The organism is Nocardia amamiensis (assembly GCF_015477605.1).
Lineage (GTDB): Bacteria > Actinomycetota > Actinomycetes > Mycobacteriales > Mycobacteriaceae > Nocardia > Nocardia amamiensis_A.
In genome coordinates this window covers 112585-210040 of the sequence record NZ_JADLQX010000013.1, presented here as the reverse complement: position 1 = coordinate 210040, position 97456 = coordinate 112585, and the positions used below count along the sequence as shown (strand labels likewise).

Below are 97456 nucleotides of genomic sequence, written 5' to 3'. Positions count from 1 at the left end.
AACCACCTACCGGAGACCTCGCCCATCTGCCAACGCGGACAACCACTTTCAAACAAACAGTTGAGGGGTGGCACCGCACAGCGGTGCCACCCCTCAACTCACTTCGACACAGGCCCTAGCGGAACTTGGCCAGGCAGGCGCTCTCGCCGTCCAGCACACCGGTGCGGAAGGCCTCCAGCCGCTGGTAGCCGCTCGGCACCACCTTGCCGTTCACGTCGGCGGCCGCAAGTCCATCGGCGAGCAGCCCGGAGACCGCCTCGTCCAGGTCGCCCGCGGACAGGTGCGGGTCGCTTCCCGGCTCGCTCAGCTTGGTGGTCACCACACCGCTGAGGCAGGCGGTACGCAGGCCCGCGGTTTCGGCGCCGGTCAGCGACAGGTTGCGATCCTGTTGCACGGCGAGCGCATACCGCGACACGAAGACGACGAACGCGTTGTAGTCGCCGTCCACCATCGCCGACAGCGGGTCGTCGTCCGCCATCGGCGCGCCACGCTCAGCGAGCGCGGGCACGTCGGTACCGATGCGGTTCTCGCTCGGGCAATACGAAACCGGCCGTGTGACAGTGACGTTCGAGCAGCTGCGGCCGACCCCGGAGTAGTCGAACCGCGGCGGCCGCGCGAGCGGGAAGATCTCGGCCAGCGCCGCGCTCATGCTGGTCAGCGAGGTGACGTCCACCGGAAGCTGGGCCTGCTCCTCACCGGGTCCGAAGGTGACGGGTAGGTTGCCGCGCCGCTGGGCGATCTCCTTCCTGGTGATCTTCTTGCACCCCGGCGCCCCGTCGGAGTAGCCGATCTGCACCGCGGTCACTCGTTCGAAGGCGGAGCCGTGCACGTTCTCCGGATCGTTGGGATCCCGGTCGCGGACGGCCACCGTGGCGCCGAGCACGGCATTGAGACCGTCGGTGGTGTTGAGGGTGAAGTGCGCCGAATTGCCCTCGGCCACATGGCGCAGGAAGACACCGGCCAGGCAGTCGGCTTGCTGTTCCCGCACGAGCGGCGGGGTCAGGAAGCCGGCGAGCTCGGCCTGTCCCTGAATAGCGTGGCCGTACTCGTGTGCGAGCACCATGACCACCGCCATCTCGCCGTACTTCTGCACCAGCTTCGGCAGCAGCACACCGCGATCCCAGCCGATGGTGTGGTCGCCCCCGCAATAGGCGGCGTTCACCTGCTGGTAGGTGCTGCTCTCGCAGAATACGACCGATTCGGCCTTGGACGCCTTCGCATCCCAGGAGATGTACCTGGTCACCGGCTTGAAGGTGCCGGGAAAGTGCTCGGCGTACTGCGTTGTCCAGAAATCCTGGACATCGGCGACGGCGTTGAGGGCGAGCCGGTCGACCGAGCCGCCATCGCCGTTCTCCGCCGTGAGAGTCGTGTCCGGCACTCCTTTGCGCGGGCCGTTCGGACCGGTTGCCGTCATCGATCCGGCCAGCTCCCAACCACCACCCGATTCCGAGACTTGCTGCGCCGCAGCTCGTTCGCGTCCTGCGCACACCCCACCAGCATCGTGGTGACCACCCCGAGCACGGCCACCACACCGACCCGCAAGCATCTGTTCTTCGCCATCGACCCGCCTCCCCGAGTACCGCGCGCGAGCGCTCACATCGTAATCGCCGGGCACCCCCTCCGCGCATCACTCGCGTTGTCTCGCTTCGCTTTCGTTACTCGGCGCTGAACAGGCGGGTTCGTCTGCGGGCGGGCAATATTCAGCGAGAACCGTCATCCTGTTTCGCAGTACCGATCCACACCGCCGGTCCACCGAGGTAGGGTTCGCGCCGCGTTCCGCATACTTCCGGCTGGCTGAAGCTGTGATTCAGTCGGCGAATCAGTCCAGATGGGCCGATAGCAGCCAGGCCGGAACCGACTTGCGGCCGCCCGGCTCGTCGCGCATACCCTCGAACCGGAAACCCACGTCCGCGGGCAACTCCGCGGGCAGATTGCCATGGATGCGCGCCGGCCTGATCTCATCGATAGCCCAGTACTTCGATACCACCGCACGAAGCTCGTCGGCGGTGACCGGCGACGGCCCCGGCTGGGGCGCTTCGGGCAGCGCCGCCCGGTCGAACACCAGCGCGAAATACGACGCGCCCGGCGCGGCGGCGCGCACGATCGACTGCTGATAGCCCTCCCGCGACTCGACCGGGATCGAATGGAACAGCGTGCTGTCGACGATGGTGCCGAAGCGGCCGTCGTAGCCGGTGAAGGAGGTGACGTCGGCGACCTCGAAGGACGCGTTGGCCAGACCGCGCCTGGTGGCCTCGGCACGGGCCAGCTCCACCGCGGTCGGCGACAGATCCAGTCCCACGGTGGTGAAGCCCCGCTCGGCCAGATACAGCGAGATCGCCCCCTCCCCGCATCCGGCATCGAGGACATCGCCGTGGAATTTGCCCTGCTCGATCAGCCTGGCGAGTTCCGGCTGAGGTTCCCCGATGCTCCATGGCGGTTTGACGCCCGGCCCGAACGGGCCCCCGGTGCCCCGGTAGATTTCTTCGAATTCGAAATCATGTGGTGTCGTCATAGCCCACGAATATCAGGGCACGGGACATACGTTTGGGACGTGGCCCGCGAGTCCTTCAGTTCGCTTCCAGGCAGCGTTTCATCCTCGCGTCGACGTAGGCGATGAGGCATTGCAACGGCCAGCGACCGTCGTCCATCAGCTCGAACATGTCGACACGGTCGCGCAGGTCCCACAAGAGGGTATCGATCTCTTGGAGGTCGTGCACGGTCAAGTCGCCGCGCTGTGTTACGGCCAATGCCGACAGCAGCTCTCGATCGATCTCCGCCAACGTGCCGTGCAGCCATTGCGTTCGGCCGAGGACGGCATCATGGCTCTTCAGGTCGACGTAGTCGAACAGGTTTCGGAGCGGACTCTGCTCGATCGTGTCCGGAGGCGGAAACGGAATCCGATCCCGAACGACCTCGAGCTGACGCCGAACCTCGCGGGCGCCGGCGACGGAGAACTCCTCGCTCAGACGGGCCGAGAGCCCGAGCAGCAATCGCTCGATGTTGTCCACGCTCGCCTCCTGCCCCTGGAAGACGTTGTCGCCGACCACCCTACCGGCTTCGCGGTGCTGTCGCCCGGAGCTCTCATGGTCACCGCGATCACGCCTTCATGACTTCGCCGAGACGGCGACGGACGGTGCACCGTCCGGATCACCGCACGGGTTTCCGCGTCTCGCACCGATCGTGGGTCCGCGCGGAGGCGGGCGGGCGCAGATCAGTGCAGCTGGATGTCGGCGATGAGGGCGCGGTGGTCGGAGCCTGGCACGGTGAAGCTGTACAGGTCTTCGGCGGTGGCGTCGGCCAGCAGGATGTGATCGATGCCGATCACCGGCCCCCAGCGGCGGTCTTCCGGGAAGGTGGGCAGCAGGCCCGCGCCGGTTTGGTCGGCGGCCGAGGCGAAGCGGCCGCGCAGCAGATCGCGGTAGGCGGTGTGGTCGCGGGTCGCGTTGAAGTCGGCGCCAACGATGGCCGGCCCGCGGTGCGCGTCGAGAATCTCCCGGGTCTTGCGCATCTCCGCGGTCCAGGCCGGGAAATTGAACGGCGGCGGGACCGGATGAAAGGCGAAGACGGTGATCGGCCCGCGTTCCGGGTGATCCATCGTCGCGGAGAGATTGTTCAGAATGTAGCCGTCGTACTTCCTGTTGTCCCGCAACGGATACCGACTGTAGATACCGGTGCCACCACCACCGCCGGTGGGTTCGGTATAGCGGTAGGGCAGTTCGTCGAGCAGACCCGCGCCGGCCAGGCTCTCGACCGCCGCGTCGGTCAGCTCATCCACTGTCAGCACGTCGACGCGGTTGTCCCGCACCGCGCGCACCACGGCGGCCGGATCAGCCTTGCCGAACAGCAGGTTCGATTGCATGACGGTCATCCGCGGCCCGCTCGCGGCCCGCCCTTCCGGCACGAACGCGGGCACCGATGTCCACAGCACCGCTATGGCCAGTGCTCCGGCCACGGCCGCACTGCGCCACCCGCGCGCGATCAGCATCAGCACCAGACCGACGACGGCGCCGATCATCAGGTACGACGCCCCCGACGCGAGCAGCACCAGCCCCCGTCGCTCCCACGCTCCGAAATGCAGCACGATCCCGGCGGCGCCCGCCGCCACAGCGCACCACCCCATCCCGAGCAATGCCCGGTCTATCCATTTACGCATGCGGCCGAGCCTAGGCAATGCCGGTGCAGCTCCGGTATGGGGCGTGTGTGGAATTCATGTGGGCTACCACGAGCGTGGTCGATCCAAGCGGTGAAGCGGGTGGCAGGTCGGTGAGGGCATCTCGGCGCCGCAGCTATGACGCAGCGCACACCGCAGAGGCGGCGCACCGAGTGAACCTATGGTCGCGACAGTTCGTAGTACAGGTGACGAGATGCAGTGTGCGCCTCGCTGAACAGCGACGAAAGGGACCGAAAGATGACTTCGGCCAAAAGATTCCAGCGTGCCGCTGCGCCGGTCGCAGCCACCGCGTTCGTACTCGCAGGGCTGCTGAGCGCCTGTGGTGGCGACGACGGCGGCCGACCTGTTCCGGCAGCCGAATCGGCATCGTCGACCACGGCGACCGCCGCGCTGGCGCCCGCTGCGGGGCAGGCTCCCGCGGTCGCGAAGACGCAGGGCTGGCTGAAGATCTACGGCGCAGCAGCGCCGGCCGGGACCGCGAATGCGGTGCAGCTCGATGTGACCAGCGATCCGAGTGTCGGACAGTACGTGTCGGACGGGACGGGCCGGTCGCTGTACCGGTTCGACAAGGACACCGCGAAGCCGTCGGCGTCCAACTGCGCCGGGCAATGTGCCGTGACATGGCCGCCGCTGACCGTTTCCCGTGACCAATCGGTCTACGCGTCGGGGGTCGACCCACAGCTCGTCGGATTCATCGAACGGGCCAACGGCACATGCCAAATCACCATCGGCGGCTGGCCGGTGTACTTCTTCTCGAAAGACAAGAAGCCAGGGGATCTGCTCGGCCAGGGCGTCGGGGGGACATGGTTCGCGGTGGCTCCGAACGGCGGCAAGGCTCTCGCCAAGTGATCCGAATGCCGCTGGATCAGCCACAGTAGGTCCAGTTGATGGGTTCGGCCCCGACCTCGCCGCCGCCGCAATGATCGACGGGGCCGAACCATCATCACCAGCCGTCAACCTTCGGTCTCAGCGAGGCCGCCGGCTCATCAATCCCGTCAGCGTGGCGGTGTCTGTGGTCAATGAGCCGCCGGCGAATTCCAGGGCGGCATACGACCTTTCGGCTGCATCCGGATGTCCCGCGCCGCAGGCATCGGTGACGAGGATCGGCAGGTAGCCCAGGTCCAGGCTGTGGCGGACAGTCGGCTCGATGCCCACCTCCATGGCGATACCGGCCACGGCGAACGTGTCGATGCCGCAGTCGCGCAAGGCGACGTCGAGTGGTGTCGCGGCGAAGGCGGACATGGTGATCTTGTCGAAGACCACCTCGTCGGGGCTGGCGGCCAACTCGGGAACCAGCTGGAACTGCGGTGAACCCTGCGGGAAGCTGGAGTGCAGCTCGGTGGGGTCGTCGACGCGCTGCCACTGCATGGCGGTGCGCAGCTGGGCGACGCCGGACGCGGCGACCGGCAGCGACATGTGCCGGGTGTAGAACACCCGGAAACCGCCCGCTCGTGCGGCATCGCGCAGTTGCACACAGGCGCGCGCGATCTTGTCGCCGTCGGGGATCTGGCGCACGATGCCGACCTGCATGTCGTAGATGAGCAGGGCCATGCGCGCGGGATCGCAGGCGTCCTGCACGGTTTGCGGAATGCTGAGGCCGAAGGCGTGTCGCACGGTCACGCGGTCCGGTCGTAGGGCTCGGCGACGTCGACCGCCGGGTCCATCAGCGCCTCCAGCGGCAACGGCGCCTGCACCGGAACGTAGGTCCATTCCAGGTACCCGGCTTTGGTGAGCGGGAAGTCCGCGACGTACTTCTGCGCCTCTTCGACGCTGTCGACTTCGAACACGATCACCACGCCGGGCTCGTCGGCGCGGGCGTAGTTCTCCCGCACGATGCCCGCCTTCCACAGCCGCCACACATTGGCGACCTCCTCGGGCAGGTACGGGTTGATCGTCTCCAGCGTGACGCCCGGCTTGAATCGGTCGAAAACGATGACCTTCATAGGTTTTTCGCTCCATGTTCGCGTTGATCTGAACGGCATTCATGGAATCGCGATGATTACAGTGTTACAAGAACGCACTTTTCAGTGAGTACCCCGGAGGTCTTGTGCCCGGCAAGCGCTACAACTGCGCCGTGGAGGTGACCGTCGACCTGATCGGCGGCAAGTGGAAGCCGGTGATCCTCGCCCACCTGAAGGAGGGCGTGCACCGCTACGGCGAGTTGCGCAGGCGAATGCCTTCCACCAGCGAGAAGATGCTGGTCCAGCAATTACGCGAGCTGGAATCCGACGGCCTGGTCCACCGCACCGTCTTCGACACGGTGCCGCCTCAGGTCGAATACACCCTCACCGACGAGGGCCAGACCCTCGTCCCCGTCCTCACCGCCCTCTACGACTGGGGCGAAGAACGCGCCGCCCGCACCGGCCTCGCCTTTCCCGCATTCTCCGAAGCGACGCCCGGCCCGGCCAATGCCCAAGTCGGGATCGAACCGAGCCAGTAATACCCTACAGGGGTAAGGTTTACTTGGCCGATCTTCGTTGCTAGAGTCGGGTGCGTTATGAGGTTCATCGATCGATTGCGACGCGGCGCCCCGGTGCCGGCACTGCTGGCCGCGGTGCTGCTCGTCGGGCTGATGATCGACTGCGCCACGATCGGCGACCACGGCCATGATCACGCGTTGGCCGGATCAGCCATGGATCGGCCGGCCTCTTCGATGATCCACAGTCCATCACACCTGCTCGCCGACGACGCTACTCATCCGTGCGGCCCGCATATCGCGCACTGCATCATGAAATCGGTGCTGCCGGGCGGGACCGGGAGCAGCGCGGTGTCGCAACTGCTGCTGTGGGCAGTGGTCGTGGCCGCGGCCATCGCGGTGGCCGCCGCGCCGGTGCTGACCGGAGGTGTCCGCGGCCCGCCGGTGCCGGTAGCGGCCCCGGGTGGCCGCGTCATTCTCACGCGGTTCTGTATCGCTCGACGCTGACAGGTCAGCGCCAGGCCGAAGATGTGTTCGTTTCGGCCGGTGTTCGCTGCCCTGCTCACGTCCTCACCGCCGTACGGCGGTTCCGATACAGGAAGCGACAAAATGAACAACGTTGTGGTCGATACGCCCGCCGAGGGTCCTGCGGCTCTGATCGCGGCGCGGCAGCCGCACATACTCGTCGGCAACACCCCGGTCCTGCGGATCGGCGCTCCGCTGGCGCCCGCGGGCCGCGGCTTCTGGGCCAAGCTCGAGGGGTTCAATCCGGGTGGGATGAAGGACCGTCCGGCCCTGCATATGGTGCGTGGCGCCGAGGAACGCGGCGACCTGGCGCCTGGCGCGCGGATAGTCGAGTCAACCAGTGGCACATTGGGTTTGGGCTTGACACTGGCGGGGATGGTGCATCGTCACCCGGTCACCGTGGTGACCGATCCGGGAATGGAGCCCATCGTCGCGCGCATGCTCACCGCCTACGGGGCCCGCGTCGAGCTCGTGACCGAGCCGCATCCGGTCGGTGGCTGGCAGCAGGCACGACGGGATCGAGTGACCGAACTGCTGGACCGGGACGCGGACGCGTGGTGCCCGGACCAGTACAGCAACCCCGACAACGTCGACGGCTACGAATCGCTGGCACTCGAGCTCGTCGACCAGCTGGGCGGGGTGGACGTACTGGTGTGTGCGGTGGGCACCGGCGGCCATTCCTCCGGCGTCGCCCGGGTACTGCGCCGGTTCTACCCGGACATGAAACTGATCGGTGTGGACACCGTGTCGTCCACGATCTTCGGCCAGCCCGCAGGCCCTCGGTTGATGCGTGGCCTGGGGTCGAGCATCCACCCTCGCAATGTCGACTACGAAGCGTTCGACGAAGTGCATTGGGTGGCACCGGCGGAGGCGGTGTGGGCGTGCCGCACACTGGCCGCCACCCAGTACGCCACAGGCGGCTGGAGCGTCGGCGCGGTCGCGTTGGTGGCCGGGTGGGCGGCGCGGGTGTTCGACGCCGATACCCGAATCGCGGCGGTGTTTCCGGATGGTCCGCACCGCTACTTCGACACCGTCTACAACGATGCCTTCTGCATCGAGCACGGCCTGTTCGACGCCGACCCGCCGGTCGAGCCCGACACTCTCTCGCATCCGGCCGAGCGGGCGGTGACATCGTGGACGCGCTGCGCCACGGTGATCGACCCGCGACGGTTCGCGCCGATGGCGGAGGTGCGGTCGTGAGTGTGCTGCGGCGGTTCCGCGGTTTCGATCTGCCCGCCCGCCTGCTGATGGTCAACCAGTTCGGCATCAACCTCGGCTTCTACATGCTGATGCCGTATCTCGCCGGATACCTCGCGGGTCCACTGGGTTTGGCCGCCTGGGCGGTGGGGCTGGTGCTCGGTGTGCGGAACTTCTCGCAGCAGGGCATGTTCCTGGTGGGCGGCACGCTGGCCGACCGGCTCGGCTACAAGCCGCTGATCGTGGCCGGATGCCTGCTGCGCACCGGCGGCTTCGTCCTGCTGGTGTTCGCCACGTCGCTGCCGGGGTTGCTGATCGCCTCGGCGGCAACCGGTTTCGCCGGCGCACTGTTCAATCCCGCGGTCCGCGCCTACCTCGCCGCCGACGCCGGTGCACGCCGGGTGGAGGCGTTCGCACTGTTCAACATCTTCTATCAGGCAGGCATCCTGGCCGGTCCACTGGTGGGACTTGCCTTGCTGGCGTTGGACTTCCGGGTCACGGCCGGGGCTGCCGCGCTGGTCTTCGCGGCTTTGACAGTGGCGCAGCTGTTCGCGTTGCCGACCCGCAGCGCGGAGGCACCGGCGGAAAAGACCTCGGTGCTGCAGGACTGGCGCACCATTGTGAGCAACCGGCGGTTCGTGGCGTTCGCGGTGGCGATGATCGGCTCGTATGTGCTGTCGTTCCAGGTTTATCTCGCGCTGCCGCTGCAGGCGGAATACGTCGCGGGAGCACGATCGCAGACGCTGACCTCGGCGATATTCGTGATCTCCGGGGTCGTCGCGGTAGCGGGACAGTTGCGCATCACCGCGTGGTTGCAGGCGCGGTGGGGAAGCGGACACAGCCTGGTCGTCGGCATGGGAATTCTCGCGGCCGCGTTCCTGCCGCTGGCCGTGATCGCGGGTCCGCAGCGGTTCGGCCCGGGCGCAGCGGCGGCGGCACTGCTGGTGTCGGCTGCCCTCCTCGCGGTCGGCACTGCCGCCGTGTTCCCGTTCGAGATGGACACCGTCGTCTCGCTGGCCGGCAACAGACTGGTGGCGACGCACTACGGGTTCTACAACACCGTCGTGGGTGTCGGCATTCTCGTCGGCAACCTGGCCACGGGCGCCGTCATCGGCGCGGCCCGCGCCGCCGGAGCCGACTGGGCCGTCTGGGCCGGGCTGACCCTGATCGGCGCGATCGCGGCCCTCGCCTTGCACGGCCTCGACCGGTCCGCACCCGCACGGCATGCTGTGTCCGATGCGGACCCGACGACGTCCGGTGCGGACACCGGCCGACAGCACAGTCCGGCTGGTGCCAGGTCCCAGTGACAACCTGACGTTCAGGCCGATGCGGACCCACTTCCGGGCCAGCCGGGAAAAGCGGATGTGGAGCGCGGCGGACCGACACTACTGTCGACCAAGTGACACCGCCGCTGCTCCGCCCCGCTACCCGCAATGACGAGCCGTTCCTCTGGGCAATGCTGTACGAGGCGTCGCACGCTGCCGAAGAGGGCCTGACTTCACCTGGCGCCCTCCGGGCCCTCCCGGACCTTTCCCGCTACGTCGACGGCTGGGGCGTCCAGGACGACCGCGGCGTTGTCGGCGGCACCGCGGCCCAGCCGGAGGGCGCCGCCTGGCTCCGCCTGTTCACCAGCGAGAACCCCGGCTACGGCTACGTCGACGACACCATCCCAGAACTCGCCATCGCCGTCGCACCGGCTGCCCGCGGTACCGGCCTGGGCACCGCCCTGCTGACCCGTCTCCTCGCCGACGCCCGATCCCGCTACCCCGCCGTCAGCCTCAGCGTCCGAGCCGAAAACCCCGCCCGCCGCCTCTACACCCGCATCGGCTTCTCCGACCTCGCCGGCTCCGAAATCATCAACCGCGCCGGAACCACTAGCGTGACAATGGTTTTGCGGTTCCGATGACAGGGCGAATAACAACTGTCTCATACCTCTTCCCGCGCCCGGGTCTGACGGCTCACACCCCACAGCGTTGAAGACGGGGCACCAGTACCACAAAGCAGCAGGTGGGAGTCGAGATCACGAGTAATGCGGGTACCGGTGCAGGAGGAAGAGATCGCACGGTTTGCTCGTTCCCAATGTGAGGAATCTGCTTGTTTCCTGGTCTACTAGTCGGAGTGCGACGCGTCTTCGAAAGCCCTGCTGTTCGCGCTGGTCATGCCGGCAGCGAAGAACCTGTTGATCGACACCGCCCCACCGCAGAAGGGCGGCGAGGCAGGTCGACCCCGTTTGCTACGGTCCGTCCAGATGGTCGGCGCTCGCGGACGCGGTGGATTGCCAGGACGCTTGCGTCGGCAGCGGTGATGCTAGGGGCTCTGACGACAACGTCTGGGGTGGTTGTCGCGGACCCGCCGTCGTCTCGCCCGAATACGGGGTCGTCCGACGGCTACAAAGCCCCCTCGGAAAGCTCTGCCCTCCCGCCCCTACCGGTTGTCGACCGTATCGAGCCGATCACCGACCGGTGGCTGCGAGTGTTCGTGAACTCGCCCGCGATGCAACGCGTCGTGCAGGTGCAGGTGCTGGTGCCGGCCGACCGTAGCCGCCCGCGACCAACTCTGTACATGCTCGACGGTCGCGGCGCCCCCGAGAACAGCAGCAGCTGGATCGAGTACGGCCGGGCGCGAGAGTTCTTCGCCGACAAGAACCTCAACGTGGTGCTGACCACGGGCGGCCCGGCCAATCTCTACACCGACTGGCAGCGCCGCGATCCAGTCCTCGGCACCAACAAATGGGAGACGTTCCTCACCCGCGAACTGCCGCCACTGATCGACACGCACTTCGAAGGCAGCGGCCGCAACGGAATCCAGGGTGTCTCCATGGGCGCCGAAGCCGCGATGATGCTCACGTTCCGGACACCGGGCATGTATTCCGTCGTCGCGGCCCACAGCGGCTGCTACACCCTCACAGGCGCTGCTCAAGCTCAAGCCCGCGGGATCGTCGAGACCTACGGCGGCAATCCGGACAATATGTTCGGGCCACCGAATGATCCCGACTGGCTGGCCCACGACGTCATGGCACACGCGGAAGCCTTGCGCGGCACCGCGATCTACCTGTCCAGCGGCAGTGGCATCCCCGGCGAACACGACCTGCCCGGCAAGGTCGAACTCCCCGACGCCATCACCGTCGGAGGCCCTCTCGAAGCCGGAGCCTTCGGATGCGCCCTCGCACTCGCGAACCGGCTGACCCAACTGCAGATTCCTGCGACGGTGAACCTGCGGCTCACGGGCACGCACTCCTGGCCGTACTGGGCCGACGAACTGGTCCGGTCCTGGCCTACCATCGCCGGAGCACTGCACATCGACAACTGACGAAGTCAGGCGCCGAAGACTCGTTCGACCACGGACTTGGCGCGCCGGGTGACGCGCATGTAGTGGTCGAGGAATTCGCTGCCGTCGCCGGAGGGCCAGCCCGCGACGCGCGCGACGGCCGAGAGCAGGCGGCCCGGGCCGGGTAGCTGGTCGGTGGGCTTGCCGCGCACCAGCACCAGGGCGTTGCGCGCTTTCGTCGCGGTCAGCCACGCGTCGCGCAGCAGCGCCACGTCGTTCGCGTCCAGCAGTTCGGTCTGCTCGATCACCTCCAGCGACTGCAATGTGGAGGTGTTGTGCAGGCCCGGCACCTCGTGGGCGTGCCGCAGCTGCATCAGCTGCACCGTCCACTCGATGTCGGTCAGGCCGCCGCGGCCCAGCTTGGTGTGGGTGGCCGGGTCCGCGCCGCGCGGCAGCCGCTCGGCGTCCACCCTGGCTTTGATCCGCCGGATCTCGCGCACCGCGTCGGCCGACACACCGCCGACCGGATACCGCACTTTGTCGATGACGTGCAGGAAGCGCACTCCGAGTTCCTGGTTGCCCGCAACCTGGTGGGCACGCAGCAGCGCCTGCACCTCCCAAGGCTGGGCCCACTGCTCGTAGTAGGCAGCGTACGCGGCCAGCGTGCGCACCAGCGCGCCGTTGCGGCCCTCCGGGCGCAACCCGGCGTCGAGCAGCAGCGGCGGATCGGTGCTCGGCGCCCCGAGCAGTTGCTGCACCCGGTCGGCCACCCCGATCGCCCATTTGACGGCCTTGGTCTCGTCTTCGCCTCGGCGCGGGTCGCAGACGAACAGGACATCGGCGTCGGAGCCGTAGCCGAGCTCCATGCCGCCGAGCCTGCCCATACCGATCACCGCGATATCGGCCGGCGCCGGTGCGCCGCGCTCGGCTTCACTGGCCCGGATAACCGCACCGAGCGAAGCCTCCAGCACGGCCACCCATACCGACGACAGCGCGCGGCACACCTGCGGCACGTCCAGCATGCCGAGCAGGTCGGCCGACGCCACCCGCGCCAGTTCGTGCCTGCGTAGCGAACGGGCGGCTGCCACAGCGCGTTTCGGGTCCTCGTAGCGGGTCGACGCGGTGAGAATGCCGCGGGCGACCTCCTCCGGCTGTGGGCCCAGCAGCAGCGGACCGCTGGGACCGTCGGCGTACATGCGGATCGTCTCGGGCGCGTTGATCAGCAGATCGGGCAGGTATTCCGAGGAGCCGAGCACGATCATGAGCCGCTGCGCGATGGCGCCCTCGTCGCGCAATTCGCGCAGGAACCAGATCTGGTCGGCGAGCCCCTCCGACACCCGCCGGTAGGCCAGCAGGCCCGCGTCGGGATTCGGTGTGTCGCTGAGCCATTCGAGCAGCGTCGGCAGCAGCAGTGCCTGGATGCGCCCCTTGCGGGAGACGCCGCCGGTCAGCGCCTTCAGGTGTCCGAGCGCGTGTTCCGGCGTCGCGTAGCCGAGCGCGGCGAGCTGCCGGATGGCGGCTTCCGGGCTCAGCCGCAACGCGTCGGGCTCCAGCCGCACCACCGATTCCAGCAGCGGACGGTAGAACAGCTTGGCGTGCAATCGCCGCACCCGAACCGCGTTGCGGCGGATCTCGCTGGTCAGCACGCCCACCGCGTCCTGCCTGCCGTCGGGGCGGATGTGCGCGGCGCGGGCCAGCCAGCGCATCCCCTCCTCGTCGTCGGCGGCGGGCAAGGTATGCGTGCGACGCAGCCGCTGCAGTTGCAAGCGGTGCTCGAGCAGCCGCAGGAACTCGTACGACGCGGTGAGGTTCGCCGCGTCGTCGCGGCCGACGTACCCGCCCACCGCGAGGGCGGTCAACGCCTCGACGGTGCCCTGCACATGCAAGGTCTCGTCCACCCGCCCGTGCACCAATTGCAGGAGCTGCACGGCGAATTCGACGTCACGCAGGCTGCCGTGCCCGAGTTTGAGTTCGCGTTCGCGCAGATCGGCGGGCACCAGGTCCTCCACCCTGCGCCGCATCGCCTGGACGTCGGCGACGAAATCGGGACGCTCCGAGGCCGTCCAGACCATCGGCATCAGCGCGTCGCGGTACTGCCTGCCGAGCGCGAGATCACCGGTCGCCGGGCGGTTCTTCAGCAGCGCCTGGAACTCCCAGGTGCGCGCCCAGCGCTTGTAGTAGGCGATGTGCGAGTCCAGCGTCCGCACCAGGGCGCCGGCCTTGCCCTCCGGCCGCAACGCCGCGTCGACCTCGAAGAACGCTTGGCTCGCCACATTCATTGCTTCGGCTGCCAGCCGCGTGGCCGTGGCGTCGGCGGGCTCGGCGACGAACACCACGTCGACGTCGCTGACGTAGTTCAGCTCGCACGCGCCGCACTTGCCCATCGCGATGACGGCCAGCCGCACCGGCACCGGCTCGTCCTTGCAGACCCGTGCCACCGCGACCGCCAGCGCCGCGGTCAGGGCGGCGTCGGCCAGGTCGGTGAGGTGCCTGCCGACCACCTGGTACGGCAGCACCGGCTCGTTCTCCACGGTGGCCGCCAGGTCCAGCGCGGCCAGCAGCATCAGGTGGTCGCGGTAGCGCCTGCGCAACAACGCCACCACCTCTGGACCGGAGATCCCGGCGCGGAACAGCATCGGCGCCGCGTTGGGCCCCTGCTCCGGCTCCGCCTCGATGACGGCCAGCAGGTCGGCGATCACCTCGTCGCGACCGGGCAAGTCCTTGTGGCGCAAGATCTCCCAGGTGGACGGCTGGGCGACCAAATGATCGCCCAACGCGCTGGACGAGCCGAGCAACGCGAAAAGCCTGCCGCGCAACGATGTATCCGTGCGAATCGCCGAATCGACCGCGGCCCACTCGTCGCCGATGCTCTCCCGCAACCGCATGAGCGTGTTCAACGCGAGATCGGCGTCCGGCGCGCGGGACAGCGCCCACAACACGGGGATACTCTCGACGTTGTCCCAGCCCAGTTCGCGCAGCGACGCGGCGGCGGACGGCTCGAGCAATCCGAGCCGACCGACGCCGGGGACAGCGGAACGGGCAGACGGTGGCCGGACCATGGCTCTCAAATTACCTGGCCGAGACCACGGGCATGCCGCCGAAGGTCACTCCCGGGTTACAACCCCAGGTATTCCTTGAGTTCGAACGGCGTGACCTGGCTGCGGTAGTCCGCCCACTCCCTGCGCTTGTTGCGCAGGAAGAAGTCGAACACGTGCTCGCCGAGCGTCTCGGCGACCAGCTCGGAGCGCTCCATGGCCTGCAACGCCTCGTCCAGCGTGCCCGGCAGCTCGCGGAAGCCCATCGCGCGCCGCTCGGCGGTGGTCAGCGACCACACGTCGTCCTCCGCCTCCGGGGGCAGCTTGTAGCCCTTCTCGATGCCCCGCAGACCGGCCGCCAGCAGCACGGCGAAGGTCAGGTAGGGGTTGCACGCGGAGTCCGGGCTGCGGATCTCGACGCGACGCGAGGAGGCCTTGTTCGGCGTGTACATCGGCACCCGCACCAGAGCGGAGCGGTTGGATCGGCCCCAGGAGGCCGCGGTGGGCGCTTCGCCGCCGTGGATGAGGCGCTTGTAGGAGTTCACCCACTGGTTGGTGACCGCACTGATCTCCGGGGCGTGCTCGAGGATGCCCGCGATGAACGCCCGAGCCGTCTCCGACAGGTTCATCGGGTCGTCGGGGTCGTGGAAGGCGTTCGTCTCGCCCTCGAACAGGCTCATGTGCGTGTGCATCGCCGAGCCGGGGTACTGGGGGAACGGCTTGGGCATGAACGTCGCGCGCACGCCCTCGTCGATGGCCACTTCCTTGATCAGGTAGCGGAAGGTCATCACGTTGTCGGCCATGGACAGCGCGTCGGCGTAGCGCAGGTCGATCTCCTGCTGGCCGGGAGCGCCCTCGTGGTGACTGAACTCCACCGAGATGCCCATGGACTCCAGCGCGTCGATGGCGTGGCGGCGGAAGTTCGGCGCCGAATCGTGCACCGCCTGGTCGAAGAAGCCGCCGGTGTCGGCCGGAGTCGGCGGGGTGCCGTCGTGCGGGCCGTTCTCCAGCAGGAAGAACTCGATCTCGGGGTGCACGTAGCAGCTGAAACCCACGTCGCCCGCCTTGTTGAGCTGGCGGCGCAGCACGTGGCGCGGGTCGGCCCAGGACGGCGAGCCGTCGGGCATGGTGATGTCGCAGAACATGCGCGCGGAATGCTGATGGCCCTTGCTCGTGGCCCACGGCAGCACCTGGAAGGTCGACGGATCCGGCCGGGCGACCATGTCCGCCTCGGAGACCCGGGCGAAGCCCTCGATGGCCGAGCCGTCGAAGCCGATACCCTCTTCGAACGCGCCTTCTAGCTCGGCGGGAGCAATCGCCACGGACTTCAGGTAGCCCAAGACGTCGGTGAACCAGAGCCGCACGAAGCGGATGTCCCGCTCTTCGAGCGTCCGCAGCACGAATTCCTTCTGGCGATCCATGCCCGCGAGCGTAAGCATCCGGCGTTAAATCTGTGTTACATACACGCTTAAGATTGCTGAGCAGGATTTTTTCGGAAGACTCCGCACAGCCGGATCGTCCGCTTTGTGAGGTTTTCCCGGCGCGGGCCGCTCCGCGTCACCGTTCAGCAACCGATCCGGACGGGCTCAGCAGGTGAGTCCCGGCGCGGGTTCGGACAGGTCGATCAGATAGGCGATGACCGCGTCGTCCACGCAGGGCACACCGCCCGCCAACGCCACCGTGTGCCGGTTGCCGCGGTAGGTGATCAGCGCGGCACCCAGCTGGTCGGCCAGGTCGACACCGGCCTGGTACGGCGTCGCCGGATCCTCGGTGGTGGACACCACCACGGTCTTCGGCAGGCCGTTCACCGAAATCCGATGCGGCTCAATGGTATTCGGCACCGGCCAGGCCGTGCACAACTCCAGCGGCGCCGCACCCGTGCCGCGGCCGTCGTCCAGGAACGGCGCCGCCTTGCGGTATTCGGCGTCCTGCCGTCCCACCACGGCACGGTCGGCGATGCGCGGATCGTCCACGCAACGGATGGCGTTGAACGCGTCGGTGGTGTTGGTGTAGCTGCCGTCCTCGCGGCGGCCGTCGTACAGATCGGCCAGCACCAGCAGGGTGTCGCCGCGCCCGTCGCGCAGTTCGGACAATCCGAGGGTAAGCGCCTTCCACAGCTCGTCGGTGTAGAGCGCTTGACGCACACCGGTGAGCGCGTCGCCGTAGCTCAGCCCGCGCGGGTCGGTGGTCGGCGCCGGCTTGTCCCACAGCGGATCGACCAGCTCGCGGAACCGCCGCACCGCCTGCGCCGGATCGGTGCCGAGCGGGCAGTCCGATTGCTGGGCGCAGTCGGCGGCGTAGGCGTCGAACACCTTCTGGAAGCCCGCCGCCTGCCGCAACGACTCCTGCACCGGGTCCTGCGAGGAATCGATGGCGCCGTCGAGCACGAGGGCGCGCACGCGGTCCGGGAACTTCTCCGCGTACGCCGAGCCGATCTTGGTGCCGTAGGAGTAACCGATGTAGCTCAGCTTCGAGTCACCGAGCGCGGCGCGCATGACGTCGAGATCCTGCACCACCTCCCGGGTGCCGACGTGGGCGAGGAAGTCCTTGCCGGTCCGCTCGGCGCAGCGGTCGGCGTAGCGGCGGTTGTCCGCCTCCGCGTCGGCGATGCCCTCCGGCGAGTAGTCCTCCTGCGGCTCGGCGCGCTCGGCGTCCTGCTCCTGCGCGGTCTGGCAGACGATCGAGGGGGTGGAGGAGCCGACCCCGCGCGGGTCGAAACCGACCCGGTCGAAGCGCTCGGCCAACGGTGTCTTGTTGCCCAGTGACGACATGCCGAGCCCGGACTCCCCCGGCCCGCCCGGATTCATCAGCAGCGAACCGATGCGGTGACCGGTGGCGCGGACCCGGGACACCGCGATCTGCGCGGCCGGCCCGTCCGGCGCCGCGTAGTTCACCGGAACCGTGATCCGCGCGCATTCGGTATTCGGCGGAAGACGGTCGTCGGGTCCGCCGAATCCGGTGCAGTCGCCCCACTGCACGGTCTGGCCGTAGAACTTCTCCAGGCCGGCGGGCGGCGTCGGCATCGGCTGCCCCGTTTCGGTGCGGGTGATCGCGCACCCCGCGCCGAGCACAGCAACCGAAGCCAGCACCGCCACCACGAGCGCACCGCGCCCACTCCGCACCGTCGACATACCTTGATATTGCCAGCAAACACCGGCGGCCCCTCGGGCAAACCCCACCCGCCGCTGTGACCAATTGCACCGGTCATCGCCCTTAATGCGCCGGGGTGGCGGGTGGCACACTGGGTTTCGTCAAGCAATCCCGGGGACCCGGACGGGCCCCGAGGCGACACAGACGAAAGGGACGATGATGTCCGTATCCGATTCGGAAACCCCTGCCTACGGTGCGGTGCCCGCTGAATCCAAGAAGGTCGTGCGCAAGACCCGGGTGCACCATCTGCGGCAGATGAAAGCCGACGGTGAACGCTGGGCGATGCTGACCGCCTACGACTACTCCACGGCACGGCTGTTCGAAGAGGCAGGCATCCCGGTACTGCTGGTCGGCGACTCGGCGGCCAACGTCGTGTACGGCTACGACACCACCGTGCCGATCACCGTGGACGAGCTCATCCCGCTGGTCCGTGGCGTGGTGCGCGGCGCGCCGCACGCGCTGGTGGTGGCCGACCTGCCGTTCGGCACCTACGAATCCTCGCCGCAGCAGGCGCTGGCCACCGCGACCCGGTTCATGAAGGAGGGCGGGGCGCACGCGGTGAAGCTGGAGGGCGGCGAGCGCGTGGCCGAGCAGATCGCGGTGATCACCGCGGCGGGCATCCCGGTGATGGCGCACATCGGCTTTACCCCGCAGAGCGTGAACACCCTGGGCGGTTTCCGCGTGCAGGGTCGCGGGGACGGCGCCGAGCAGCTGATCGCCGACGCGATCGCGGTGCAGGAGGCGGGCGCGTTCTCCGTCGTCATGGAGATGGTGCCCGCGGAGCTGGCCGGACAGGTCACCCGGAAGCTGACCATTCCGACCATCGGCATCGGCGCCGGCGCCGACACCGACGCACAGGTGCTGGTATGGCAGGACATGGCCGGCTACACCAGCGGCAAGACCGCGAAGTTCGTCAAGCGCTTCGGCCACGTCGGGGACGAATTGCGCTCCGCGGCCGCCGCTTACGCCGCCGAAGTGCGCCAGGGCACCTTCCCCGGGCCCGAACACGGCTTCTGATCCCGGCGTTCCCGCCGAAAACGATGACCGGCCGGGCAGTGCGCGCATGCGTCGCGCTGCCCGGTCCCGGCACTGGAACCGCTCGGCTGAACTATTCCCAGTGGAACCAACCGGTTCGGGCCGGTCGGCGAAATCAATGGCAGACTCGATGCCGACAATACCGACACGACCAGAGGTACCGATGCCGTACAGCCGTTGGATTTCACGCAGCTCCCTGCTGATCGCGGGCGTTTTCGCCGCCGCGGCCCTGACCGCGTGCGGCAGCGAGTCGGCTCCCACCGGCAGCGCGACGTCGACCACGACATCCGCCACGCCGGGCCCGACCACCGGCCGCACCACGCCGGCCAGCCCGGAGATCTCCGACGCCGCCGGGAACCAGCTGTGCGACATGATGAGGTCGGAACTGTCCAACTGGCGTATCCAGGGCGGAACGCTGGGCAAGATCGGGCTCAACGCGCTCGTGCACGAGTGGGCACTGCGCAACGGCGGCATCAACGCCGCGGTGCTGGCCGACAAGGCGATCATCGACCGCGCCACCACCAAGAGCTGCGCCGACGTGCGCCAGCAGGCCATCGAGGCACTGGGAATTCCGGACCTGGCCTCCGGACTCGCCTTCTGACCGGGCAGGCCGAATGCGCACCCCCTACCCCGAGATCGAACCGTACGACTCCGGCATGCTGGCGGTCGGCGCAGGCCAGTCGGTGTATTGGGAGGTCAGCGGTAATCCGGACGGCAAGCCCGCGGTGTTCTTGCACGGTGGCCCCGGTGGCGGCACCGCGCCGTACCACCGGCAGTTCTTCGACCCGGCCGTCTACCGGATCGTGCTGTTCGACCAGCGCGGCTGCGGCCGCTCCACGCCACACCTGGCCGATGGCGCGACCCTGGAGCACAACACCACCTGGCACCTGATCGCCGACATGGAAGCGCTGCGCACGCATCTCGGCATCGAGCGCTGGCTGGTGTTCGGCGGCTCATGGGGTTCCACGCTCGCGCTGGCCTACGCGCAGCGGCATCCCGAACGCGTGACCGAACTGGTGCTGCGCGGCGTATTCCTCCTGCGCCGCAAGGAAATCGACTGGTACTACAACGGCGCCGCCGGCTACGTCTACCCGGACGAGTGGGCGAAGTTCCTCGCGCCGGTGCCGGAAGACGAGCGCGACCAGGATCTCGTCGAGGTCTATCACCGGCTGCTGCACTCGCCCGACGAGCAAGTCGCCCGCGCGGCCGCGATCGCGTGGTCCACCTGGGAAGGTTCGACGAGTTCGCTTCTGCCGCAACCTGATCGGATAGCCGAAACGGCCGAGCCCCGGTTCGCGCTGGCTTTCGCCAAGATCGAGAACCACTACTTCCGCCACGGCGGGTTCCTCGAGGAGGGCCAGCTGCTGCGCGACATCGGCGCGATCACGCACATCCCCGCCGTGATCGTGCAGGGCCGCCACGACATCGTCTGCCCGGCGGTCAGCGCGTGGGAACTGCACCGGGCGTGGCCCGGTTCGGTCCTGCACATCGTCGCCGACGCCGGGCACGCGGCGAACGAGCCCGGCATCACCCATCACCTGGTCGAAGCGACCGACCGATTCGCGAAGGAGGGGTGAGCACGATGACCACGGCCGACATCGCTCTCGTCGCCGCGCTGCGGGACGATATCGACCGGCTGCTGGCCGCCGAGCCCGAAGTCCGTTCCGATGCCTCGGATTCCGTGCACCAGATGCGGGTTGCTACGCGCAGGCTGCGTAGCGTGTTGCGGTCCTATCGCAGGCTTTTCGTCAAGGAGCCGGTGGCGGTGATGGTCACGGAGCTCAAGTGGCTGGCCGGACTGCTCGGGGAGGCCCGCGACGCGGAGGTGCGCGCCGACCGGTTCGCCACCCTGCTGGCCGACCACGCCGGGCAGACCCCGCCCGCCGAACTCGGCCCCGTCACCGCGCGTCTGGTGATCGCCGAACGGGATCGCTATCGCCGAGCCCACGACGAGGTCCTGACCGCGTTGGACAGCGAACGCTACCGCACGCTGCGCGACCAACTGTCCGCATGGCGCACCGCCCCGCCGCTGCGCCACTCCCGCGTCACGGCGGAGGCCGCCGACGTCTTCGGCGCGGTACTGCGCAGCGATCTCGCCCGGGTCGAATCCCTCGTCCGCGCCGAGCCCACCGTCGCCGCCACCGAGCGCATCGAGCTGCTCCACGATATCCGCAAAAGCGCCAAGCGATTACGGTACTCATGCGAAGCGGCGGCGCAGGAAGCCGGCGACGCCGCCGATCTCGGCAGCCGCGCGAAGAAGCTGCAGACGGTACTCGGCGACCACCGGGACGCGGTGGAATCCCACCGTACGATCCTCGATCGAGCGGCCGAGGCCGCCGCGGCGGGCGAGCCCGCGGACCTCTACGAGATCCTCGCAGACGCCGAGGACGCCGCGGCCGGGCGCGAACTGAGCCGCTATCCCGCCACCGCGGCGGCGCTCTTCGGATAGATCACGTAGCGGATTCGCCCAGCACCGGCGGGCTCAGAGAGCCAGGCGGGTGCCCGCGCATTCACGCCGGATACGCGAAGCCGACTTTCCGCTCCCTCGGGTCCGCGGACAACAGGCGTACCCGCACCGCCGCCCCTTCGGGAGGCTCGCCCGTACACGGTCCGAGCACCGGCGGATCGGCGATGAAGATCACCGCGGGACGATTGCCGTTGCCCTCGCGCACCACCACGGCATCGAACTCGGCGCCGATCCGCTGCGCCAGCAAGGTCGACTCGGTCAGATCGATACAGGCACGCTCGATCTTGCTCGCGACGCCATCGCTGCGCCGCATGGTGTCGGCCGTGCGCACCAGCCCGTCCCGTACCCAGCGCGGCACCTCGGTGCCCGCGCACCGGGCCAGGCAGATCTCGGTCGCGAATCGATCCGACAGCCGTCGCAGCGGGGCGGTGACGTGCGCGTACGGTGCGCCGATACCGCTGTGCCGCAGGGCTTCCGGTGCGGCCGGGCCTACGGCGGCCCCAGCGACCACGGTGTAGGACGCACCGCGCAGCAGCGTTGTCGCCTCGGACATCAGCACCAGCGCCGCGGGCGTGTTGGGGTCCAGCCGCGCCAGCATCTGCCCGACCGCTTCCTCGGCGGGCCAGGCCACGCCCAGCGCATGCGCGGTGCGGCGCATGGAGTCGATCGCGGATTCGGCCGGTGGCGGCATGGTGCGCAGCAGCGCGACCTGCTGCTCGGCGGGAACGTTCCCGTTCAGCATGATCTGCGCCGCACACATGCCGGTCAGCAGCGAGACCTGTTCGTTCCAGTCGTCGGCGGCGGTGCGCGGTTCGACCACCAGCCGCCAGTGTCCGTCGGCGCGCTCGTCCTGGACGACGGATTGCGCAGGCAGCCGCAACCCGATCGCGCCGCGCGCCAGCCCCGCCGCGATGCGCCGCGCACCGAACTCCGGCAGGGCGGCAATCGAGGGATGCAACCGACCGGCCTCGGCGTCGGCCTGCACGCCGGAGTAGTCGAGCCGGGCGCGGGAGCACACCAAGGCCCGTACCACCGAGAAACGCTGCGGTTCGGCGTTCTCGTCGAGTTCGATGGTCCATAGCGCGGCCGGGCGAGTTCGGCCGGGCAGCAGGCTCGCGGACCCTTCCGACAGGGTCGGCGGGTGCAGCGGCACCGTGCCGTCGGGGAGATAGAACGTCTGCCCCCTGGCGCCGGACTCCTTGGCGAGCGCGCCATCGGGAGCGATCACGGCACCGACATCGGCGATGGCGTAGTGCACGAGGAAGCCGGTGGGGGTGCGTAAGAGATGCAGGGCCTGGTCCAGATCCATGGCCCCGGGTGGGTCGATCGTCACGAACGGGATGTCCGTGCGATCGACCCGGTTGCCCGCGAACGCGTCGACCGCGTCGCGGGCCTCCGCGCTTGCCTCGGCGGGATACGCCGAGGCCAGCCCGAACTCGGAACGAATGGCGCCGAAATCTACCGGTGCCGAGACGATCCGCTGGTGGAGTTCCACGCTGCGGCGCCGGTCCTACTGCAGGGCCAGCATGGTGCCGTTCAGCTGATCGAACGGACCGTAGACGGTGAAGGTGACCCGGCCACCGGGGACCGAGGACGAAACCTGTGCCGCGGCGTCCAGCGCCTGCCCGAAGGAGGCGGCGGACGGATGCGGCAGCCCGGCGATGGCCAGGCCGACGTGATTCTGATACACCCACACCGTGTCGGCGGCGCTGAGGTCGACCTGAACCCCACCCGGCAGTGGCGTCACCGCGACCGCGTTGGCGGAACCGGCGCCGAGCACCGCGAAAACCGAGGCGGCGCCCGCCACCAATGCACCGGCGACCAAGGAGCGAACTACTCGCATATGTGTTGAGACCTGCTTTCCCGCGATCGAAGTATGAATGGCCCGGTGCTGCCCCGCACCGGGCCTTAACCAACGGCGACTACTTTATGACGTCCATCACCCTCCCGGCCAGTGGCGCACGAATCGGATCGACGAAAATTTCCGGCTGCGACACCACAGCGCCCGCGCTGCTAACGTGAGCCGCCGTGCCGGGCGTCGCGTTCGCCCGCGCTTTCGAAAATGTGCCGTGCGCCGACAATTGGGAGCCCCACACTTATGTCATCGATTTTGTTCGACTACCTGCTGCCTCTGCTCGGTCCCGAACAGGCCGCCTACTGGGCCCGAGTCTTCACCATCAACCCGAGCTGACCGCGCGATTGTTCTCGCACGCTCGTTGCCTCCCGTTAACCTGACGGGAGGCAGCAGTGATCCTGGCCCGCTAGCATCCCGCGCGTGATAAGAACCATCGCCGCACTCGCGGCCAGCGCCACCCTCTTTTCCCTGCTCCTCACCGGTTGCGGGGACGACAAGTCCGGCAGCGCCGCCTCCTCGACCACGGCGGCCGCATCCCAGGGCGCTACCACCACGGTCGACACGGTGAAGACGGGCGCATTCGTCGTCAGCTTCCGGGGCGCGTTCCCGAAGCTCGCCGAAGGCAAGGATGACGCGAAGATCGCGAGCATCCTGTCGGAGACCTGCGGAGACATCAAGGCGGGCAAGTCCGAGTCCGACGTCGTCGCCAACATCACCAAGCGGGCGGCAGGCACCACCCAGCCGACCGCGGAGGAAGCCAAGGCCATTTATCAGATGGCCAATCTGATGTGCTGATCACTCCGCACTGAAGACGTACGCCCGTCGAAGTCGGCGGCGGTAACTGCTGACAGCTAGCGACAGCGATGCGCCGGTTCCACGTTGCGGGATCCGGCATACCGCCGACGACGGGCCCCTCTTCTCGCCGTTGCCGAGCGCGAACCCGGACGGGCCGCAAGCGGGTGGGCGGACGAGTTGGTCTGTAAGCCGGATCCTGTCCCCGGTTCGCACCGGGGGGCGGCCATCCATCTGGACACTCCGTTGCCGGGTGCCTCGAGCGGCCCACCCGCAGGCTCGGGCGAGCAGCCCTCGAACGCCTGCGCAGCCGCACCGCGGACGGTGCGGCCTTCGACCTTGCTCCGGGCGGGGTTTACCGAGCCGCCCCGGTCACCCGGGGCGCTGGTGCGCTCTTACCGCACCGTTTCACCCTCACCGCACGGCCTCGACGGCCGTGGGCGGTCTGTTTTCTGTGGCACTTTCCCGCGGGTCACCCCGGGTTGCCGTTAGCAACCGCCCTGCTCTGTGGAGTCCGGACTTTCCTCGGCGCCGGGCGGCGGCACGATCGTGCCCGTTCCCTGCGCCGCGGCCGCCCGACCAACTCGTCCGCGATAACAGAATACTGGGTACGGTTAGTGGCCATGGAACGTGTCGAGGTCGGCTTCCCTTCCGGAAGCGAGCAGTGCGCGGCGTGGCTCTATCGCCCGGACGGCGCACCCAAACCCCGCCCGCTAGTGGTGATGGGACACGGGCTGGGGGCCAATCGGGAAATGGGACTGGATCGGTACGCGCGCCGTTTCGCGGCCGCGGGCATGGCGGTCCTGGTGTTCGACTATCGGCATTTCGGCGCCAGTCAGGGCACGCCACGCCAGTTGCTGAGCATCAGGCGCCAGCGTGCGGACTGGCATGCCGCCATCGCGTACGCGCGCACCCTGCGCGGGATCGACGCGACCCGAATCGCGTTGTGGGGCACTTCGTTCGGCGGCGGGCACGTCCTGTCGGTCGCACCGGACGACGACTACATCGCCGCCGTGGTCGCGCAGGTGCCGTTCACCAGCGGCCTGTCCTCGGCGCTGGCGAAGGGGCCGATCAGCGTGACCAAGGTTGCCACCATCGCGGCCACCGATCTACTGGTGGGGACCATCCGGCGCAAGCCGGTCCGCATCCGGCTGGCCGGACGCAAGCGCGCCGCGGCGTTGATGAGCGCACCCGACGTACCGGAGGGCTTCCGCAGGCTCAGCGACGAGAGCGAGACCTACGAGCCGAAAGTGGCGGCGCGGGTGGCGTTCTCCGCACTTTTCGACGCACCGGGACGACGCGCGAAAGCGCTGAAGATGCCCGTGCTGTACGCACTGTGCGACGACGATTCCGTCGCCCCCGTGAAATCGGCTCTGCGCGCCGCCGAACGCACCAAGCACGCGGTCGTAAAGCGCTATCCGGCGGGCCATTTCGACATCTACTTCGACGAAGTATTCGAAAAGGCGGTATACGACCAGACCGAATTCCTGGTATCCGTGCTGCGGCCGTAAGCGGCTGCCTCGAGCCTTCGTTCGGCCCGGCCCGGGCTGAGGTACGGAGTACATCCGGCTGCGCCTCTGTGCATTCGCGGGCAGGGCCGAGCGGGCAGGGCCGAGATGTGGCGTATCGTGGGAAGCCAATGAATCTCGGGCATTTCCGCACTCGGTGATGGCTCCGATGCGCCGCCAAGCATCGTCTCGATGAATATCACTCTCTCCCACGGGAAGACAGCTCCCGTTTCCCCATGACTGCCGCGCGGGTCAAGACCCGCACGGAACTGCGCGGACAGCGCCGCAGGCGCGGCCACGGTTGCTGGAATCATCTGCTAGTCGCACCGCTGTGGCCGAAGCACGGTGTGAACCTGGGCACGCTGCTGCGCACCTGCGACGCGGTCGGCGCGTGCATGGCGGTGCCGCGTCGGCCCTGGGTGCCCGACGCGCTGGCGCATGGCAATACGCTGCGGCACCGGCAATGCGTGCACTGGATCGATGGACGGGTCGAGCGATGGCTCGCCCGGCAGCGGGACGGCGGCTCCGCGATCGTCGGCGTGGAATTGACCGACGAATCGATCCGCCTCGCCGATCTGTCCGCAGCCCGGCGGCGCACCATTGTGCTCCTCGGGCACGAGACCACCGGCATCCCGCCCGAAGGCCTCGAACTGGCCGACATCACCGTGGAGATCCCGATGGTCGGCACCGGGCACAGCCTGAACGTCGCTGTGGCGGGATCACTGGTCCTCTACAAACTGGCCGGGCTGTGCTGATCACGGCTCGACCAGCAGCTCACGCGCGAGCAACTCCGCCCACCACCCCTCGACCCGCTCGGGCGGCCAACCGCGCCGGGCGGTGAGTTCGGTGTAGACGTCGATGTTGCAGACCGCCGCGTAGACGTCCACGGCGGTCGGCACGTCGATGCCATCGCGCAGCGTGCCCGGCGGCCACAGGGACAAGACCTGACGGTGGGCGTCGTCGCCTCGGCGGCGGCCTTCGCGATAAGCCTGGGCCAGTTCGGGTTCCGTGCGTCCGGCCTCGCGTTCGCCGACTGACACCATCGCAGGGGTCGACGGCGGCGGCCGATGCTGTCACGATGGCGCGGATGATTGTCAGGCTTGCGCGGGAAGAGGACCTCGCCGGTTTTCTCGAACTGGCGGGGCAGGTCGAGCATTGGTTCGGCCCGATGGTCGACGACGCCGGATTCCATGCGGCGGTGCTGCGGCACGTTCGGGCGGGCACGGCGCTCGTCGCCCGGTCCGCGGGGGCCGAAGTGCTCGGCGGCATGATGTTCGGCGCCCAGCCGCCGACCTACCGGGTGAACTGGTTGGTCGTCGCGGAGCAGGCTCGCGGACACGGCATCGGACGGGCGTTGACCACGGATGCGATCCGCCGGTACGTGCGCTGCCCCGGCACACTCGAAGTGGTCACCTTCGGGGCCGATCATCCCGGCGCGACGGCCAGCGGCGCCCGTGCGTTCTACGAACACATGGGATTCGATCCCGCGGAAGCCGCGGCTCCCGGCCCGGAGGGCGGTTCCCGGCAGTTCTATCGGCGGCGCATCTGAGGCACGACGGCCGGGGCTTCATCGTCCACGGATTGCTCGCCAGAGGATGAAGGCGAGCACCGCTGCGGGCGCGGCCGCCAGTATGGGCTTGTCACGAACCGTGTCCATGAGGGTGCGGCCCGGATAGGCCATGGACTCGGGAAGTCCGGCAGCGCCGAGTTCGGCAGCGCTCGCGGCGTTGGCCTCCGCCAACTCGGCGCGCTCCGCGGCGTTTTGCACGGACTCCTCCACCGCAGGCTCGGCCTGCTCGGTCTGGTACTCGCCAGTTCGCCCCACGCCGGTCCGCGACTCCGCCTGTTGTGCCGCTGCGGTGGCAGGGCTACTCACCCCAGCGGCCTCTCGCCCGGCGGCGGTCGCTTCGCCCTCCCCGAACGATGCGGCTCCAGCCGCAGCGCCACTCGCCTCAGCGGCCTCTCGCCCGGCGGCCGCTTCGGCCTCCCCAAGCGGCGCCGCTCCGGCCGCAGCGCCACCCGCCTCAGTAGCCCCTCGCCCGACGGTCGCCTCCGCCTCCGAGAATGGCACCGCTGCGGCGGCCATGCCGCTCACCTCAGCAGCGGCCTCCTCGGCCTCGCGCCTGACGCTCGGCGTCTCCAACCCCGTCATACCTGTCGCTCCGGCAGCGGCGGGGCGCGCCTCAGCAGCGCCCTCTTCCGCCTCGCGCCTTGCGGTGGACGTCTCCCCCGTCATACCTGGCTCTCCGGCCGTGGTACCGCCCACTTCGGCGGCCGCGTCCTTCGCCTGCCCTGCGGCCTCCGCCTCCGCCTCCGGCTCGCCCTGCACGGGATCTCTCGCGGCGTGGCGGCCGAAACCCTCGCCTGGCTGACCGCTACCGGCCGTCTCCACCACATCGGCGACGTCATAGACGCCGTCGGATTCCGAATCCGGGCGTTCACGTTCGTTCATCACTGTCTCCTGTCCTCGGCTGCGCGGCGCCGGACAGATTTCCTGGATGCCGTCGCTGCCCGGTTACCCTACGAACGGTGGGACAAACCGGACATCGAAGAACGCCACTCCATCTCGAATTCGCGCCGTGAGTCGCCCGGGGCCATGGCCCCGCTCACCCCGGTCGGCAGGAAGCCGTTGCGCAGATACAACCGCTGGGCGAACGTGTTGCTCTCGGCGACCTCCAAGTGGACTACGCGGTGACCACCCGCAACGGCCCAATCCAGCACCGCGCGAACCAGCCGGTCCGACACCCCGGTCCCGCGCGCCCGCGCCGCCACCCACATCGAAATAAGATGCACACCACCGCGTACCCGATCGGGCATGCCCGCGACCGTGCCCAGCTCCTCTCCGGCCGACTCGGCCAGGAACTGCGCCCGATCGGTCAGCGAACGCCGCCAGTCACCTTCGGTGCGGGCTTGCGCCTCGGCCAAGGTGGAGCCGAAGAACTGCGGCGTGTCGGCCAGCGCCGTGAGCCGGACGCGCCGGAACGCCGCCCAATCATCCGGCACGAGCAATCTGATCTCGGGTGTCGAGACGTCCATCTGGATTTCTCTACCTGGTCAGCGGTAACGTGCGCAAAGGATTTGCGGTGTCCGGCTGGGCCGCCCCACGTCAACCGAGCTTGCGCAGCCCGGCGAACTCCAGTCCGGCGAAGATCGCGACCGCCACGGCGCCGATGATGAAGAACATCACTCCGAGACCGGTCAACGGGAGCACACCGGAACCGGCCAGCCCGATCATGCCGGCAACCGAGAGCGCGTTGACGGCGACGACCGCCTGGGCGTGCCGCACCGCGATCACCGGTTGTCGGGCGACCATCAGCAGCACGAGCGCACCGCCCAGCATCACGATGCCGAACGGAATGCTCCAACCGATCGGCAGCCCGAGCGGGTCCCGCAGAAACCCCGCGCCCGCCACCAATACCGCGCCGAAGATCCCGGTGCTCCAGCCGTCCACCGTGAGCGCAGTGCGCAGAAGGGTGGCGTTGCCGCTCGGCCTGGCCAGGGTTGTGGGTGTCATGTCGTCCTCCTGTGTTCGGTCCGCCGAACCAACCTTGCTGGCTCGCAGGTGAGCGTCTCAATAACCTCGCAGGTCATGGCCGGACGGCGGCGCGGGTGCTTAGCTGAACGAATGACATCGGTGCAGACGCGATCGAGAGCGGGCGTCCTGCTGCGTGAATGGCGGCAGCGGCGCAGGTTGAGTCAGCTGGATCTGGCGCTGGCGGCGGATACCTCGGCGCGTCACCTCTCCTATGTGGAGACCGGGCGCGCCACACCCAGCCGGGCGATGGTGCTGCGTCTGTGCGACACACTCGACGTGCCGCTGCGCGAACGCAATACGCTGCTGATGGCCGCCGGTTACGCACCCGCGTATCTGGAGAGCAGTCTCGACGACGCGCATCTCATGTCGGTCCGAGCCGCCCTGCACACCATGCTGGCCGCCCACGAACCATATCCGGCCGTGGTCATCGATCGGCTGTGGAATGTGGTGACCGGGAACGCGGCGATGAGCGTGCTGATGGACGGCGTTCCGGCGCACGTGCGGGCACCGCGCCCGAACGTCTACCGGCTGGTGTTGCACCCGGATGGACTCGCGTCCCGGCTGGCCAACCTCGCCCAGGTGCGCGCACTGTTCCTGGAGCGGCTCGCAAGGCAGGTCAGCGCGAGCGGCGACCATGAGCTGGCGGCGCTGTACGACGAGGTTTCCGGCTACCCGGACGCACCGGCCGCCGATGACACAGCGGAGGCCGGCGCGCCGCCGAGTCCGTTCGAGGTGCCGATCCGGATCCGGACACCTGACGGTGAGCTGTCGATGTTCAGCACGATGGCCACCTTCGGCGCACCCGCTGACGTCACGCTGTCCGAGCTGGCCATCGAATTGTTCTATCCGCTGGACGAATTCACCACGGCCGCGCTGCGCGGGATGGCGGCCGTGACGAATCCGTGAGTTCCTCAGGCGTCCAGCATGGATTCGTCCCACTGCCGGTGCAGGTCGGGGTCGGCGGCGGACAGTACCTCGTCCAGGCGCAGCCCCAACTCGCTGATGTTCGGTTCGGTCATCATGTTCAGGTGATCGCCGGGCACCGAGATCACCGTGAACCGGCGGGCGGCGTACTGCTTCCAGCCGTTGTCCGCGCTGTCGAACATGCTGCCGACGGTCTGGTGCGCCAGGTCGACGCCCGGCGGAAGCCCCTCGGTGGCGCGCAGCAGCGTGATGTCTCGCTCGTAGGGCTCGAGCTTGTAGTCCAGCATGGCCGAGTAGTTGGCGTAGAACACCTCGTAGAGCCGCCGGATCGCCTGCGGTGAACTAGCCGACGGCAGGATCTCCGACCGCACCGCCTCGGCCAGCATCGCCGCGAACAGCTCCTCGGAACCGTGCACGTCGGGTTCGAAATCGACCAGGGCGGACTGGCTTCCGCGCGCGTACCACAGCAGCTCGAGGAAGAACCACCGGATCAGCTTCTCCTCCGGGATGGGTGTGCGCGCTTGCGCGCGTAGGGCCATGGTGTCCAACAGCGTCACGCTGAACACTTCGTGGGCGGGAAGCTGACGCGCCATCTCCAAGGCGACATAGCCGCCGAAGGACCAACCCGCCAGATGATATGGGCCGGTCGGATGCACTCGTCGCAGCGCTTCCAGATACGACTCGGTCATCGCCGCGATCGTCTTCTCCGGCGCACTACCCGCGTCCGCGCCCGCCGCCTGCAGTCCGTACACCGGGCGATCCGGATCCAGGTACCGCACGAGGGTCAAGTAGCACAGCACGTTCCCGCCGATCGGATGCACCAGGAACAGCGGCGGCTTGGTGCCGTCGGGGTTGAGCGGCACCAGCGGGTCGAAGGTGCGGTGCACGTCGCCGCCCGCCCGCACCAGCGTGGCGAGCCCGGCCGCGGTGGGCGCGCTGATGAACGCGTCCAGCGGCACTTCGACACCCCACCGGCGCGAGAGCGCCATCACCACGCGCATCGCCCCGATCGAGGTCCCGCCCGCCGCGAAGAAGTCGTCGTCGACGCCGATCGCGCGCAGACCGGCGTATTCGGCGAGCAACTGCACCGCCGACCGCTCGTAGTCGTCGGCCGGTTCCCGCTGCGCCGCCACCGAATCCGGGACGGACTCGCCGTAATCGCGCAAGGCCGCGTCATCGCGTTTGCCGCTGGGCGTGCGGGGCAGCTCGTCGAGCCAGGCGAACCGCGACGGCACCATGTGCGCGGGCAGCACCGCACGCAGGTCGTGCCGCAGCGCGGCCAGATCGGTCTGCTCCGCCGCGCCGACCAGGAACGCGATCAGCGACCCGTCGATACCACCGAAACCGCGTGCCACCACGGCCGCTTCGGTAATGCCCGGGAACTTCTCCACCAGGCCGAGGATGCACAGCTCCACTTCGGCCGGCTCCACCCGGAAGCCACGGATCTTCACCTGGCTGTCGCTGCGGCCCAGGCACACGATGTCGCCGGAGAACAGCCGAACGCCGAGATCGCCGGTGCGGTAGCGGATTCCGCCCGCATGGGTGGCCACGAACCGCTGGGCGGTGAGCGCGGGCCGTCCCGCGTAGCCGCGCGCGAGGGAACGGCCACCGAGATAGATCTCGCCGATCACGCCGTCGGGCACCGGGCGCAGCGCGCTGTCGAGCAGCTCCACCGTGTCGCCGTCCACGGCTCGGCCGATGGGCGGCAGCGCGGGGAACTCGTCGGCCGGACCCTGCAGGGTGAATTTGGTGGCGACATGGGATTCGGTCGGGCCGTACTGGTTTTCCAGCACCAAACCCGGAACCACCTTGCACAGAGCGCGGATCTCGTCGGTGATGCGCAGCTGCTCACCGGAGGAGATCAGCACCTTCAGCTCGGTCGGGAACTTGCGCAGAGCCACGGCCGCCTCGGCGAACGCCTGCAACGCCACATACGGCAGGAACAGCCGTTCGATGCCTTCGTCCACGACGGTGGTCAGCAACTGCTCGACGTTCGACCGCAGGTCGGCCGAACTCACCCGCAGGGTCGACCCGGCCGCGAGGGTGGTGAAGATCTCCTGGAACGACACGTCGAAACTCAACGGCGCCAATTGCAACGTGCTGCGCAGGCCGGTGCCGGTCGCCGCGCGGATCTGCCAATCCACCAGCGAGGTCAGGCCCCGATGCGGCATCGCGACGCCCTTGGGCTCGCCGGTCGACCCCGAGGTGAACAGCACATAGGCCACCGAATCGGGCGAAATATGTTCGGGTAGTGCGACATCCGCGTCGTCAGCGGAGTCGTCGAAGAGCAGGGTGGTGTCGAGCACCAAGGCGGGATCGTCGACGATGTCGCGATAGTCGGCGTCGGCGACCACGCGGTGCGGGTGTGCGCGGTCGATCATCAGATTCAGCCTGGCCCGCGGGTAGCTGACGTCCAGGGGAACGCACGCGGCGCCGATCCGGGTCAGCGCCAGCACGAGCAGTACCAGCTCCGGACGACGCCGCATCAGGATGCCCACCCGGTCGCCCGGCGATACGCCGAGCCCGGCCAGCCGGCGCGCCAGCCGGTCGGAACGTTCGATCAGTTCGTCGTAGGTGACGGATTCGTCGTCACCGGCCAGGGCGATCGCCGCCGGGTTGAGCGCGGCGGCGTCGGCCACCAGCGTGCCCACGTCGCGGGCGATCACTGGGCCGGCACCGCGGTCGATGGCGGCGTCGGGGTCGGCCACGATTGCGGCCAGCATGCGCAGCTGGGTGAGCGCCACGGTCGCGCACTGCTCGGTGGTCAGCGTGTGATCACCGTTGACGCGCAGCCACATCCGGCCGTCGCGCGGGTCGGTCGCCGCGGTCACCAGCAGCTGGAAGTTGGTCTCCTCGCGGGCGTCGAATTCCAGCAGCCGCACCCCGTCGAGCACCAGCATCGGCTGGAAGACGTGGTAGTTGACGTAGTTGAAGGCGGTCTCGAACACCGGCCCGCCGTCGGCGAGGATCGAGCGCAGCGGGTAGCGGCGGTACGGGTAGGCCTCGCGTTCCCGGCGCGCGATCTGCTCCACCGCCGCACGCCACGTGGTCGCGGTGCCGTCCAACCGGACGGGCAAGGTATTGAGGAACAGCCCGGCCACCCGCTCGGCGCCGGCGCGGTCCGGACGACCGTGGGTGACCACACCGGTGGTCACGTCCGTGCGTCCGGTGAGTGTCCGCAGCGCCAGGCAGTGCGCGGCCAGATAGACCGATTTCTCCGGAATCTGGTGGCGCGTGGCGAATGCGGTCACGCGCTGGGCCAAGCGGCGCGGCACCAGCGCTTTCGCGTGCGGCGTCTCGGCGACCGCCGGTCGGTGCGCGCCGAGCGCGGTCAGGGCGGTGGGTTCCGCCCCGGCGAGCGCGGTCAGCCAGTACTCGCGAGCCGCGGTGTCGTGCGCACTGCTCTGTTCGACCTGCGCGTACTCGGCCAGGACGGTCGCCGGATGCGGGGTGGCCTCGATCCGGGTCTGCGTCATGCCGAGATGGCTCAGGTAGTCCAGCAGCAGTTCCAGCACCGAGGTGGCGACACTCCAGCCGTCCAGGATGGCGTGGTGGAAGCTCAGAACCAGGTCCACCGTGCCCACCGGTTCCTGCGGACCGGGACGGACGAACACCCGGATGGCGAACAGCGGAGCGACCGCCATGTCGTACTGGGCGTGCGTACGGTCCTGGAGGTAGGACTCGATCAGTTCCGCGCCGTCCAGCTCGTCGGTATCGCCGAGGTCGACGATCTCCAGCTCGTAGGGCGCCTCGGTGTGCACGATCTGCAGCGGAATCGAGTATCTGCTCAGCTCGAACGACGATCGCAGCGCGGGCTGGCGCCGCACCAGCCGGTCCACGGCCGCACGGAACTCCGCGTCATCCCAGGGGATTTCGAGCCGGTAGCGGAACGCGTCCTTGTATGTGACGGAGTCGGCGCGCTCGATGCTGTGATACAGCATGCCCAGCTGCAGCGCCGTGGCCGGGAACGCGTCCTCCACCTGGTGCAGCGCGGCGCGGTCGATGAGCGGCACCGTCGCCAGCGGCGCGACGACGCGCGCGTGGTCGTCGCCGTCCCGGTCGTCGCGTACGACGCGCGCCAGCTCGGCGATGGTCGGCGCTTGGTAGAAGGCGTCCACGTCGAAGTAGAGCCCGGCGCGCTCGGCCGCGGTGCGCACGGCCAGCGCGAGAATGGAATCGCCCCCGTGGGTGAAGAAGTTGTCGTGCACACCGATCGACTCGACACCGAGCACCGTGCACCAGACTCGCACGAGCCGCGCCTCGACGTCGGTGCGCGGCTCGACACCCGCGACCTGCTCGGCGCCGTGTCCGAGGACGAGCTGCTCGGCGAGTGCGCGGCGGTCGAGTTTCCCATTGCGGGTCAGCGGGATTCGATCTACCCGGATCAGCCGGGTGGGCACCATGTAGCGCGGCAGTTTCGCCGCGATCTGCTCGGCGATCTCCTCGCCGGTCACGTCGGTTCCGACGAAATAGCCGACCAGCTGCACGCCGTGCGCCTCGGACAGTTCGTCCACCACCGCCGCGGCGCGGACCCCGCGGCAACCGAGCATGGCGTTGTGCACCTCACCGAGCGTGACCCGGTTGCCGCGGATCTTCACCTGGTCGTCGAAACGGCCCAGATACTCGAGGTTGCCGTCCGGCAGCCAGCGCGCCAGATCGCCGGTGCGGTAGCGCCGCCGACCAGGCACCCCGCGATCGTCGACGAAGGCCGCCGCGGTCAGCTCGGGCCTGCCGCGATACCCGCGCGCCACGCCGACGCCCGCGATGTTCAGTTCGCCCGGCACCCCGACCGGTACGCGGCGGCCTGTTTCGTCGAGCACGAGCAGGTCGATGTTGTCGATCGGACGGCCGATCGGCACCACGTCGAGCCCCTCGTCGCGGGGGCAGTCGAAATAGGAGACGTCGACCGTGGCTTCGGTCGGGCCGTAGAGATTCACCAGCTCCGGCACCGCCGCCCCGGCCGCGGTGAAGACCGCATGGAATCGGCGCACCAGCGCCGGTGGTAGGGCCTCGCCGCTGCAGAACACCCGGCGCAGGCTGCCGATCCGCGCGACCACAGCGGGATCGGCCGCCAGCTCGTCGATGAACGCGGCCAGCATGGACGGCACGAAGTGCAGCACGGTGACCGTGTGCGCGGCGATGGCGTCGACGATGCGGCGCGGATCGCGCTCCCCGCCCGGCTCCAGCAACGCCAGCCTGGCGCCGGTGATCGCCCACCAGAACAGCTCCCACACCGAGACGTCGAAGGTGACCGGCGTTTTCTGCAGGATCACGTCCCCGGCGTGCAACGGGTAGCGCCGCTGCATCCAGGTCAGCCGGTTCACCACCGACCGGTGCTCGATCATCACGCCTTTGGGCACGCCCGTGGAGCCCGAGGTGTAGATGAGGTAGCTCAGATCCGCTGGATGCGAGACATTTTCGACACCACGTGCGGGCTCGGTGTCGGCCACCGTTATCCGTGTGACGCGCAGTTTGTCGAACACCGCTTGATGCTCCGGTCCGGCCACCACGAAGCGTGCCCCGCAGTCGGCGAGCACGGTTTCGATGCGCGTGGCCGGAAAGTCCGGGTCCAACGGCACGTACGCGCACCCGGCGCGCAGCGTGCCGAAAATCGCGACGAGCAGCTCCGTCGAGCGCGTCAGCACCACCGGGACGCATTCGTTGCCGGTCACGCCCAGCGCACGCAGCCGTGCGGCGAATCCGTCGGCCAGCGCGGACAGCTCACGGTAGCGCAGCGGCCGCTCCCCCGAGCCCGCGACCGCCTCGATCGCCACTCGATCCGGGTGCTCGGCGGCCGCCTCGCGGAACAAGCGGTCGATCGTGGTGTACGGAAACTCCTCGCGCGGCCCGGTTTCGAAAGCGGAGATGGCGGCCAGCTCGCGCGCGGGCATCAGCGGCAATGCCGAGATCGGGGCGTCCGGCCGATCCAGCGCCGCCGTCAGGAGGGCGCCGATGCTGCGCACCACCGATTCGAACGGGAAGTTCTCGTCGAAGACGTCTCGGTCGTAGTAGAGCTGGAGGTTCAGCGAACCGTCGCGCGCGTGCTCGACGGCGAGGATGTTCAGCGCCTCGAGCACCGTGCCCGGATTGACGATGTCGATGGTGCCGAGGATCTTGTCCAGGTGATCCGACGACGGCATCTTGATGTAGGAGTACGCCACGTCGAACAGCGGCGGCGCGGTCGGATCGCTGCTGAGCGCACGAGCCAGATCACCGTACGGAAAGCGCTCGTAGCGCTTGAGTTCCCGGATCTGCGCGGCCACCTCGGACGCGACCGCGGACAACGGCTCGGCGGGGTCGACCCGGATGCGCAGCGGCACCACGTTCGTCCGGTGTCCGGCGGTGCGGAAGGTCTCCGCGCTGTGCCGGTTCAGCATCGGGACACCGATCACCACTTCCTCGGAGCGATGGACGGTGGTCAGGTACGCGGCCAGCGCCGAGACGGTGAAGGCGAAGACGGAGAAGCCGGTAGCGCGAATCCGGTCCAGGAACGCGGGTTCCACCACCACGCGCCGTCGTCCCCGGTCCACGTTCGGGGTGCTCGCCCGGCCGGAGAAGAGCGCGGGAACCACTCCTCCGAAGCGGCGGACCAGGGCGTCGCGGTCGGCGACCCACTGCGGAGACGACAGATACTCCTCGTGTTCGGCCGCGATCCTGCGGTAGGTGCGCACGCTGCGGTCGGACTCCTCGGTGACCGGTTCCGGTTCGGCGAGCAGTTCGAGTGACAGATCAGAACGGCTGTAGTTGTCCACCAGGGCGGCCCACAACGCGTTCACGCCCCACCCGTCGATCATCGCGTGGTGCATCGCCACGTAGAGGTAGAAGTGGTCGGGTCCGTCGACCAGCGCGGCGACCCGGAACGGCCGGCGCGGCGGGGATGGCGTCAGATTGGCCCGGTTCACCCATTCCTGGCGGGCGGCCGCCGGGTCCGACGCCCAGCTCAGGTCGATCAGCTCGACTTCCGGCAGCTCGTCGGAAATCCACTGCCAGAAGCGGCCTTCGGTGAATTCGAAACGCAGCCGCAGCGCGGCGTCACTCAGCAGTGCCCGGCGGACCACGGCCTGCAGCCGGGCCATGTCGAAGGGCTCGTCCAGGAACGCACAGTAGGCGTTTCTGGTGACCGGCGCGGGTCCGTACCGGAAGGCCACGGACAACACATCGCGTTGGTACGCGCTGACCGGCCACGCCTCGGGTCTATGGGGAGTAGCACTCGGTTCGGATGTCACAGTCACTCCTATCGCGACACTCGCGGCACCGGCTGTGCGCGGATATAACCAAGCCCACCCTGATCTCTGACACGCAAAGCTGCTACCACAGTTATCCAGTTATCGATATCGCGAATCACGGCATCGACTTCGCCGATGCCGGGACTCTCCTGTTGTCTTGTGGTGTAGGCGGTCAGCAGGCCGACAGCAGCGCACGCACACTCTCATCGGCCAGGCGTTCGGCTCGGTCCCGCGACACCGCGGGTTCGACGTAACCGACGTTGAAGGACAGCTCGTCGTGGGTCGCATTGGCGGTGGCCATGATGAACCCGCTCACCGACATCCCGGACACGAACTGCGCTCCCTCCAGCTGCCAGGAGCCGATCTTGTCCGGGAAGGGGTAGCTGCCCAGGTAGGTCATACAGAGATGTCCGGGACCGCGGGTATCCATGAGCTTGACGGTGGACGCGCTGGCGGCAACCGATTTCGGCGCGGCCACCTTCAGCAGGTTCAGGGCCGAGAGATGATCGCGCCGATCCATCCGCGCGCCGTACTCGCGCTCGATCTCGCCGGCGATCTCCCACAACGAGGCCCACGGCGCGTACTTCGCCGGGGTGGCGATCATGCCCTGATAGGTGCCGACCTCGGTGTCCGCGGCGGCGCCGTCGAGATGGTCGCGGAAATTGACCGAGCTGCCGACGGTGTACCAAGTCGCCTTGCCGGTGCCCGCCTCCCTGGCCGCCGCCATCAGCAGCGCCGCGGACAGGGCGGACTGCAGGCCGACGCCGTGGCGTGCGCAGCCCGCGGTGAGCGCGTCCAGTTGGTCGGCGTCGAGGCTGCGATGCACCACCCGGCTGCGCCGCTGTGCGGGCGGGGCCAGCGAGGTCGGTTCCAGCCTGCGCGGCCTGCGCAGCTGCGACTTCTGGTCGCGCAGCAGTGAACCCGCGGTGCGCAGCGCGCCGCTGCCGCCCTGGAAGCGCGGGGGGAAGAGATCTTCCGGACCGGGGCGCACCGGGGCGGGCGGGAACTCGCCCGCTTCCCCGGCGGCCGCGTGGAGCACCTGCTCGGCCACCGACAGCGCGCTCTCGCCATCGGCGATCGCGTAGTGCAGCGTCACGATCAGCTCGTTGGTGCCGTCGGTCTCCTTGATCAGCACCGCCCTGGCCAATGGCCCGGCGCGCCAGTCGAAGGGTTCGCGCAGCTCGACCTCGTCGACCTCGGTCAACCACGTTGTGCTGTCTTCGGATTCGATCACGCGCAGCGGAATCGGCGCCTGCACCGGAACGAAACGCGGTGCTGTGCCGTCGGGTTCGGCGGCCACGGCGACTCGCAAGAGCGGATGTCGGCGCTGCACTTCGTCCAGGCCTGCTCGGATCTGCTCGACGGCGACCTGTCCGCGGATCCGCACGCGCGACAAGATATGCAGCGGCGCCAGCTGATCGGCGATCCAGTGCCAGCGCTCGACCGGCGACAGCGGGCGCGGCAGCCGCGCGGCCGGCCCGTCCAGCGGCGGGAACGACATCGGCTTGGCGAGCTCGCGCAAGAAGAAGTCGGTGGGCGCGTGCCGGAAGTAGGTGTCGCGCACCCGCACCAGATGCGGATCGGTGGTCTGCTCGATCTTGGCGAGCGAGGCCGAGCCGTTGACGAACATGGCGGTGCGATCGGCGCGCAGCTGCTCGTAACGGCGCAGCCCCGCCACCGGATCCAGCGCGTTGCGCAGTACGTTCGCCAGCACTACCGCGTCCTCGATGGCGGAGTTGGCGCCCTGGCCGAGGCTGGGCAGCATCGGATGCGCCGCGTCGCCGAGCAGGGTCACCCGGCCGCGGCCCCACCGCGCCAGCGGCGGGCGGTCCTGGGCGGGCACCGCGAGGATCGCGGATTCGTCGGTCTGCTCGATGCAGGCGCGCACCTCCGGCGCCCAGTCGGCGTACAGGCGCAGCAGGTCTTCCTTGCCGCCGCGCCAGTTCGCGGCCTCGTCGGCGGGCAAGGTCTGGGTGCCCCACCAGTACACCCGGCCGTGGCCGATGTCGTGGATGCCGAACCGCATTCCGGTGCCCCAGAAGTGCGCCGACAGGCCGCGCGCGACGTTGCGATGCTCGAACGGGATGCAGGCCAGCCAGCACACGAAATTGCCCGGTCGCGGCTCGGCGCGGCCGTGCAACTGGGCGCGCACCATGGAGTGGATGCCGTCGGCGCCGACGAGCAGATCGCCCTCGGCGACCCGGCCGTCGGCGAATTCCACGCGCACGTGCTCGCCGTCATCGATGAACCGGGTGGCCTGTGCGGCAACGAAAGTCGGCGTGTCGCCGATCGCGCGCAGCAGCACGTCGTGCAGGTCCGTGCGGTGCAGCGCCACGGCGGGCGCGCCGAGCTGGGCATCGAGCCGGTGCACCGGAAGCACCCGGATCGGGCTGCCGTCGGGGTTGCAGAAGCGGAAGCTCTCGACCCTGCCGCCGCGTTCGAGCAGTTGCTCGTCGAGGCCGAGACCGAGGGTGCGCAACGCGTTGATTCCGTTCGCCTGCACCGAAAGACCGAAACCCTGCGCACGCAGTTCGGGGCCGGCTTCGTATAGTTCGACGGCGAAACCCGCGTGCCGCAGTGCGACCGCGGTGGTGAGTCCTCCGATCCCCGCCCCCAGAACGATTACTTTGATCGGATTGCCCATCGAACCTGCACTCTCTCGAATTACTCGACGGCACAGGCGCTTCCCGCCATGGCGCGGTCTATGGGCGGCGCTGCCCACGAACCACCGTCCCCCTTAGTGACACCGATCGAGGGCACACAGCGTCGACCCCGACCAGGCAGGCAGGGTAGGACGCCTGTGCCTGACCGTCCGGAAGCCTACCGCTACTCGGCGCGCAAGGCAGAGTCGAAGTGAGATTCACCGCATCGCGCGAATGTGAAACGGAAACGTGTTGCAATGGGGCATAATTCGCCCCTCGCGCACCGCGTTTGCCCTCGTTCCAGGTGTCGCGGCGTCCTCAGAGATAGGACGTGTCGTTGACCAGACGCACTGATGATCCGCCATCGAGATAGAACTCCGCTATGGACAGCGACGCCAGATCCAGATGCAACCGGTACAGCAGCGAAGGGCCCGCATCCAGCGCCAGTTGCAGCAGCGTCTTGATCGGGGTCACGTGACTGACCACTACCAGGTTCGCCCCGGGATACCGTTCGATCAGATCGCGACGGGCCGCCTCCACCCGTTCCCGGACCTGGTCGAAGCTCTCCCCGCCGGGCGCGGCGGCGGCCGGGTCGCCGATCCAGCGCGCGTGCAGCTCGGGGTCGCGCTGCGCGGCCTCGGCGAAGGTCAGCCCCTCCCATGCGCCGAAATCGGTCTCGATCAGACCATCGTGTATCTCGGCGGGCACCCCGAGGGCGGTCGCCGCGGCCTCCGCGGTCTCCCTGGCCCGGCCGAGCGGTGAGCTGATCACGGCGGCGATATCGCCTTTGGCGGCCAGCATTTTCGCGGCCCGGGCGGCCTGCTCCCGGCCCAGCGCGGTGAGCGGGGGGTTGCCCCGGCCGGAATAGCGGCGCTCCAGCGACAGCTCGGTCTGGCCGTGGCGCAACAGCAACAGCCGGGTCGGGCGGCCGGTGGCACGGGTCCAGCCGGGGCCCTGCCGCGCTGGTTCGGGCGGCGCGGCCGCCTGCCTGGCTTCGTCGATCCAGCTCGGCAGCTCACGCTCGGTGACCGCCAGTGCCGGGTCGGCGGCCTCGGTCGACCGCGTGGACTCCGGCGTCGTCCGGACCTCGCCGACCAGGGTGGCGTCGTCCATGGCCTGGTTCGCCAGCCGGTCGGCGTGGGCGTTCTGGGCGCGGGGAATCCAGGTGAACCGCACCCGCGCGAACCCGGCGGCCAGCCTGCGTGCCCGATCGGCGAGCGGAATCATGGCCGCGTGCTTGACTTTCCAGCGGCCGGTCATCTGCTCGACAACCAGCTTGGAATCCATCCGCACCTCGACGGATTCGGCGCCGAGCTCGGCCGCCGCCTCCAATCCGGCGATCAGGCCGCGGTATTCGGCGACATTATTGGTGGCGGTGCCGAGGAATTCCCGGCGTTCGGCCAGCACGTGGGCGTGATCGGCGTCGTAGACCACCGCGCCGTAGCCGGCCGGGCCGGGATTGCCGCGAGAGCCGCCGTCGGCCTCGACGATCACTTCCGGGTAGGTCATCGCCGCGTCCGCGCGCTTTGTCCTCGGTTCACTCGCCGACGCCGGTTCACAGCCCCGATTCCTTGGTCCGGACCAAGACCGCCCCGCACTCCGGGCAGCGCACCACCACATCGGGAGCGGTCTTGGCGATCCGGGCGATCTCGCCGCGGTCGAGTTCGATGCGGCACGCGCCGCAGCGGCGGGCCTGCAACAGCGCGGCGCCCACACCGTGCTGGGCGCGCTGGCGGTCGTAGATCGCTAGCAACTCGGCGGGCAGCTTCGCGACCACACCGGCGCGATCGGTATCGCAGCGGTTCTGCGCCACATCCAGATCCGCCAGCGCCTCGTCGCGCTGCCGCCGCGCGTCGGCCAGGTCCGCGTCGGTCTTGCTCAGCCGGGCGCCCGCGTGCTCGTGGTCGGCGGCGGAGGCCTCGCGCCGTTCCATCACCTCGAGCAGTTCGTCCTCCAGGACCGAGCGGCGACGCTCCAGGCTGCCCAGCTCGTGCTGTAGCTCGGACAGCTGCTTGGCGTTCACCGTCCCCGCGGTGAGCATTCCCCGGTCGCGGTCCTCGCGCTTGCGCACCGCCTCGACCTCGCCCTCCAGCTTGCGGATATCGCGGTCGAGGTCGTCCAGCACGATCTCCACGGCCACCGCGGCGTCGGAGTGGGTGTTGCGCTCGGCCTCCAGCCGGGCGACCTCCTGCTGCTCGGGCAGCACGGTGCGGCGGTGCGCGATCCGGGTCAGCTCGGCGTCGACGGCGGCCAGCCGGAGCAGCTCGGCCTGGATCGTGGGTTCGACATTCAACGCGGACAAACTCCTGGATGGGTGGACGGGACTGGTGTTCAACCGTACCGCGCCGCAGCGGCGGCCCTGCGTAATGGGCGTAGCGGGAGGAAGTCCGTAGCCGCGGTACGAACGAAGACCCAGCCGCTAGTTGCCGACTGCGCGGGTCTTGATCGCGTCGCGGGAGATGTAGACGTCGTATTCACCCGGCACCGCGATCACCGCGTTGCCGTAGGCGGAGCGCACGAACGGCTGCGTCCACCAGCGGCCCGCGCGCATGTCGGCGAAGAAGTCCTGGTCGCCGCCGCCCAGAAAGATCTGGTTCTGGGTGGTGGCGACGCCGTCGAGGCGCTGGCCGTACAGACGGCTGATCCGGTAGCCGGAGTGGAAGCCGAGGGCGTTCACCCACGGCTCGAGCTCGACGATGCCCGCTTGCAGCACCCACATGTCGCCCTCGACTCGGTAGGTGCTGCGCTGTTCGGCGTGGTCGTCGTCGCCGTACAGGGTGAGGTCGACATCGAGCTGGTGCTCCTGCCCCGCCACCGGCTTGGCCACCACATGCGCCGCCTTGATCTCCCCGGTCAGTCCCAGATACGTCTGCAGCAGGGTCGCGATCCATAGCAACACCGCCGCGACCAGCAGCAGCGCGAGCCCGCCCGCTCCACGCGCGAACAGCGCCCGCATCCCGACCCGGCGGGCCGCGATCAAACCGGAAACGATCAGCGCGACACCGACCAACAGCAACAGGATCAGGCCGATCTGCACCAGCCCCAAATCAACCGGGAAGTTCATGGGCTAGTTGTACCCCGGCAATCCGCTCGATTCACCCGAACCGCCCAGCCCGTTCCAGCTCGACGCCGACACGCCCCGACACGCTGAAACCGTTGCCACTTCGTCGCAGGGACAACGGCATTGGACGACCGCTCGCCGAACCCACAGAACCGCGGCCACGGATCCCTCCGGGACGCCGGCCACCGCCTCGCGCATCCGTGCCCGTCGCGCGCCGAGCCGATTCGTCGGCGTGACCCATGCGCCGTACCGGTCCCGGGACCGTCGCCCGCGGCTCAGCCGGACGCGCTCACCGTCCACGGGTCGGTGCGCAGCGTGGAGACCCTTGTCTCGAGGTCGGGCAGCGCGCGGTGGACCAGTGATTCCGCCTGTGCGCACCAAGGGAACTCGGTCGCCCAGTGCGCGGCGTCGACCAGCGCGGGGCCGCCCTTGCGCAGATGTTCGTCGACCGGGTGGTGGCGCAGGTCGGCGGTGACGTAGGCGTCGACGCCGAGGCGGGTGGCCGCGTTCAGGTAGGAGTCGCCGGCCCCACCGCATACGGCGACGGTGGAGATGGTGCGGTCCGGGTCGCCGGCGGAGCGCACGCCCCACATGGTGGGCGGAAGGGCGCTCGCCACACGATTCGTGAATGCCCGCAACGACTCCGGTTCCGGCAGGGTGCCGATCCGGCCGATGCCGCGCGACGAGGGCAGTACAGCTCGTTCGGTGATGTGATAGGCCGGGTCCTCGTAAGGATGCGCGGTGAACAGCGCGGCGAGCACCGCCGAACGCGCCGCGGGCGGGGCCACCACCTCGAGGCGATCCTCCTCGACGCGCTGGAGTTCGCCGGGCGCCGCACCCCCCTCGGCCATCGGACGGAACTGCCCCGTCGCAGGTACCCGCAGCGCGCAGTCGCGATAGTTCCCACCTCCGCCTGCTCCTGCGGCGAAAAGGGCGGCAAGCACGGCGTCGGTGTGCGTGCGGGGCACCTGGACTACCCAGTTGTCCACGGCGGACTGTGGTTTCGCATCCAGCGGGCCGGTCACGGTGAGCCCTAGGGCCGCGGCGAGCGCGTCGGAGACGCCGGGGTCGGCGGAGTCGGCGTTGGTATGTGCGGTGAACAGGGCGCAACCGGAGCGGATGAGCCGGTGCAGCAGCGCGCCTTTCGGCGTGTTCGCCGCGACGGTGTCGACGCCGCGCAGCAGCAGCGGATGGTGTACCACCAAGGCCTGAGCGCGCCAGTCGATCGCCTCGTCGACGACGGCCGCGGTGGCGTCGACCGCGAACAGCACCCGCGTCAACTCGTCGTCCGGATCACCGCAGACCAAGCCGACCGAGTCCCACGACTCGGCCAGCGCGGGCGGGTAGGCCGCGTCGAGCACCGCGATGAGATCCGCCAGCGTGGTCATCGTCCACCTTCCTTCGCTTCGGTCATGCCCGGTCCATGGATCCCGGCGCCGATCGGCCTTCATCCCCGCTGTGAGGCGCAGTGCCGACCATCCGGTCCCGGAGCGGATCCTCAGTGTGCTCGTTCACCCGCTCGGGCACGACCGGCACCCGCACCGAGCCGCCATACGACCGGCACGGGACGCTGATCACACACCTGCCGATCGAATCGCGGCGACCAGCCGGTCGACCTCGTCGGCGCCGCGCACCGCGACGCGCAGGTGGTCCGGGCCCAGACCGGGAAACGTGTCGGCACGGCGGACCGCGATCCCCTGGTCGGCGAGGTGCTTGCGAAGCAGTTCACCGTCCGCGACGCGCAGCAGCAGGAACGGGCCGTCGGCCGGGGCATGGACATGGACGCCGAGGCGCGTCAGCCGTTCGATCATCGCGGTACGGCCCAGGGCAAGGGTCTCGGCGTGGCGGTCGGCCTCGGCCACGGCCGCGGGGCTCGCGGTCGCCATGATCGCCTCCACCTGCAAGGTGCCCAGCGGCCAGTGAGCGCGTCCGTGGGCGAGGCGCGCCAGGATGGCGGGTGCGCCGAGAAAGTAACCGCAGCGCAAGCCCGCGAGCGCCCACGTCTTGGTCAGACTGCGGAGCACGAGCAGATCCGGTGCGGGGTCGGCGGCGAGGGACTCCGGCTCACCCGGGACGGCGTCGGCGAAGGCTTCGTCGACCACGATGGTGCGACCGGGCCTGCGCAAGGCGCGGATGGCGTCGGCCGGGTGCAGTACCGAGGTCGGGTTCGTGGGATTGCCGAGCACCACCAGGTCGGCGCCGTCGGGCACCGCGACGGGATCGAGCAGGTATGGGGGCTCCAGGACCACCCTGGCCACCGGGACACCGGCCTCGCGCAGCGCGAGTTCGGGCTCGGTGAACGACGGATGCACCACCGCGGCCAGACGCGGCGCGAGGCGGGGCAGCATCGCGAACCCCTCCGCCGCGCCCGCGAGCAGCAACACCTCGTCGGGAAGCCGGCGGTGCCGGGTCGCAACCGCGCGGCGGGCGGCATCGGCCTCCTCGGCGCTCGGATAGCGGCCCAAGTCGGACAGCCGAGCCGCCAAACGCTGCCGCAGCCACTCCGGCGGGGCGACACCCTGGACGTTCACCGCGAAATCGAGCATGCCGGGGCGCGCGTCCACGTCGCCGTGGTGGCGCAGTTTCGCGTGGTCGACGCGGTCCTCGGGCACGAGACCACACCCTACGTGGCGAACCCGTAGCGGCACCGGCCAGAATGGCAGTCGTGGGTCAGCTGCACGTCTCGTTCGTCTGTACCGGCAACATCTGCCGCTCTCCGATGGCGGAAAAGATCTTCGCGGTGCATTTGTACCGGGCCGGACTGGCCAACCGAGTGCGAGTGAGCAGCGCGGGCACCGGGTCCTGGCACGCCGGCGACGACGCGGACCCGCGCACCACCGCGACGCTGCGCAAGTACGGCTATCCGACCGGCCACGTCGCCGCCGCGTTCGGCGCCGAGCACCTCGACGCCGATCTCGTGATCGCGTTGGACCGCTCACACCAGCGGGAACTCGCCCGCCTCGGCGTCGCGCCGCAGCGGCTGCGGCTGCTGCGCACCTTCGACCCCACCGCCGACGGCCAAGACGTCGCCGACCCCTACTACGGCGACGCCGCGGACTTCGAACTCGTGCGCGACCAGATCGAGGCAGCCGTCCCCGGCCTGCTCGATTGGGTGCGCGCCGAGCTCGACACCGCCGCCGATCCGCCCGGCCTGCGACCTGTCCCAGACGGAAGATCCTGATGCGCAGGCTCGCCTTCCTGTTGCGCCCCAGCTGGCTGATCCTGGCGGTGCTGGTCGCCGCCTTCGCCTACCTGTGCTTCACCGTGCTCGCGCCCTGGCAGCTCGGCAAGAACACGGCTACCTCACACCGCAACCAGCTGATCACCGACTCGGTGAAGGCCGACCCCGTCGACGTCACCGCAGTGCTCTCCGACACGAATACCGCCACCGAGTGGCGGCGCGTCACCGCCTCCGGAAGCTACCTGCCGGACTCGACGGTGCTGGTGCGGCTGCGCCACCTCGACGGCGCTCCCGCCTACGCGGTGCTGGCGACGTTCCGGCTGGACGACGGACGCGTCCTGCTCGTCGACCGCGGGCTGGTCTCGGCGGTCGACGGATCGCGCCCACCGCAGATCCCCGAGCCGCCCGCCGGACCGCAGCGCGTCGAAGCCAGGGTCCGGATGTCCGAGGGAGTCACACCGGGCAAGGACCCCACCGTCCAGGACGGCTACCGCCAGGTGTACTCCATCGACACGGCCCAGGAATCCGCCGTCCTGCAACAGCCACTCACCCCCCTCCCGACCGGCGAACGCGGCGGCTACTTGCAGCTGAGCGAGAATCAACCCGGCGCCTTCACCCCGACCCCGCTCCCCCAGCTCGATGCGGGTCCCTACCTGTCCTATGGCCTGCAATGGCTGGCCTTCGGCATCATGGCCCCGCTCGGCCTCGGCTACTTCATCTACGCCGAGATCAGGGAGCGGAGGAAGGAAAAGGCCTCCGCCGCGACGCCTCCCGCCGAAGCGACTCTTGCTGGACCGACCGAGGCGAATCAGCCGACCGCACCCGCCGCTCCCACGACCGAGGCCCGCCTCGCCGACCGCTACGGCCGCGGCCGCGGCTGAACCCGGACCCGGCCAGCGCACCCCAGAGCCGCGCGCTGCCATCGCAGAGCGCGACGAACATCAGCGGTCCTGCGCCGTAACGGGCCGGTGCCGCTGGCGCGCGGAGTCCAGCTCTCGGCGCCAGGTGGTGCCTTCCTCGGCCAGCCGCCGTTGCAGCGTCCGTGGTCCCACAGCCAAGCGGCGAGCAACCGATTCCAGTGAAATCGTGTCGTCGGCCCGAGACGCGTCTATCGCAGCCGCGACCCGCTCGGACCATGCGGATCCGCTGGCCGGTTCGCTCAGCCTGCGTTGCCGGAACTCGCGGGGTGTCTCGCCGTACCGCGCTTTGAATGCGGTGGAGAACCAGGTCTCGGTCAAGCCGCAGCAGGCCGCCACCTCGCCGATGGTCGCGGTCTGTCCGGGCCGGGTGAGCAGGTCGCGTGCGGCACGCAGAGCCGCGTCCTGTCGCACCTCCCGATACGTGGTGCCGGATTGCTGTAGCGCGAAACGCAGTTGCCGGGGTGACCACCCGAGAGCCGCCGCCACGGCCGGCAACCGCAGGTCCCCCACCCCGATGTGCTGCCGCACATACTGGCGGACGGACTCGGCCACTTCGGACAGATGACCCTGCTGCGGACGCACATCCCCGATCGACAACATGCAGAGCAGCTCACCGATGCGGTCGCAGACGGCGTCGAACTCGCGGCCCGTGAGATGGGCTTGCTCGGCATGGGTCGCACGGATCATGGTCTGCACCACCCGGCCCAGGCCGGATCGCATGTCCAGCGCCGCCGACGGTGGCCCGTCGGGTGGCAGCCGGCGATCGATCTCCATGCGCGGTACCCGGAACGCATACGCGACCGAGGACGGCATGTGCAGCCGCCACGTCCGATCCAGTCTCATCAGCAATGCGTGACCGGGCGGGAGCCGCACCACCGTTTCGCTCTCGACAGCAGTGAATACGCCCTGCCGCGGGAAGACCGCCCAATAGAAGTCGTCGCGACCGCGGCGGGTGTGCGACAACGTCCGGGAGACCACCTTGTCTCCGCTCTGGTCCGTCCGCAGCAGCGTGTATGCGGCGGTGTCCTGAGCGGTCAAATGGGCCCACCACTTGTGCGGAGCACGATATCTGTGCCCCATCGGCAGGAAGCTGTCGCTGAGCGCGGTCCACTCCTCCGCATCGTCCACGGTCAGCTCGGAATACCTCACAATGACACCTCGATGAGACTGTGCCTGCGCCGCCGCCCGGCGCTACGCGCTGGAGTCGAGGAGCACCGGCAGGGTGAGCGGCCCGCAGGTGATGAACTGCGGACTATAGGGAATCACCGCGGGGTCGCAGGCCAGGCGCAATCGCGGGAACCGATCGAACAAGGCCGACAACGCTATCCGGGCTTCCAGTCTGGCCAGATGCGCACCGAGACAGAAATGTGGTCCCCGGCCGAAAGCCAATTGGTCTCGGAAGTCGCGGTCGATATCGAAGATGTCCGCGCCCGGGTAATGATCGGGATCCCGCCCGACGCCGCCGTACCAGCCCACGATGGCCCCAGCGGGAATATCGACACCGGCGATGGTGACGTCCCGTAGCGCGTAGCGGTTGAACATGTTGCCCGCCGGGGAGCGGAAGCGCAGCATCTCCTCCACGACATCCGCCCACCGGTCCTCGGCGCGGGCCTTGGCCAGCTGCTCGGGATGGGCGCACAGGGTGACTACCGCATTGCCGAGCAGATGCACCGTGGTCTCGTGCCCGGCCATCAGCACCAGCCACAACATGTCGACCAGCTCTTTGTCGGCCAGACCGTTGTCGGCATTGGCCTGCAGCAAGGCGGAGGTGAGGTCGTCAGCGGGACTATGGCGTTTGCTGTTCAGCAGCTCGGTGAGATAGCCGATCAAGGCGCCCATCGCGGCATGAATATGCTCGGCGGTACTGAGATGCGACATGATCGTGGCAGCCCAGCCCCGGAATTGCCGTTGATCCGATACCGGCACACCGAACAGCTCGCAGATCACCCGCACGGGAAACGGCATGGTGACGTCCTCGACGAGGTCGACCTCGCCGGTGGGATCCGGAATGTCGTCGATGAGTTCGGTGACGATGCGCCGGATCCGGGGTTCGAGCGCGGCGACCCGGGCCGGGCTGAAGGCTTGGCCGATCGTCTTTTTCAGCCTGCGATGATCGGCGCCGTCCAGATTCAGCATGTGATCGATGTCGGTGAAGGCGCGCATCGGCCAATCCGCCGGAATCGTGCCGTCCTGCAGCGCCGGGCAGTTGCGTGCATTCTTGCTGAACACCGTGCCGTCAGCGGCGAGGATCTCACTCACCGCCTGGTAGCTCACCGCGATCCACGCCGAGACGTTGCCGGGTAGTTCGATCGGAACCACGGGCCCGCGTCGGCAGATTCGATCGAACGTATCGAACACCGGCTCGCCAGCGGTCGGCAACTGAATGACGGACTCGGTCATGGTGTCTCCCAGGGTTCGGTCGGTCATACGAGACCGTGTCGGGGTGTGCCCGCACAGTGTCGGTCGCGGTTGTGCACCGGAACGTGCGAACCGTAATTCGTTGCCTCGCAACAGAATTTTGACGCCGCCGTACCAAAGTTCGGGTTGCTTCGCGAATCTCTTGTGCTGGTCCACGACCGGCACTCCGCTCACCGCAGGCGGCGGCGAACACATACCACCCGCGGTGCCGGCCGGCAGTCGTCTCGAGTGCGAAGGCGCCGGTCGGCAGGTATTTCGACGTGGCCGGCCGGTGTGCCGCGGATTGCCCGTTCCTCCGCGATCAGAGCGAGGATGCCGGCGCCGGTCAAGATCGCCTCGGCTCCCGCGGCAGAACCGACGCTTCGTTCGGCGAGTGTCAGGCACAGGCCATCGGATGCCATCCGGACGATGGCGACCGGGAACAGTCTGCGCACCGCCGCCACGATGCCGAATCCCGCACGCCACTGGGTGATTCCGGCGGGAGCGACCACCCCGGCCGACTCGTCGATCGGACTCGGACAGGCGATGCCGACCGCGGTGATCTCATCGTCTCCGGCGACGTCGAGCAGGAGATCCCGGCAGGCGTCCCAGACCCCCTCCGCCGGTACCGGTATCCGCCGGATATCCCGCGTACCGATGCCGACGGCCACCCGGCTCGCGGCGAATCCCGCCGAACCGATCTCCAAAGCTAGAACTGTCATGAATCAGCCACCACCACCAGGTCTTTCGGCGTCGTCGGGCAGCCCGGGTAACTGGATGGCCGTCTCGGTCACGATGCCTCCGTGGTCGATCGAATGTTGTTCCGGCGAGCGTGCACTTGCCGGAACAGTGTCGACCGCAGAGGTCTATCGATTCATTCGAACGCGCATTCTGTGCCGCCGAACGCAGATTCTCTGCCCCGAAACGAAAACGGGTGCACGGTCAGCGAGCTAGGTGGGTCGGCAGTAAGCCTTTCCAGAAGCCGGGTTCAGAAGGAGGCTTCGCGGCGGCGAGGGCGGCGGCGAAGACAGTGGCGGTGAGCTGCACGGCTTCGGAGAGGCGCACGGCACGGCGCAGGTCGTGGACCGTGGGGGCGGGGCCGTCGCCGAGCAGTGGACGCATTTCGGTGCCGTGCGGGTACTGGGTGCGGCCGCCCAACCGGACGCCGAGCGCGCCCGCCATCGATGCCTCGACCACGCCCGCGTTGGGGCTGGGATGCCCGGCGGCGTCGCGGCGCCAAGCCCGCAGTGCCGCCGCGGGACGTCCACCGACCAGCGGTGCGAGCGCGGCGGTGAGCAGGCCGGTGAGGCGGGCTGGGAGCAGATTGGCGACGTCGTCGGTGCGCGCGGCGGCCCAGCCGAAGCGACGGTAGCGCTCGTTGCGGTAGCCGACCATCGCATCGAGGGTGTTGATCGCGCGATACCCCAGCAAACCCGGCACACCCGCCACGGCACCCCAGACCACCGGAGCAACGGCCGCATCGGAAGTGTTCTCGGCGATGGACTCGAGCGCGGCACGCGCGAGGCCGTCCGCGTCGAGCACGTCCGGGTCGCGACCGCACAGCGCAGGCAGCAGCGCGCGAGCGCCGTCCAGATCGCCTGCCGCCAGCCGATCGGCCATCGCCCGGCCAGTGCCCGCGAGGCTGCGACCACCGAGGACGGTCCAGGTCGCGACCGCGGTCGCGACGACTCCGCCACGCCGCGCGGCCGCCCCGAGCCCGACCACCGCGCCGACCGCGAGCGCCTCGTGCACCAGTCCCGCCGCACGCCGGTCGGCATAGGTCACCGCTTCCAAAGCGGTCGCCGCCGAACCGAATCCGGCCACCGGATGCCACCGCCTGGGATCGCCGAACACCCGATCGAGCGCGAATCCGAGCAGCAGCCCGACTGCGGTGGAACTCCCCTTCTGCACCCGGCGAGAGTATCGGGTGGCCGCGGCGACCCGCCCGCACACCATCCCGTCCCCCCACGTGTCACACTCTGTTCCCCTGCGTCGTCGATCTGGTGACGCATCCATAGACTCGCCCTGCGGGGCCGAACGACGAACGGCGAACAGCAGTGACCTCCGAGCAGTCTTCCCCTGAGCCCCTCGACCAAGTCGAGCTGGCCCGGCGGTTCGAGGAGCACCGACCGTATCTGCGCCGACTCGCCTACAGCACGCTGGGCAGCCTCACCGACGCCGACGACGTGGTGCAGGAGGCGTGGTTGCGGTTGCAGCGCCAGTACCAGGCGGGCACCGCGGGCGAAATCGACAACCTGCTCGCCTGGCTGTCCACCGTGACCGGTCGGCTCGCGCTCGACCATCTCGGCTCCGCCCGCGTGCGCCGCGAACAGTATGTGGGCGAATGGCTGCCGGAGCCGGAGGTCACCACCTGGGACGACCCCGCCGACCGGATCACCCAGGACGAGCGGGTCACCACCGCGCTGCTGGTCGTTCTCGAATCCCTGTCTCCGGCCGAGCGCACCGCGTTCGTCCTGCAAGACGTCTTCGGCATGAGCGGCCCGGAAGTCGCCGAGGTGGTCGGCCGCACCCCGGCCGCGGTGCGCCAGCTGGCCTCCCGAGCCCGCAAGCGAGTCGAGGACGGCACCCCGCGCTTCCCCGCGTCACCGGACGAGCAGAGAAAGGTCGTGTCCGCCTTCGCGCTGGCCTGGCGTTCCGGCGATCTCGGCGCTCTGCTCGGCGTGCTCGACGCCAAGGTGAGCCTCACCGCCGACGGCGGCGGCAAGGTGCCCGCGATCCGGCAGCCCGTGCACGGCGCCGAACTGGTCGCCAAACTGCTGCTCGGCTGGTACCACGCGCCATCGGCCGTGGGCGCCTGGGGGCGCGCGGTGCTGGTCAACGGCCAGCCCGGCCTGGTGGTGTTCGACGGCACGCACACCGGCGTCTTCTCCTTCACCGTCGACGACGGCCGCATCGTCGCGATCGACGTGGTCCGCAACCCGGACAAGCTGCACGACCTGCCCACCACCGGTCAGCCCGACTGGTACCTGGGCGAGGGCCGGACCGAGCACGAGTAGCCGCCCAGCGGCGAGCGCGGACCGCCCCGCTCGCCCAGTTCAGCCCGCGACGCCGAGCGGACGCGAATAGCCGTGCGCCGCGGCGACTTCTGCCGAGGCCAGGCGGCCGGCGTCGGCGGTGAGACCGTGGGCCAGGTCGGGGTTCGCGGAGCACGCGTCCTTCCAGCCCAGTTCGGCGATCGCGCGAACGTAGGGCAATGTGGCGTTGGTGAGCGCGATCGTCGAGGTGTGCGGCACCGCGCCGGGCATGTTGGTGACGCAATAGAACAGCGAGTCCGCCACACGGAAGGTGGGATTCGAATGCGTCGTCGGCCGTGAGGCGGCGAAGCAGCCACCCTGGTCGATGGAGATGTCCACCAGCACCGCGCCGGGTCGCATACCCGCGACGAGATCGTCGGAGACCAGTCTCGGCGCACGCGCGCCGGGGACCAGCACCGCGCCGATCACCAGATCGGCCGACAACACCGCGCGCTGGATCTCCGCGGCGTTCGACGCGATCGTGGTGACCCGGCCGCCGAAGCGGGCGTCGAGGTCGCGCAGCCGCTGCAGGTTGGTGTCCAGCACGCTCACCCGGGCGCCCATCCCGACGGCGACCACGGCCGCGTTCGAGCCGGCGACCCCGCCGCCGAGCACGACCACCTCCGCCGGGCGCACCCCGGGAACACCGCCGGGCAGCAGTCCGGCGCCGCCGAGCGGGGCCATCAGGTGGTAGGCGCCGACCTGCGTGCCGAGTTTGCCCGCGATCTCGCTCATCGGGGCCAGCAGCGGTAGCGACCCATCGGCGGCGCGCACCATCTCATAGGCGACGGCCGTGATCCCCGAACGGAGTACGGCGTCGGTGCACTCGCGCGAAGCGGCCAGGTGCAGGAAGGTGAACAGCACCTGGCCGCTTCGCATGCGCGGATACTCCTCGGCGATCGGCTCCTTGACCTTCAACACCAACTCGGCGTCCCACCACACCTCCTCGGCGTCGGCGACCAGCCGCGCTCCGGCCGCGGCGTACTCGGCGTCGGGGAAGCCCGAGCCGATGCCCGCACCCGCCTGCACCAGCACCTCGTGTCCGTGCCCGGCCAGTTCCCCGGCGCCCGCCGGAGTCAGTGCCACCCGGAATTCTTGCTCCTTGACCTCCCGTGGTACTCCGATCCTCATACCGCCATCGTCGCCCCGGGGCCGGGCCCGCGCCACGACCGACGCGCCGATCGCGCACGGCGACCACCCGGTCCGGTTTTTCCCGCGACTTTCTCGGCACGTTGCCCACCTGGGGCAAGCGACCGCCCTCGGCTCAGACGGTGGCGACGCGACCCAAGGGGGGAATGCGCAACTGCTCGGCGCGACCGGCATAGCGGAACACGCGGGACAGGTGGTCGAGCGTTTCACTGAAGTGCGCCCACCCATCGCCGTGGACCGGGACGATCAGGGCATCACCGAGCACTTCGGCGGCCAGCAGGGCGGTGCGCGCGTTCAAGGTGGCGTCGGCGTCGCCGAAGATACCGATGTTCGCGGCGCCGACGTTGAGCACGGCGATATCGATGCGGCCGATCCGCTCGACGATCCGCTCGACCACCTCCACGGAGGCGTTGTCCCCCGAGACGTACACCGTCGGCTCCCCGTCGGCGCGCAACACGAACCCGGTGACGATTCCGGTGATCGGTTCGCATCCCTCGGGGCCGTGCAGGGCTGGCACTCCGGTGACCTGGACGCCTTGCACGGTGACGGTCTCCCAGTTCTCGAGTCCGCGCACACCGTCGATCCGGGTGGCGGCGCCTGGGGTGGACAGCACGGCCGGCACGGTGGTCAGGAATTCCCGGCCGCTGACGTCCAGGTTGTCGGCGTGTTCGTCGTGCGAGAGCAGCACGACGTCCACCGGGCCGACCTCCTGCGGTGACACCGCGGGCCCGACCAGTTTGTGCAGGGTGACGCGCCCCGGGTAGTCGCCCGGCTGGTCGAAGGTGGGGTCGGTCAGCCAGGTGCTGCCCGCGTAGCGGAACCGCAGTGTGGGGCCACCGACGTGCAGGACTTCGAACGCGGTCCGTTCGATGGTTTCGCTCGCGACCGCGCCGCCCTGACGCTCGGCTCGGTCTTGCGGGATGGAGATCTGCTCACTCATGCCGTTGATCTTGTCGAGCCCGAACGTACACCAACAGTGGCCCGCGAGCCCCCTACCGCTAAGATCAGGCCATGCGCACCGTGGCCGTCATCGCCTTCGACGGAATCAGCCCGTTCCACCTGTCCGTGCCCTCGCTCGTTTTCGGACGGGTAGGTGCGGGCGGCGCTGCGCCGTACCAGGTGGACGTATGCGCCGAGCAGCCCGGAATGCTGCATACTCCCGCAGGTTTCGACATCGATGTGCGCCACGGACTCGAAACGCTCACCCGCGCCGAGACGATCGTGATTCCGAGCTGGGAGCCCGGCATGCCAATGTCCACCGAGCTGCGCTCGGCGCTGCACACCGCACACGCGGGCGGCGCGAGGATCGTCGGCCTGTGCCTCGGCTCCTGGGCGGTGGCCGCCAGCGGCTTGGCCGACGGACGCGAGGTGACCACACACTGGGCCGCCGCCGCGGACCTGGCCCGCGCGTTCCCCGCGGTTCAGGTCCGCGCCGACACCCTCTGGTCGGACCTGGGCGACATCGTCACCTCCGCGGGCGTGGCCGCCGCCCTCGACTGCTGCCTGCACCTGGTCCGATGCGATCTGGGTAGCAAAGCGGCAACCGAGCTCGCCCGAGTCCTGGTCACCGCTCCGCACCGCAGCGGGTCACAGGCGCAGTACATTCCGGTCGCGGTCCCCGAGGCCACCGACGACGATCCGATCGAGCGCGCCATGGTCTGGGCGCGAACACATCTCGGCGACCCGATCGACCTGGACAGCTGGGCACGGGTGGCGCTCATGTCGCGGCGGACCTTCACCCGCCGCTTCCGCGACCGCACCGGCAGCAGTCCGCAGCAGTGGTTGCTGCTGCAACGCGCCGACCGCGCACGACTGCTGCTGGAATCCACCGCCGACTCCGTGGAACGCATCGCCACCGACACCGGCTTCGGCACGGCGGTGAGCCTGCGCCACCACTTCCACCGCATCCTCGGCACCAGCCCGGCCGCCCACCGCGCCAGCTTCCAGGGACACGGTTAGGCCTCCGCCTTCGCTCCGGCCACCCCAGCCGCCGCCCCGGTCCACACGCGGACTGGGCGCCCGTTAAGTTCGTGATCATGCGGATTCAGCTGGGCGAGTATGCGCCGGAGATCGAGGAGAGCGCGTGGATCGCGCCGAACGCCACGGTGATCGGCCGCGTGCGGCTCGCGGGCGAGGTGAGCGTGTGGTACGGCGCGGTGTTGCGCGGCGACCTGGAGGGAATCGAAGTCGGCGCCCGCAGCAATATCCAGGACGGCTGTGTACTGCACGCCGACCCGGGCTTCCCGCTCACCGTCGGCGCCGGGGTCTCGGTGGGACACAACGCGATCCTGCACGGCTGTACCATCGGCGACGACGTGCTGGTCGGCATGGGCGCCACCGTTCTCAACGGCGCCACCATCGGGGCGGGCAGCCTGATCGCGGCCAACGCGCTGATCCCGGAGGGCGCGCACATTCCGCCTGGCTCATTGGTGGCGGGCGTGCCGGGCAAGGTCCGCCGGGAACTCGGCGCCGAGGAGCAAGATCGCATTCGCCTGAATGCGACTGTCTACATAGCAAATACGGCTCAGCACCGCACGGCAAATGCGGTGTGATACAGAGCACATTGATCAAGTGTCCAGCAGAAATCGCTGATAGCATTCAGCCAGCGTGCCCGGCGACCCGGGCTCTCCTGTCGACGCGGTTGTCGTGCGACTTGTAGCGCAGTGGGGAACCCACCCGGGTCGGTGGGTGGGCGAGCGTGCAGGCAGGAGGTATCACGGTGTCGTACGTGCAGTCGGGTGTGCATCGGCCCAAGGGCAGGATCAGCATCGCCGACATCGCGGCCCAGCCCGGTGGAGTCGAGGCACTCCAGCGCCGGGTTCATGAATTGCGTTCCCGCGGCGTGGATTTCGCCGCGAATGCGATCGAGAAGGAAATGGCCGAGCTGGATCTGCCACGCCAATGACTTCGACGCCACGGTCACCGCGGTCACGATGCCGCGCTGACCGTGGCGAGTCCGGCCGTGGTGTGCTGATCCAGCGCCATCAACGCGGCCCGCACCCGCACCGGTTGCCAACCACCATCGAGTCGCCGGATGCGCACCGTCCCTTCGGTGCGATGCCGTGCCAGCTCACGTGACATGGTTCTCGCCGCCTCCAGATCGTCCGGATGGATTTGCGGCGGCGGCTGACCGGGGAGGTCCTCCCACGCGATGCCGGGCATGGGCGCGCCGATCCACCGGATCAGCCGCAGCGAGCGCAGATTGACGATCGCACGGTATTCGCCGGGCTGCGCCGACGCTTCCAGCAGGGCGTACTCCAAGATCATCGGCGGCGGCGCGGCGGAGACCGCCATGGCGGAGCCGATGTCCTGGGTCACTCCGCGCATGAGCACCTGACGCGCGCCCGAGTCGTCGCGCTCCTCGACTATCCGGCAGGCGAAATGCCCGGCACGCAACGCGTCGTCGTCGCGCCGGATGGTCCAGACCGCCTGATGTTCGGTGCCCGGCGCCGAGTTGACGATCTTGGCCAGCGCTTCGCTCTCGTCGCGGTTGGTGACCAGCCGGGTGAACGCACCGGCGATAGCAAGCTCGGCGGCACGGTTCTCCGGTGCGACACCGTACAGGTCCAGCAGATCGATGCTGCGCACCGAGCGGTTGGTGGTGAGATTGAAGTACCACGCCCCCATCGGCTCGGGAGACGTGACCGGCTCCCGCACCGGTCCCACCCACAGCCGCACGCCGTGTACGCGCCCCGGCGCGATGAGCAGCGGTTCGGCGCGCACCGTGCGTCGACCGTCCAGTGAGACCCGTGCGACCGGCGCACCGGTGGCGCACGCCTGCCGCAGCGCCGACTCCGCGTCGGCCCGCGACAAGGGATTGCGCAGGATATTGGTCAGCGGCACGAACGACTTCGGCGCGGTTCCCAGCGCGATGACCAGCCCTGGAAATCCCGAAAAGCATTCGACCAGAATCCATTTCGTCGTCATAGAACACTCCCCCGCGCCGGCCCGCCCCCGGCATTCCCTTCGTCGATAGTCTCCTGTATGGTGAGATGCGTTCGGCCAGTTGCCATTCCGTCAATACCCGTCCTGTCCGAATGCCGTGCGCGCGATCAGGAACGGAATACCATGTCCAGCACCCGTTCGTGGTACGACCCGGCTATTCGTGTGACCAGATCCACAACAATGGCGTCCAGGCCGACCAGCACCTTCGCCTCGCCGCGCGCGACACCGCGCAGGATCGTCCGTGCCGCCGCGGCAGGACTGGTCCGCGCCACCCGGCCCTCGAATCGCCGCACCATCTGAGCCGCGTCGACACCTGGCGCGACGCTCGCCGACCGCGCGATGCCGGTGAGCACACCGCCGGGATACACGCCGGTGACCCGCACGGTCCCGCCCGCCGCTCGCATGTCCTGGCGCAGCGAATCGGTGAACCCACGCACGGCGAACTTCGCCGCGCTATAGGGCGCGTGCCCTGCCACAGCCATCAACCCCAGCGCCGAGGACATATTGACCACGTGCGCGCGCTCGGCCGTCAGCAGATGCGGCAGAAACGCCTTGGTGCCGTTGACCACACCCCAGAAGTCGACGTCCATCACTCGTTCGAAATCGCCGAAAGGCGACTCGGCCACGCTCCCGACGTGCAGGATCCCCGCGTTGTTGAACAGCGCCTCGACCCGCCCGAAGTGCGCGACCGCTTGCTCCGCGTGCGCGAGCACGGCCGGCCGATCGGTGACGTCCACCGTGCTCACCATCGGCTCCCGGCCCGCGGCGGCGCACAGCGCCCCGGTCTCCGCGACGGCCTCCGCCGACTTGTCCGACACCGCCAGCCACGCTCCCGCACCGGCCAGCGCTACCGCCAACTCCCGGCCGATACCCGAGCCCGCTCCCGTGACCGCCACTACTCGATTCGCGAAATACCCCATCGCCCAACCCCTTTCCGCGCCAGCCGATGGTGCGGCCGAGCACCGATCACAGGCTAGCCAGTCGAATCTGGACATGCGACCTGCTGATCCGGACCGACGTGTGCGCGCGTCGACCCGACCGGGCGGCTCCCGCTCGCCGCCGCACGGGGTTCGGCAATGCCCGGTCACGCTCGGCCGACCCAATGAAATAATGAACGTCCCGTCCGCACCCGTCGCGATGCCGCGCCCCACCGGCCACGGCCTGGGCGCGCCGAACATACTGGAGATCCGATGCCCACCCTCTCGCCCATGCTGCAGCGCATCCTGGAGAAACCGGTCGCCGACGGCGAAAAGCTGCTGGAAAGCGCACTCTCGGCGTTTCTGGACTTCGGCATCAAGCGGACCAGCATGGGCGAGATCGCGCGCCGCGCGGGGATCAGCCCGGCCACGCTGTACCGGCGCTACGAGTCGAAGAACGACCTCGTCGAGGCGGTGAGCGTGCGGGAGGCCCAGCGCTTCGTCGCCGCCATCGACAAGCGGGCGCAGACCGTTTCCGGCACCGAGGACCAGCTGGTGGAGATCTTCGTCGCGTTCATCACCGCCGTCGCGGGCAATGAACTGCTGCGCAGGCTGCTGCGGACCGAGCCCGACCTGATCCTGCCCCGCCTCACCACCGACGCGGGGCCGATCCTCGCCGTCGGCCGCGACTATCTGGCCGGCAAGCTGCGCCAACTACGGGATGCCGGTGGGGGGCACGATTTCGACGCCGACCTGGTTGCCGAGATCATGGCCCGGCTGGCGCTGTCGCTCGCGCTCACCCCCGACGGCCTGATCCCCGCCACCGACCAGGATGCCGCACGTGAGTTCGCCCGCCGCACCCTGCTGCCGATGGTCGGCGTCCAGCTCAGCGCGTAACCGGACGCCGAACGCGGCGGCGACCCGCTCGTCCAGCTCCGCCTGCGCCGCCGGGTCGGGCACGCGGCCATCGACGAACTCGCGCACCAGCTCGATCACGTCCGCGGACCTGGCGTTCTCCGGATCCGGTACCGGCAGCCGCGACACGTACTGCGTGATCCAGCGCCTCCTGCCCGAGTACAGCCGATTGCCGCAGACCGCGTCGTAGTACCGCAGGCCGAGCGCCGAATTGGCCACGCCCATCAACAGATACGCCAGCCGAATCGCCTCGGCCGGCGCGCGGGCCAGATCGGGCAGCGAGATCCAATAGCAGTCGCCGTTGACCACCGCGCCCGACCGGTCCAGCGCGAAACGCGGACGCTCGCTGATGTCCGGGAACACCAGTTTCGGCTCCCGCCACAGATCTGGACGCTGCGGAACCCAGATCTCGAACCACTCGCGACCACTCTCGGTGACGTAGCGACGACCGGCGAGCGTCTCCTTGTTGGCCAGCAGATACGCGGCGGCGGCGGGGAATTCGGTGAGATCGACCGGGGTGCGGCGGGAGCGCGCGACATCGTAGGGGTACAGCACGCGGATATCGCGTCCGCGCGTGGCCCGCCAGGGCGCGAGGTCATGGTGGGTGATCAGCGCGAGCAGCAGTTCGGGCTCGGGACACGGGTCGGCCTCGGCCCAGCGGTCGGAGATGAACACGCGGTCGGCAGTCGTCTTGATGCCGACCCGGATGCGCGCCACGTCGCCGAAGCTGCGCCAGGTGGCCATGCCGATGCGGGTCAGCCAGGAGTCGACCGCGTCGTGCGACATGCGCCACGCGATCTCGGGTTCACGCGTCCCGGGACTGCCCGGATTTCGTCCCATGACGGGTCGGCGCTTCCCATTGGCGGCGACCGCGATCTGTGTACCGGCGTCCAGCACGGCGTTGCGCATCCCCGGCGGTTCGCGCCCGGTGACCAACCTGCCGACTTCGACGACGAAGGTCCGCCCGTTGTGCTCGACAATCGAGCCGTGTTCGTCGGTCAGAGCTTCGAAAAGTAGCCTTTCACAAGGCATTTCGCCATCCACCTGGTAGGCGGAGACGTACCGGCAGCCGTCGCGGTAGCTCTCGCGCCGCGCGATCGTGATCGCGGGCAGGACGGCGGCGGTGAAGAGTTTGGTGTCGCCGAGGTCGTACAGCTCGACGGGCGCAAGTTCGGTGAGCAACAGGCTGCGGATGTTCGCACCGGCTTTGGTGGTCAGAAAGCGGTTGGCGCACAGCAAGCCGAGCGCACCGCCGGCCGTCAGCAACCGCGGCAGCGTCGCGACGAACGGATGGGTGAGGTCGATCCGGCCGCGCAGACCGAACCGCTTGCTCAGCAGTCGCGCGGTCGATCCGCCGAGCTGCTGGGTGCGCACGTACGGCGGGTTGGTGATCACCGCGTCGAACGAGCCGTCCGCGAGCTCGGCCTCGACCGCGAGGAAGTCGGCGCCGCGCCAGGTCGCGACAATTCCTGCCGCACCGGCGCGTTCGCGCGCCACCGCGAGCGCGGCCGCGTCGAGGTCGTAGCCGGTCAGCACCATCCGGACGCCGGGGAATCGCACCGCCGCCTCGGCATGCAGGGCGAACAGCAGCTCACCGTCGCCGCAGGCGGGATCGAGTACGCGCAGCAATCCCGATGCCGGCGGCGTGACATGCCGCAGCAGCCGCTGCGCGAGGAACCGGGCCAGCGCGGGCGGCGTGTAGTGCCTGCCGTGCCGTTTGCGGTCCCGCGCGGCGGTGGCTTCGGACGCCATATCGGGATTCTGCCTCGTCCGGGCCGGGCGATCGCGGCAACGCGGGCAACCGGCCCCTGGTCGGGCGCGTCGCACCGCATGTCTCCTACCTTCCCCAGCGCAGTGTTCGATGCTAGCGTTTGGTCTCGAAATAGGACCACAGGGAGAGGGTTGGGACATGACGGCGACGACGGAGGAGTTCGCGGCGCTGACGCGGGTGCTCGACGAGCGGTGGACCTGCAGGCAGTTCCACCCGCAGCCCGTGGCACGCGAGACCATCCAGGCTTTGCTGCGGCTGGCCCAGCGGACGCCGTCCTGGTGCAACACCCAGCCCTGGCGGACCGTGGTCACCGAGGGCGCCGGGACCGACCGATTCCGGAAGGAACTGCTCGAGCACGTCGTGACCGCCACGCCCACACCGGATTTCGACTTTCCCGCCCAGTACACCGGGGTGTATCGGGACCGCAGACGCGAATGCGGGATGCAGTTGTACCAGAGCGTCGGCATCGCCAAGGGCGATCACGAGAAGACCATGCGGCAGGCCGTACGGAACTTCGAACTCTTCGACGCCCCGCACGTGGCGATCGTGACCAGCGAGGCGGACCTCGGCGTCTACGGAGCGGTCGACTGCGGCCTCTACATCGGCAGCTTCCTGCTCGGCGCGCAGAGTCTCGGTCTCGGCGCGGCGCCCCAGGCCGCCTTGGCCTCGTACGCTCCCTTCATCCGCGAGTACTTCGGCATCCCGGATCACCGCAAGGTGGTCGCCGGAATCTCCTTCGGATACCCCGATACCGACCACCCCGTCAACGGCTTCCGCACCGCGCGCGCCGAACCGGACGAAGTCATCACCTGGTTCGCCGACTGAGATCGATCAGCGCGCCGCCCGCGCTAGCGCGCGCCGCCCGCAGCCTTCTCGGCTCCGGTGGCATCGAGCAGACCGGGCCCAGGCTCCGGGTCGACATCCCGTGCGGTCAATTCGCTTCCGCACGAATCGCATTCGAGCCGCACATGCGCCTCGCCGGCGCACTCGTGGTGGCGGTAGCGCACCGGAGGTCCCTCGGGCGCCATGTAAGCGTCGCCCCAATCGCGGATGGCCAGCAGAATCGGGTAGATGTCGTGGCCTTTGGCGGTGAGGCGGTACTCCTCGTACGCGCCGACAGCGGCCTTCTGCTTGACCAGGATGCCGTGATCGATCAACCGGTCCAGGCGATCCTGCAACCGGCTGCGGGAGATGCCTAGTGCGCTCTGAAAGGCGTTGAAACGCCGGATGCCGGAGAAGCAGGACTTGAGAATCAGTAGAGTCCAGCGATCACCGAAGATCACGAGTGGGCGCGTGATCGAGCACGGCAGATCGGCCAGTTCTTCGTAGCGCACTCCCCGATGCTACCGAGCGCCACACCGCGTTCGTCCTCGTGAGATCTCACTATGCGGCTACCCGGTGCCCCACAACGCGAAGCGGGCCCCAGGGTGCCCTGGAGCCCGCTTCGGCGCAGTGATTCAGAGGGGGATGTTCTTGTGGTGGCTCGCGCGGGCCGGAGCCGCGGCGAGGGCCGCGGCGAGGGTGCTGCGGGTCTTGGCCGGGTCGATGACCTGGTCGACCACGCCGATCGCAATGGCGCGCTCCACGCCGCCGGCGATCCGCTCGTGTTCCGCGGTCAGCCGCTCGTGCAGCGCTTCACGCTCTTCCTCCGGCGCGGCCGCGAGGGCCTTCTTGTGCAGGATGCCGACCGCGGCCTTGGCGCCCATCACGGCCACCTCGGAGCCCGGCCACGCGTAGACCGCTGTCGCGCCGAGCGCACGGGCGTTCATCGCGATGTAGGCGCCACCGTAGATCTTGCGGGTGACCAGCGTGACCCGCGGAACGCGCGCCTCGGCGAACGCGTGCAGCAGCTTCGCGCCGCGACGCACCACGCCTTCCCACTCCTGGCCGACACCCGGCAGGTAGCCCGGCACGTCGGTGACGACGACCAGCGGAATGCCGAACGCGTCGCACAGCCGCACGAAACGGGCCGCCTTCTCGGCGCTTTCGGAGTTCAGGCAGCCGCCCAGCCGGATCGGGTTGTTCGCCAGCACGCCGACGGTGCGGCCGCCGAGCCGACCGAGGCCGGTGACGATGCTGCGGGCGTACAGACCCTGCAGTTCCTCGAAGGTCGACTCGCCGTCGACGTTGTCGAGCAGCTCGTGGATGATCGGCTTCACGTCGTAGGCGCGCCTGGCCGACTCCGGCAGCATCGCCTTCAGGTCGACGTCGCCGTGCTCGGCCGCGACCAGGTCGAATTCGCCCTGCTCGGCGAACATCGACACCAGGCGGCGGGCGCGGTGCAGCGCGTCGGCCTCGTCGTGGGCGACGATGTGGGTGACGCCGGACTTCTTGCCGTGCGTCTCCGGGCCGCCGAGGGTGGCCATGTCGACCTGCTCGCCGGTCACGCTGCGCACCACGTCCGGACCGGTCACGAAGACGCGGCCTTCCGGAGCCATGATCACGATGTCGGTGAGTGCCGGGCCGTAGGCGGCGCCACCGGCGGCGAAGCCGAGCACCACGGAGATCTGCGGAACCAGGCCGGACGCGCGAACCATGGCCTCGAAGACCTGGCCGACCGCGTGCAGCGCCTCGACGCCCTCGGCCAGGCGGGCGCCGCCGGAGTGCCAGAGCCCGACCACCGGGACGCGGGAGTCGATGGCGGTGTCGATGGCGTCGACGATGTGCTTGCAGCCCTCCACACCCATCGCGCCGCCCATGACGGTGGCGTCGGAGCAGTAGGCCACGGTGCGAACACCGTCCACCTCACCGATGGCAGCGAGCACACCGGACTTGTCCCGCGGATGGAGCGGAAGAACGGTGCCGGGGTCGAAGAAGCGCTGGAGTCGACCCAGCGGATCGCGCGGGTCGGTGGCGGTCTCTTGGCGCAACGCGGGAGCGATGATTGTCATCGGCGTTGTCTCCTCACTAACGGAGTATGTGCCGCTGCCGCGGCTGCGTATGAAGAACTACGGCGGGGTCGAACCAGGTCACCTGGCCGACCCCGCCGAAGATCGTTATGCAGTCGATCGCGCGGCTACGCCCGACCGAAGGCGAGCGCCACATTGTGCCCACCGAAACCGAAGGAGTTGTTGATCGCGTACTCGATCTCCTGGCGGCGGGCTTCGCCCTTCACCACGTCGAGGTCGATCTCCGGGTCCTGGTTCTCCAGGTTCAGCGTCGGCGGCACGATGCCGTCCCGGATGCTCATCACGGTCAGCACGGACTCCAGGGCGCCGACGGCGCCGATCGAGTGACCGAGTGCCGACTTGGGCGCGTACACCGAGGCGTGGTTGCCGACGGCCTTGTTGATCGCGTTCGCCTCGGCGGTGTCGCCGATCGGCGTCGCGGTCGCGTGCGCGTTGATGTGCGTGATGTCCTTCTTGGTCAATCCCGCGGACTGCATCGCCCTGGTCATGGCCCGCGCCGCGCCGTCGCCCGTCGGATCGGGAGCGACGAGGTGGAAGCCGTCGGAGGTGATGCCCGCGCCGAGCAGACGCGCGTGGATGGTGGCGCCACGCGCTTTCGCGTGCTCTTCGGTCTCGATGACCATGAGCGCTCCCGCCTCGCCGAAGACGAAGCCGTCGCGATCCTTGTCGAAGGGACGCGACGCGCCCTTCGGGTCGTCGTTGCGGGTGCTCATGGCGCGCATCATGGTGAACGCCGCGATCGGCACCGCATCGATGAAGCCTTCGACGCCGCCGGTGACGACGATGTCGGCGTCACCCATGACGATCATCCGCCACGCGTTGGCGATGGCTTCGGAGCCGGACGAGCATGCCGAGACCGGAGTGACCACTCCCGCCCTGGCCTTCAATTCGAGACCGACAACGGCCGATGGGCCGTTCGGCATGACCATCTGCACAGCCAACGGCGAAATCTTGCGATAGCCGCCGTTCTTCAGCTTGTCCACGGAATCGATGAGGGCGTCGCCGCCACCTAATCCGGTGCCGATGGCCACACCCAGCCGCTCCGGGTCGACTTCCGGGCTGCCCGCGTTCCGCCACACCTCGCGACCGAGCACGGTCGCGAGCTGCTCGACGTAGGCCATGCGCCGGCATTCGACACGGGACAGCAGGGTGTCGGGCCGGACCTTCAGGTGGCCGCCGATGCGGACCGGAAGGTCGTATTCCTCGACGAAGGAATCCTCGAGAACGTCGATGCCGCTCTCGCCGTTGAGGAGTCCCTTCCACGTCGCATCGACGTCACCCGCGATCGACGTGGTCGCCGCCAGGCTGGTTACGACGACATTGGGGAAGTTCCCGTTCAAGGTGGAAGGAGTGGTCACAGTGTCGGCCCTACTCGGCGTTGTCGAACTTGGCCTTGAGCTCGGCGGCCGCCTCAGCGTTCTCCGCCTCGAGCTTCTGGATGTAGGCAACGGCGTCGCCGACCGTCTTCAGGCTGGCCAGATCCTCGTCCGGGATCTTCACGCCGTACTTGTCCTCGGTCTGCACCGCGATCTCGACCATGGACAGCGAGTCGATGTCCAGGTCATCGACGAAGGACTTCTCGATCGTGACCTCGGAGGGCTCGATACCGGTCACCTCTTCGATGATCTTGCCGAGTTCCTCGACGATTTGTTCCTGGGTCAGAGCTGCCACTTCGTGGCTCCCTTCTTGATACTTTGTAGGGCTCTACTGGTTCTTTTTCGGATCGAGCGGGCAGATGGTTACCGCCTGCTCGGTCACGACCTCGCATATGGATGCATCGGTCGCGGAGGAAAGCTAGCCGGATGTGGTCAGCTCAGCCAACGCGGGGAGGTCTTCCGGGGTCTTCAGGGCCAGCGTCGGCGTGCCCTTCAGTTCCCGTTTCGCGATGCCGACAAGGGTGCCCGCCGGCGGCAGCTCAGCCACCGCCGAGACACCGGCCTGCCGGACCGTCTCGGTGCACAGATCCCACCGGACAGGCCGGGTGACCTGCGCGGCGAGCTTGTCGATCGCGTCCTGTCCGGACGCGACCGGCTTGCCGTCGAAGTTCGACAGCAAGGTCCTGGTCGGCTCGTTCGGGGTGATCTTCGTTATGGCTTCGGTCACAGCATCCTGCGCCGGAGCCATGAACGCGGTGTGGAACGCGCCCGCGACGGGCAGCGCGCGAACCCGGGCTTTCTCCGGAGGATTCGCGGCGAGCTCGGCGAGAGCGTCCAGCCGACCCGCGGCCACGATCTGGCCCACCGCGTTGCGGTTGGCCGGGACGAGGTCGAGTTCGGCGAGCCGTTCGAGCACGGCGGCCTCATCGCCGCCGAGCACCGCGGACATGCCGGTCGGCTCCAGGGCGCACGCCTTGGCCATCTCCGCTCCGCGGATGGCCGCCAATCGGACCGCGTCGTCGGCGGAGAGAACTCCGGCGACCGCCGCGGCGGCGAGCTCGCCGACCGAGTGTCCGGCGACGATGGTAGCGGCTGGGAGCATGTCCTGTGGAACTTCCGAGAACGCGAGCAGCGCCGCGGCGACCACCAACGGCTGGGTCACGGCGGTGTCGGTGATCTCCTCGGCCGTCGCGGTGGTGCCGAGACGCACCAGGTCCAGACCGGAGGCCTTGGACCACAGCGTGAGGCGCTCGTTCGCGCCGGGAAGGTCGAGCCAAGGCGCGAGCATGCCGGGTGTCTGAGAGCCCTGTCCAGGGGCGAACAACGCGATCACGCCTCTAAGAAAACACTGTGCGGCGGGCCGCACGAGATGTCGACGCGAATGAAGGTTGCGAAGCGCTTTTGTGGGGGTTCCACAAAAGACCACGTGGCCTGTCCGAATCGACCGATTCCCCGAACGCGTTACACGCCCTCGTGACCGAAGGCGACTTGGGTGACTTCTGGGGTAGGTGTTGACGATTCGTTACGGGTTCGTGTCAAACGACCCACTGTGGCGGCGATCCGGAGCACGTACGCGTCGCGCGGATTCATCGGATCACGGCCGGTGATCTCGGCGATTCGCTTCAGGCGATACCGGACCGTATTTGGATGGACGTACAGCTGACGCGCACACGTCTCGACCGCTCCACCGCAATCCAGATAGGCATCGAGGGTGTCCGCCAGCGACGACCCCGCCGCGGCCAACGGTAGGACAAGGTACTCGTTCAGCGCGTCGATCGCAGCCCGATCACCCAACAAAGCTCGTTCCGGTAGCAATTCGGCCGCGTGCACCGGTCGCGGCGCTCCGCGCCAGCCCACCACGGCCTCCATGCCCGCCAGTGCCTCCACCGCGCTGGCGTGCGCCGCGCCCAGGGTGCGCGTGGTCGGCCCGATCACCACCGGGCCGTCGGAGAACACTTCGGCGAGCAAGTCGGCCAGGAACGGGGAGACATACGAGGTGTCGCCGAGATGCCCGGAGACCACCATCACCAGCCGGGTGCCCTGCACCACCGCCAGCGCGGCGCGACCGTGCCGCGCCGCGATGGAATGCACCGCGCCCACCGACGAGACGCCCTGCTCGCCCGGCGGTGTGCCGACCAGCACCGTCGCCGGCGCGGTCGCGTCCCAGTTCAACGTCGCGGCCCGGGAGAGCATGTCCGGGCCGGTGTCGCCGCGCACCACGGCGTCGACGACCAGCGCCTCCAGCCGGGTGTCCCACGCGCCGCGCGACTCGGCGGCGCTGGCGTACACCGAGGCGGCGGCGAACCCGAGCTCACGCCCGTAACGCAGCACCGCCTCGGTGAGGGCGACCAGCTGCCGGTCGTTGCGCGCGAGCGCGGGCAGCCACTGCTCGAAGAACTCCATGGCGACGCGCACCATGTCCACGGTCTGGCGCAGCGTCAGCCGCCGCGCCAGATCCTGCGGGATCACCTGGAAGGCGTCCAGGCTGAACCGGATGTCGCTGTCCGGGTCCTGGAGCCATTCCAGGAAGTTCACCACCGCGGTCTGCACCAGCATCTGCACACCGGCCCGCTGGGCGGCGTCCAGATCGGCGAAGAACGGCAACCGATCCTGCATCGACCCCACCGCCTCGGTGGAGAGGCGGCCGGAGAACTGCTTGACGCGTTTGAGCAGCGTGTCCGGGAGCGGGTCGCGGGTCTGCGGGTTCGGGGAGAGCGCGCCCGTCGGCAGATACACCTCGTGCTCGGAGGAGCCTTCGGAGATCCGTCGGGGCCGCGGCGGTTTACGGTCCACCATCCAATATTCCGCTATGCGAGATCTTCGTCCGAACTCACCGCCGCCTTCGGCGCGGCGTCCACGTCGGCGATCCGGTACTTCGCCGCCGCCTCGGCCAGCTTGGCGGCGTCGATCTTGCCCGCGCGGGCCAAGCCGGCCAGCGCGGCGACCGCGATGGACTGCGCGTCGACGTTGAACACCCGCCGCGCGGCCGGGCGGGTGTCGGAGAAGCCGAAACCGTCCGTGCCGAGTGTGGTGAAGTCGCCGGGAACCCACTTGCGGACCTGATCGGGTACCGCGCGCATCCAGTCGGTCGCGGCGACGTACGGGCCGTCGACCCGCGACAGCGCCTCGGTGACGTACGGAACGCCCGGCTCCGCGCCCGGGTCGCGCAGCGCGGCGATCTCCTTGTCCAGCGCCTCCTTGCGGAGCTCGCCCCACGAGGTCACCGACCAGACATCGGCCTGCACGCCCCATTCCTGGGCGAGCAGCGCCTGCGCGCGCAGGCCGTCCGGCACGGTGACGCCCGAGACCAGGATCTGGGCGCGCACCGCGCCCTCGCCCCCGCGCTTGTACAGGTAGATGCCCTTGAGCAGGCCCGCGACATCCAGGTCCTCCGGCTCGGCCGGCTGCGGGTACGGCTCGTTGTAGAGGGTGATGTAGTAGAAGACATCCTCCCCGCCGAACTCGCTCGCACTGCCGTGCGGGCGGGTGCCCGGCAGCGGCGCCAAGCCCTCCGGCGCGGTACCGCCGCCGTACATCCGGCGCAGGCCGTCGCGCACGATGTGGGCGATCTCGAACGCGAACGCCGGATCGTAGGTCACCACGGCCGGGTTGGTCGCGGCGAGCAGCAGCGAGTGCCCGTCGTTGTGCTGCAGACCCTCACCGGTCAGCGTGGTGCGCCCGGCGGTCGCACCCAGCACGAAACCGCGGGCCAGCTGATCGGCGGCCGCCCACAGGCCGTCGCCGGTGCGCTGGAAGCCGAACATCGAGTAGAAGATGTACAGCGGGATCATCGGCTCGCCGTGCGTGGCGTACGAGGTGCCCGCGGCGGTGAACGACGCGGTCGATCCCGCCTCGTTGATGCCCTCGTGCAGGATCTGCCCGACGGCGCTCTCTTTGTAGGCAAGCATCAATTCCGCGTCGACGGACGTGTACAGCTGGCCGTTGCGGTTGTAGATCTTCAACGAAGGGAACCACGAGTCCATACCGAAGGTGCGGGCCTCGTCGGGGATGATCGGCACGATCCGCTTGCCGATCTCCTTGTCCCGCAGCAGTTCCTTCATCAGCCGCACCAGCGCCATCGTGGTGGCCACGTTCTGCTTGCCGGAGCCTTTGCGCACCGAGCGGTAGACCTCGTCGCCGGGAAGCTTCAGCGGCTCGGCCGCCGCGCGCCGCTCGGGCAGGAATCCGCCCAGCGCCTTGCGCCGGTCGAGCATGTACTGGATCTCCCGTGCCTCCATGCCGGGGTGGTAATACGGCGGCAGGTACGGATCCTTCTCCAGCTCGGCGTCGCTGATCGGAATCCGCTGCAGGTCGCGGAAGTCCTTGAGGTCCTGGAGGGTCAGCTTCTTCATCTGGTGCGTGGCGTTGCGGCCCTCGAAGTGCTTGCCGAGGGTGTAGCCCTTGATGGTCTTGGCCAGGATCACCGTCGGCTGGCCCTTGTGCGCCATCGCGGCCGCGTAGGCGGCGTACACCTTGCGGTAGTCGTGGCCGCCGCGCTTGAGGTTCCAGATCTCCTGATCGGTCAGGTCCTGCACCAGCGCCTTGGTCCGCGGGTCCCGGCCGAAGAAGTGATCGCGAACGTAGGCGCCGTCGTTGGCCTTGTAGGTCTGGTAGTCGCCGTCGGGGGTGCTGTTCATCAGGTTCACCAGCGCCCCGTCACGGTCGGCGCCCAGCAGCGCGTCCCATTCGCGACCCCAGATCACCTTGATGACGTTCCAGCCCGCGCCGCGGAAGAACGACTCCAGCTCCTGGATGATCTTGCCGTTGCCGCGCACCGGGCCGTCCAGGCGCTGCAAGTTGCAGTTGACCACGAAGGTCAAGTTGTCCAGGCCCTCCATGGCCGCGACGTGCGCGAGGCCGCGCGACTCCGGCTCGTCCATCTCGCCGTCGCCGAGGAATGCCCACACGTGCTGGTCGGAGGTGTCCTTGATGCCGCGATCGTGCAGGTAGTGGTTGAACCGAGCCTGGTAGATCGCGTTCATCGGACCCAGGCCCATGGACACCGTGGGGAACTCCCAGAAGGTGTTCAGCAACCGGGGGTGCGGGTAGGACGGGAGCCCGTGGCCGGGGCCGCCGTTGCTGTACTCCTGCCGGAACCCGTCGAGCTGGCCGGTCGAGAGCCTGCCCTCCAGGAACGCGCGGGCGTAGATGCCCGGTGAAGCGTGACCCTGGATGAAGATGGAATCGCCGCCGCCGGTGTGGTCCTTGCCGCGGAAGAAGTGGTTGAAGCCGACCTCGTAGAGCGCCGCCGAGGACGCGTAGGTCGAGATGTGCCCACCGACGCCGATGCCGGGACGCTGGGCGCGATGCACCATGATCGCGGCGTTCCAGCGGATCCAGGCGCGATAACGCCGCTCCACCTCTTCGTCGCCGGGGAACCACGGCTCGTTCTCGGTGGGGATGGTGTTGACGTAGTCGGTGGAGGTCAACGACGGGATGGCGACACGACGTTCACCGGCCCGCTCCAACAGGCGGAGCATGAGGTACCGCGCACGGCCGGGGCCTTCCCGGTCGAGCATCTCATCGAACGACTCTAGCCATTCGCTGGTTTCCTCCGGGTCGATGTCCGGTAGGTAGGACGCCACCCCCTCGCGGATCACGCGCACCCGGCCACCCTGCTGCGGCGCCTGCGACCCGTTCGGATCGCGGCTCGCGGCGGGAGCTGGGGCGGAGCTGGCGCCGGCGGATTTCGCCGGTGCGGGAGAGTGGATCAGGTCGGTCAAATCTGCTCCTCGTACAGGGGGTGGACATGCTGATGGCGTCTTTATCCCCGGGCGGGCTCGCGTGGTTGGCGGACCGCCCGTTTACGAAAGGTTCGGGCGCACCATCCATCCTTGCCGATGGCGCGTCCCAGGTCATCATCTCAGCCGGAAATCCAGTACCGTTCGACAGGCAAGGTGAGCACGATGAGCCGTGGCAGCCGTGAGGAGCGGGGAGGACGATGAAGCTGCTGAACCCACGTGGGTTCGGAATGGTGTGCGCTACCGGCGCCGTCGCGATCGGGTTGGTCGTAGCCGGATGCGCCAACCGGGTGGAGGGCGTGGCGAGCCCGAACGCCGGCGACCTGGCCGCGTACAAGACCGAGGCGGCGTCCTCGTCGGCGGCGGCGACCTCGTCGCGGCGCGCGGCGGCACAGGCCAACGCCATCGCCGACAACTGCGGCCAGTTCCCCAGCACCACGGGCATCGGCGTCACCAGGTACAACGAATTCGTCGACGCGCACGATTCGAACGCGCCCGACTACGTCGCCAGGCGGGACGCGGCCGTACGGACCCTCGAGGACGCCGCCAACACGGTGGAGAGCGGCGTGAACGCCGCCAAGGACACGCTGCCGCCCGACCTGGCCGCACTGTTCACCGAGTATGTGAGCGCGGCGCGCGCGCTGGCCGCCGAGACGCGCCCGATGACCTACCTCGCCCCGGTCGCGGCGCTCAACGACGCCAGCAGACGGGTGAACGACGCGCGCAACGCCGTGCGCGACTCCTGCCCGAAACGCTGAGCACGCCCTGACACACCATCGCAACACGACATTCGGCAGCTATTTCGCCGGATCGGCTTGCGCTGAAGCCCATAACCATGTTCGCTTGCAACTATCTACTGTCGGGAGTTGAGGAGGACACCACCGTGGTCGCCGCGGCGGACGCGCAGAACTACGCTCAGAAGCTTGGCATTTCACACGGCTTGGTTGTCCAGGAATTGGGCTGGGACGAGGACGTCGACGACGACCTGCGGGCCGATGTCGAGGAAGCGATCGGCGGCGAAATCGTCGACGAGGACTCCGACGAGGTGATCGACGTCGTGCTGCTGTGGTGGCGCGACGGCGACGGTGACCTGGTGGATGCGTTGATGGACGCGATCGGCCCGCTCGCCGACGACGGTTTCGTCTGGGTGCTCACGCCCAAGACCGGACAGCCGGGACACGTCGAGCCCAGTGAGATCGCCGAATCCGCGCCGACCGCCGGTCTCACCCAGACCTCCGCGATCAGCCTCGGCGCGTGGACGGGCAGCCGCCTGGTGCAGCCCAAGGCTCCCTCGAAGCAGCGCTGACCCGCCGCGCTAAGGTTTCCACCAGGGCGGTGTCGCACGCCCGCCCGGTGGAACCCGACACGATGGAGGATTCGCTATGCCGTTAGAGGTTGGCACTCTCGCGCCGGATTTCACGCTGAAAGACCAGAACAACCAGCAAGTAAGCCTGGCGGACTATCGCGGGAAGAAGAACGTGCTGATCGTCTTCTACCCGCTCGCGTTCACCGGGATCTGCCAGGGCGAACTGTGCAAGGTCCGCGACGAGCTGCCCAAGTTCCAGAACGACAACGCGGAGATCCTCGCGATCTCGGTCGGCCCCCCGCCCACGCACAAGATCTGGGCCGCCGAACAGGGCTACACCTTCCCGCTGCTGTCGGACTTCTGGCCGCACGGCGCGGTGGCCCAGGCATACGGCGTCTTCAACGAGAAAGCCGGCTACCCCAACCGGGGCACGTTCGTCGTCGACCGCGAAGGCTACATCCGCTTCGCCGAGATGAACGGCCCCGGAGAGCCCCGTGACCAGGCGGCTTGGGAGAAAGCGCTCGCCGCGCTAGATTCATAATCCGCCGGTCACGGCAAGGGCGTATAGCTCAGCGGTAGAGCACTGGTTTTACACACCAGCGGTCGGGGGTTCGATCCCCTCTGCGCCCACAGATGAAATGCCAGGTAGAGGCCGCAATCTTCACCTAGTGCGTTTGCCCCACTCACACTATGTGGGGCAAACGTGGGGCACCGGCCTAGTGATGCACATCGGACTACTTGTGCGCTGGGTCCCCGCGCGGCAAAGCCCCCGAGGTGCGCGCCTATGCGCGCACCGTGCCCGTCAGGTGAATGTCAGCGGGCTGCCACAGCCCTCGTGTAATGCTGTGGTAGGTAACGCTATCGCCTGGGCAGTAGATAGATCAGATGCTCTGCACGGAGCTCAGCTCTTCAGCCTCGGAAGCACTGTCCAACAACGGAAAAGGGGGACGCGGTTGATCCCGTCGTTCGACGAGGCGACTGGCTTCATACCCCCAGGTCGGTACACATGCACGCTCCAGGAAGTTCAAGAGCGACTGGTCGAAGCGAAGGAATTCGCCGCATCGACCACTAGAGCCACGTTGTTCACTGGACTGCTCACCTACATCGCCCACTGGCAGGACACATCAGCCAAGCTGCAATTCTCCGCGCCGTTGCTGCGCGCGTTCTGGATCGCCGGAAGCTTCGCCTCCCGCAAACTTGACCCTGTCGACATCGACATCACACCCGTCATCGACGGCCTGCTCGCGGACGAGGCCCACGGCAAACCTGGATCGAAGATGATCAGTAAGCTGACCGCGACGGCATCAAGGCGCGGTACGGTCTGGAGGTGTTCCCCCTCCGCTGGTATCCAGTCGTGCAGCCGCATCGTGCAGATGCGGCGTTGGACGGCGACCAAGAGGCCTATCTCAGCGACCGGGGACGGCTGGACGATTGGTGGGAGCGCCGTCGAATCGACGGATCTGACATACCCTCGATAGAGAGCTGCGACAGCCGCCGAGGTTATTTGGAGGTCCGGCTGTGAACGTCCGCGACCAGTTTCCACAACTTTTGCATGGGTATGAGCCCGACCCTGATATCGACGAGGTTGATGAGGAGCCCGCCTCGTCATATCTGCGTGCCGCGATGCTGGAAGGACTACGCAAGTTAGAACCTGCGGCATCCCTGCCAGGCTTCGCCAGCATCCGCTTAACCGGTCCACGATTCAACGACGGACTGTTCGACGCATACGCCGCTGAGATCTTCAGCCAGCTCGATCGTGAGGTACGTGCAGCGGCGCCAACAGACGTTGCCGAGCAGCTTTCATTCGGCTTCCGAGAGGTTCGCACCGGTAGCGTTGTGCTTCCGCTCGCACCGTTCGCCGCCGCCACCCCGCCGGAGGCGGAGTTGCCCATTGCTGGCCCGTCACCGCTTGAGGTCGCTCTCGTCCGTGTCCTGGACCTGCACGACTTCCTCGAGCGCGATGACATCCCGGAGGACCGGTTCGCCGACCATCTGCCAACAACCCTGGCGCACCGGTTGCGATTGCTGATCGAATCGCTCGACAAAGCCGACGCCGGAGTCGAGATCGATCTCTCGCAACACAACGGGCGACGACGGAAGTCTCGACTTACCAGCCGCGGCCGCAGCCGAGCAAACCGCCTGTTCGAACCACATGGAACAGTAGAGGTAGAAACTAAAGCCGGGTACCTCGCGGGCGTCGCCCTCGGCAAGGAGTTCGCACAGGTGCAGCTGCGTCAGAACAAGCGGAAGATCGAAATCGTCGAAGTACCGCTCGACAAGGCGAAGGCCCTACCGTGGGACGTGTATCTGCGGATCGAGGTACGCACGGTCAAGAGTTCCGACCGCTTCGGCGAGCGCAAACGGACCGAACACCAGTTCATCCGTGTCCTGGACTACGCCAGCCCGTTGCCGGACACCGACGAACAGAACTAGGGTGTGGTGTCTCAGGACGTTAGTTCCGCGACGTTGAGATCCACGCCGATTAGGAAGGCGCCTGACCGCCGGGAATCGTCACGACGCGGGCGTTACCGGCGGTCAGAATCGACTATCACGCCCGCGTCAGGCGGCCTGACCGTCCCCGAATCCACAGATCTGGTTCAGCACCCACACCACCCCCGCGGTGAGTCGCCAGCCGGTGCACACCCATGCGTACTGGGCCAGCTGCCAGCCGCTGTGGACCACCTGACCTTTCACGACGATCTCGACGAAACCGGTGAGGAAATCGTCGAGCCGGCGGGCGCAGCCCTGTCCGACCTGGCCGCAACCGGGATCCCCGTGCAGCATCGTGATGGCACCCTGTAGCGCTGCTTATCGGCTGGCGACCGCGACCGTGACGCCGCTGCCGCACATGTTAGCCCAGCTGAGCTAGGCCGGAAGTGTTCGTCGGCGCGTGAATAGGACCTGGCGTCGGTCGGCTTGGCGGTGGGGACGCTGTTGGGCTCAGTCGTTGCCGTACTCCATTTCGAGGTGGGTGTCGGGATCGTCATCTTTTATGCAGAAGGTCTCTTCGAGGCCGGCTGCGGCAACGAGCTCGGCACCGTCGAGTACGAGTTGGCATTCCGGGCAGCTGAAGTACTCGGCGCTCACGGTGAGTTCGTCCCAGACGTCGTAGTCGTCTTCGGAGATCCGTTCGTAGTTCCGGTCTCGTTCGAGGATGTAGTCACCTTCGACGGTCCCTTCCTCACCGCATGATGGGCATCCGGCGGCATCGCGATACTCAAGCCCTGCGGTGCGATCCGGAAAACGGGCCCACTCGGCTGCGTCCTTCACAGATACGTTGCCGGAACGTATTTGGGCATATCGTTGCTGGGCGCGTCCGATCAAGGTCTGTGCACGGTGCTCGATGTTCTGCTTGTTCGTCGCAAGGTATGTCTCGACGATCTCTATGCGGTCGGCGCCGACCAGATCTTCGATGGTGCGGTCTTGGACCAGGACCAGGATCGCTACCTGTGACCAGTACTTCGGCCACCAGGCGCTGGCGGGCAGCTTCGTGTACACGGCGGCACCTCCGTGCAGGTACTCGTTTCGCGCCTGCATGATCAACGACGACTCCCGTTCGCTGAAGGGTGGGAACGCCTTGCTGCATCGTGAGATCAGGGTTTTTGCCGGCACTGACACGAATCGGTCGGCCTTGGTGAGGCCGACAGCGGCAAGCAGGTTCCCGCCGTCCTCGGTGGGTGCGGCGATGAGTACCGGGGAGTGCCGCGACAGCGCTGCTTTCGCGAGCAGTTCGAGCGCGAGCGCAGCCCAGAGGGCCTGCTCGTCGAAGGTCCGTACTCCGTCGTCGTCCATGGCATGGTTGAGGAAGAGTTTTGCTTTCAGCCACAGCGCATCAGCGTTGTAGGTGTCGCTCACGAGGCTCCTTTGGTGTTGAACGCGATCCGGACCAGTGCACGGTCCTCATCGCCAGTGACCACTGCTGCTCGTCCGTGGAGCACTCTGGTGTTGTCGATAACCAGCACGGTGTTCGGCTCGGACCAGATGTGTGCCTCGGCGCGCGCCTCGGCGGCGGCGATGACCTGCGTGATCTCGCGTGCTCGCTGGTCTTGAGGAGTCATGCAGCCCGGGTCGAAACGAAGGCCGTGCCCGTAGTCGTATGCGGTGGCGAGGAACCGATCGTCGCCACCGTTCACCAGGAACACCCCCGCCGTTCCGTCGTATACCGGGGAACCTTGCAGGGGATTGTGCAGGAGCATCGTGGGTGTCGTCGTTGATTGTTCTGCGTAGAGAAGCACGATGTCTGGAGGCACCCGGAAGTGAGCGCCGTCGGTATGCAGCGGCTGAGCGCCCAAACCGGTGGTCGCGCTGAGCGATCGTGGCTTCGCGGCTTGGGCGGAAGTCGGGCGTAGCGTTGTCACTGCGGAATCGCCCTTGCGTGTCGGAACTTTCCTCCAGTTCGGCGGTGTACGCAGTAGTTCGATCTGGAATGGGCGAGCAGTCGCGACTGCAAATCCGTTCTGCCGCGCCGTAGTGGCCAAAGCGGCGATGTCGAAATTAGATGCCATCGGGAACACCTTTGCGCTTCACCAGACTCATCCGGGACCTTCCGTCAGTAGGCTGCGGATATTACTGGGCGGGTCAGCTGCTCATCCACGGGTTTGGTTGCGGCCTCACGGACCGCGGCGCGATCCGACCGGACACGACCAGATGCAGCGAGCGCCGCCGAGCGCTCAAGCTGGCACCGCTCGTCGACCAGTTGGCCTACGCATGCCGGCCACCGCCGCACCACCGGCTGGAACATCACCGAGACCTACGAAGAACGGGCGGTAACGCTTCGACATGATGGAGACCATCTTCCTCTAGGAAGAAGCGGCCCCCAACCCGTGACGGTTCAGCGCTGAGCCCGCGCGTGCGAGGCGGCTTGGATGCTGCCGTGATGCTCGATCGCGTTCATTCCGCCATAACAAGTCTATCGAAAGTATGTTCGACTCGAGGTAGTGTTCTCGAGCATGCCGGAACTCGAACCCATCCCATTCGCTCAGATGCAGATCAACGACGTACGCAGGCAATTGTTGGACGCCGCGGCCTTCGGGAAGCACTTGCCGCCCGAACACCTCGAGATGATGGCAGACAGGTTGGCTGAAGGCTTGCGCATCTACACCGAAGTCACCGGGTCGGGCACTCCGGATGCACCGCGGTCCGACTCGCCTGTCGACGGCAGGGCCTGCCTCGACTACCGCGGCCGCACGCGCTGACCCACCGAAACCTGGGCTCAGCGCCGACGCCGCACCCGCGACCACCATCCGCCTTGCCAGTGGTGACGCCGCATCGCCGGACCGCATGCCGGCTGGCCAATGGAGTCCACTTCGCGGGGTGATTTGTTGCTCGCCGTGGCGGCGCCATGCCGGGACGTATGGGTGCGAAAGATTCCGACCCGAAGGCTGATGTTCTCCTGCGGGTCCTACGAGCAAGGTTGATGGTGTGCATCTGTTGGAAGCCTGCGACGGACGGAGGCGTCCGAAAGCAGTCGTCTGAGGGAAACACCATGAAAAAGCACACAATTCGCGCGGCGGCGGCAGCGGCACTAGTTGGACCGATGATCATTCTCGGCTCAGGTGTAGCTATCGCGTCACCCGCGCCTGTCCATGTGGCGAACAACCCCGTGCCGGCATCTACACAAGTCGAGCCCGTCATGTTGAGCATGTATGCCCCGCTGTGGGTCGGTGTCTGCGGGAACCCCTGGATTCCTATCCCCGCTTCGATGATCTGTGCCGCATGACCCGGTAGACAGCGCGATGACAACGGGCGGGTATGTCTTGCTCCGCCGCGGGTATCCGCACCAGACCAGCAACTTCGGCCATCCCTAGGAGGATGAAATGAAGTACGTGGTTTCCTGGACCTTCAATTGGAACGGCTCCGCGGCCGAGAATGAAGCCGGCATCCGGCGAGCGTTGGAAGTGTTCGCGAATTGGAAGCCGTCGCCCAGCGCGACGTACCACCAATTCGTCAGCCGGCTCGACGGCAAGGGCGGGTTCGCGGTTGTCGAGACCGACAATCCGATAGACCTGGCCGACGGTCCGGCCAAATTCGGCTTCTGCGCGGAGTACGAGATCTACCCGGTCGTCGAGGTCACCGAGGTCGCGCAAGCATTCCAGCAGGGCGCGGACTTCAGGGCATCCATCGGCTGAGGCCCGGCGCTCAGCCGGATACCCGTTCAGCGGCGCGCTCACACGAGCGCCGTCGCGGTCAGCCGGATTCTGATGACGCTGTAGCGGCGTGCCGACATTCGCCAGGCGTGTCTGGGGATTTGTGAGCACGGCGCATTTCAGCTACCGAACCCGTCCATGAGCAGTCGCACAACCAGGTCCGTCACCGACGCACGCCATGGGCTGAGGTGTTTTCTCACCCGTGAGTGTCGGGCCAAATGTTCGTAGTCGACCGAAGTATCCCCCGATCGTGGTCACACAGGAGGTACGCAATGACTCGAGCAAAGACACGTGGTTCCGCCGACACCGTTTCCCCTGAAGCCCGCGCCGCCATGGCCGCGCAGAACATCACCGTCAGCGTCCTCACGCGCACTTTCCGCGACATCGCCCACACTGCCGCCGATAATCTCCTCGTCCGCTCGGTCACCGACGCTCGCGCTATGGCCGAAGCCGCACGCGGTCTGGCCGACTCGGCTCGGACGCACTCGGCGGCCGGTGAATGCGGTATCGCCCGTATGGACGCGGATTTCGCGGCCGCCCTGGCCCTCGCCGCCCGCGATACCGCTACGCGTGCCCAGAAAATGGCCGAAGCGGCCATCGCCTACGAACGTCGCCTCACTGACGAAAACGCCGCTACCGCGCGGTTCGAGGAGCCCCTCGGTCCTCTGGACACCTACCGGCCGCCGCTCGAGATGGGCACATTCGATGTCAATGGCGGTGCCGGGCACATCCACGACCGCTTCCGTACCGAACCCGCCTTCCCGACCGCCGTCAACGATTCCGTAAGGCGCGCCGACGTTCTGGAGGCGATAGCCGACGACGACGCCGGCCGAACCCGCGCCGCAAAGGCCCGCGCCGCCGCCAACGCCCTCGCCGCCAGCGCCGACGATCGCGCGCGAGTCCGCGGGAAGAAGATCACGCAGATCGCACAAGACACGGTCTCAGCAGCCGCCGAAGCCACACGAGCCGCCGAGGACGCCGCCAAAGCCGCCAACGACTGCAAAGGCACTGACGGCATGAAGTGATTCTCGACCCGCTCAGCGATTGTTCAGCCCGCGCCTGCGTCGAGCGAAAACCACTCTTGATGCAGGCGCGGGTGGCCGCGGCCGCTACGGCGACGCCTGGGCGCTCCGCGAAGCCGAAACGATCTGGATCGCCTGCTCGCCCAGCATGATCAGCTCGTCATGCCGCCGCGCACCCGCATAGACCTGCAAGTAGCGCGTGATGGCGATCCGGCCCTCCTCGGTCAGCGCGTCACCTTCGTCGCCGCGCTCGTGGGCCACCTCGAAGATGTGGTCGCCGAGCTCCACCGCCACCTCGACGACGCGTCGGCTGGTGCCGGGCGCCAGCAGGCCGGTGGACAGCAGGTGACGATGGAGCACGTCGGTGAGCCTGCCCAGGTGCTTCCTGATGTCGTCGCGGAGAGCCTCGTTGTGCCGTGACGCGTAGTACAGCGCGACGAAGTCGGGGTGGGACATGTAGTGGCGGCGATGGAAAGCGAGGAACGCCTCGACGGCCGTCGCGATATCCGGGTGTGGCCGGGCGGCGCCGAGGGACTTCTCCAGCTCGCCGTCGAGGCGCGCGAGTTCACGGGCGAGGAGCTGCTCGAAGATGGCGTCGCGGTTGGTGAAGAACTGATACACCGTGGCGGCCGGAACACCGGCACGTTCGGCGACCGAGCGGACGGTCGCCGCCTCGGTGCCGTCGGTCGTGACGATCCGCAAGGCCGCGTCCAGTATCCGCTCGACGCGCTCGCGGCTGCGTTGCTGGACCGGTTCGCGGCGGAGCGGGCTGGCGTCGGGCACGCGGTCCATGGTAGACACGTCGAAACATAACATGACGTCATGTTCAGATGATCTCTTGCGGAGGCGACTACACCATGAGCGCGACCGGGGCAGCCGTCGATGCGTTGGTCAAGGCGGGACGGGTAAAACTCGGCCTCGCGTCCGAGGCCGGCACCACCGCGAAGGCTGCGTGCAACTTGTGCGAGGCGATCTGCGGCATCGAGATCACCGTCGAGGACGGGAGGGCCGTCGGTGTTCGCGGCGACCGCGACGACCCGTTGTCCCGCGGCCACGTCTGCCCCAAGTCCGTCGCGATGACCGACGTGCACGGCGACCAGGACCGGCTGCGTCGGCCGATGCGCAAGATCGACGGGAAATGGGTGGAGGTGGACTGGTCCGAGGCGATCGATGCGGCCGCGCGCGGACTCGCTCAGGCCCGTCGGCGCCACGGCGCGAATGCGGTGGCGGTCTACCTGGGCAACCCCTCGGTCCACAGCCTCGGCGCGATGACCCACGGGTCCGCGTTCACCTCACTGCTGCGAACCCACAACCACTTCTCGGCATCCTCGGTCGATCAGTTGCCGCACCAGGTCGTTTCCGCACTGCTGTACGGGCACCAGTTCCTGCTTCCGGAACCGGATCTCGACCGGACCCGGCACCTCCTCATGTTCGGCGCCAACCCGCGCGCGTCGAACGGAAGCATGATGACCGCGCCGGACATGGCGCGGCGCCTGCGGGAGATCCGGGAGCGCGGTGGCCGGGTCACCGTCATCGACCCGCGCCGCACGGAAACGGCGGCCGATGCCGATGAGCACGTGTTCATCCGGCCCGGCACGGACGCCGCGATGCTGTTGGCCATGGTGCACGTCATCCTGCGCGACCGCGCACCGCGGCTGCCCGGATACGTCACGGGCGTGGACGCGCTCCGAGACGCGGTCGCCGAGTTCACTCCCGAAGCCGCCAGCCGTTTCAGCGGCGTGCCCGCCGCCACGATCACCCGCCTCGCCCTCTCCTTCGCCGACGCAGGCCCCGCCGCCTGCTACGGCCGGTTCGGCGTTTCGACCCAGCGCCACGGCACCGTGTGCCAGTGGGCCATCCAAGTGCTCAACATCATCACCGGCAACCTGGGCCGCGAGGGCGGGACGCTGTTCACCGACCCGGCCATCGACATGACGCGCCTGCTCAACCCAGGTCAGTTCGGCCGCCGCCGGAGCCGTGTGCGCGGGCTTCCTTCCTTCGCCGGGGAGTTTCCGGTCGCCGCGCTTGCCGAGGAGATCACGACGCCGGGCGAGGGGCAGATCCGTGCGCTGCTGACGGTCGCGGGAAACCCGGTGCTGTCGACTCCTGCCGGATCCGCACTCGACACCGCGCTCGGCGGCCTCGACTTCATGGTGGCCGTGGACTTCTACCTCAACGAGACCACTCGCCACGCCGACGTCATCCTGCCGCCGACCAGCGCGCTGGAACGAGACCACTACGACTTGGTTTTCCGGGCCTTCGCGGTACGCAATACCGCGAAGTACTCGCCCGCGGTGCTGCCCAAGCCGCGCGACGCGCGGCACGACTGGGAGATCTTCCGCGACCTCGGCTCGGCCTACCAACGCCACCTCGGCGGCGGCCGGATGCAGGTATTGCGCCGTCGCCTCAGCAGGCCCGCCCTCGCCACCGAGGTGCGGCTGCGGACTCCACCGCGTCGGCTGGTGGACCTGCTTCTGCGCTTCGGCCGCTACCGACTGAGCGTGCGCCGGCTGCTCGCCCACCCGGCCGGGCTGGATCTGGGGCCGCTGCGGCCGGGCGTCGAGCATCGCCTGCGCACTCCTGACCGCCGACTACACCTGGTACCGCCGCAGATCGCCGACGCCCTCGACACTCTGCGCTCCGACCTGGGAGCGGCTCCCGGGAATCCAGGGTCGCTGCTGTTGATCGGCCGACGGCATCTGCGATCCAACAACTCCTGGATGCACAACTACGCCCGCCTCGTCGCCGGTCCGCAGCGACACCATCTGCTCATGCACCCCGCCGACGCGGCCCGCCTCGGACTGGCCGACGGGCCCGCCGTACTGCGCTCGCGCACCGGCGCCGTGCGGGTGGACGTCAGGCAGACCACCGACATCATGGCGGGCACGGTCAGCCTGCCCCACGGCTACGGGCACGCGGCGGCGGAAAGCCGGCTGTCCGTGGCCGCCCGCGTCGCGGGCGCGAGCGCCAACGATGTCACCGACCCGCTGCTCCTGGACACCGTCAGCGGAAACGCCGCCCTCAACGGAATCCCGGTCACCGTGGAACCGCTTCCCGACTTCCGCTAGCAAGGAACGCCATGCCTCACGTGATCACTCAGCCGTGCTGCAACGACGCCTCCTGCGTGCCGGTGTGCCCGGTCGGCTGCATCCACCCCACCCCCGACGAACCGGGCTTCGCCTCCGCCGAAGCCCTCTACATCGACCCTGCCAGCTGCATCGACTGCGGCGCGTGCGTCGCCGAGTGCCCGGTCGGGGCGATCACCCGCGACACCGCGCCCGCCGCGGCACCGTTCTTGGAACTGGCCCAGGCCTACTACCAGCGCAACCCGCTTCCGCCCGGCATCCCCGAGGCCCCGCTGCCCGCTGCGCGGGCTGAGGTCGGGGAACTTCGAGTCGCGGTGGTCGGCTCCGGTCCGGCGGGCGCGTATGCCGCACTCGAGCTGCTCGAGCACCCCGGCGCGACAGTCACGATGTTCGACCGCCTGCCCACGCCGTGGGGCCTGGTGCGAGGCGGGGTGGCCCCCGACCACCCGTCCACCAAATCGGTGACCGATGTATTCGAGCGCGCCGCTGCCAACGGCCGCTTCCGCTTCCACCTCAACGTCGAGGTCGGTACCCACATCACCCACGACGAGCTGGCCGCGGCGCACCACGCGGTCGTCTATGCCTACGGGGCCTCCGGTGACCGCCGCCTGGGGATCCCCGGCGAGGACCTGTCCGGCAGCGCGTCGGCAACAGAGTTCGTGAACTGGTACAACGGCCACCCGGACTTCGCCGACCGCACGTTCGATCTCTCCTGCCGCCGTGCCGTCGTCGTCGGCAACGGCAATGTCGCTCTCGACATCGCGCGCCTCCTGGTCACCGACCATGCGGATCTCGCGGCCACCGATATGGCCGATCACGCCCTGGCTGCTCTGGCCGCAAGCGGGATCGAGTAAGTCGTGGTCCTCGGCCGTCGTGGACCCGCGCAGGCCGCGTACACCACGCCCGAACTCCTCGCCCTGACCGATCTCGACGACGCCGATGTCTTCGCGTTCGCCGACGAGGTCACGCTGGACAGCGACCAGCTCGCCGAACTTCGATCGGACCCGCTCGGACTGGCCAAGGCGAAGGCCGCCGCGGACCTCGCGACCCGCCGCCGCGGCGCCTCGCGCCGTATTGTGCTGCGCTACTTGGCTTCTCCAGTGGAGATCAGGGGCGATCAACGAGTCACCGGGGTGCGCATTGCCCGCAATCGCCTCGAGCGCGGCTTCGGCGGCGACGTCCGCGCTGTCCCGACCGGAATCGAAGAGACGATCGAGGCGGGCCTGGTGCTCCGGGCGGTGGGCTATCGCGGCGCTTGGCTGTCCGGCCTGCCCTTCGATCATGATCGGGGTGTGCTGCCCAACCGCCAAGGCCGCGTCCTGCACGACCGGACCGGCGAGCACATCCCCGGCGTTTACACGGCGGGATGGATCAAACGGGGCCCGTCCGGAGGCATCGGCGCCAACAAGAAATGCGCACAGGACACCGTCACCGCACTCCTCGCCGACCACTCCGCGGGATTGCTGCCCACCCCGACAGCCACCCCACAGCACCTCGACGCGCTGGTCCGGCAGCGCCAGCCCGCTGTCGTCGGCGTGCACGAGTGGAGAGCGATCGATCGGACCGAGCGCGACCTCGGCGCGGTTCAGGGACGACCAAGGCGCAAGCTCGCCTCGTTCCCCGCCCTGCTCGCCGTTGCGCACGGAGACGATGCGATGCCGACGGTTCCACTGCCGATCGACGCAACCAGGTTCCGCCGGTAGTTGCAGTAATCGTTCTGGCAAAGAGTTAGCCGGTCGGGGCAAGCCGCATCGTCGGCCGCCCCATCGGCTCCATACGGACGCGGGAGTACCTTCAAAACAGGATCCGCCTCTGTCCCAGTGGTCGTTCCGGCGAAGGGTTAGCCAGCGGCTGCCACCGGGATTACTGTCGGGGCATGCCGACAGAACCCTCGTCGTCGCCCCGCCCCGCCCCGTCATTCCATACGGACGCGATCGCTTTCGACCACTCCCAGTCCGCCGGAGACGGCGCTTCGGCCGACGACCCGATGGCCGTACTGGTCGGCATCCTCGACCTTCAGGCAACACTGCCCAGCATCCGGCGGATGCGCCGATGGGGGCATGACGCCCTGGCAGTGGCACCCAGCGAGCGCGCGCTGGACATAGGCGCCGGAACAGGTACGGAGGTGCTGGAATTCGCCGACCGCGTCGGTCCGGACGGCGACGCGGTCGGCATCGATCCGAATCCCGCCATGCTCGACGTCGCCCGTGCGCGCGCTGAGGCAGTGGGTTCGCGTGCTCGCTTCAGCGAGGGCACCGCCTACCACTTGCCGTTTCCGGACGATTCGTTCGACGCCGTCCGGTGCGAGCGCGTCTACCAGCACCTCGACGACCCGGCCGCCGCCACCGCCGAAATCGCCCGGGTCCTGCGGCCGGGTGGACGCGTGCTGCTCATCGACAGCGACTGGCACACCGCGATCACCCACCCCGGCGACCCCGACGTGCTTGCCCGCCTGTCGACGGCAATGCTCGCCTCCACCCCGAATCCGACGTCGGGCCGACGCCTGCGCGGCCTGCTCACCGGTGCCGGTTTCGCGATCGACGACATGGGCTCGGAGGCGGTGATCTGGGATCCGGAAACAATCCGCCCCCTGTTCGCGCAAATGATCGACGCCGCCCTCGCTGAGGGCGTGATCACCGAGCAGGAGCGCCTCGACCTGGACACCGCGATGGAAGCAGGCATAGCGAGAGGCGACTACCACCTGTCGGTCACCATGTTCGCCGTCCTCGCCCACCAACCGGAGTGAGCGCCCAGGGCCTACCGTTGCCGACCCGCATCCGGCCGAATCCGCCCCGCCGACACCAGCGCCTGCCAGGCAGCGGTCTTGCGCGGGCACTCGCCGACGTGGCAGGCGCGGTGCCGCTGCATCGTCATCTGGGCTTCCCCCACACTCATCGCATGTTCGGGTGCGTCGTGCGGGAAACCCATCGGCCAGACCGCAGTGTCCATATCCGTCCGCTCCCGTCGCACTCGTTGCTCGATGTCGGCGACACTTCTGCCCTCCGGAAGCCGAACCGGCCACAGCCACATAGCGATCCCGATCACCAGCGCCGCGAGCAGTACAACACCGATGGTGACCGCGAACAGTTGCCACCCGCTCACGGCAACCTCCGGTACAGATGATCGATCGGCAGCAGCGTCGGCCACCGACACCCGCGCGGATACGTCTGCTCTGGCGTGATCAAGTCACATAGTTCGGTGACCGCACGAGCGAACGGTTGAGCATGCGCCAAACTCGGAACGATCGCCGCAGCCGCGTCCAACAACCGGATCTGCTCGGCCGCCCACAGAGCCGCGACCCTGATCCCGGTAGCGAGCACGACTATCTCCGCCAAGAAATAGCCTCGTGCACAAGCTATTTCCCGGATCATCCCCTCATCATGAGACTCACCCTCGACGAATACCGCCCGTCGAATAATGCCCAACGCACTCGGCCCCAACGGCACGGTCGCACAGCTGTTCTCCCCGTTCATCCCAGTCATCCCCTGCTCGGCGTATTGGTGAGCACCCGCCGCCGAGGAGCCGACGACAGGCGGCATCAACCCGACGGCGGGGCCGAGCAATAGCCTGCCGCCCGAGCGCATCGCGACGATTACAGAGCGCTATACCGTGTGCGGGTCGATGCCGAGACTGTGCGCCAAGCTGTGTAGGTGGCCATCGATCGCCTGACGGCGGGCGCGGCGAGCGAGCGCCGAAACGGAGTCGAGGATCATCGGGTCCATGCGAGTACGTTGCGGATCGACCATTTCAGCCTCCGAGAATGCCCGCACGGCATCGGAATCGTTGCCCGCGGCAGTCAGTGCGTGGCCATAGTCGGTCCAGAAGTAGACGACCCGATTAGGCGCCCGAACCGGCCGTGGATCGACGGTGCGCGCTACCTCGATGGCTCGATCGATGTCCCCGAGTTCCCTTGCCACCGACACATGCCAGATTGCCGTGCTCGTTGGACCGAACCACAGAAGACCGAAACCCCCATCCGCTGTCTCACCAAGCGACCGCGCTTCCGCGTATGCCTCCTCGAGTAGGTCTGATGCGCTACTCGACTGCCCTGCAATTGCATTGGCGAACGAACCACGGCACAGCAGATTCCCGTAGGCTTGACGCACCTGTGCCGCGCCGAGGAACGGCTGCATCTCGGTCGCGGTGCGGGAAGCCAAGCGAGCGGCTAACACAGCGTTCTCCGGCGGCATCGCGTTGAGCCGGGAAATCTCCGCCAACCCAATCCATTCGGGGAGCTCTAGATTCCGGGCACATCGAAGCCCTGCCTCCGCAATACCCGCCGCGAGATCTGGGAAGCCCACGCCTTTGGCCAGGAACCGAGCGTTGAACGTCAACTCGACGAACTCTGGTCCATCGAAGTAGAAAGCGTCGCGCAACAGCTCGGCCATCCCCGGAGCCAGTGCGGCGTAGTCGGCGTTGTTACGCAGAACCGTCGACCGCTCGACCGCCTCGCGCACAGCTTCTCTAGGACGCTCTGGCTTCCGGCGCTCGGCAGCCGCGATCTCGACATAGGCCGACCTGATATCCGGAATAGCCGCCATAGCAACAGCCTTGGCCGGATCGGTTGGGTCCCCCGGTTGCCCGAGTAGCTGCGCAACAGTGACGTTGAGGGCGCGAGCGATCGCGACCTGAGTCGCCCGCCGATCCAGCGCACGCTGACCGCTTTCAATCTGCGAGATGTAACCCTGTGTCAACCCGGCACGATCCGCCAGAACCTTCTGGCTGATCCCGCCCCGCCGCCTCCGCCAATACCGGATGCGCTGTCCGGTGTGCTCCATATCTCGAGCGTAGGCGGCCGCGCGCACACGCACCAGGCTGACAGCCGATGGATCGTGACTCCATTCGCGCGCAGTAAGCAGCGGCACCCCAAATCGGGTGAGTTACAAACTGTATTAGGACCGGTATCAGCGAGGATCGTCCAATTAGGCTTGACCCACCGAGCCAGTGGCGAGAGGGGTAGAGACGTGTACAGCTACGACGACAACGCCCCGGTCGGCGAGCGCATCCGGTGGCACCGTGAGCGTGGCGGTATGTCACGGCCAGCCCTCGCGGGCCTGGTCGGTCGATCAGTCGAATGGTTAACGGCGGTGGAGAATTGCCACCTACAGACCCCTCGGCTTCCGATGCTCTTGCGGATCGCCCGCGCGCTCGAACTCGAGGATCTCGCCGCGCTGACGGGCGATGAGCACGCTGTGCCCGTATCGGTGTTTGCAAGTGAACAACACGCCGCGCTGACTGATGTGCAAACGGCGTTGAGCGACCACCGCGTGACAGCTCCGAATCGCTCGCCTGGAACCGAGGACTTGGCCTTACGGCTCCATCAGGCATGGCAAGTACGTCACGCGAGCCCGGATCATCGGACGCAGCTAGGCGCTCTCCTGCCCGGATTGATCAGAGACACGCAGGGCGCAGTGCGAGCGCTTCGCGACGACCGCCGCGCCGCTCGACGCGTCCTTTCGGGCGTCTATCAACTCACGGACTTCTTCGTGGCGTATCAGCCTGCGGCAGAACTCGTCTGGCTGGTCGCCGACCGCGCACTGAACGAGGCGTACGAGGCAGACGATCCTTACCTGATCGCGTGCGGTACGTGGTCGATGGTTCAGGCATTGCGCGACAGCGGTCGCTGGGACGAGGGAATAGCGTTGGCGCGCAGCGCGATCTCACAGCTCACGCCCTATCTCGACCGAGACGGCATTCCGGATGATTGGCGAGGTATCACCGGGGCTCTCCAGGCTGAGCTCGCGTACGTACATGCCCGCCGCGGTCGTTATGGCGATGCCTGGGCACACTGGGAATCAGCCAGCCGGATCGCCCACTCACTCGGACCGACCTACCGCCACGTCCAGACCTCGTTTTCGATCCCGGTGGTGCAAGCACACGCGACGACGCTCGGAGTAGAACTGCACCGACCGGGCGAGGCCTTGCGCGCGGCGGGCTCGTTCGATGCCGACCGGATAGCATCCGTACCGCGCCGCAGCCGCCATTTCATCGAGGTGGCCCGCGCGCATTACCAGCGTGACGAGTTCGTCGCCGCCCTTGCGCTACTGAATAAATCGGAGCAAACAGCCTCCGAGACGATCCGGTACAACGGATACGCCCGCGAGATCCTGCACGCGTTGCAGAAACGCCCGCCATCAGGAATGCGCGACGACGTTCGGGATCTGTGCGATCGAGTCGGCCTCCCATCACACTGATGAGGAGTCCGACGTGACCGCACGCCGACTACCAGCGCCGCGCCACAGTGCTAATCACCTCGCCGCAGCGGCTGCCGCCCGCGCACACTAGGCGTCCGGCGGCGGACCAGGCGGTCACGATCGCCGCGACACCCGGCGGCGGCATTAATCAGATGGCGAGATCTCACCAGCGAGCCAGGGGCGGCATGGAACGACCCCGCGCTGAACGCCGAGGCGCTGGGCTGGGCAGCCGACTTCTGGCGCGCGCTGCGCCCCTACGGCGACGGCGCCTACGTCAACGTGCCGAACGCCCCTGCATCGGACTGGGAGCGCGAGTACTAGGGCTCCAACCGCGAGCGGCTGCGACAGGCGAAGGCGACATACGACCCGGAGAACGTGTTCACCTTCGAGCAGAGCGTGCCTCCCGTCGGCTAGACCACCCGCTGGAGCGCGCGCAGGTCTGCGTCCAGCTTCCGGAACAACCAATAGACGGCGACGAATGCGAGCCCGGAGGCCGCGCACAGTCCCAGCACCGAGTCGCGGACGAGCGGAAGCTCCGCGGGCTCGAGGCCGGCGCTGAATCCGGCCAGTACGCCGACCAGCGGAACCGACGCCGTTACCGCCAGATACACCGTGGTTCTCCGCCGCAACGCGTGCAGATCGGCGAAGTCGCGGGCCGTCGTGCGGCCGTGGCGCAGATAGACGGGATAGACACAGCGGACGATGTAGAAGGTCGAAAGGAAGAAGGTGTAGGCGACGGAGATGGTGCCCGACACCAGCACGGTCGTCGCCGCATGAATCAGCAGCCGCGTCGGGATATCGGTGAACCAGTGCAGCAGCAGCACCCCTGCCACGGTTGCGGCCACCGAGAACAGAAAGGTGAGCATCGCGCAGAAATCCCCCCACAGCAGTGTTCGAGATCGCACCCGCGCGAGCATTGCCTCGTCGTAGCGTCTGCCGTCGCGCAGGCCGCGCGGAACAGCGACCAGCTCGCGCGATACGTATCCCCAGATGACGATGGCCAGCGGCCAAGCACAAAGATTGAAAACCAGGACGCCCCGGTCGAGCTGCGCGTTGGTGGCGTCGGACAGTAGCCCCCTGATCAGTGCGTGGGTATGTACAGCCAGGTAGGCCGACGCGACGCTGATGCCGACCAGCGAAGACAACCACAGAATGGGGATGGACCACCGCGCAAGCCGTGCCCGCCAACTGTCCGGCAACGGATAGACGAGGTCGCGAGCCCTCTCCTCGAGGCACAAGTCGAGCTGCTGGGCTAATTCGGAACCGCACGAGTAGCGGTCTTCAGGGTCGGGCGACAGACACTTCAGCAGCACCCCGCGCAGGGCCATGGGGCAATCCGGGGGAAGCTCCGACAGGAACGCCGGATCGACGGGTCTGCGCCGCAGTTCGAGCATGCGGGCCAGCGACGTCTCCGACTCGCCTGCGGACGTTTCGTCCGCGAACGGACGGCGCCCGGTCAGCAACTCCCACAACATGACCCCGAGCGCGAAGAGGTCGCTGCGAGTGTCGAGGTCGGCGGCGGTTCCCGGCAGGTCCGGATGGCAGGCCTCCAGCTGTTCGGGCGACATGTAAGACAGTGATCCGCCGAAATACGCCAGCGGACTCGTGCCCTTGACGCGTTGGCTGAAGCTGACGTTGAAGTCGGCCAACTTCGGGATTCCCTCCGCACTCAGCAGCACGTTCGCAGGTTTGATGTCCCGATGCAGCACGCCGCGCTCGGAGGCGTGCTGCAGGGCGTCCGCCAGTCGGCGGCCCAGCCAGGCGACGGTCTCCGGCCAGGTCAGGGTTGCCGTCCGCGCCCGGATAGCCGATTCGGAAGGCCGAACCTCGCCCTTATCGGCCAGTTCCTTGTCGACGGCATCGAGCAACACTTGGCCACTGCGCTGTTCGGGCGGCGTCGAGCGCAGGAAGCGCAGCACGTCCAGCAGCGTTCCCCCAGGTAGGTACTGCATGTAGAGCAGCCTCAGCTCGCCATCGGCGATGAGTCGCTGGTCGAAGATGCGCACGATGTACTCGTGGTCCAATTGGGCGAGGGTCTGCGGCTCGATGCCGTGGTTATGGGAAATCTTGACCGCGACCAGTCGCTGCATCGACTGCTGCCGAGCGAGATACACCTGGGCGAATGCGCCCGCCCCGATCCGCATCAGAAGGTCGAAATCATCGACATGGTCGCCGACATTGATGGCGTCGAGTGAGACCTGGGCACTCGGACGGGCGATTATCGTGCTGCGGTAGTCGCTCGTAAGCTGTGCGAACTCAGGACCGGCCGCCTGGGCGGTGACCTCGGCGGACATGGTGGCCGCATCGCGTGTCCCCGAACCGCGGCGCAGCGCGTGGAATTCCTCGTACAGCAGCGCGTCCGGAAGCGGACCATCGCGCAGCTCCGCGAATTCGGCCCGGTATTCGATCAGTCGTTTGGGAAAGTGATAACGAACCCAGCGATATTCGAGGTCGATCTTGATCAGTTCGATCAGTACCGTACGCCGCTCGGCCGGTTCACGAGGCAGATATCCGGACAGATCGGGTGGGAACCCGGAGGCCCAAGCCTCGGAGAACCGCGCCACCGCGGTGGCCAGCGTTGTGCGGGTCCGTTCCGCTGAATCGACCGGATCGATCGGCTCGTGCATCGGTAGCTCGGGATCAACCGAAGGCGATCACACGGCGGCTACCCGATGCGTATAGCAGTTGGCCCACGCCATCTCCTTTCCGCCGCACCTTCCCTGCTCAAGGGTAGCGCCCCGAAGCTAGCTAATGGATAGCAACAGCGGTATCGGCCCCCCGGCGGATTGCGCAGCTCATCGCACGGCATTCACCGTGCAGCGGTGTGGAGAGCTCGAGTCGGGTGGCGTCCACCCAGTCCACAGCGGCGGCGTTCGGCACATCGACGTAGGCGCGTCGACGTGGGAACAGCCCGACTCCGCCACCTACCCCACATCGCGGCGCAGCCAGGTGACCTCGGCGCCGGATTCTGTTCCGTAGCGGTAGATTTCGAGGTCCTCATCCCAGGCGGTGCCGAGGGCGCGGTCAATTTCGGCGGCCAGGTCGTAAGCGGAGTACTTGCCGAGTTCGCGGGTGGCTTGGAGCATGGCGCGCAAACGCATTTCGCCGATCATGACGTCGCCGTTGGCGCTGGTGGAGCCGTGCCAGAGACCGAGGCCGGGGACGAAGCTGTAGCGCTCGCCGTCCACGCCTTCGCTGGGGTCCTCGGTCACCTCGAAACGCAGCACCGGCCAGGAGCGCAACGATTGGGCGATCCGGGAGGCGGTGCCGACGGGGCCGATCCATTCGCTGGTCGCGCGCAGCTGTCCGTCGGCCGGCTGCGCGGTCCAGCGCAGCTTCGCGGGGGCGGCAAGGGCCGAGGTCAGCGCCCACTCGACATGCGGGCACAGCGCGGCAGGCGACGAGTGGATGTAGACCACACCCGCCGTCGCGTCCGCGAACTGACTCGATGCGCGCACCACCAACACCTCCAGCTTCGACGAGGAACGTCTTCCCCAACGACTCATCGAACTGGCGTTGCCCGAGTCTACTGGAGTGCCCGAAGTTACACGTGTTACTTCACAGCCGTGTTGCGTATGGCTGCCGCCTCCGCGATGACCGCATCGCTGAGCGGTGGCCAGGCCGCCCGCGCCCAGTCGCCGAAATTCTCGTCGCTCAAGGCGAGACACGCCAAACCCGTTCGAGGGTCAACCCATAAAAATGTCCCGGATTGGCCGAAATGTCCATAGGTTTGTGGCGAATTCGTGCCACCGGTCCAGTGCGGCGTCTTCCCGTCGCGAATCTCGAAGCCGAGTCCCCAGTCGTTGGGACGCTGCGAGCCGTAGCCGGGGAGCACGCCGTTCAGGCCAGGGAACTGGACGGAGATGGCCTCGGCGTGCGTCTGCGGCGAGATCAACCGGGGATTCAGCAATTCGGCGGCGAAGCGGGCGAGATCCGCGGCGGTGGACCGTGCCGCGTGCCCGGCCGAACCGGCCAGCACCGACGCCGTCATCCCCAGCGGCGCGAACACCGCGTCGCGCAGATACTCGTCGAACGCGATCCCGGTCTGCTCGGTGACGAACTCCGCGAGCACCTCGAACCCCGCGCTCGAATAGATCCGCTTCGTACCAGGGGCGGCTTGGACATTGGTGGTGTCGAACGCGAGTCCGGAGGTGTGGGCAAGTAGATGACGCACCGTGGCGCCGGGCGGCCCGGCGGGCTGGTCGAGTTCGACCGCGCCCTCTTCCACCGCGACCAGAACGGCGTAGGCGACCAACGGCTTGGTCACCGACGCCAGCGGGAACACCCGGTCGACATCACCCTCGTTCGCGGTTTCCCCATCCGCGGTGACCACCGCCGCCGCCGCGTGCCGGACCGGCCATTCCCGAATCTGCTCGAGTGCTCGCACCATGCGAGCCTACGAGAGCCGCATCAGTACCATCGAGTCGCCATGAGTGAAAAGCCCACTGTTCACGGGGACGTCGCGTCCGGTTTCGGACCGGTCGCCGACGCATTCCGCCGCAACTTCGCCCAGCACGGCGAAATCGGCGCCGCCGTCGCGGTCTACGCGGGCGACCGCCCGGTGGTGGACCTGTGGGCCGGCTTCCGCGATCGGCTGCGCACGCTGCCGTGGGAGCAGGACACGATCGTGCCGGTGTTCTCCTCGACCAAGGGCATGGCGGCGTTCGCCGTCGCCGGGGCGGTGAGCAAAGGTTTGCTCGACTACGAGCAGCCGGTGGCGAAGTACTGGCCGGAGTTCGCCGCGCACGGCAAGGACGCGGTGACCGTGCGTCAACTTATCGACCACCAAGCCGGGCTGTCGGGCCTGAGCGAAATCGTCCGGTTGCCCCAGATCGCCGATCTGGACGGGCTCGCCACCATTCTGGCCGCGCAGAAACCCGCGTGGCGGCCCGGCACCAGACACGGCTACCACGCGATCACTCTCGGGCTGTACCAGGGCGAGTTGCTGCGCCGGGTAGACCCGCGGGGCCGCACGCTCGGGCGCATCTTCGCTGAGGACATCGCCGCACCGCTCGGCCTCGATTTCTTCATCGGCCTGCCCGCCGAGCAGAGCATGGACCGCATCGCCATGCTGTCGGCGACCCGCGGGCTGGACGTGTTGCGCTACGAGCGCGATATCCCGCTGCGGATCGGCGCGGAGATCTACGCCAAACGCGGGCTGTCCTACGCGGCGCTGACCAATCCGCGCTGCGGAGCCCCGGCACGGGCGACGCGACGTGAATTCCTCGAGGTGGAACTACCCGGGCACAACGGCGTCGGCAACGCCCGCGCGCTGGCCAAGATCTACGGCGCTGCCGCGGCCCGCACCGGCGCGCTGCCGATCGACGACGCACTGCTCGACCGGCTCGCCGCGGCCGAGACCGCCGACGACGTCCCCGCCGAGGACTTGGTGCTGCACACCAAGAGCCGCTACCACCTCGGCTTCCGCAAGTCGCGCGGCACATTCCGCTTCGGCTCGGACAAGCGCGCCTACGGCACGACCGGTCTCGGCGGCTCGTTCGGATTCGCCGATCCCGCAACCGGTCTGGGCTTCGGTTACACGATGAACCGGCTGGGGCTCGCCGTCCTCGATGACGTTCGCAGTCGTAACCTGCGCGAAGCCCTGCTGCGCTGTCGCATCTGAGCTGAGACCATCACGCGACGCCTCGCGGCTGCAGCGCAGCCTTGGCTCAGCGGCCGCGGGCTGCTTCCACCGTTGACGGGGCAAATCCAGGCGGCCTACGCGGGCGGGGTGATGCTGCTGACCGCGCTGCTCGTCGGCGGCTGCACTCCGGCGATGATCCTGGCCTGGACCCGTCCCGACGCGGAACCGGAGGACGAGTGACGCACCCGCTCGGCGGCGAGCGGCGCGCCGAACAGTCACGGCCGGCGCAGGTCCGGCGGGTTGGCTGCATACACTCACGGCGCCCGGCTCAGCGAAGTATCCACCGGTCAACCATCGTGGAATCGAGGGGACATCGTGGCGGAACAGCAGACCAGCATCGACGCGTACCTGACCGCGTTCCCCGAGGACGTACGGGGCGTCCTCGAAGCGATCAGACGCACCATCCGGACAGCGTTACCGGATGCGACCGAGGCGATCAGGTACGGCATTCCCACATTTCGGCTGCACGGTCACAACGTCGTTCATTTCGCGGGCTGGAAGCAGCACGTGAGCCTCTACCCGATTCCCGAAGGCGACACGGCGTTGCAGCGCGCGGTCGAGCCGTACAAGGCGGGCAAGGGGACGTTGAAATTCCCACTCGGCAAGCCGGTCCCGTACGACCTGATCGCACGGATCGCCACCGAACTCGCCGAGCGGGGCAAGGACTGAGCTTCCGCCGCGGTTACCAGTCGGCTTCGGTGTACTTGATGATGCCGCGAATGTTCTTGCCGTCGAGCATGTCCTGGTAGCCCTGGTTGATCTCCTCCAGGGAGTAGCTGCGGGTGACCATGTCGTCCAGGTTGAGCTGGCCGGACTTGTACAGCGCCAGCAGGCGCGGCGCGTCCTGGCGGGCGTTGCCGCCGCCGAAGATGCAGCCCTTCACCGTCTTCTGCAGCATGGACAGCAGGAAGCTGTTCAGCTTGACGTCGTTCTCGTCCATCCGGCCCATCGAGGTGACCACCAGGGTGCCCGCCTTGGCGGTGAGGATCAGGCCCTCCTCGATGTACTCGCCGTGCATCTCACCCATGGTCAGGATGACCTTCTCCGCCATCCGGCCCTCGGTGGCCTCCATCAGCGGCATGATCGCGGCGGCCATGCTCTCGTAGGTATGCGTGGCGCCGAACTTCTGTGCTTGTTCGCGCTTCCACGGATTCGGGTCGATCGCAACGACTTTCGAGGCTCCCGACAGCACCGCGCCTTGCAGCGCGCTCATGCCGACGCCGCCGATGCCCGCGATCACCACGGTCTCGCCGGGAGCAACCTGGGCGACGTGGGTGGACGAGCCGAATCCGGTGGGCACGCCGCAGCCGACCAGGCAGGCGACCTCGAACGGAATGCCCGGATCGATCTTCACCACCGAGGTGTGGTGCACGGTCATGTACGGCGCGAAGGTGCCCAACAGGCACATCGGGATGACGTTCTCGCCCCGCGCCTGGATGCGGTAGGTGCCGTCGCTGATCGCCTGGCCGAGTAGCAGTCCCGCGCCCAGGTCACACAGCGCCATGTGCCCGGCGACGCAGGCCGGACAGCGGCCGCAGGCGGGGATGAACGACAGGATCACGTGGTCGCCGACCTGCAGGTCGGTCGGACAGTCCGGACCGAGCTTGGTGATCACGCCCGCGCCCTCGTGCCCGCCCATCACGGGGAAGGCCGGCATCGGGGTCGCGCCGGTCACGATGTGATGGTCGGAGTGGCACATGCCCGCGGTCTCCATGCGGATCTGCACCTCGCCGGCGACCGGATCGCCGACCTCGATCTCCTCCACCGACCACGGCTGGTCGATCCCCCACAGGATCGCGCCCTTCGTCTTCATTCCTGTCGACCCTCTCGCATGCACGTGCTTATATGTGACTGCACCCACAGTACGAGAAAAATGTAACGCGTTCTAGTACCGCGTTGAAAATTCGGGCGTACAGCGTGACGGAGGTCCCGAACGCGTTACAGTCCGCTGTCAGCCGCGGACGTCGTGCACGTGGTGCACCAGATCGTGGACGAAGTACCGCGCGAAGGAATCCACCGTGAACACCGCCCCGTCGCTGCGCGCGCCGCGCAGTCCACGCCGGGCCTGCGGAACGGATTCGAAGGAGCGCGCCACACGCTCGGCGGCCTCGTCCAACTCCGCCGCGACCCGGGCCGGGTCCTGCTCGTTGTAGCGATCGGCGATCGCGGTGGCGTCCTGGTCCCAATTGGCGAAACGCGGGATCTCGCCATCGGGGTCACCGGCCAGCATCAGGCCGAGCCGGGTATCGAAGAGGCGGCACACGTCGCGCACGTGGGCGCCGTATTCCAGGGCCGACCAGGTGGATTCGTCCGGCCGAGCCCGGACGTCGGGGCGGTCGAGCACCGCCCCGAATCGGACGGCCGTCTCGCGGGTCAGCGCGGGCACGGCCTCGTAACTGGTCGCGGCGGCGTCGAAACCACATTCGGGACAGGCGCGTTCGAGCACCCAGGTCCAGTCCTTGACATCAGGAACGATCGGCATGCGGCCAACCTAAGGGTGGCCGAGTCGCACCTGCTACCGATTTTCGGTCAACTATCGGCAACATCCCGACAATCACTCCATGAGCTGGTGCGCCCGCTCGAACAACTCCAGCGTGATCGCGTGCAGGAACTCGCCGACCTGCGTGGGCGCCTTGCCCGCGAACGCGCGGGCGTGCGTGCCCTCCAGAACGATGCCGAGCTTGAAGCAGGCCAGCACCGTGTACCACGACATGGCGCTCAGATCGCGATCGGAGAACCGCCCGTAGTGCGCGATCATCTCCTCCGCGGTCGGCAGCCCGCCGACCGCGCCGAGCTTGCCGACCAGCGCCGCGCCGGTGGTACCCGGCTCCGGCCGGGTGGCGATCTGCCAGCCGAGGTCCAGCAGCGGGTCGCCGATGGTGGACATCTCCCAGTCCACCATTGCCGCCACCTGCGGACCGTCGTAAGAGAACACCATATTCGCCAGATGACAGTCGCCGTGCAGGATGCCGGGCGTCCACTCGGCCGGACGGTTG

At 68.3% G+C, this 97456-nt stretch carries 88 protein-coding genes, 1 tRNA gene, 1 other RNA gene and 3 pseudogenes (1 of these 93 cut by a window edge); 41 read left to right on the top strand and 52 right to left on the bottom strand.

Annotation, left to right across the window (positions count from 1 at the left end):
- Positions 1 to 115: 115 nt before the first annotated feature.
- The 5 genes from IU459_RS19160 to IU459_RS19145 form a co-directional block, all read right to left on the bottom strand.
- Entirely contained in the window at positions 116 to 1414 is a 1299-nt protein-coding gene (locus tag IU459_RS19160) for a metallopeptidase (RefSeq protein WP_228838129.1), read from the bottom strand.
- Positions 1411 to 1560 (bottom strand): hypothetical protein, encoded by a 150-nt coding sequence (locus IU459_RS38570; RefSeq protein ID WP_228838128.1) that lies wholly within the window; start codon positions 1558 to 1560, stop codon positions 1411 to 1413. The genes IU459_RS19160 and IU459_RS38570 overlap by 4 nt, the downstream gene beginning before the upstream one ends.
- A 259-nt stretch (positions 1561 to 1819) precedes the next feature.
- Entirely contained in the window at positions 1820 to 2512 is a 693-nt protein-coding gene (locus tag IU459_RS19155; protein WP_195130901.1) for a class I SAM-dependent methyltransferase, read from the bottom strand.
- 55 nt (positions 2513 to 2567) lie between these two features.
- Entirely contained in the window at positions 2568 to 3008 is a 441-nt protein-coding gene (locus IU459_RS19150; RefSeq protein ID WP_195130900.1) for a hypothetical protein, read from the bottom strand.
- 203 nt (positions 3009 to 3211) lie between these two features.
- On the bottom strand, positions 3212 to 4153 hold the full coding sequence (locus IU459_RS19145) for an endonuclease/exonuclease/phosphatase family protein (RefSeq protein ID WP_195130899.1): 942 nt from the start codon (positions 4151 to 4153) through the stop codon (positions 3212 to 3214).
- A gap of 255 nt (positions 4154 to 4408) precedes the next feature.
- Between IU459_RS19145 and IU459_RS19140 the strand changes: the two genes are divergently transcribed.
- On the top strand, positions 4409 to 5020 hold the full coding sequence (locus IU459_RS19140) for a hypothetical protein (protein ID WP_195130898.1): 612 nt from the start codon (positions 4409 to 4411) through the stop codon (positions 5018 to 5020).
- 117 nt (positions 5021 to 5137) lie between these two features.
- Here IU459_RS19140 and IU459_RS19135 read toward each other — a convergent pair whose 3' ends face one another.
- Both IU459_RS19135 and IU459_RS19130 read right to left on the bottom strand, forming a co-directional pair.
- Positions 5138 to 5791 carry a cysteine hydrolase family protein gene (locus IU459_RS19135; protein WP_324198932.1) on the bottom strand — a complete coding sequence of 218 codons (654 nt, stop codon included), beginning with the start codon at positions 5789 to 5791 and terminating at the stop codon, positions 5138 to 5140.
- Entirely contained in the window at positions 5788 to 6114 is a 327-nt protein-coding gene (locus IU459_RS19130) for a hypothetical protein (protein ID WP_043689051.1), read from the bottom strand. Before IU459_RS19130 ends, IU459_RS19135 begins: the two co-directional genes overlap by 4 nt.
- Positions 6115 to 6218: 104 nt before the next feature.
- Here IU459_RS19130 and IU459_RS19125 point away from each other — a divergent pair, with 104 nt between their 5' ends.
- The 6 genes from IU459_RS19125 (at position 6219) to IU459_RS19100 (ending at position 11618) form a co-directional block, all read left to right on the top strand.
- Positions 6219 to 6611, top strand: coding sequence for a winged helix-turn-helix transcriptional regulator (locus IU459_RS19125; RefSeq protein ID WP_195130897.1), 393 nt, complete (start codon positions 6219 to 6221; stop codon positions 6609 to 6611).
- Between the two features lie 57 nt (positions 6612 to 6668).
- A complete protein-coding gene (locus IU459_RS19120) occupies positions 6669 to 7094 on the top strand; it encodes a hypothetical protein (protein ID WP_195130896.1) in 426 nt (141 codons plus the stop codon).
- A gap of 102 nt (positions 7095 to 7196) precedes the next feature.
- Positions 7197 to 8312 carry a PLP-dependent cysteine synthase family protein gene (locus IU459_RS19115; RefSeq protein ID WP_195130895.1) on the top strand — a complete coding sequence of 372 codons (1116 nt, stop codon included), beginning with the start codon at positions 7197 to 7199 and terminating at the stop codon, positions 8310 to 8312.
- Positions 8309 to 9616 (top strand): MFS transporter, encoded by a 1308-nt coding sequence (locus IU459_RS19110; RefSeq protein ID WP_195130894.1) that lies wholly within the window; start codon positions 8309 to 8311, stop codon positions 9614 to 9616. The genes IU459_RS19115 and IU459_RS19110 overlap by 4 nt, the downstream gene beginning before the upstream one ends.
- 92 nt (positions 9617 to 9708) lie before the next feature.
- The gene (locus IU459_RS19105; RefSeq protein ID WP_324198931.1) at positions 9709 to 10215 is read left to right on the top strand and encodes a GNAT family N-acetyltransferase; all 507 of its coding nucleotides are present in this window, start codon (positions 9709 to 9711) and stop codon (positions 10213 to 10215) included.
- Between the two features lie 566 nt (positions 10216 to 10781).
- Positions 10782 to 11618, top strand: coding sequence for an alpha/beta hydrolase (locus IU459_RS19100; protein ID WP_324198930.1), 837 nt, complete (start codon positions 10782 to 10784; stop codon positions 11616 to 11618).
- A gap of 5 nt (positions 11619 to 11623) precedes the next feature.
- Here the strand turns inward: IU459_RS19100 and IU459_RS19095 are convergent, their stop codons facing one another.
- The 3 genes from IU459_RS19095 to IU459_RS19085 all read right to left on the bottom strand — a co-directional run bounded on the left by IU459_RS19095 (position 11624) and on the right by IU459_RS19085 (position 17742).
- On the bottom strand, positions 11624 to 14635 hold the full coding sequence (locus IU459_RS19095) for a bifunctional [glutamine synthetase] adenylyltransferase/[glutamine synthetase]-adenylyl-L-tyrosine phosphorylase (RefSeq protein ID WP_195130893.1): 3012 nt from the start codon (positions 14633 to 14635) through the stop codon (positions 11624 to 11626).
- A gap of 56 nt (positions 14636 to 14691) precedes the next feature.
- On the bottom strand, positions 14692 to 16032 hold the full coding sequence (gene glnA, locus IU459_RS19090; RefSeq protein WP_195130892.1) for a type I glutamate--ammonia ligase: 1341 nt from the start codon (positions 16030 to 16032) through the stop codon (positions 14692 to 14694).
- Between the two features lie 165 nt (positions 16033 to 16197).
- Positions 16198 to 17742: an alpha/beta hydrolase gene (locus IU459_RS19085; protein WP_195130891.1), complete on the bottom strand. Its 1545-nt coding sequence runs from the start codon at positions 17740 to 17742 to the stop codon at positions 16198 to 16200.
- Between the two features lie 178 nt (positions 17743 to 17920).
- Between IU459_RS19085 and panB the strand changes: the two genes are divergently transcribed.
- From panB to IU459_RS19065, 4 genes are all read left to right on the top strand, one after another.
- Positions 17921 to 18778 carry a 3-methyl-2-oxobutanoate hydroxymethyltransferase gene (panB, locus tag IU459_RS19080; RefSeq protein WP_195130890.1) on the top strand — a complete coding sequence of 286 codons (858 nt, stop codon included), beginning with the start codon at positions 17921 to 17923 and terminating at the stop codon, positions 18776 to 18778.
- A gap of 181 nt (positions 18779 to 18959) precedes the next feature.
- On the top strand, positions 18960 to 19397 hold the full coding sequence (locus IU459_RS19075) for a hypothetical protein (RefSeq protein WP_195130889.1): 438 nt from the start codon (positions 18960 to 18962) through the stop codon (positions 19395 to 19397).
- 13 nt (positions 19398 to 19410) lie between these two features.
- Positions 19411 to 20373 (top strand): prolyl aminopeptidase, encoded by a 963-nt coding sequence (pip, locus tag IU459_RS19070; protein WP_195130888.1) that lies wholly within the window; start codon positions 19411 to 19413, stop codon positions 20371 to 20373.
- 5 nt (positions 20374 to 20378) lie between these two features.
- Entirely contained in the window at positions 20379 to 21245 is an 867-nt protein-coding gene (locus IU459_RS19065) for a CHAD domain-containing protein (protein WP_195130887.1), read from the top strand.
- Between the two features lie 61 nt (positions 21246 to 21306).
- Here the strand turns inward: IU459_RS19065 and IU459_RS19060 are convergent, their stop codons facing one another.
- Both IU459_RS19060 and IU459_RS19055 read right to left on the bottom strand, forming a co-directional pair.
- Positions 21307 to 22758 carry an RNB domain-containing ribonuclease gene (locus IU459_RS19060; RefSeq protein ID WP_195130886.1) on the bottom strand — a complete coding sequence of 484 codons (1452 nt, stop codon included), beginning with the start codon at positions 22756 to 22758 and terminating at the stop codon, positions 21307 to 21309.
- A gap of 15 nt (positions 22759 to 22773) precedes the next feature.
- Complete coding sequence (locus IU459_RS19055) at positions 22774 to 23106, bottom strand: hypothetical protein (protein ID WP_195130885.1); 333 nt, start codon at positions 23104 to 23106, stop codon at positions 22774 to 22776.
- A 432-nt stretch (positions 23107 to 23538) separates the two neighbouring features.
- Between IU459_RS19055 and IU459_RS19050 the strand changes: the two genes are divergently transcribed.
- The gene (locus IU459_RS19050; protein WP_195130884.1) at positions 23539 to 23913 is read left to right on the top strand and encodes a hypothetical protein; all 375 of its coding nucleotides are present in this window, start codon (positions 23539 to 23541) and stop codon (positions 23911 to 23913) included.
- A gap of 169 nt (positions 23914 to 24082) precedes the next feature.
- Here IU459_RS19050 and rnpB read toward each other — a convergent pair.
- Positions 24083 to 24497: RNase P RNA component class A (rnpB, locus tag IU459_RS19045), an RNA gene on the bottom strand.
- A gap of 36 nt (positions 24498 to 24533) precedes the next feature.
- Here rnpB and IU459_RS19040 point away from each other — a divergent pair.
- Entirely contained in the window at positions 24534 to 25421 is an 888-nt protein-coding gene (locus tag IU459_RS19040) for an alpha/beta hydrolase (protein ID WP_195130883.1), read from the top strand.
- A gap of 233 nt (positions 25422 to 25654) precedes the next feature.
- Positions 25655 to 26173, top strand: a complete 519-nt coding sequence (locus IU459_RS19035; RefSeq protein WP_195130882.1) for a TrmH family RNA methyltransferase — start codon at positions 25655 to 25657, stop codon at positions 26171 to 26173.
- On the opposite strand, the gene IU459_RS19030 is transcribed toward IU459_RS19035, so the two are convergent.
- Positions 26174 to 26461 (bottom strand): hypothetical protein, encoded by a 288-nt coding sequence (locus IU459_RS19030; protein ID WP_228838127.1) that lies wholly within the window; start codon positions 26459 to 26461, stop codon positions 26174 to 26176.
- Between the two features lie 44 nt (positions 26462 to 26505).
- On the opposite strand from IU459_RS19030, the gene IU459_RS19025 reads away from it, so the two are divergent.
- A complete protein-coding gene (locus IU459_RS19025) occupies positions 26506 to 26967 on the top strand; it encodes a GNAT family N-acetyltransferase (protein WP_195130881.1) in 462 nt (153 codons plus the stop codon).
- Between the two features lie 18 nt (positions 26968 to 26985).
- Here the strand turns inward: IU459_RS19025 and IU459_RS19020 are convergent, their stop codons facing one another.
- From IU459_RS19020 to IU459_RS19010, 3 genes are all read right to left on the bottom strand, one after another.
- Positions 26986 to 27870 (bottom strand): hypothetical protein, encoded by an 885-nt coding sequence (locus tag IU459_RS19020; RefSeq protein WP_195130880.1) that lies wholly within the window; start codon positions 27868 to 27870, stop codon positions 26986 to 26988.
- A 68-nt stretch (positions 27871 to 27938) separates the two neighbouring features.
- Positions 27939 to 28454, bottom strand: a complete 516-nt coding sequence (locus IU459_RS19015; protein ID WP_195130879.1) for a GNAT family N-acetyltransferase — start codon at positions 28452 to 28454, stop codon at positions 27939 to 27941.
- A gap of 70 nt (positions 28455 to 28524) precedes the next feature.
- On the bottom strand, positions 28525 to 28932 hold the full coding sequence (locus IU459_RS19010; RefSeq protein WP_195130878.1) for a hypothetical protein: 408 nt from the start codon (positions 28930 to 28932) through the stop codon (positions 28525 to 28527).
- Positions 28933 to 29043: 111 nt separating this feature from the next.
- Here IU459_RS19010 and IU459_RS19005 point away from each other — a divergent pair, with 111 nt between their 5' ends.
- Entirely contained in the window at positions 29044 to 29859 is an 816-nt protein-coding gene (locus IU459_RS19005) for a helix-turn-helix domain-containing protein (RefSeq protein ID WP_195130877.1), read from the top strand.
- A gap of 5 nt (positions 29860 to 29864) precedes the next feature.
- Here the strand turns inward: IU459_RS19005 and IU459_RS19000 are convergent, their stop codons facing one another.
- The 7 genes from IU459_RS19000 to cobC form a co-directional block, all read right to left on the bottom strand.
- Positions 29865 to 37103 (bottom strand): non-ribosomal peptide synthetase, encoded by a 7239-nt coding sequence (locus IU459_RS19000; RefSeq protein WP_324198929.1) that lies wholly within the window; start codon positions 37101 to 37103, stop codon positions 29865 to 29867.
- Between the two features lie 172 nt (positions 37104 to 37275).
- A complete protein-coding gene (locus IU459_RS18995; protein ID WP_195130875.1) occupies positions 37276 to 39747 on the bottom strand; it encodes an FAD-dependent monooxygenase in 2472 nt (823 codons plus the stop codon).
- Positions 39748 to 40063: 316 nt separating this feature from the next.
- Entirely contained in the window at positions 40064 to 41254 is a 1191-nt protein-coding gene (locus tag IU459_RS18990; RefSeq protein WP_195130874.1) for a bifunctional RNase H/acid phosphatase, read from the bottom strand.
- 46 nt (positions 41255 to 41300) lie between these two features.
- A complete protein-coding gene (locus tag IU459_RS18985) occupies positions 41301 to 42038 on the bottom strand; it encodes a zinc ribbon domain-containing protein (RefSeq protein ID WP_195130873.1) in 738 nt (245 codons plus the stop codon).
- 126 nt (positions 42039 to 42164) lie between these two features.
- Positions 42165 to 42809 (bottom strand): hypothetical protein, encoded by a 645-nt coding sequence (locus tag IU459_RS18980; RefSeq protein WP_195130872.1) that lies wholly within the window; start codon positions 42807 to 42809, stop codon positions 42165 to 42167.
- Positions 42810 to 43081: 272 nt separating this feature from the next.
- Positions 43082 to 44194, bottom strand: coding sequence for a Nif3-like dinuclear metal center hexameric protein (locus tag IU459_RS18975; RefSeq protein ID WP_195130871.1), 1113 nt, complete (start codon positions 44192 to 44194; stop codon positions 43082 to 43084).
- 186 nt (positions 44195 to 44380) lie between these two features.
- The gene (cobC, locus tag IU459_RS18970) at positions 44381 to 45418 is read right to left on the bottom strand and encodes an Rv2231c family pyridoxal phosphate-dependent protein CobC (RefSeq protein ID WP_195130870.1); all 1038 of its coding nucleotides are present in this window, start codon (positions 45416 to 45418) and stop codon (positions 44381 to 44383) included.
- A 44-nt stretch (positions 45419 to 45462) separates the two neighbouring features.
- On the opposite strand from cobC, the gene IU459_RS18965 reads away from it, so the two are divergent.
- Positions 45463 to 45987, top strand: coding sequence for a low molecular weight protein-tyrosine-phosphatase (locus tag IU459_RS18965; RefSeq protein WP_195130869.1), 525 nt, complete (start codon positions 45463 to 45465; stop codon positions 45985 to 45987).
- Positions 45987 to 46868, top strand: a complete 882-nt coding sequence (locus IU459_RS18960; RefSeq protein WP_195130868.1) for an SURF1 family cytochrome oxidase biogenesis protein — start codon at positions 45987 to 45989, stop codon at positions 46866 to 46868. Before IU459_RS18965 ends, IU459_RS18960 begins: the two co-directional genes overlap by 1 nt.
- 60 nt (positions 46869 to 46928) lie before the next feature.
- Here the strand turns inward: IU459_RS18960 and IU459_RS18955 are convergent, their stop codons facing one another.
- The 4 genes from IU459_RS18955 to IU459_RS18940 form a co-directional block, all read right to left on the bottom strand.
- The gene (locus IU459_RS18955) at positions 46929 to 48056 is read right to left on the bottom strand and encodes a helix-turn-helix transcriptional regulator (protein WP_195130867.1); all 1128 of its coding nucleotides are present in this window, start codon (positions 48054 to 48056) and stop codon (positions 46929 to 46931) included.
- Positions 48057 to 48098: 42 nt separating this feature from the next.
- The gene (locus IU459_RS18950; RefSeq protein WP_195130866.1) at positions 48099 to 49307 is read right to left on the bottom strand and encodes a cytochrome P450 family protein; all 1209 of its coding nucleotides are present in this window, start codon (positions 49305 to 49307) and stop codon (positions 48099 to 48101) included.
- Between the two features lie 188 nt (positions 49308 to 49495).
- Positions 49496 to 50026, bottom strand: a complete 531-nt coding sequence (locus IU459_RS18945) for an ROK family protein (protein ID WP_195130865.1) — start codon at positions 50024 to 50026, stop codon at positions 49496 to 49498.
- A 220-nt stretch (positions 50027 to 50246) separates the two neighbouring features.
- Positions 50247 to 51260, bottom strand: a complete 1014-nt coding sequence (locus IU459_RS18940; RefSeq protein WP_195130864.1) for a cobalamin biosynthesis protein — start codon at positions 51258 to 51260, stop codon at positions 50247 to 50249.
- Between the two features lie 101 nt (positions 51261 to 51361).
- Between IU459_RS18940 and sigJ the strand changes: the two genes are divergently transcribed.
- Positions 51362 to 52321 carry an RNA polymerase sigma factor SigJ gene (gene sigJ / locus IU459_RS18935; protein ID WP_195130863.1) on the top strand — a complete coding sequence of 320 codons (960 nt, stop codon included), beginning with the start codon at positions 51362 to 51364 and terminating at the stop codon, positions 52319 to 52321.
- 39 nt (positions 52322 to 52360) lie between these two features.
- Here sigJ and ald read toward each other — a convergent pair whose 3' ends face one another.
- Both ald and IU459_RS18925 read right to left on the bottom strand, forming a co-directional pair.
- Entirely contained in the window at positions 52361 to 53470 is a 1110-nt protein-coding gene (ald, locus tag IU459_RS18930; protein ID WP_195130862.1) for an alanine dehydrogenase, read from the bottom strand.
- Positions 53471 to 53603: 133 nt separating this feature from the next.
- A complete protein-coding gene (locus IU459_RS18925) occupies positions 53604 to 54428 on the bottom strand; it encodes an MBL fold metallo-hydrolase (protein ID WP_195130861.1) in 825 nt (274 codons plus the stop codon).
- A gap of 71 nt (positions 54429 to 54499) precedes the next feature.
- Here IU459_RS18925 and IU459_RS18920 point away from each other — a divergent pair, with 71 nt between their 5' ends.
- The 3 genes from IU459_RS18920 to IU459_RS18910 all read left to right on the top strand — a co-directional run bounded on the left by IU459_RS18920 (position 54500) and on the right by IU459_RS18910 (position 56393).
- Positions 54500 to 55447 carry a GlxA family transcriptional regulator gene (locus IU459_RS18920; protein WP_195130860.1) on the top strand — a complete coding sequence of 316 codons (948 nt, stop codon included), beginning with the start codon at positions 54500 to 54502 and terminating at the stop codon, positions 55445 to 55447.
- 77 nt (positions 55448 to 55524) lie between these two features.
- Complete coding sequence (locus IU459_RS18915) at positions 55525 to 56040, top strand: gamma carbonic anhydrase family protein (RefSeq protein ID WP_195130859.1); 516 nt, start codon at positions 55525 to 55527, stop codon at positions 56038 to 56040.
- Between the two features lie 167 nt (positions 56041 to 56207).
- Positions 56208 to 56393, top strand: a complete 186-nt coding sequence (locus tag IU459_RS18910) for a hypothetical protein (RefSeq protein WP_067470133.1) — start codon at positions 56208 to 56210, stop codon at positions 56391 to 56393.
- Positions 56394 to 56416: 23 nt separating this feature from the next.
- Here the strand turns inward: IU459_RS18910 and IU459_RS18905 are convergent, their stop codons facing one another.
- Both IU459_RS18905 and IU459_RS18900 read right to left on the bottom strand, forming a co-directional pair.
- A complete protein-coding gene (locus IU459_RS18905; protein ID WP_195130858.1) occupies positions 56417 to 57415 on the bottom strand; it encodes a GAF domain-containing protein in 999 nt (332 codons plus the stop codon).
- 125 nt (positions 57416 to 57540) lie between these two features.
- Positions 57541 to 58353 carry an SDR family NAD(P)-dependent oxidoreductase gene (locus tag IU459_RS18900; protein WP_195130857.1) on the bottom strand — a complete coding sequence of 271 codons (813 nt, stop codon included), beginning with the start codon at positions 58351 to 58353 and terminating at the stop codon, positions 57541 to 57543.
- A 270-nt stretch (positions 58354 to 58623) separates the two neighbouring features.
- On the opposite strand from IU459_RS18900, the pseudogene IU459_RS18895 reads away from it, so the two are divergent.
- Positions 58624 to 59142: pseudogene (locus tag IU459_RS18895) on the top strand (TetR/AcrR family transcriptional regulator); the annotation flags it as partial.
- On the opposite strand, the gene IU459_RS40520 reads toward IU459_RS18895, so the two are convergent.
- The gene (locus IU459_RS40520) at positions 59065 to 61017 is read right to left on the bottom strand and encodes an Eco57I restriction-modification methylase domain-containing protein (RefSeq protein ID WP_440446507.1); all 1953 of its coding nucleotides are present in this window, start codon (positions 61015 to 61017) and stop codon (positions 59065 to 59067) included. The pseudogene IU459_RS18895 and the gene IU459_RS40520 overlap by 78 nt on opposite strands.
- Positions 61018 to 61174: 157 nt before the next feature.
- On the opposite strand from IU459_RS40520, the gene IU459_RS18890 reads away from it, so the two are divergent.
- Complete coding sequence (locus tag IU459_RS18890; protein ID WP_195130855.1) at positions 61175 to 61861, top strand: nitroreductase; 687 nt, start codon at positions 61175 to 61177, stop codon at positions 61859 to 61861.
- Between the two features lie 23 nt (positions 61862 to 61884).
- On the opposite strand, the gene IU459_RS18885 is transcribed toward IU459_RS18890, so the two are convergent.
- From IU459_RS18885 to aceE, 7 genes are all read right to left on the bottom strand, one after another.
- Entirely contained in the window at positions 61885 to 62370 is a 486-nt protein-coding gene (locus IU459_RS18885) for a winged helix-turn-helix transcriptional regulator (protein WP_195130854.1), read from the bottom strand.
- A gap of 123 nt (positions 62371 to 62493) precedes the next feature.
- Positions 62494 to 63927, bottom strand: a complete 1434-nt coding sequence (locus IU459_RS18880) for an acyl-CoA carboxylase subunit beta (RefSeq protein ID WP_195130853.1) — start codon at positions 63925 to 63927, stop codon at positions 62494 to 62496.
- Positions 63928 to 64052: 125 nt separating this feature from the next.
- Positions 64053 to 65303, bottom strand: coding sequence for a KasA/KasB family beta-ketoacyl-ACP synthase (locus tag IU459_RS18875; protein WP_195130852.1), 1251 nt, complete (start codon positions 65301 to 65303; stop codon positions 64053 to 64055).
- 10 nt (positions 65304 to 65313) lie between these two features.
- On the bottom strand, positions 65314 to 65616 hold the full coding sequence (gene acpM, locus IU459_RS18870; RefSeq protein WP_040776189.1) for a meromycolate extension acyl carrier protein AcpM: 303 nt from the start codon (positions 65614 to 65616) through the stop codon (positions 65314 to 65316).
- A gap of 123 nt (positions 65617 to 65739) precedes the next feature.
- A complete protein-coding gene (locus IU459_RS18865; protein WP_195130851.1) occupies positions 65740 to 66654 on the bottom strand; it encodes an ACP S-malonyltransferase in 915 nt (304 codons plus the stop codon).
- A gap of 128 nt (positions 66655 to 66782) precedes the next feature.
- Positions 66783 to 68117: a PucR family transcriptional regulator gene (locus tag IU459_RS18860; RefSeq protein ID WP_228838125.1), complete on the bottom strand. Its 1335-nt coding sequence runs from the start codon at positions 68115 to 68117 to the stop codon at positions 66783 to 66785.
- An 11-nt stretch (positions 68118 to 68128) separates the two neighbouring features.
- On the bottom strand, positions 68129 to 71044 hold the full coding sequence (aceE, locus tag IU459_RS18855; RefSeq protein ID WP_195130850.1) for a pyruvate dehydrogenase (acetyl-transferring), homodimeric type: 2916 nt from the start codon (positions 71042 to 71044) through the stop codon (positions 68129 to 68131).
- A 218-nt stretch (positions 71045 to 71262) separates the two neighbouring features.
- Here aceE and IU459_RS18850 point away from each other — a divergent pair, with 218 nt between their 5' ends.
- From IU459_RS18850 to IU459_RS18825, 6 genes are all read left to right on the top strand, one after another.
- Positions 71263 to 71820 (top strand): hypothetical protein, encoded by a 558-nt coding sequence (locus tag IU459_RS18850; RefSeq protein WP_195130849.1) that lies wholly within the window; start codon positions 71263 to 71265, stop codon positions 71818 to 71820.
- A 125-nt stretch (positions 71821 to 71945) separates the two neighbouring features.
- Positions 71946 to 72368 (top strand): DUF3052 domain-containing protein, encoded by a 423-nt coding sequence (locus tag IU459_RS18845; RefSeq protein WP_195130917.1) that lies wholly within the window; start codon positions 71946 to 71948, stop codon positions 72366 to 72368.
- Positions 72369 to 72444: 76 nt separating this feature from the next.
- Complete coding sequence (locus IU459_RS18840) at positions 72445 to 72909, top strand: peroxiredoxin (RefSeq protein ID WP_195130848.1); 465 nt, start codon at positions 72445 to 72447, stop codon at positions 72907 to 72909.
- Positions 72910 to 72926: 17 nt separating this feature from the next.
- A tRNA-Val gene (locus IU459_RS18835) sits at positions 72927 to 72998 on the top strand.
- Positions 72999 to 73321: 323 nt separating this feature from the next.
- Complete coding sequence (locus IU459_RS18830; RefSeq protein ID WP_228838123.1) at positions 73322 to 73846, top strand: DUF6932 family protein; 525 nt, start codon at positions 73322 to 73324, stop codon at positions 73844 to 73846.
- Positions 73847 to 73886: 40 nt separating this feature from the next.
- On the top strand, positions 73887 to 74801 hold the full coding sequence (locus tag IU459_RS18825; RefSeq protein ID WP_195130847.1) for a hypothetical protein: 915 nt from the start codon (positions 73887 to 73889) through the stop codon (positions 74799 to 74801).
- A gap of 126 nt (positions 74802 to 74927) precedes the next feature.
- Here IU459_RS18825 and IU459_RS18820 read toward each other — a convergent pair whose 3' ends face one another.
- The 3 genes from IU459_RS18820 to IU459_RS18810 form a co-directional block, all read right to left on the bottom strand.
- Positions 74928 to 75152, bottom strand: coding sequence for a hypothetical protein (locus IU459_RS18820; RefSeq protein WP_195130846.1), 225 nt, complete (start codon positions 75150 to 75152; stop codon positions 74928 to 74930).
- Positions 75153 to 75308: 156 nt separating this feature from the next.
- A complete protein-coding gene (locus tag IU459_RS18815) occupies positions 75309 to 76223 on the bottom strand; it encodes a hypothetical protein (protein ID WP_195130845.1) in 915 nt (304 codons plus the stop codon).
- Positions 76220 to 76873 carry a TauD/TfdA family dioxygenase gene (locus tag IU459_RS18810; protein WP_195130844.1) on the bottom strand — a complete coding sequence of 218 codons (654 nt, stop codon included), beginning with the start codon at positions 76871 to 76873 and terminating at the stop codon, positions 76220 to 76222. Before IU459_RS18810 ends, IU459_RS18815 begins: the two co-directional genes overlap by 4 nt.
- 444 nt (positions 76874 to 77317) lie before the next feature.
- Between IU459_RS18810 and IU459_RS18805 the strand changes: the two genes are divergently transcribed.
- The 3 genes from IU459_RS18805 to IU459_RS18795 all read left to right on the top strand — a co-directional run bounded on the left by IU459_RS18805 (position 77318) and on the right by IU459_RS18795 (position 79539).
- Positions 77318 to 77563 (top strand): DUF6374 family protein, encoded by a 246-nt coding sequence (locus tag IU459_RS18805; RefSeq protein ID WP_195130843.1) that lies wholly within the window; start codon positions 77318 to 77320, stop codon positions 77561 to 77563.
- A 621-nt stretch (positions 77564 to 78184) separates the two neighbouring features.
- A complete protein-coding gene (locus IU459_RS18800; RefSeq protein ID WP_195130842.1) occupies positions 78185 to 78496 on the top strand; it encodes a DUF3303 domain-containing protein in 312 nt (103 codons plus the stop codon).
- Between the two features lie 290 nt (positions 78497 to 78786).
- On the top strand, positions 78787 to 79539 hold the full coding sequence (locus tag IU459_RS18795; protein ID WP_195130841.1) for a hypothetical protein: 753 nt from the start codon (positions 78787 to 78789) through the stop codon (positions 79537 to 79539).
- A gap of 84 nt (positions 79540 to 79623) precedes the next feature.
- Here IU459_RS18795 and IU459_RS18790 read toward each other — a convergent pair whose 3' ends face one another.
- Positions 79624 to 80319, bottom strand: coding sequence for a TetR/AcrR family transcriptional regulator (locus IU459_RS18790; protein ID WP_195130840.1), 696 nt, complete (start codon positions 80317 to 80319; stop codon positions 79624 to 79626).
- A gap of 74 nt (positions 80320 to 80393) precedes the next feature.
- Here IU459_RS18790 and IU459_RS18785 point away from each other — a divergent pair, with 74 nt between their 5' ends.
- From IU459_RS18785 to IU459_RS18775, 3 genes and pseudogenes are all read left to right on the top strand, one after another.
- Positions 80394 to 82604, top strand: a complete 2211-nt coding sequence (locus IU459_RS18785) for a molybdopterin-dependent oxidoreductase (protein ID WP_195130839.1) — start codon at positions 80394 to 80396, stop codon at positions 82602 to 82604.
- 11 nt (positions 82605 to 82615) lie between these two features.
- Positions 82616 to 84325, top strand: a pseudogene (locus tag IU459_RS40515) (FAD-dependent oxidoreductase).
- Between the two features lie 173 nt (positions 84326 to 84498).
- Positions 84499 to 85368 carry a methyltransferase domain-containing protein gene (locus IU459_RS18775; protein WP_228838122.1) on the top strand — a complete coding sequence of 290 codons (870 nt, stop codon included), beginning with the start codon at positions 84499 to 84501 and terminating at the stop codon, positions 85366 to 85368.
- Positions 85369 to 85379: 11 nt separating this feature from the next.
- Here IU459_RS18775 and IU459_RS18770 read toward each other — a convergent pair whose 3' ends face one another.
- A complete protein-coding gene (locus IU459_RS18770; protein WP_195130838.1) occupies positions 85380 to 85724 on the bottom strand; it encodes a hypothetical protein in 345 nt (114 codons plus the stop codon).
- Positions 85725 to 86224: 500 nt separating this feature from the next.
- The gene (locus IU459_RS18765) at positions 86225 to 87400 is read right to left on the bottom strand and encodes a helix-turn-helix domain-containing protein (RefSeq protein ID WP_195130837.1); all 1176 of its coding nucleotides are present in this window, start codon (positions 87398 to 87400) and stop codon (positions 86225 to 86227) included.
- Between the two features lie 186 nt (positions 87401 to 87586).
- On the opposite strand from IU459_RS18765, the gene IU459_RS18760 reads away from it, so the two are divergent.
- Positions 87587 to 88816 carry a helix-turn-helix domain-containing protein gene (locus IU459_RS18760; RefSeq protein ID WP_324198926.1) on the top strand — a complete coding sequence of 410 codons (1230 nt, stop codon included), beginning with the start codon at positions 87587 to 87589 and terminating at the stop codon, positions 88814 to 88816.
- Positions 88817 to 88987: 171 nt separating this feature from the next.
- A pseudogene (locus tag IU459_RS18755) lies at positions 88988 to 89230 on the top strand (BBE domain-containing protein); the annotation flags it as partial.
- Here IU459_RS18755 and IU459_RS18750 read toward each other — a convergent pair.
- From IU459_RS18750 to IU459_RS18740, 3 genes are all read right to left on the bottom strand, one after another.
- Entirely contained in the window at positions 89227 to 91443 is a 2217-nt protein-coding gene (locus IU459_RS18750; RefSeq protein WP_195130836.1) for a serine/threonine-protein kinase, read from the bottom strand. The pseudogene IU459_RS18755 and the gene IU459_RS18750 sit on opposite strands and share 4 nt — an antisense overlap.
- A 297-nt stretch (positions 91444 to 91740) precedes the next feature.
- Positions 91741 to 92274, bottom strand: a complete 534-nt coding sequence (locus tag IU459_RS18745) for a DUF3145 domain-containing protein (protein ID WP_195130835.1) — start codon at positions 92272 to 92274, stop codon at positions 91741 to 91743.
- A 95-nt stretch (positions 92275 to 92369) separates the two neighbouring features.
- Positions 92370 to 93203, bottom strand: coding sequence for a serine hydrolase domain-containing protein (locus IU459_RS18740; protein WP_195130834.1), 834 nt, complete (start codon positions 93201 to 93203; stop codon positions 92370 to 92372).
- Between the two features lie 42 nt (positions 93204 to 93245).
- On the opposite strand from IU459_RS18740, the gene IU459_RS18735 reads away from it, so the two are divergent.
- The 3 genes from IU459_RS18735 (at position 93246) to IU459_RS18730 (ending at position 95129) form a co-directional block, all read left to right on the top strand.
- The gene (locus IU459_RS18735; protein WP_195130833.1) at positions 93246 to 94439 is read left to right on the top strand and encodes a serine hydrolase domain-containing protein; all 1194 of its coding nucleotides are present in this window, start codon (positions 93246 to 93248) and stop codon (positions 94437 to 94439) included.
- Between the two features lie 72 nt (positions 94440 to 94511).
- The gene (locus IU459_RS39335) at positions 94512 to 94640 is read left to right on the top strand and encodes a hypothetical protein (RefSeq protein WP_267469842.1); all 129 of its coding nucleotides are present in this window, start codon (positions 94512 to 94514) and stop codon (positions 94638 to 94640) included.
- Between the two features lie 135 nt (positions 94641 to 94775).
- On the top strand, positions 94776 to 95129 hold the full coding sequence (locus IU459_RS18730) for an iron chaperone (RefSeq protein WP_195130832.1): 354 nt from the start codon (positions 94776 to 94778) through the stop codon (positions 95127 to 95129).
- Positions 95130 to 95142: 13 nt separating this feature from the next.
- On the opposite strand, the gene IU459_RS18725 is transcribed toward IU459_RS18730, so the two are convergent.
- The 3 genes from IU459_RS18725 to IU459_RS18715 form a co-directional block, all read right to left on the bottom strand.
- The gene (locus tag IU459_RS18725) at positions 95143 to 96273 is read right to left on the bottom strand and encodes an NDMA-dependent alcohol dehydrogenase (protein ID WP_195130831.1); all 1131 of its coding nucleotides are present in this window, start codon (positions 96271 to 96273) and stop codon (positions 95143 to 95145) included.
- Between the two features lie 138 nt (positions 96274 to 96411).
- A complete protein-coding gene (locus IU459_RS18720; RefSeq protein WP_195130830.1) occupies positions 96412 to 96942 on the bottom strand; it encodes a DinB family protein in 531 nt (176 codons plus the stop codon).
- A 72-nt stretch (positions 96943 to 97014) separates the two neighbouring features.
- Positions 97015 to 97456 carry the 3' portion of a phosphotransferase family protein gene (locus IU459_RS18715; RefSeq protein ID WP_195130829.1) on the bottom strand. The gene runs 623 nt beyond the window's last position, so 442 of the gene's 1065 nt are visible here — the last part of the coding sequence; its start codon lies off the right edge, out of view; it ends in the stop codon at positions 97015 to 97017.

Coding starts and splice junctions, on each gene's coding strand:
- IU459_RS19130 (WP_043689051.1), bottom strand. CDS start 6,114: ATGAAGGTCATCGTTTTCGACCGATTCAAGCCGGGCGTCACGCTGGAG.
- IU459_RS19120 (WP_195130896.1), top strand. CDS start 6,669: ATGAGGTTCATCGATCGATTGCGACGCGGCGCCCCGGTGCCGGCACTG.
- IU459_RS19010 (WP_195130878.1), bottom strand. CDS start 28,932: ATGACACCCACAACCCTGGCCAGGCCGAGCGGCAACGCCACCCTTCTG.
- IU459_RS19035 (WP_195130882.1), top strand. CDS start 25,655: ATGACTGCCGCGCGGGTCAAGACCCGCACGGAACTGCGCGGACAGCGC.
- IU459_RS19155 (WP_195130901.1), bottom strand. CDS start 2,512: ATGACGACACCACATGATTTCGAATTCGAAGAAATCTACCGGGGCACC.
- IU459_RS18720 (WP_195130830.1), bottom strand. CDS start 96,942: ATGCCGATCGTTCCTGATGTCAAGGACTGGACCTGGGTGCTCGAACGC.
- IU459_RS18925 (WP_195130861.1), bottom strand. CDS start 54,428: ATGAGTGAGCAGATCTCCATCCCGCAAGACCGAGCCGAGCGTCAGGGC.
- IU459_RS38570 (WP_228838128.1), bottom strand. CDS start 1,560: ATGGCGAAGAACAGATGCTTGCGGGTCGGTGTGGTGGCCGTGCTCGGG.
- IU459_RS40520 (WP_440446507.1), bottom strand. CDS start 61,017: ATGGCGTCCGAAGCCACCGCCGCGCGGGACCGCAAACGGCACGGCAGG.
- IU459_RS18975 (WP_195130871.1), bottom strand. CDS start 44,194: ATGACCACGCTGGCGGATCTCATCGCGGTGCTCGACGCGGCCTACCCG.
- IU459_RS18950 (WP_195130866.1), bottom strand. CDS start 49,307: ATGACCGAGTCCGTCATTCAGTTGCCGACCGCTGGCGAGCCGGTGTTC.
- IU459_RS18980 (WP_195130872.1), bottom strand. CDS start 42,809: ATGAACTTCCCGGTTGATTTGGGGCTGGTGCAGATCGGCCTGATCCTG.
- IU459_RS18750 (WP_195130836.1), bottom strand. CDS start 91,443: ATGCACGAGCCGATCGATCCGGTCGATTCAGCGGAACGGACCCGCACA.
- IU459_RS18850 (WP_195130849.1), top strand. CDS start 71,263: ATGAAGCTGCTGAACCCACGTGGGTTCGGAATGGTGTGCGCTACCGGC.
- IU459_RS18725 (WP_195130831.1), bottom strand. CDS start 96,273: ATGAAGACGAAGGGCGCGATCCTGTGGGGGATCGACCAGCCGTGGTCG.
- IU459_RS18820 (WP_195130846.1), bottom strand. CDS start 75,152: ATGCTGCACGGGGATCCCGGTTGCGGCCAGGTCGGACAGGGCTGCGCC.
- IU459_RS18785 (WP_195130839.1), top strand. CDS start 80,394: ATGAGCGCGACCGGGGCAGCCGTCGATGCGTTGGTCAAGGCGGGACGG.
- IU459_RS18900 (WP_195130857.1), bottom strand. CDS start 58,353: ATGGGGTATTTCGCGAATCGAGTAGTGGCGGTCACGGGAGCGGGCTCG.
- IU459_RS19065 (WP_195130887.1), top strand. CDS start 20,379: ATGACCACGGCCGACATCGCTCTCGTCGCCGCGCTGCGGGACGATATC.
- IU459_RS19085 (WP_195130891.1), bottom strand. CDS start 17,742: ATGTCGACGGTGCGGAGTGGGCGCGGTGCGCTCGTGGTGGCGGTGCTG.
- IU459_RS18880 (WP_195130853.1), bottom strand. CDS start 63,927: ATGACAATCATCGCTCCCGCGTTGCGCCAAGAGACCGCCACCGACCCG.
- IU459_RS19140 (WP_195130898.1), top strand. CDS start 4,409: ATGACTTCGGCCAAAAGATTCCAGCGTGCCGCTGCGCCGGTCGCAGCC.
- IU459_RS18920 (WP_195130860.1), top strand. CDS start 54,500: ATGCGCACCGTGGCCGTCATCGCCTTCGACGGAATCAGCCCGTTCCAC.
- IU459_RS18840 (WP_195130848.1), top strand. CDS start 72,445: ATGCCGTTAGAGGTTGGCACTCTCGCGCCGGATTTCACGCTGAAAGAC.
- IU459_RS19025 (WP_195130881.1), top strand. CDS start 26,506: ATGATTGTCAGGCTTGCGCGGGAAGAGGACCTCGCCGGTTTTCTCGAA.
- IU459_RS18905 (WP_195130858.1), bottom strand. CDS start 57,415: ATGACGACGAAATGGATTCTGGTCGAATGCTTTTCGGGATTTCCAGGG.
- IU459_RS19020 (WP_195130880.1), bottom strand. CDS start 27,870: ATGAACGAACGTGAACGCCCGGATTCGGAATCCGACGGCGTCTATGAC.
- IU459_RS18775 (WP_228838122.1), top strand. CDS start 84,499: ATGCCGACAGAACCCTCGTCGTCGCCCCGCCCCGCCCCGTCATTCCAT.
- IU459_RS18860 (WP_228838125.1), bottom strand. CDS start 68,117: ATGGTGGACCGTAAACCGCCGCGGCCCCGACGGATCTCCGAAGGCTCC.
- IU459_RS19075 (WP_195130889.1), top strand. CDS start 18,960: ATGCCGTACAGCCGTTGGATTTCACGCAGCTCCCTGCTGATCGCGGGC.
- IU459_RS19015 (WP_195130879.1), bottom strand. CDS start 28,454: ATGGACGTCTCGACACCCGAGATCAGATTGCTCGTGCCGGATGATTGG.
- IU459_RS18800 (WP_195130842.1), top strand. CDS start 78,185: ATGAAGTACGTGGTTTCCTGGACCTTCAATTGGAACGGCTCCGCGGCC.
- IU459_RS18765 (WP_195130837.1), bottom strand. CDS start 87,400: ATGGAGCACACCGGACAGCGCATCCGGTATTGGCGGAGGCGGCGGGGC.
- IU459_RS19095 (WP_195130893.1), bottom strand. CDS start 14,635: ATGGTCCGGCCACCGTCTGCCCGTTCCGCTGTCCCCGGCGTCGGTCGG.
- IU459_RS18995 (WP_195130875.1), bottom strand. CDS start 39,747: ATGGGCAATCCGATCAAAGTAATCGTTCTGGGGGCGGGGATCGGAGGA.
- IU459_RS18735 (WP_195130833.1), top strand. CDS start 93,246: ATGAGTGAAAAGCCCACTGTTCACGGGGACGTCGCGTCCGGTTTCGGA.
- panB (WP_195130890.1), top strand. CDS start 17,921: ATGTCCGTATCCGATTCGGAAACCCCTGCCTACGGTGCGGTGCCCGCT.
- IU459_RS19040 (WP_195130883.1), top strand. CDS start 24,534: ATGGAACGTGTCGAGGTCGGCTTCCCTTCCGGAAGCGAGCAGTGCGCG.
- IU459_RS18940 (WP_195130864.1), bottom strand. CDS start 51,260: ATGGTGTGCGGGCGGGTCGCCGCGGCCACCCGATACTCTCGCCGGGTG.
- IU459_RS18810 (WP_195130844.1), bottom strand. CDS start 76,873: ATGGCATCTAATTTCGACATCGCCGCTTTGGCCACTACGGCGCGGCAG.
- IU459_RS19160 (WP_228838129.1), bottom strand. CDS start 1,414: ATGACGGCAACCGGTCCGAACGGCCCGCGCAAAGGAGTGCCGGACACG.
- pip (WP_195130888.1), top strand. CDS start 19,411: ATGCGCACCCCCTACCCCGAGATCGAACCGTACGACTCCGGCATGCTG.
- ald (WP_195130862.1), bottom strand. CDS start 53,470: ATGAGGATCGGAGTACCACGGGAGGTCAAGGAGCAAGAATTCCGGGTG.
- IU459_RS18990 (WP_195130874.1), bottom strand. CDS start 41,254: ATGACCTACCCGGAAGTGATCGTCGAGGCCGACGGCGGCTCTCGCGGC.
- glnA (WP_195130892.1), bottom strand. CDS start 16,032: ATGGATCGCCAGAAGGAATTCGTGCTGCGGACGCTCGAAGAGCGGGAC.
- IU459_RS19055 (WP_195130885.1), bottom strand. CDS start 23,106: ATGCGAGTAGTTCGCTCCTTGGTCGCCGGTGCATTGGTGGCGGGCGCC.
- IU459_RS18805 (WP_195130843.1), top strand. CDS start 77,318: ATGCCGGAACTCGAACCCATCCCATTCGCTCAGATGCAGATCAACGAC.
- IU459_RS19030 (WP_228838127.1), bottom strand. CDS start 26,461: ATGGTGTCAGTCGGCGAACGCGAGGCCGGACGCACGGAACCCGAACTG.
- IU459_RS19145 (WP_195130899.1), bottom strand. CDS start 4,153: ATGCGTAAATGGATAGACCGGGCATTGCTCGGGATGGGGTGGTGCGCT.
- IU459_RS18965 (WP_195130869.1), top strand. CDS start 45,463: ATGGCAGTCGTGGGTCAGCTGCACGTCTCGTTCGTCTGTACCGGCAAC.
- IU459_RS18960 (WP_195130868.1), top strand. CDS start 45,987: ATGCGCAGGCTCGCCTTCCTGTTGCGCCCCAGCTGGCTGATCCTGGCG.
- IU459_RS19005 (WP_195130877.1), top strand. CDS start 29,044: ATGACATCGGTGCAGACGCGATCGAGAGCGGGCGTCCTGCTGCGTGAA.
- IU459_RS18890 (WP_195130855.1), top strand. CDS start 61,175: ATGACGGCGACGACGGAGGAGTTCGCGGCGCTGACGCGGGTGCTCGAC.
- IU459_RS19115 (WP_195130895.1), top strand. CDS start 7,197: ATGAACAACGTTGTGGTCGATACGCCCGCCGAGGGTCCTGCGGCTCTG.
- IU459_RS18945 (WP_195130865.1), bottom strand. CDS start 50,026: ATGACAGTTCTAGCTTTGGAGATCGGTTCGGCGGGATTCGCCGCGAGC.
- IU459_RS18795 (WP_195130841.1), top strand. CDS start 78,787: ATGACTCGAGCAAAGACACGTGGTTCCGCCGACACCGTTTCCCCTGAA.
- IU459_RS18915 (WP_195130859.1), top strand. CDS start 55,525: ATGCGGATTCAGCTGGGCGAGTATGCGCCGGAGATCGAGGAGAGCGCG.